At 39.4% G+C, this 115,343-nt stretch carries 100 protein-coding genes and 2 tRNA genes (2 of these 102 cut by a window edge); 58 read left to right on the forward strand and 44 right to left on the reverse strand.

The window, feature by feature from the left end:
* The 16 genes from C3K47_RS09590 to C3K47_RS09665 form a co-directional block, all read right to left on the reverse strand.
* A protein-coding gene (locus C3K47_RS09590) for a hypothetical protein (protein WP_133159361.1) crosses the window boundary here: on the reverse strand, window positions 1–430 show its 5' portion. Its footprint begins 8 nt before the window's first position; the window shows 430 of its 438 coding nt (coding positions 1–430); the start codon lies at window positions 428–430; the stop codon falls past the left edge of the window.
* A 235-nt stretch (window positions 431–665) separates the two neighbouring features.
* Window positions 666–1,577: a glutaminase gene (locus C3K47_RS09595; protein ID WP_103788920.1), complete on the reverse strand. Its 912-nt coding sequence runs from the start codon at window positions 1,575–1,577 to the stop codon at window positions 666–668.
* 339 nt (window positions 1,578–1,916) lie between these two features.
* The gene (locus tag C3K47_RS09600) at window positions 1,917–2,477 is read right to left on the reverse strand and encodes a Fe-S-containing hydro-lyase (protein WP_103788921.1); all 561 of its coding nucleotides are present in this window, start codon (window positions 2,475–2,477) and stop codon (window positions 1,917–1,919) included.
* A gap of 51 nt (window positions 2,478–2,528) precedes the next feature.
* Complete coding sequence (locus C3K47_RS09605) at window positions 2,529–3,371, reverse strand: fumarate hydratase (protein ID WP_103788922.1); 843 nt, start codon at window positions 3,369–3,371, stop codon at window positions 2,529–2,531.
* A gap of 18 nt (window positions 3,372–3,389) precedes the next feature.
* Complete coding sequence (locus C3K47_RS09610) at window positions 3,390–4,340, reverse strand: lantibiotic ABC transporter (RefSeq protein WP_103788923.1); 951 nt, start codon at window positions 4,338–4,340, stop codon at window positions 3,390–3,392.
* A 14-nt stretch (window positions 4,341–4,354) separates the two neighbouring features.
* On the reverse strand, window positions 4,355–4,708 hold the full coding sequence (locus C3K47_RS09615; RefSeq protein ID WP_207765272.1) for a DUF4387 domain-containing protein: 354 nt from the start codon (window positions 4,706–4,708) through the stop codon (window positions 4,355–4,357).
* Entirely contained in the window at window positions 4,686–6,056 is a 1,371-nt protein-coding gene (locus tag C3K47_RS09620; RefSeq protein ID WP_103788924.1) for an acyclic terpene utilization AtuA family protein, read from the reverse strand. Before C3K47_RS09620 ends, C3K47_RS09615 begins: the two co-directional genes overlap by 23 nt.
* An 11-nt stretch (window positions 6,057–6,067) precedes the next feature.
* Entirely contained in the window at window positions 6,068–7,312 is a 1,245-nt protein-coding gene (locus tag C3K47_RS09625; RefSeq protein ID WP_103788925.1) for a methylaspartate ammonia-lyase, read from the reverse strand.
* Window positions 7,313–7,435: 123 nt separating this feature from the next.
* Window positions 7,436–8,896: a methylaspartate mutase subunit E gene (locus C3K47_RS09630; RefSeq protein WP_103788926.1), complete on the reverse strand. Its 1,461-nt coding sequence runs from the start codon at window positions 8,894–8,896 to the stop codon at window positions 7,436–7,438.
* Between the two features lie 101 nt (window positions 8,897–8,997).
* Window positions 8,998–10,380: a methylaspartate mutase accessory protein GlmL gene (gene glmL / locus C3K47_RS09635; protein ID WP_103788927.1), complete on the reverse strand. Its 1,383-nt coding sequence runs from the start codon at window positions 10,378–10,380 to the stop codon at window positions 8,998–9,000.
* A gap of 1 nt (window position 10,381) precedes the next feature.
* A complete protein-coding gene (gene glmS, locus C3K47_RS09640) occupies window positions 10,382–10,792 on the reverse strand; it encodes a methylaspartate mutase subunit S (RefSeq protein ID WP_103788928.1) in 411 nt (136 codons plus the stop codon).
* Window positions 10,793–11,583: 791 nt separating this feature from the next.
* Window positions 11,584–12,534 carry a hypothetical protein gene (locus tag C3K47_RS09645; RefSeq protein ID WP_103788929.1) on the reverse strand — a complete coding sequence of 317 codons (951 nt, stop codon included), beginning with the start codon at window positions 12,532–12,534 and terminating at the stop codon, window positions 11,584–11,586.
* Window positions 12,527–13,390 carry a hypothetical protein gene (locus C3K47_RS09650; RefSeq protein ID WP_103788930.1) on the reverse strand — a complete coding sequence of 288 codons (864 nt, stop codon included), beginning with the start codon at window positions 13,388–13,390 and terminating at the stop codon, window positions 12,527–12,529. Before C3K47_RS09650 ends, C3K47_RS09645 begins: the two co-directional genes overlap by 8 nt.
* Before the next feature lie 4 nt (window positions 13,391–13,394).
* A complete protein-coding gene (locus C3K47_RS09655) occupies window positions 13,395–14,576 on the reverse strand; it encodes a CHASE2 domain-containing protein (protein ID WP_103788931.1) in 1,182 nt (393 codons plus the stop codon).
* Between the two features lie 11 nt (window positions 14,577–14,587).
* Entirely contained in the window at window positions 14,588–16,831 is a 2,244-nt protein-coding gene (locus C3K47_RS09660; RefSeq protein WP_103788932.1) for a caspase family protein, read from the reverse strand.
* Window positions 16,832–16,847: 16 nt separating this feature from the next.
* Entirely contained in the window at window positions 16,848–17,129 is a 282-nt protein-coding gene (locus C3K47_RS09665) for a hypothetical protein (RefSeq protein WP_103788933.1), read from the reverse strand.
* Window positions 17,130–17,271: 142 nt separating this feature from the next.
* Here C3K47_RS09665 and C3K47_RS09670 point away from each other — a divergent pair, with 142 nt between their 5' ends.
* A complete protein-coding gene (locus C3K47_RS09670) occupies window positions 17,272–17,721 on the forward strand; it encodes a hypothetical protein (RefSeq protein WP_103788934.1) in 450 nt (149 codons plus the stop codon).
* 113 nt (window positions 17,722–17,834) lie between these two features.
* Here the strand turns inward: C3K47_RS09670 and C3K47_RS09675 are convergent, their stop codons facing one another.
* Both C3K47_RS09675 and C3K47_RS09680 read right to left on the reverse strand, forming a co-directional pair.
* On the reverse strand, window positions 17,835–21,173 hold the full coding sequence (locus tag C3K47_RS09675; protein WP_165784667.1) for a caspase family protein: 3,339 nt from the start codon (window positions 21,171–21,173) through the stop codon (window positions 17,835–17,837).
* A gap of 98 nt (window positions 21,174–21,271) precedes the next feature.
* Window positions 21,272–25,147, reverse strand: coding sequence for a beta-propeller domain-containing protein (locus tag C3K47_RS09680; protein WP_103788936.1), 3,876 nt, complete (start codon window positions 25,145–25,147; stop codon window positions 21,272–21,274).
* 464 nt (window positions 25,148–25,611) lie between these two features.
* On the opposite strand from C3K47_RS09680, the gene C3K47_RS09685 reads away from it, so the two are divergent.
* Window positions 25,612–26,052 carry a hypothetical protein gene (locus C3K47_RS09685; protein WP_103788937.1) on the forward strand — a complete coding sequence of 147 codons (441 nt, stop codon included), beginning with the start codon at window positions 25,612–25,614 and terminating at the stop codon, window positions 26,050–26,052.
* Window positions 26,053–26,419: 367 nt separating this feature from the next.
* Here the strand turns inward: C3K47_RS09685 and C3K47_RS09690 are convergent, their stop codons facing one another.
* The 3 genes from C3K47_RS09690 to C3K47_RS09700 all read right to left on the reverse strand — a co-directional run bounded on the left by C3K47_RS09690 (window position 26,420) and on the right by C3K47_RS09700 (window position 28,871).
* Window positions 26,420–27,163 carry a sterol desaturase family protein gene (locus tag C3K47_RS09690; RefSeq protein WP_103788938.1) on the reverse strand — a complete coding sequence of 248 codons (744 nt, stop codon included), beginning with the start codon at window positions 27,161–27,163 and terminating at the stop codon, window positions 26,420–26,422.
* On the reverse strand, window positions 27,144–28,265 hold the full coding sequence (locus C3K47_RS09695) for a fatty acid desaturase family protein (RefSeq protein ID WP_103788939.1): 1,122 nt from the start codon (window positions 28,263–28,265) through the stop codon (window positions 27,144–27,146). Before C3K47_RS09695 ends, C3K47_RS09690 begins: the two co-directional genes overlap by 20 nt.
* Before the next feature lie 532 nt (window positions 28,266–28,797).
* Window positions 28,798–28,871 (reverse strand) — tRNA-Ala (locus tag C3K47_RS09700).
* Between the two features lie 201 nt (window positions 28,872–29,072).
* Here C3K47_RS09700 and C3K47_RS09705 point away from each other — a divergent pair.
* The 7 genes from C3K47_RS09705 to C3K47_RS09735 all read left to right on the forward strand — a co-directional run bounded on the left by C3K47_RS09705 (window position 29,073) and on the right by C3K47_RS09735 (window position 33,443).
* Window positions 29,073–29,396 carry a low molecular weight protein tyrosine phosphatase family protein gene (locus C3K47_RS09705; protein ID WP_103788940.1) on the forward strand — a complete coding sequence of 108 codons (324 nt, stop codon included), beginning with the start codon at window positions 29,073–29,075 and terminating at the stop codon, window positions 29,394–29,396.
* A gap of 115 nt (window positions 29,397–29,511) precedes the next feature.
* Window positions 29,512–29,922, forward strand: a complete 411-nt coding sequence (locus tag C3K47_RS09710; RefSeq protein ID WP_103788941.1) for a transcriptional regulator — start codon at window positions 29,512–29,514, stop codon at window positions 29,920–29,922.
* Window positions 29,923–30,022: 100 nt separating this feature from the next.
* The gene (locus C3K47_RS09715; protein ID WP_103788942.1) at window positions 30,023–30,442 is read left to right on the forward strand and encodes an SRPBCC family protein; all 420 of its coding nucleotides are present in this window, start codon (window positions 30,023–30,025) and stop codon (window positions 30,440–30,442) included.
* 308 nt (window positions 30,443–30,750) lie between these two features.
* Window positions 30,751–31,305, forward strand: coding sequence for a dihydrofolate reductase family protein (locus C3K47_RS09720; protein ID WP_103789097.1), 555 nt, complete (start codon window positions 30,751–30,753; stop codon window positions 31,303–31,305).
* A gap of 65 nt (window positions 31,306–31,370) precedes the next feature.
* Window positions 31,371–32,186 carry a hypothetical protein gene (locus tag C3K47_RS09725; protein ID WP_133159362.1) on the forward strand — a complete coding sequence of 272 codons (816 nt, stop codon included), beginning with the start codon at window positions 31,371–31,373 and terminating at the stop codon, window positions 32,184–32,186.
* Window positions 32,170–32,568: an STAS/SEC14 domain-containing protein gene (locus C3K47_RS09730; protein ID WP_165784668.1), complete on the forward strand. Its 399-nt coding sequence runs from the start codon at window positions 32,170–32,172 to the stop codon at window positions 32,566–32,568. The genes C3K47_RS09725 and C3K47_RS09730 overlap by 17 nt, the downstream gene beginning before the upstream one ends.
* Before the next feature lie 248 nt (window positions 32,569–32,816).
* Window positions 32,817–33,443, forward strand: coding sequence for a dihydrofolate reductase family protein (locus C3K47_RS09735; RefSeq protein ID WP_103788944.1), 627 nt, complete (start codon window positions 32,817–32,819; stop codon window positions 33,441–33,443).
* Between the two features lie 124 nt (window positions 33,444–33,567).
* On the opposite strand, the gene C3K47_RS09740 is transcribed toward C3K47_RS09735, so the two are convergent.
* Window positions 33,568–34,446 carry an AraC family transcriptional regulator gene (locus C3K47_RS09740; protein WP_103788945.1) on the reverse strand — a complete coding sequence of 293 codons (879 nt, stop codon included), beginning with the start codon at window positions 34,444–34,446 and terminating at the stop codon, window positions 33,568–33,570.
* Between the two features lie 221 nt (window positions 34,447–34,667).
* Here C3K47_RS09740 and C3K47_RS09745 point away from each other — a divergent pair, with 221 nt between their 5' ends.
* The 15 genes from C3K47_RS09745 (at window position 34,668) to C3K47_RS09815 (ending at window position 57,467) form a co-directional block, all read left to right on the forward strand.
* Complete coding sequence (locus C3K47_RS09745; RefSeq protein WP_207765273.1) at window positions 34,668–35,780, forward strand: glycoside hydrolase family 26 protein; 1,113 nt, start codon at window positions 34,668–34,670, stop codon at window positions 35,778–35,780.
* A gap of 25 nt (window positions 35,781–35,805) precedes the next feature.
* Window positions 35,806–37,680: a sodium:solute symporter family protein gene (locus tag C3K47_RS09750; protein ID WP_103788946.1), complete on the forward strand. Its 1,875-nt coding sequence runs from the start codon at window positions 35,806–35,808 to the stop codon at window positions 37,678–37,680.
* 18 nt (window positions 37,681–37,698) lie between these two features.
* Window positions 37,699–38,883, forward strand: coding sequence for a glycoside hydrolase family 130 protein (locus tag C3K47_RS09755; protein WP_103788947.1), 1,185 nt, complete (start codon window positions 37,699–37,701; stop codon window positions 38,881–38,883).
* Window positions 38,876–40,084 (forward strand): AGE family epimerase/isomerase, encoded by a 1,209-nt coding sequence (locus C3K47_RS09760; RefSeq protein WP_103788948.1) that lies wholly within the window; start codon window positions 38,876–38,878, stop codon window positions 40,082–40,084. Before C3K47_RS09755 ends, C3K47_RS09760 begins: the two co-directional genes overlap by 8 nt.
* A gap of 181 nt (window positions 40,085–40,265) precedes the next feature.
* Window positions 40,266–43,403 carry a SusC/RagA family TonB-linked outer membrane protein gene (locus tag C3K47_RS09765; protein ID WP_243392531.1) on the forward strand — a complete coding sequence of 1,046 codons (3,138 nt, stop codon included), beginning with the start codon at window positions 40,266–40,268 and terminating at the stop codon, window positions 43,401–43,403.
* Window positions 43,404–43,420: 17 nt separating this feature from the next.
* Window positions 43,421–44,989 carry a RagB/SusD family nutrient uptake outer membrane protein gene (locus C3K47_RS09770; protein ID WP_103788949.1) on the forward strand — a complete coding sequence of 523 codons (1,569 nt, stop codon included), beginning with the start codon at window positions 43,421–43,423 and terminating at the stop codon, window positions 44,987–44,989.
* A gap of 27 nt (window positions 44,990–45,016) precedes the next feature.
* Window positions 45,017–46,015, forward strand: a complete 999-nt coding sequence (locus C3K47_RS09775; RefSeq protein ID WP_103788950.1) for an IPT/TIG domain-containing protein — start codon at window positions 45,017–45,019, stop codon at window positions 46,013–46,015.
* Window positions 46,016–46,120: 105 nt separating this feature from the next.
* Window positions 46,121–47,425: a glycoside hydrolase 5 family protein gene (locus tag C3K47_RS09780; RefSeq protein ID WP_103788951.1), complete on the forward strand. Its 1,305-nt coding sequence runs from the start codon at window positions 46,121–46,123 to the stop codon at window positions 47,423–47,425.
* A gap of 50 nt (window positions 47,426–47,475) precedes the next feature.
* A complete protein-coding gene (locus tag C3K47_RS09785) occupies window positions 47,476–49,737 on the forward strand; it encodes a glycoside hydrolase family 3 N-terminal domain-containing protein (protein ID WP_103788952.1) in 2,262 nt (753 codons plus the stop codon).
* A gap of 6 nt (window positions 49,738–49,743) precedes the next feature.
* Complete coding sequence (locus C3K47_RS09790) at window positions 49,744–50,997, forward strand: glycoside hydrolase family 26 protein (RefSeq protein ID WP_103788953.1); 1,254 nt, start codon at window positions 49,744–49,746, stop codon at window positions 50,995–50,997.
* A gap of 120 nt (window positions 50,998–51,117) precedes the next feature.
* On the forward strand, window positions 51,118–52,356 hold the full coding sequence (locus C3K47_RS09795; protein ID WP_103788954.1) for a glycoside hydrolase family 27 protein: 1,239 nt from the start codon (window positions 51,118–51,120) through the stop codon (window positions 52,354–52,356).
* 3 nt (window positions 52,357–52,359) lie between these two features.
* The gene (locus C3K47_RS09800; protein ID WP_103788955.1) at window positions 52,360–53,442 is read left to right on the forward strand and encodes an SGNH/GDSL hydrolase family protein; all 1,083 of its coding nucleotides are present in this window, start codon (window positions 52,360–52,362) and stop codon (window positions 53,440–53,442) included.
* 30 nt (window positions 53,443–53,472) lie between these two features.
* Window positions 53,473–54,471 (forward strand): L-glyceraldehyde 3-phosphate reductase, encoded by a 999-nt coding sequence (gene mgrA, locus C3K47_RS09805; RefSeq protein WP_103788956.1) that lies wholly within the window; start codon window positions 53,473–53,475, stop codon window positions 54,469–54,471.
* A gap of 3 nt (window positions 54,472–54,474) precedes the next feature.
* A complete protein-coding gene (locus C3K47_RS09810) occupies window positions 54,475–55,497 on the forward strand; it encodes a glycoside hydrolase family 5 protein (RefSeq protein WP_103788957.1) in 1,023 nt (340 codons plus the stop codon).
* Window positions 55,497–57,467, forward strand: coding sequence for a sialate O-acetylesterase (locus C3K47_RS09815; RefSeq protein ID WP_103788958.1), 1,971 nt, complete (start codon window positions 55,497–55,499; stop codon window positions 57,465–57,467). Before C3K47_RS09810 ends, C3K47_RS09815 begins: the two co-directional genes overlap by 1 nt.
* A 101-nt stretch (window positions 57,468–57,568) precedes the next feature.
* Here the strand turns inward: C3K47_RS09815 and C3K47_RS09820 are convergent, their stop codons facing one another.
* From C3K47_RS09820 to C3K47_RS09835, 4 genes are all read right to left on the reverse strand, one after another.
* Window positions 57,569–58,255 (reverse strand): DUF1345 domain-containing protein, encoded by a 687-nt coding sequence (locus tag C3K47_RS09820; RefSeq protein ID WP_103788959.1) that lies wholly within the window; start codon window positions 58,253–58,255, stop codon window positions 57,569–57,571.
* Window positions 58,256–58,336: 81 nt separating this feature from the next.
* Window positions 58,337–58,741, reverse strand: coding sequence for a hypothetical protein (locus tag C3K47_RS09825; protein WP_103788960.1), 405 nt, complete (start codon window positions 58,739–58,741; stop codon window positions 58,337–58,339).
* A 72-nt stretch (window positions 58,742–58,813) separates the two neighbouring features.
* The gene (gene cysM / locus C3K47_RS09830; RefSeq protein ID WP_103788961.1) at window positions 58,814–59,722 is read right to left on the reverse strand and encodes a cysteine synthase CysM; all 909 of its coding nucleotides are present in this window, start codon (window positions 59,720–59,722) and stop codon (window positions 58,814–58,816) included.
* A gap of 11 nt (window positions 59,723–59,733) precedes the next feature.
* Window positions 59,734–60,546: a serine O-acetyltransferase gene (locus C3K47_RS09835; RefSeq protein WP_103788962.1), complete on the reverse strand. Its 813-nt coding sequence runs from the start codon at window positions 60,544–60,546 to the stop codon at window positions 59,734–59,736.
* Between the two features lie 269 nt (window positions 60,547–60,815).
* On the opposite strand from C3K47_RS09835, the gene C3K47_RS09840 reads away from it, so the two are divergent.
* Entirely contained in the window at window positions 60,816–62,600 is a 1,785-nt protein-coding gene (locus tag C3K47_RS09840; protein ID WP_103788963.1) for a chloride channel protein, read from the forward strand.
* 11 nt (window positions 62,601–62,611) lie between these two features.
* Complete coding sequence (locus C3K47_RS09845) at window positions 62,612–63,286, forward strand: SGNH/GDSL hydrolase family protein (protein WP_103788964.1); 675 nt, start codon at window positions 62,612–62,614, stop codon at window positions 63,284–63,286.
* A 79-nt stretch (window positions 63,287–63,365) separates the two neighbouring features.
* On the opposite strand, the gene C3K47_RS09850 is transcribed toward C3K47_RS09845, so the two are convergent.
* Window positions 63,366–63,854, reverse strand: a complete 489-nt coding sequence (locus tag C3K47_RS09850) for a hypothetical protein (protein WP_103788965.1) — start codon at window positions 63,852–63,854, stop codon at window positions 63,366–63,368.
* A gap of 293 nt (window positions 63,855–64,147) precedes the next feature.
* Here C3K47_RS09850 and C3K47_RS09855 point away from each other — a divergent pair, with 293 nt between their 5' ends.
* The 6 genes from C3K47_RS09855 to C3K47_RS09880 all read left to right on the forward strand — a co-directional run bounded on the left by C3K47_RS09855 (window position 64,148) and on the right by C3K47_RS09880 (window position 70,611).
* Window positions 64,148–66,019: a DNA topoisomerase IV subunit B gene (locus C3K47_RS09855; protein ID WP_103788966.1), complete on the forward strand. Its 1,872-nt coding sequence runs from the start codon at window positions 64,148–64,150 to the stop codon at window positions 66,017–66,019.
* A gap of 21 nt (window positions 66,020–66,040) precedes the next feature.
* Window positions 66,041–66,304, forward strand: a complete 264-nt coding sequence (locus C3K47_RS09860) for a LemA family protein (protein WP_103788967.1) — start codon at window positions 66,041–66,043, stop codon at window positions 66,302–66,304.
* A gap of 213 nt (window positions 66,305–66,517) precedes the next feature.
* On the forward strand, window positions 66,518–69,184 hold the full coding sequence (locus tag C3K47_RS09865) for a DNA gyrase/topoisomerase IV subunit A (protein WP_103788968.1): 2,667 nt from the start codon (window positions 66,518–66,520) through the stop codon (window positions 69,182–69,184).
* A gap of 147 nt (window positions 69,185–69,331) precedes the next feature.
* A complete protein-coding gene (locus tag C3K47_RS09870; RefSeq protein WP_103788969.1) occupies window positions 69,332–70,063 on the forward strand; it encodes a DUF4197 domain-containing protein in 732 nt (243 codons plus the stop codon).
* 8 nt (window positions 70,064–70,071) lie between these two features.
* Complete coding sequence (locus tag C3K47_RS09875; protein ID WP_103788970.1) at window positions 70,072–70,317, forward strand: hypothetical protein; 246 nt, start codon at window positions 70,072–70,074, stop codon at window positions 70,315–70,317.
* 102 nt (window positions 70,318–70,419) lie between these two features.
* Window positions 70,420–70,611 (forward strand): hypothetical protein, encoded by a 192-nt coding sequence (locus C3K47_RS09880; RefSeq protein ID WP_103788971.1) that lies wholly within the window; start codon window positions 70,420–70,422, stop codon window positions 70,609–70,611.
* A gap of 62 nt (window positions 70,612–70,673) precedes the next feature.
* On the opposite strand, the gene C3K47_RS09885 is transcribed toward C3K47_RS09880, so the two are convergent.
* From C3K47_RS09885 to C3K47_RS09905, 5 genes are all read right to left on the reverse strand, one after another.
* Window positions 70,674–72,272, reverse strand: a complete 1,599-nt coding sequence (locus tag C3K47_RS09885; protein WP_103789101.1) for an N-acyl-D-amino-acid deacylase family protein — start codon at window positions 72,270–72,272, stop codon at window positions 70,674–70,676.
* A gap of 159 nt (window positions 72,273–72,431) precedes the next feature.
* Complete coding sequence (locus C3K47_RS09890) at window positions 72,432–73,487, reverse strand: hypothetical protein (protein WP_103788972.1); 1,056 nt, start codon at window positions 73,485–73,487, stop codon at window positions 72,432–72,434.
* Window positions 73,488–73,726: 239 nt separating this feature from the next.
* Window positions 73,727–74,608: a class I SAM-dependent methyltransferase gene (locus tag C3K47_RS09895; RefSeq protein WP_103788973.1), complete on the reverse strand. Its 882-nt coding sequence runs from the start codon at window positions 74,606–74,608 to the stop codon at window positions 73,727–73,729.
* A 92-nt stretch (window positions 74,609–74,700) separates the two neighbouring features.
* Entirely contained in the window at window positions 74,701–75,447 is a 747-nt protein-coding gene (locus C3K47_RS09900; protein ID WP_103788974.1) for an ABC transporter ATP-binding protein, read from the reverse strand.
* Window positions 75,444–76,178: an MlaE family ABC transporter permease gene (locus C3K47_RS09905; RefSeq protein WP_103788975.1), complete on the reverse strand. Its 735-nt coding sequence runs from the start codon at window positions 76,176–76,178 to the stop codon at window positions 75,444–75,446. The genes C3K47_RS09900 and C3K47_RS09905 overlap by 4 nt, the downstream gene beginning before the upstream one ends.
* Window positions 76,179–76,332: 154 nt before the next feature.
* Here C3K47_RS09905 and C3K47_RS09910 point away from each other — a divergent pair, with 154 nt between their 5' ends.
* From C3K47_RS09910 to C3K47_RS09965, 12 genes are all read left to right on the forward strand, one after another.
* Entirely contained in the window at window positions 76,333–77,034 is a 702-nt protein-coding gene (locus tag C3K47_RS09910; RefSeq protein ID WP_103788976.1) for an SDR family oxidoreductase, read from the forward strand.
* A gap of 50 nt (window positions 77,035–77,084) precedes the next feature.
* Window positions 77,085–77,282, forward strand: coding sequence for a PspC domain-containing protein (locus C3K47_RS09915; protein WP_103788977.1), 198 nt, complete (start codon window positions 77,085–77,087; stop codon window positions 77,280–77,282).
* Window positions 77,283–77,369: 87 nt separating this feature from the next.
* Window positions 77,370–79,385, forward strand: coding sequence for a (E)-4-hydroxy-3-methylbut-2-enyl-diphosphate synthase (ispG, locus tag C3K47_RS09920; protein WP_103788978.1), 2,016 nt, complete (start codon window positions 77,370–77,372; stop codon window positions 79,383–79,385).
* Window positions 79,386–79,764: 379 nt separating this feature from the next.
* Window positions 79,765–80,997, forward strand: a complete 1,233-nt coding sequence (gene hemA / locus C3K47_RS09925) for a glutamyl-tRNA reductase (RefSeq protein ID WP_317043017.1) — start codon at window positions 79,765–79,767, stop codon at window positions 80,995–80,997.
* Between the two features lie 44 nt (window positions 80,998–81,041).
* The gene (hemC, locus tag C3K47_RS09930) at window positions 81,042–82,625 is read left to right on the forward strand and encodes a hydroxymethylbilane synthase (protein WP_103788979.1); all 1,584 of its coding nucleotides are present in this window, start codon (window positions 81,042–81,044) and stop codon (window positions 82,623–82,625) included.
* A 78-nt stretch (window positions 82,626–82,703) separates the two neighbouring features.
* Window positions 82,704–83,672 (forward strand): porphobilinogen synthase, encoded by a 969-nt coding sequence (hemB, locus tag C3K47_RS09935; protein WP_103788980.1) that lies wholly within the window; start codon window positions 82,704–82,706, stop codon window positions 83,670–83,672.
* Between the two features lie 83 nt (window positions 83,673–83,755).
* Complete coding sequence (hemL, locus tag C3K47_RS09940; RefSeq protein ID WP_207765274.1) at window positions 83,756–85,117, forward strand: glutamate-1-semialdehyde 2,1-aminomutase; 1,362 nt, start codon at window positions 83,756–83,758, stop codon at window positions 85,115–85,117.
* 47 nt (window positions 85,118–85,164) lie between these two features.
* On the forward strand, window positions 85,165–86,031 hold the full coding sequence (locus tag C3K47_RS09945; RefSeq protein ID WP_103788981.1) for a sensor histidine kinase: 867 nt from the start codon (window positions 85,165–85,167) through the stop codon (window positions 86,029–86,031).
* Between the two features lie 86 nt (window positions 86,032–86,117).
* Window positions 86,118–86,714, forward strand: a complete 597-nt coding sequence (locus C3K47_RS09950) for a Uma2 family endonuclease (protein ID WP_103788982.1) — start codon at window positions 86,118–86,120, stop codon at window positions 86,712–86,714.
* 102 nt (window positions 86,715–86,816) lie between these two features.
* Window positions 86,817–87,515, forward strand: a complete 699-nt coding sequence (locus C3K47_RS09955) for a response regulator transcription factor (protein ID WP_103788983.1) — start codon at window positions 86,817–86,819, stop codon at window positions 87,513–87,515.
* An 84-nt stretch (window positions 87,516–87,599) separates the two neighbouring features.
* On the forward strand, window positions 87,600–88,628 hold the full coding sequence (gene hemE, locus C3K47_RS09960) for a uroporphyrinogen decarboxylase (protein WP_103788984.1): 1,029 nt from the start codon (window positions 87,600–87,602) through the stop codon (window positions 88,626–88,628).
* Between the two features lie 75 nt (window positions 88,629–88,703).
* On the forward strand, window positions 88,704–89,237 hold the full coding sequence (locus tag C3K47_RS09965; RefSeq protein WP_103788985.1) for a CopD family protein: 534 nt from the start codon (window positions 88,704–88,706) through the stop codon (window positions 89,235–89,237).
* 71 nt (window positions 89,238–89,308) lie between these two features.
* Here the strand turns inward: C3K47_RS09965 and C3K47_RS09970 are convergent, their stop codons facing one another.
* From C3K47_RS09970 to C3K47_RS09995, 6 genes are all read right to left on the reverse strand, one after another.
* Window positions 89,309–91,594, reverse strand: coding sequence for a GH92 family glycosyl hydrolase (locus C3K47_RS09970; RefSeq protein WP_103788986.1), 2,286 nt, complete (start codon window positions 91,592–91,594; stop codon window positions 89,309–89,311).
* A 45-nt stretch (window positions 91,595–91,639) separates the two neighbouring features.
* Window positions 91,640–93,307 carry an alpha-amylase family glycosyl hydrolase gene (locus C3K47_RS09975; protein WP_103788987.1) on the reverse strand — a complete coding sequence of 556 codons (1,668 nt, stop codon included), beginning with the start codon at window positions 93,305–93,307 and terminating at the stop codon, window positions 91,640–91,642.
* A 165-nt stretch (window positions 93,308–93,472) separates the two neighbouring features.
* On the reverse strand, window positions 93,473–95,761 hold the full coding sequence (locus C3K47_RS09980; RefSeq protein ID WP_103788988.1) for a GH92 family glycosyl hydrolase: 2,289 nt from the start codon (window positions 95,759–95,761) through the stop codon (window positions 93,473–93,475).
* A 379-nt stretch (window positions 95,762–96,140) separates the two neighbouring features.
* Window positions 96,141–96,644 carry a cupin domain-containing protein gene (locus tag C3K47_RS09985; RefSeq protein ID WP_103789104.1) on the reverse strand — a complete coding sequence of 168 codons (504 nt, stop codon included), beginning with the start codon at window positions 96,642–96,644 and terminating at the stop codon, window positions 96,141–96,143.
* A 37-nt stretch (window positions 96,645–96,681) separates the two neighbouring features.
* Complete coding sequence (locus tag C3K47_RS09990; RefSeq protein WP_103788989.1) at window positions 96,682–98,115, reverse strand: glycoside hydrolase family 125 protein; 1,434 nt, start codon at window positions 98,113–98,115, stop codon at window positions 96,682–96,684.
* Window positions 98,116–98,503: 388 nt separating this feature from the next.
* On the reverse strand, window positions 98,504–99,520 hold the full coding sequence (locus tag C3K47_RS09995) for a LacI family DNA-binding transcriptional regulator (RefSeq protein ID WP_103788990.1): 1,017 nt from the start codon (window positions 99,518–99,520) through the stop codon (window positions 98,504–98,506).
* 168 nt (window positions 99,521–99,688) lie between these two features.
* Between C3K47_RS09995 and C3K47_RS10000 the strand changes: the two genes are divergently transcribed.
* The 4 genes from C3K47_RS10000 to C3K47_RS10015 all read left to right on the forward strand — a co-directional run bounded on the left by C3K47_RS10000 (window position 99,689) and on the right by C3K47_RS10015 (window position 103,043).
* Entirely contained in the window at window positions 99,689–100,258 is a 570-nt protein-coding gene (locus C3K47_RS10000) for an RNA polymerase sigma factor (protein WP_103788991.1), read from the forward strand.
* Window positions 100,239–101,033 (forward strand): hypothetical protein, encoded by a 795-nt coding sequence (locus C3K47_RS10005; protein WP_103788992.1) that lies wholly within the window; start codon window positions 100,239–100,241, stop codon window positions 101,031–101,033. The genes C3K47_RS10000 and C3K47_RS10005 overlap by 20 nt, the downstream gene beginning before the upstream one ends.
* 89 nt (window positions 101,034–101,122) lie before the next feature.
* Window positions 101,123–101,941, forward strand: coding sequence for an outer membrane beta-barrel protein (locus C3K47_RS10010; RefSeq protein WP_103788993.1), 819 nt, complete (start codon window positions 101,123–101,125; stop codon window positions 101,939–101,941).
* Between the two features lie 106 nt (window positions 101,942–102,047).
* Window positions 102,048–103,043 (forward strand): ABC transporter ATP-binding protein, encoded by a 996-nt coding sequence (locus C3K47_RS10015; protein WP_103788994.1) that lies wholly within the window; start codon window positions 102,048–102,050, stop codon window positions 103,041–103,043.
* Between the two features lie 2 nt (window positions 103,044–103,045).
* Here C3K47_RS10015 and C3K47_RS10020 read toward each other — a convergent pair whose 3' ends face one another.
* Window positions 103,046–103,264 (reverse strand): VF530 family protein, encoded by a 219-nt coding sequence (locus C3K47_RS10020; protein ID WP_103788995.1) that lies wholly within the window; start codon window positions 103,262–103,264, stop codon window positions 103,046–103,048.
* A gap of 101 nt (window positions 103,265–103,365) precedes the next feature.
* Here C3K47_RS10020 and C3K47_RS10025 point away from each other — a divergent pair, with 101 nt between their 5' ends.
* Window positions 103,366–104,373 carry an LLM class flavin-dependent oxidoreductase gene (locus tag C3K47_RS10025; RefSeq protein WP_103788996.1) on the forward strand — a complete coding sequence of 336 codons (1,008 nt, stop codon included), beginning with the start codon at window positions 103,366–103,368 and terminating at the stop codon, window positions 104,371–104,373.
* A 106-nt stretch (window positions 104,374–104,479) separates the two neighbouring features.
* Window positions 104,480–105,127 (forward strand): RDD family protein, encoded by a 648-nt coding sequence (locus C3K47_RS10030; RefSeq protein WP_103788997.1) that lies wholly within the window; start codon window positions 104,480–104,482, stop codon window positions 105,125–105,127.
* Window positions 105,128–105,269: 142 nt separating this feature from the next.
* Here C3K47_RS10030 and atpC read toward each other — a convergent pair whose 3' ends face one another.
* Both atpC and atpD read right to left on the reverse strand, forming a co-directional pair.
* A complete protein-coding gene (gene atpC / locus C3K47_RS10035) occupies window positions 105,270–105,521 on the reverse strand; it encodes an ATP synthase F1 subunit epsilon (RefSeq protein ID WP_103788998.1) in 252 nt (83 codons plus the stop codon).
* 87 nt (window positions 105,522–105,608) lie between these two features.
* Window positions 105,609–107,114 carry a F0F1 ATP synthase subunit beta gene (gene atpD / locus C3K47_RS10040; protein WP_103788999.1) on the reverse strand — a complete coding sequence of 502 codons (1,506 nt, stop codon included), beginning with the start codon at window positions 107,112–107,114 and terminating at the stop codon, window positions 105,609–105,611.
* 255 nt (window positions 107,115–107,369) lie between these two features.
* Between atpD and C3K47_RS10045 the strand changes: the two genes are divergently transcribed.
* The 4 genes from C3K47_RS10045 (at window position 107,370) to C3K47_RS10060 (ending at window position 110,679) form a co-directional block, all read left to right on the forward strand.
* Window positions 107,370–108,284 carry an SDR family oxidoreductase gene (locus C3K47_RS10045; protein ID WP_103789000.1) on the forward strand — a complete coding sequence of 305 codons (915 nt, stop codon included), beginning with the start codon at window positions 107,370–107,372 and terminating at the stop codon, window positions 108,282–108,284.
* Between the two features lie 36 nt (window positions 108,285–108,320).
* On the forward strand, window positions 108,321–108,782 hold the full coding sequence (locus C3K47_RS10050; RefSeq protein WP_103789001.1) for a redoxin domain-containing protein: 462 nt from the start codon (window positions 108,321–108,323) through the stop codon (window positions 108,780–108,782).
* A 141-nt stretch (window positions 108,783–108,923) separates the two neighbouring features.
* Window positions 108,924–109,895, forward strand: a complete 972-nt coding sequence (gene floA / locus C3K47_RS10055; RefSeq protein WP_103789002.1) for a flotillin-like protein FloA — start codon at window positions 108,924–108,926, stop codon at window positions 109,893–109,895.
* Between the two features lie 220 nt (window positions 109,896–110,115).
* Entirely contained in the window at window positions 110,116–110,679 is a 564-nt protein-coding gene (locus tag C3K47_RS10060; protein WP_103789003.1) for an acetate uptake transporter, read from the forward strand.
* Between the two features lie 195 nt (window positions 110,680–110,874).
* Here C3K47_RS10060 and C3K47_RS10065 read toward each other — a convergent pair whose 3' ends face one another.
* On the reverse strand, window positions 110,875–111,537 hold the full coding sequence (locus tag C3K47_RS10065; RefSeq protein WP_103789105.1) for an outer membrane beta-barrel protein: 663 nt from the start codon (window positions 111,535–111,537) through the stop codon (window positions 110,875–110,877).
* A gap of 326 nt (window positions 111,538–111,863) precedes the next feature.
* Between C3K47_RS10065 and C3K47_RS10070 the strand changes: the two genes are divergently transcribed.
* The 3 genes from C3K47_RS10070 (at window position 111,864) to obgE (ending at window position 113,702) form a co-directional block, all read left to right on the forward strand.
* Window positions 111,864–111,940 (forward strand) — tRNA-Arg (locus tag C3K47_RS10070).
* A 61-nt stretch (window positions 111,941–112,001) separates the two neighbouring features.
* Window positions 112,002–112,574 (forward strand): adenylate kinase, encoded by a 573-nt coding sequence (locus C3K47_RS10075; RefSeq protein ID WP_103789004.1) that lies wholly within the window; start codon window positions 112,002–112,004, stop codon window positions 112,572–112,574.
* A 132-nt stretch (window positions 112,575–112,706) separates the two neighbouring features.
* Window positions 112,707–113,702: a GTPase ObgE gene (obgE, locus tag C3K47_RS10080; RefSeq protein WP_103789005.1), complete on the forward strand. Its 996-nt coding sequence runs from the start codon at window positions 112,707–112,709 to the stop codon at window positions 113,700–113,702.
* Window positions 113,703–113,704: 2 nt separating this feature from the next.
* On the opposite strand, the gene C3K47_RS10085 is transcribed toward obgE, so the two are convergent.
* Entirely contained in the window at window positions 113,705–114,427 is a 723-nt protein-coding gene (locus C3K47_RS10085; protein WP_243392532.1) for an MgtC/SapB family protein, read from the reverse strand.
* Window positions 114,428–114,610: 183 nt separating this feature from the next.
* Between C3K47_RS10085 and C3K47_RS10090 the strand changes: the two genes are divergently transcribed.
* Window positions 114,611–115,246, forward strand: coding sequence for a peroxiredoxin (locus tag C3K47_RS10090; RefSeq protein WP_103789006.1), 636 nt, complete (start codon window positions 114,611–114,613; stop codon window positions 115,244–115,246).
* Window positions 115,247–115,317: 71 nt separating this feature from the next.
* Here the strand turns inward: C3K47_RS10090 and C3K47_RS10095 are convergent, their stop codons facing one another.
* Window positions 115,318–115,343 carry the 3' end of a TonB-dependent receptor gene (locus C3K47_RS10095; protein WP_103789007.1) on the reverse strand. The gene runs 2,605 nt beyond the window's last position, so 26 of the gene's 2,631 nt are visible here — the last part of the coding sequence; the start codon falls outside the window, past its right edge; its stop codon occupies window positions 115,318–115,320.

Here is a 115,343-nt window from a genome sequence, read left to right on the forward strand (position 1 = left end):
ACGAATCGGTAGTTAGCACTACCACCGTTCCTGGTTCTTCCACATTTTCATCATCTTCGGCGGAAACAAAAATTCTGACAGGTTTATAAGGGCTTGCTGTTTCAATTGCTGCCTTTCTGGCTTTCGAAAACATGGAACTAGAGCTGTTTATATGACCAACGCTTTTGATTCCTTTTTCTGCAGTTTCCATCCATACAATGTAGACTTTCTTAGGAGGCGTTAGTCTCTTAGGTTCTGCTAAATTGTCAATATTAATGTTGATGGCATAATTGCCATTCTTATCCTTTTTTACCTTTACGGTACCTTCAGCGCTGGGTACAACGCTTGAAGTGTTAAAAGATACTTTTTTCGTTTGCGCAGATGAACTAAAATAAGTCCCTGCCATTAATAAGAACAAGCAAATTGTCGAGCGTAAAAGTAGAGGTTTCATATTTTTAGTTTTGAAAAAATTACTTAGAATAAGTACTTCAATTGTAATTTAATAAAATATTTCAACATTTTCCTGGAAAGAAGGTAGTTTAACTCAATGAATTATTTTTGGTATATGTCTCATTATAAGTGGAGTATGTGATTGTTTTGACGGTTTGGATATTGATCATTGATAAAAAATCCCAAATTCCTCAGTCGATTGGAAGTTGGGGTTGTCATTTTATTCAGGTTTCCAATCAGAAAATCGACAATTCGGTTTTGGTAGTCAATAATTCCAAGGACTTCATTCCTAATTCTGAGTTACCTTTCTTATTCAATCGAGGATTCCATGTAGCCACAACAAATTTTTCGGGCAACAAAGCAACAATTCCGCCTCCTATTCCACTTTTTCCGGGCAACCCCACCTTGTATGTAAACTCACCCGACTCATCATAGAATCCACAGGTTTGCATCAAGGCATTTGTACGTTTCACCTGAGATTTTGATAAGATTCTCTTACCCGTCTGGGTTCGCCCTCCGTTGGTCAAAAAATAAAAGGCTTGAGCCAACTCTTTGCAACTCATTTCTACTGAACACTGGTGAAAATAAAAATCCAAAACCGTGTCAACATCGTTTTTAATATTCCCATACGATTTCAAGAAATTAGCCATAGCCGCATTTCTAAATCCGGTTTCCTTTTCTGATTTTGCAACATTCAGATTAAAATCTATAGTCGGGATGCCTGTAAGCATTCTGATAAACGCTAAAAAATCCTGCTTTGGATCTTTCAAAACAGTTACCAACATATCGGCAATAACCAAGGCTCCGGCGTTAATAAAGGGGTTTCGGGGAATTCCCTGTTCGTATTCCAACTGTACTAACGAGTTAAATGCGTTGCCCGATGGTTCCACGCTTACCCTCTCCCAAATCTTTTCATCCAGAAAAGTCAAAGCCATAGTCAGCGTTAAGACTTTGGAAATACTCTGAATGGAAAACTTTTCCTGATAATCGCCTAAAGAAAAATTTTTACCTTCAAATGTTGTAAGATAAAGACCGAACTTATCAGGATCAACCTTTGCTAATTCCGGAATTGAAGTAGCTACACTTCCAACTTTAGGTAGCTTGCTTACCTCATTATATATATCATTCAATACTTTTTGATATTCCATCTTCTTTTATACGCATAGTTGTGTCCATTCTGATTTATCACTTTCAATAACTTTTAACCAAGCTTCCTTTCCTGTCCGGATTGTCTATAGAAACTCCTAAAACTGATGATTTAAGGGCGAAGCTTGAGGAGGTGTTGAATCACAATAAATCGTGTTACAGTATGTAAATCATTAAGTGGACCTGCTACTGTATAATTGGATGTGCCCCCGGAGAAGTTCGAATTCATTGGGTTTAATTGTACTCTGCGATTGTTTTTATTGTATTGGTATGCCAGATGGCCTTCAAGCTCGCAGCGATTCTAAACTGTTGTGTATGATTTTTGGTTAAAATGAATTCTGTTAGAGCGATTGCTGATAAACCTTCCTTCCTTCATCATAAATATTCCTACCCTGACTATCGATGGCAACAATTACCGGCAAATTTTCCATGACCAAACGGCGGACGGCTTCGGTACCGAGGTCTTCAAAGGCGACGATTTCAGCGCTTTGCACGCTTTGCCCCATCAGGGCAGCAGCTCCACCAATGGCGGCAAAATAAACACCATTAGTGCTCACAATGGCATCAATTACTTCCTGGTTGCGCAGGCCTTTGCCTATCATTACTTTCAATCCTTCTTTCATCAGGCGGGGGGCATACAAATCCATCCGTCCACTGGTTGTGGGACCAACAGAACCGATGGATCTGCCTGGTTTTGCCGGACAGGGCCCAGCATAGTAGATCGCGGCACCAGTAAAGTCGAATGGCATCGGCTCACCTTGGTCAAGCAATTCGCACATTCGTTTGTGAGCAGCATCACGGGCGGTGTAAACGACACCCGAAATGTAAACCATATCCCCGGCTTTCAGTTTCTTGATGGTCTCCTCAGAGAGGGGAGTGGTAAGTTGTATGTTCTCTTCCATTATAAATTTTCAATCGAGATTGTTTAAATTTTCTTTTCCATTGTAGAGGGTTTACAAATGTCCCTCGGAATGGCGGGTAACATGGCAACCAATATTCACCGAAACCGGAAGCCCGGCAATGTGAGTGGGATAGGTCACGATGTGAACAGCCAAGGCAGTGGTGCTTCCTCCAAAACCGGCAGGGCCAATACCTAAATCGTTAATGGATTGGAGCAATTCTTCTTCAATTTTTGCCAAGTCGGGATTTGGGTTTGCCTGGTCAACAGGTAACAGCAGGGCTTTCTTGCTGAGCAGTGCGCTTTTCTCCATCGTGCCACCAATGCCTACGCCAACAATGATGGGCGGGCAAGGATTTGCTCCGGCTTCGGATACAGTTTGTATAACAAAATCTTTCACGCCTTGTAATCCTTGACTGGGTTTAAGCATTTTCAACTGACTCATGTTCTCGCTTCCAAACCCTTTGGGAGCAACGGTGATATGAAATTCATCACCCGGAACAATGTCGTAATGAATCACAGCCGGCGTGTTATCTTTGGTATTCACACGGTCAAGTGGATCTTTGACTACTGATTTACGTAAGAAACCTTTTTCATATCCTCTTCGTACGCCTTCGTTAATGGCATCTTCCAGCGAGCCACCTGTAACGTGAGCATCCTGTCCGACAGTGACAAACACTACTGTCATGCCTGTATCCTGACAAATGGGATCGAAGTTCTCGCGGGCCATCCGGGCATTCTCCACCAGAGTGCCCAAAACCTTTTGACCTAACGGCGACTTTTCAGTTGTACAACATTTACCTAAACAAGAATAAATATCATCTGATAAGCGGCAGTTGGCATCTATGCAGAGTTTTTCAACCAGTTCCGTAATCTGTTCCGTTCGTATTTCTCTCATGATCTTATTTTAATAATTTTAATTCTGGTTATCACATCGTTTCAAAAAGTGTAATGTATTCAACTTGCTAATTTCCACATCTGTGTCATCGCTCAACCTACCTATAAGACAGTATTCCTTCGTTTTTGTGTCCTTGATCATATGTTTTACAAATGAGAAATGTTTCACTTCAGACGTATTGCGGATATGGAAACGAGGGCCGTTGCATTGTTTGATGATATCGCCAATCTTGATATGTTCTTCATCGTAGTAGCTTACATCAAGGTGCATGTCAATCATCTCATGGACTTTCTCTGAGAGTTTATCGAAATCGATTCTAGGTTCCTTTGGGAATTTCAAAACAAACCCATTTCGCATATCGGAACTGTAAAACATTTCTTCACTGATTCCGAAATCCCGGTTCAGTATATAGATGGTGATGTCTTCGACGGTATGTGCCATCTTGCGGTACACCAATGATTCATGTACAATTTCGTAGATACACTGTGGCTCGGGACCGAACAGACTTGGACGTGTAACTATAATTTCCTCTCCAATACCGACAATAATATCGGCATTTACCCCCAAAGCAGGGTAGAGCAGATTGAAATGTTCAATAACCACCCTTCGGTTGTGTTCCAAAGCGTTACGCACGAAATCGACGATCTCGTGCATTTGTGTGAAAGCCATCTGAAAACGCATATCGATGTGATAGGTCGTTGCTTCCTGCACATTGTCAAAGAGCTCCCGTACTTGCATGATCTTACGCGGATTGATGGCATCATCATCATTGGAAAGTTCTAATCCAGGGAACATTCCTTTAATAAGAGACGATTTTCCGGACCCCGCATCACCTACAATCCCGATCAGTCGATCAGGGAAGGTAAGGTGGCGATGGGCGATTTGTTCCCCGAGGAAGAGCAAACGCTCCTTGCCTCGGGGGGCAAAATATTGGGAGAATACTGAATATTCCTGAATTAGGTTACGCATATCAGATTACCAAATTACATGTTGAAAGTGTACCCCATCAATGGAGAATGCTGTTGTGCGCCATACACATCCGTTTCGCCCAAAGCTCCCGATGGAATGGGGCGAATGATGGTGATTTTCACCGCTTTTGCAGGGTCAAAATAAACCAGAGCCATGATGTCTGACATTGGTATATTGAACAACTCCGCAAAGGCTTTCTCATTGATAGCCCTGGCAGCCTTCACCTTATTATACATATCGAAATCCTTGAAGATAACGTCGAACGTTAACTCGTACGGACCGGAATTCTTGCTTCGGATTACCGAGCAGATATCTCTTAAATTATATTCCATGATAGTATCTTTTTTAGTTTCCGGTTTTAAAATCAATGTATTCGATTGGGAAGAATTCTGATGGATCATCAACTTTCATGAGATGATACACGTTGAACTCATACACATCACCCACTTTACAATCTGAAGGAGAGAAGGGGAATGCCAGATTTCCGGCAGTAGAGATCCGTCCTTCGTAACCAAAGTGCAGCATTGTTGAGCGGGCAAAACCACATATGGTATCGGCCTGCTCTTGGGTAGCTGCCACGGCTTCAATCACGATGCAAAGTTCGTGTGCCACACGGTCTTCACTTCCAGGGAAGAGCCCCATTACACCATTCTTTCCGTAGATTTTGAAATCAAGGAAGAAATCTTTGATACCATAGCTTTCAAAGTTGTTTTTAACGCGATTTTTTACATTTTCTACAATGCTGTCAATTTTCTCGATCATCACAGGGTCTTTGACAGCAGCAATAGAGATGGTGCGACATCCTACTTTCTTCACGCCTTCAAGTTTCACGAAGTACTCCGGGGTTGGCTCAAATACGGTGCCTGTAACCTTCACCTTGTTATCCGTAATTTGTTCGAACTGCGATTGGTGCAGGTTTAGAGCGCCACCAGGACCCGGAAGGAAGTACGGGTTCGTTTTCTCATACAATGTATGTGCAGCTACCGAAAGAGTAGTACACTTACGTAAAGGTGAAAGAGGTTCAAGAATAAAACCATCTTTTTGCAAGTAACCGAACATACAGTCGCTACCGCTACCTGGAAGGGCGGCAATGGCGGCACATTCAAGGATTTTACCCATGTGAAGGGCAAGTCCTCTGTCAAAACCTTCACGAATGGCAAGGGCGGCAAACACCGACGGGTCGTAAGAACGTCCGGCAATGATCACGTTCGCTCCTTCGTTTAATGCTTTGATGAACGGTTCTTCACCCATTTGTGCAACAATGCGAACAGTCTCATCAACATCGGCTACAGTAATTTCTTTGGCCGGATGAAGGGGAATAACCTCTCCTTTAGTCAGTTTGCTTTTTATCAATTCCTTGTCGAGTTCCGATTGGATTACGGCAAGTTTGTAAGTAAGTTTCTTCTCGCGAGTGATTTCTTTTACGATATCAACAACGAACTGCACGTGAGGGTGACCGCCGCAACCTCCTGCCGAACCGATAACTACCGGAATGCCGGCTTCGATAGCTGCAGGGATCATGATTTCCAGGTCACGCTTCACTGAATTGAAATCGGTGAACGACTTTCCGGCTCCTAAATAATAAGGCCCCGGGTCGGTTGAACCAGCATCCACAGCAATTACGTGCGGATTGCGTTTCATGCCTTCTACAAACGATTCCATCGGGAAACCGTATCCGAGAATGGCAGTTGGCGATAATATCCTAAGTTCTTCCATGTCTTTCTTTACTAGATTCTGTTTTTAAGCGCGAGGATGCGTTGCATTTCGTTGAAGACAATCATATAGCCTTCGTCTACACCCATACCTGGTTTGGCTAGGTATTGAAGTGGGGAAGTAGCCATGGCAATGTGCGCGCAAACTTCGGCCGAACGATTGGTTTCGTTACAAGTACCACCAAGGTAGGCACCCATTCCGTTTTCTTTACAATGGATAACCGCTTCAATTGAATTGTTGATACCACCAAGGTCTGGAGTTTTTATCTGCGCCATGTGTCCCGCCTTATGGGTAGAGAAATCGCGAATATCTTCGAAAGTGTTACACCATTCATCAGCAACAATTTCGGATTTCGAACCGTTTCTTTCCATGATTTCGCGGATAATACGCAAGGCATCGATTTGTGCATTCTTTTCACCCATGTCAACCGGACCTTCAACACGTAAGTGGAATGGTTTGGCAACTTCTTCCAATTCACCGATGTAGGTTGCGATTTTCTCGAAGTCGTTGTTAAAAACGAGACCAAGAGTACCATATACGTCGATATGGATGATAGGGTTGTAAGACTCGTAAGGCTTGAACTCAAGGATACGGTTACGCAACCATTCAAGATAGGCGGCGATTTTCTCTCCTTTCAAACCTACTTTTTCTTCAACGTGGTTGAATAAAGCGTGAGGCAATACGTTAGCTCCTTTCATAATCATCTTGTCGGCATTTAGGTAACGGTCGTCACCTGATTGCGAGAAAATAGGAATCATGTCATCAGAGATGGTAGTGCCGTATTCATCGGCTATTACCTGTGCCATAAGTTTGCTTTTGCTTTTGGCAACGGCATCAAGACAGGCTTGAGTTACACCGTAACGTATAGCGGTATGGTAGATTTTTCCGGTTGAAGGACTAATGGCTTTGTCAACTAAATCAGCCATAGCACGGAAAGTAGTGATGTCTTTACCTATGTATAAAGGCGCGATTTCTTGTTCAATCACCGGAATAAAGTCTTTGGCAAGGAACAAAGGATCGCGACCGCCTGCTCCCGAATATTGTACGGCTGCACAGTCGCCATGGGCGATGGCTCCGTTTTCAAGCACAAACATTACAGAGATAGATTCTCCCGACTGGCGTATAGCGGAAAAACCTTCAGTTACAGGTTTTCCTTTGTAGAATGCGCCGTCATTTTTTGCACCTTCTTTAATTGCTTTTTGGTCGTCAAAGAAAAAACCTGTTTTTCCTTGCACGCATATAACATCAATAATCTTCATTCTTTATTTTGAATTTAGGGCAAAGGCATGATTATAAAACAACCATAGATTTGCCGATTATTTATTTCTAAATGAAGGCTCCGATGAGCCCAAAATGGGTGTTTATTTTCTGAAGTAGTTTAATTATTTAACTCCGTTTGGGCGTCCTACCAGAAATCCTTTTCCGATAGCATAAACGTCATCAACTACCATCTGAAAGCTAACAGCACGGTTTTCGTAGGCTGCCCTTTCATCCAATTTTTGTTTGTGGAACAAAACCAGTTCGTTGCTCAATGGTATATTACCGCAAGAAAGTATACGAATTGCTCCGTTATTATCACGGGCAGGCATCATTTTACCGGCGTTGTATTTGCTTGGAGCAAATGGGATGTCAAGAACGCCAGCTTCGAAAGCTAGTACTGTACCTTTCGCCCAGTCACCTTTACCAAGTTCTTCCACTTTATTCAATATACAAGTCATTTCGGCCATGATGATTTCCGCTTCTGCAATCACGGCAGGCATGTCACAGAAACTTTGCTGTTGCAACATAGAGGCTAACTGCTTAGAGGCTTTCAAACCTGCTGCATTGGCTTCTTTGGTAGGAATGCCTACGGCTTCGTGTGGGGTTTTCACAATTACCTTAGTCGCTTTTGCCAGTACGGCAGCAGCAGCTCCCCAGGAGATCACTCCGAAGGATTTCGATTCGTCTTGTGGGAAACCTCCCATCCACTGGTGGAAAACAGTACTGATACGCACGTCAGTGAAACTGAATTGATCAAGGTATTTACGTGTCATGGATTCCAATGAACGAATAGCGGCCACGTCCTGAATCAAATTACCGCACTGTCCGTAACCCACAGTTACATCCTTCACCCCTTGTGTAGCAGCAAGAACGGCTTCGATTACAGCTACAGCGTTAGAGATACATGGTGGCACAAGCGTTCCGGTCAAAGGGCCGAACGGTTCGCGATTGATGGATACACCAGCTTCCTCATACAATCCGATCAAGCGGTCGGTATACTGCCAGTGAGCGATGGTATGTTCAATAGAAAAGTTCTTAGAATAAGGAATATTATAAGAAATACCCCCGCCTTCATATGACGTGAATCCACCGGCAATGGAAATTTCGGTAAGCAAACGGGCATCTGGAGTTCCGTGACGTACCTGTACGGGACTCTTCAAAGCTGAAGTCACCTCGCGACAGATATGTACACCGTAGTTCAGTGCAGGAAATCCGTTCAGCATCGAACGTCCCGTTTCAAAACTCTTATCGATACCGACTTGAGCTTCTTTATAACGGTTCAGGCGAGTGTAACTGTCGATAGTTGTAGGAAGCAAGTCTGCTTCTCCTTCGTCTTCCAGATACTTAAGTAATTCGATATGTTCTTTGTATAACGCTACTCCGGCCCTAGGTTGAATTAGGGTAGTACCATCCTTAACGGCTTGTTCCAACTTAACTCCAAAGCGTTTCTTTGCAGGGATGGATTTCTGGTAAGCAACCGCTTCGTCAAAATCGACATCTTTTCCAGTAGGCCATTGTTGGAGAACCTCTTTACGTTCGGCGAAGAAATCGTCGTTGGATAGTTTTTGATTTTTAATTTCCATTGTAATACTGTTTGGGTTTAATCACTGAAGAAACACATGGAATTTATTCAATCTAGGTGTACTGTGTATTCTTCAGTTTTTTACTATTCTATATCACTTATCTATGTTGCAAACTGTATTTCCGTCTTCAGAAGACGGAGCGCCGTTTCGGAATCGACCCTGCAGAGCAGTCCCATTGATGCAAAAATGTACCTGGCATCTATCAGGTATTTCGGTTTCTTTGGTTTCATATATAATGCCTTATTCGGATTGAAGAGGGCACCTTCGAGAATCTTCACGGGGTTAATACTATTGATAATGGCTCCGCCTATACCAATTATATAAGGCACTTCGGTCAAGTCTTTTCCGGTGATAGAGAAAATTTCACCCATCGGAGTGTAAGTGCTTTCGAGAATTCCACAGTGCCTTTCAACTGCTAATTCAACGGCCTTACGCGCCAGTCCTTCTTCAATTTGAAGTTCATTATTTGTATAGGCTATGATGTCAGGGTTGGATAAACAAGTCTGAATCCATTGTTCGACCGCTTCTTCATTGATTCCCATTTCTTGCGAGAGTACATTAACGCCGGCTTCATCGAGTAGGGAATTCAGGCTATAGCGCATTCCGAGATCTCCTTCCACTGTACGCTTACTGTAAGGTTCAGGCAAGCCTTTCATGAGGATTGTATCTATGGAAGGTTTGCCATCGGTCATGGAATAAATGTCCGTGGTTGCGCCTCCGAGATCGACAGCCAATAAATTGTTTAAACCGGGAGTAGTAGAAGTGCCTTTGCTTAGGAGTTCGCAGGCGTTCATTACGGCCAGCGGGGTGGGTATGATTTCGATGGAGGATAATTGCTGCACTCCTGAGAGGCCTTTGGCATCGATAATCTTCTTGATAAAGAGTTCGCGAATGCACTGTTTTGCGGGTTCGATGTTCAATTTATTGAAAACCGGCATCACATTTTGGGTAATGACATAATCTTTACCCGATGGTTGAAAGATGGTCTCGAGTTCGGCCGAAGCACTTTTGTTTCCGGCCACGATGACCGAGAAGTTCCTTTGTATTTCGCACAGCTTTCTGGCATTAGCAAGGATCACCTCCTTATTTCCGCCGTCGGTGCCTCCGCAGAGCAAAACTAAATCGGGGTTGATGTTGTAAATCTCCGCTTGTTCTTCGGTGGATATTTCAAATGCATACGTCTTTACGACTTTTGCCCCCGCGCTTGACGCCGCCAACTTTGCTGCCTTAGAAGTTAGTTCGGGTACAAGACCCAATGCTACCATCTTTAAACCGCCTCCGGCGCTGCTGCAGCAGAGCAGCTTGTCGTACGGGAACTTGCCAACCTTCATTTCCAGGTCGGCCAATGCGGCACGGAACCCATCCATAATGTCAGTTTCGATCGTAGTAAATGCATTTGCCGTTCCCACGATTCGAGCTTCACTGCTGTCAATAGCCGTCAGCTTTGTATATGTACTACCGAAGTCGGCTGTTAAGAACTTCATGTTAGTTTTCGGTAAAGGCTTTCAGATCGGCTATCGTTGTTTCCAGAGATGTTCCGGGAGGATATGCTTTAGTGAATCCCATTTCCATGAAGCGTTTTTCTACTTCTGCAAAATCCTGTTTACCCACCACAAGGTTACCTCCAACCAAGAGAGGGATATTTTTCAGTCCCGCCTCCTCGCATTTCTGTCTCAGGCCATTACAATCTATCTCTCCGTGACCATAAAGGGAAGACACAACAATGGCATCTGCATTGGTTTCCAGAGCGGCATCAATGTATTCTTCCTGTGACACCATTACCCCTAGATTTACAACTTTGAATCCTGCGTCTTCTAAAGCGAAGGCGATGATTTTGTTACCAACTGCATGTGCATCTGCGCCAATTACTCCAGTGATTATCGTTTTGGTTTCCATAAAGTTTATTCGTTTTTAATACCCTCTAATAACTTTAGCTTTTTTGCTAATTGAGCTTCTTGTTTAATGCTCGGCAAAGGTATCACCTGCACTACCGCATATGTAATGACATTTATCATGTATTGACTTGTAGCTCAGATCGCAATATCCCACCCGATTCATGTTTTAAACACACCATTTACGGTCTGCGGTTCGCTTATAAAGCAATGGGCTTAAATGAACTTCATTGGGGAATTCCTAATATCAAGAGGGAATAAAAGCTATTGGATGTACTCAGCAAGCAGGGGGGAGGCGCTTGATTACGACGCTTAAATTGTTAAAACATCGTATGCTCATCGGATTGTTATAGGGCTGGAGTTAAGCAGTTTTGAGGTTAAATCAATCCTCAAAAGGATTTTAGCTGGATATACTATTAGACAGATGAAGGTTCATTGAAGAGGGGGCAGGAGGAAGACTGCATTTCCTGTGGGGGTAGAAAAAAATCAGGTTCAACGCTTGTTGAAATCAATATTGTACATCTCAACTCAAAACGCCATTAAAAAAGCCTATATCTTCCGTCTTTCAACTTCAAATATAGGCTTAAACTAAGCTTTAATTGTGGAGAATACCGGAGAAAATCCGCTTGATCTTCCCGATTGCTTTCGAGACTGTTTAGTCAGTTTTGGTTTATGTTAAATGTTTATATTTCAAAATATTAACTATCTATTGATGGTTAACACTATTATTTGAAGATACACTAAAAGGTACATTTCTATTATAAATCTGACCAAATAGGCAAAACCATTAACCTGTTACTTCAGCGTTTTCTTCATTTGATCACCCAAAGCATCAACTAATTTACCTGAATTGTCAATAACTAATTGATTAACAAAACTGTTTTTAGAACTCTCTTTGACCTTAATCGAAATATTATAAGCCCCTTGGCTATAAGAAGGCTCCGATGTATAGTTACCTACAATATGATTGCCAAAAGAACGGGGTACAATAAAGCTTTGACCTACAAGTTTTTGACCTTTTATTCTTTGATAATATTCAGCGTATCCATCTTTAGTTATATCAAGAGGTGCTTTACGCACAAACAAATAAAACTTACCTAACTCAACATTTTTAAATAATTGCCCCTCTGCGTTTACATATGAAGTATTAAACGTAATTTCAAAATCTACATTCAACAGCTTATCACTATTGGCTGCCACTTTTGCTTTCGCATAATTGATCTTCAAATCTTTTAATCGCAAACGAAATACGGAATTATTGATGATCGAATACGGATTTTCAATATCCAGTTCAAATTCAGCCACCATAGCAGTATCCTGTTTTCCGTTATTTTCAAACGTGCGTACCAATTTAAAGCTATTGAATTGCATTCCAATAGGATCAAAAGGACCTGTAGTTGATAACTGATCATAGAAATACAAATCGGTTAAAGCATATCCATATTCTGCAGTGTATTTTTTCTTGTCATTATCTATCATTTGTTTAACCGCATTGGTAGCAAGAGAAATAACACTACCTGCCATACCTGCAACAGGGAGCCCTCGACTAGCGCCGCCACCGCGACTGGCTAAATCAGGAACTGTTTGTTGATGAAGTAAAGCATAATCGATTACATCGGATTTTTCTTTGATCTTCGCAGAAAGGTCTTCATTTTGTTTAGCAGACCCAAGTTTTGATCCTATGCACCCAGTAAAAACAAATGCAAAAGCGCCAAAGAAAAGTAATAATTGTAAATTTTTATTCATAAAATTTTGCTTGTGTGTTTTTATAGAGTTGGTTAGTTGGCTCCAACTCAAAAGCCTTTAAATATTTCTTTGCAGCATCCACAAGAAAATGGTTTTCTTCTAGAATATAGCCTTGCATATAGGCCGTTTCGGCGGCAGAAGTTGGAACAACAGTGCTTAATAATGCATTTACTGCATTTCTGTAATCTTTTTCATTCCAAATACGCAAATAGTTTCTTTGACAAGGAATATTATTTTCTGGAGCTAACTCCCAATAATACTCCCCGATATCCCAATTCTTTAACACATTTTCTATTCGTATTGAATTGCCACTAAGATTGTGCGTATATAATAAACGTCCATCAATCGCATCAGAATAAAAGCTTGTAACAAAAGAAGCATTAGATGGCTCCCACCGTACAAGTAGTTTATCGTTATAATAGTGTATTGTATCAATAGAAACCAGTGTTTGTAGCAAAGGGCATCCTCTGTTTACTGCCCCTACATTTTTCATGTAATGACGAGGATCTTTTTCTGGTGATCCATGCGGATGTGTGAATTCAGCCCATACATACTTAAAATAAGACGACGTTAGAGATGATCCTTCGTTGCTGCAATCTGTTAACGATTTTAATGACTTTAGATTTTTTTGAGTCAATTGAATAGCCTTAAAATTTTTACAAATTAACACCAGTCTTGAATCATTGCTCAATACAAGTTGATCTGAAGCCAATAATTTATCTCCTTTTTTTACTACTTCCGTTTTACCTCCTGTCTTTTTCAAGCATTTACCGGTCGTGTAATACACAACATAGTCTGGCGGTGTACCATATGCACGTATCGATAAAAACGATATTAATACTAATAAATATTTCATATGATTAATGATGAGATGTTAAGGAAAACAAGGATTCATACCGATACTTTTTATATAACCACTTACAAAGAGCCTCATATAAATACAGTACATCAACAGCAACAACAATAGCTGTTAATGTGATCGTCATGTTAATTTGCATATTAGAACCGTAAAAAAGTCGTAGGCCCAGATAAACAAAAAATATAGCAGAAAGCAACTGCGCAACTTTTGCTGCAAGATGAAACCAAATATGCTTATCCAGGAAGTATTTTATAAAGAAGGCCATATGTAACCAACACAAGACCAGAGCGATTACCCAGTTTAACCATTTTGGCGACTGCTTAATATAGCTACCTTCTTGTAGCATATTAATAATATTTGCATGTATAAAAACACCATTAAGGTCAGGGATGCTTTTACCGATAAAACGAGTGTTTAAAGGAGTAAAATGTTTATCCTGAACATCCTGATCGCTTTTTGAAACATAACCAAGTAACACTATTTTATTTAATAAAACGGATGTGTCTACCTTATTTGTAAACAAGCTATGTCCATCAATAACTATATACTTATCAGCATTTCTGCTATAATTTATGGTCTCTAATTCTTTATTTCTATTGATGAATTGTTGAAATCGGGCTGTATCAACTATTTTTACAATAGTAGCAGCAAAGGGCAAATATTTATTATCATGATCCTGCAAAACTGATTGAACCGAGCGATTTACGCCACCCTCTTCGCCCACAAAGTTTACAAAACCTTTGTTTTTAGCCTGTTCAAAAAAATAACCATCATGAGATAAATGATGGTCCACTTCCTGCAAGTTATAAGCCATTACAATCTTCGGATCAGCTGCAAAAGCAGTCCTCAGCATACTATCTGCAACCGAATCCTTCTTTTCATTAAATAAAACATCAACTCCTATTACTTTCGGGCTACAGGCGGAGACCTTCTTAATCATATTTGCGATAGCCAACCTATCAGCATCTTCAATATTTACTACCACAATGGATGTATCAATCGGGATATCATTGTTTTTACCCAGTCGTGAATAAGCCATGTCGTTGTAATCAAAATCCTGCAAGGCAAGTTTCAAAGGGTCCAGAACATGCGTATTCAATGGGATGAATGATAAAAGACCCATGACCAGGAATACAGACAAAGTGGCAAAAATGGTATCTTTCTTAAAGAGATATTTGAACATTACTAGTGTATTTATTCTATTGTACGAAATGCTTTTTTAGTGATTGACCAATTAACAGGTGTGATTGTTACGCTTCGTGATTTAGAACCAGTGGCAAGTATTGATTCCAAGGCACTCGGTGGACGACCGGTCTTACTACCTATATCTTCCCCTCTGGAAAGCACCCCCTCTTGTTGAAATACACTAAGGTTATTAATTGCTTCTTCTGATGAGAGTAAAAAATAATTATCACTTCCGGCAGGAGGTGTAATCAAAATATCAGCAATGTGTGTTTGAACCTGCGGATTTCCATCACTATTGGTTATTGGAAAACGATTCTCAACATTCCCGCCACTTGGATCAGGGAACATTAAATTCATTGCACCTTTACTATCAATAGAGAAAACATAGATATACCTTTTCTTATAGTTCCAACTTCCAGCATCTTCTAAAGATAAGTACACAGAAAGTGTATCATTCACTTTCACCATATCAGATGTAACCGGTTTACCTGAAGTATAATACAAGAAATCTAATTTAAAAGGAAATCTATTTGGACCTCCCGGACCTGTTAACATTAGCCAATCGCGCATTTTGGCAATACGAAATGCAAATTCTGATAGCTTATCGGCAACTTGCTCTCCACTCGTGGGGCTGTCTGTATAAGCAACAAAATCCGTTCGTTGGGGTAGACTCTCTGTTGTATCCTGTACAGTAACCTGACTTTTCACCAATGCATATTCAAGCTGATTATTTTCATTTAATCGACCTACTAAAGTATACTGTGAATCATTAGGATCACTTACCACCTTAATATTATTGAATTCCTTAAATTGTTGTTGCAATTGGTTTTGTAATGTGGTTGTAGGTGGAAAATTTACAAATGCAGCAGTTGATTTACCTAGTGATGCCTGTAAAGCTGAGGCTGAAAACGATTTACCAATTTCCTGCTTTCCATTTTTGGCATCGGAATACACCCATTTATTATTATCATAAAAATAAATTCTATCCAGATTTGTATTGACAATATCATTTTTCCATTTTCCCTTAATACTTTGACGAAATGATTGATATACTTTGGAATAACCTGTAAGTGTTTTATCATCAATTGCTACTGAAGGAATATATACTTTAAGAGCAGGCGCTTTTGAAGAAGTCCAGTTGATTACTTCAAACAACGAACCCGGTTGTATTTTAGATGGAGATCCCGTTAAAACTCTTGCTAAACTTTTATTTGCACCACGCATCTGCATGATTTCTAACGTATCTTTTGAGCTCATAGCGGCCAGTTTTACACCTTCCGACAGGCCAAAAGCATACCCTCCTTGTAATTCTACTCCTTTAGCTTCAATTTTACTAACTCCAATAGCCAATTTATTTTTTATAGTTCCTTTCGGTAATCCAAACAAACTACCGGCCTTTCGTTGTTCACTTGCTGCTAATACCGGTTCTTGAGTCTTCCCATAGTACTTCATAATAGCCGTGATGCTGCTATAAATATTGGTTACAGATGCATCCGGAGTAAGTTGTTGTAAAGCTTTTAATAAGGCTATAGTAAATGCACCATGCGGTACATTATTTTCATCATACTGTTCTTTGGCAAATTCAAAATCCTGGGCCGCGGAGATCATTAGCGCTCCTCTCGACTCAGGTTTTTCCGGTGTTGACGCATCTTTTGCATCCGCATTACTTTCTTCAAGATTACGTGTCTTAGGAGGATCATTTAAATAACCTCTTCCCGCTGATCCACTATGACAACTATCAAAGATGATGGTTAGCAAAACGCCCTTATCCAATAGTTTATTGAACATTGCAGCCAATTCTTTATCCCTTATATCGGCAGCTCCTTTGTAAGAATCAGCCGGCACCATTGATTCATCTTTTTTATCCGTTTCCAGTGATAAAGAATTATATACCTGACTTCCATGCCCCGCGTAATAAATAAAAACTACATCGTTCTTACTTAATTTAGGATCTGCAATCAGTTTATTAATTTCGGCAATAATACGACTGCGGGATGCTTCCTGATTAAATAAGGTAGTGATACTTTCGGGTGCAAAAGAATATCGGGCAATCATCAAATCCTTTACGGAAGATGCATCATTTACGCATCCATCTAAGTCAGTCCAACTTCCGCGTGAAGCATTCTCAGCTACAACACCTTGCGGCGGATTATATTTGTCAATGCCGATAATTAATGCTTTTTGAGTTTGGGCAATTAGCACCCCCGGCACTAAACTTAGTAACAGGATCGGAATCAATAAACGTATTTTCATATTTGTAGTAATTTGATTAATACCAGAGGTTTTGCTTCAATAAATCAATGTTGGCAGAGATCAGGATAAGCTTCGTTTTATAGTTTGATTCTAGACCAGGCTTACCGCCTTTTTTAAACAAAACGAGATCAACAACTCCTGTAAGTCCGCTTAAACGGGCAGCACTTCCAATTTCCGCCAGTTCATTAATCCGCCAAAGTGATTGATTAGTTTGAGTTTTGTTTTTTTGATAGGTAAACATAACAGCTAACGTTTCCAGGAATAAACATACCATTGTCCTTTTTGCAATAAGACTCATAGAATCCTGTTGATTAAATTATTAAGATAAAAATTCCACCAAAAATATAGTTTTTTTAAAAAAACTATCAGGAATTTTAGCAACATCTATTATATCTATTATATTTACCGCTAGGTACTTTTATTTACTTTAAAGAAAATTTATGAAAAAACTTACATTAAGCATCTGTGCGTTATTAGGCACGTTTTTGTTATTAACACTATCCACTTCAGGCGCCCTAGCCCAAAGCAAACAAGCAAAGAAAAAGCAAACAATTGAAACAAAGGCAAGTAATGTCAAATCGGATGCTACAGAAGCATTAAAAAGGCCGGAAAACGATAAAAATAATAAAGAAGGTAAGGGTCGTGGGGATGTTTATGGAGATGATTACAGTGATATCGTTGTTGATAATTACACTAATTACAATATCGACATCTATGTAGATGGAAAATATAGAGGAACTTTAGGGCCATGGGAGAAAAAAGTGACCTGGGCAGTACCTGGTAAAACCCGTATGTATGCAAAAGCTGAATTCAGTGATGGGTCTTACTCGACCTGGGGACCAAATGTTGCAGAAACAGGTTATGAATACAAGTGGAATTTGAGATACTAATTTTTAGTGATTTAATCGCTACAATTTTAAAAGAGATTGCCTCGAAAGGCAATCTCTTTTCTTTTTGCAGTATTCTAGCAGCTTAACATACCCTATCTAAGCCATACTTGTTTTTACCAGACCTCCCAATCAACTGCAATGACCTCGTTCCTGCTGGTTGGCTTTTGTAATCCATTGGTTAACTCTTCCACTCTTGCACCAACAATACGTTTCAATTCACTAACTTTTAACTGTGGGTATTTATTCATGGCTTCGATTAGACTGTAGGTAAATACTCCGTTTTTCAGATCACCACGCTCTAGAGCAAATTGGGTACCTGCCGCTGCTGAAATAACCGTAGCTCCAGTGCTCTTACCTACATTTACAAAAAGCTCCTGCATTAACTCAAAGCTGTTTTTAATACCTACACGTTTTTTGGAACTGTCAGTAAACAAAATAGATCCCTTGGTTCCGATACTATTGTCCGCTACCATTTTTTGCATCTGAGTAAGTTCCTCTTTATCTACTTCACCACTATGACAGGCATCAATCAGCATTAGTTTTTTTCGGGCAGGTATACTGTCCAGCAGGCTTTCCAGTTCATCATAAGGGAGGCCTTTTTGTTCGGGATTCTCAAAATTAACATTGTAGGTGGAAAGGTAATAGTCATAGTCCTTGCTCAACAATCCGTGCCCGGAATAAGCAATAATTACTTTGTCGTTCACTGTAGTTTGTTGCAGCTTTTGTTTTAGTGCTTTAACATTGCTAACGGTTACATTGCTATTGAACAGTGTATCAATCGTAATCGCTTCACCATATTTTTGCTTGAGTTTCACCGACAGATCGCGAATATCTTTGGCGCTATATCGAAGATTGTATTTGCTGTCGGCAAATTGATCAATGCCGATGCCGATAAAGCGTGTGATTTCTTTTTCCTTGACGGCAGGGCTATAGTTTACAAACAATGGCATGCGATAACTTTCAATACCGTTTATATTGGTAATGGATGTTTCAATTCTGTTTTCGCCTTGTGATAATGTAATAGTGATCGTTGTGTCGATATTGTTGCTTTTGCTTTTTTTAATATTAAAGCCTCTCAAACCAAACACCGGCACTTCATTCACCCACACATTAAAGCGATCCAATAAACAAGTGCTGTCTGCTCCTTTGAAGCGAAGTTTAAGTTTTTCATTCTTCTGTTCGTACTCAATATTATCCCTGCTTACAAAATCTGCCTCGGGCACGCTATAACCATCACGAAAGGCCGTTGTATCGATTCTCAATTTCTTAATTCTTTTTTCGTAAGCTTTCCGATACGACTTTATTAAGACTGTATCTGTATTACCAATAGCTTCGAGTACTTTATCGGGGCGGTTGTATTTTACATCGAGCTGTTCAAAGCTAATAATCCTTGAATCACTGGTTACATAATGCAATTGCCTGGAGGCATTCCGAGACCCCTTGTAATAACCTGAAGGGATAGTAGTGATATATTCATTGAATTTGAAAGGAACGGTTTGCGAAACAGGGTAAAGATTTTGCCGATCATATTTCCAATACTTAATGGTCCCATCTTCTGAAGATGTTATAAGCCTGGAACTGTCAATAAAACAAGGTACTACTCCCGAAGCATGTGCCTTGGCCGTAAATAATAAACGGCCTGATTCAAGGTCCCACATCAAAAGCCCTCCACGCCCCGATCCTGCAGCGAGCAGTGTCCCGCTTTTATCAATTGAAAAACGATGATAACCCCAGCGGTTGTCAATTGCAAATGTCCTGTAGAGTTTTCCCGTATTGTAATCATATAATTCCACAGAAATATCTGTCAACACCTCAATGTATTTTCCGTTTTGTGATTGCCTTGCATCAAATTCCCAACCAGCAGATTTTATTTTACGGAGAGGCCGCAAGGTTATATCACAAATTACAGTCGTGCTGTCAGATTGGTTACAGTAAAAAATAAATTTACCATCGTTGCTGAAGCGGCCGGAAACGATCCGTTCATTGCTTTTAATCGAGTTTATCGTTTTGTTGCTCATTAGGTCAAATACTTCAATAACAGTATTTGCTTTATCGTTACGGGTTATTATTAAATCACTGGAAACAATAACGGCCCGTTGCAATTGATCGTTAACATCCGCGGTTAAAATGGGGTAATTTCGGACAATCTTTTTCATCTCCTTTCTTGTGGCGGGATCCCATAATTTAAGAGTAGAATCAATGGATGTAGACAGAATCAAATGGCTGTGGGAAGAGTAGGACAAGTCGCTCAGATAGTCAGGATGTGCATCATAGCTTGCTGTCACTTCTGCTTTGCCGATATCCATGAACTTTATATACCCATTGCCGTCCCCCAAAAAAATAAGTTCCTTGCTGAAAGCAGTCGCATCAATACCTTCAGTTTCCCCCCTAAATAACTGGGAAAGCATACTGGTGTCACCCTGAATCTTATATTCCCGTATAACGTTGTCTTGAAGGACGAAATAAAACTTTTTTAATTGATTATTTACTATAATGGGTGCTTCCACATTTTTGAGATTCCTGCTTTCAGCGAAATAGTCAATTTGTTGTACAACATTGCCTTCTTTTGTATCAAAGTATACTGCCCAGTAATCATCGCTCATAACAAAATGTCGCCCTGAATCGACAAAACTTACATTGTCGAACCCATATTTAAACTTATTAAACGAATAAATCAATCCATCGTTTATGTTAAAAAGATGCAGGGAACTATCTTCCATTCCGACGAGCAGGTTCCCGTCAAACTTCGAAAAACTGAATTTAGAAGGTTTACTGCCAATACTGTCGATCATGCATGTAGTTCTTATTTTCAGGCTGTCGTAATCTAGCTGGCGGATATAAGCATGCTGCCCATCAAACTGGGTTACATATAAACAGTCTCGGAATTCCGAAAAATAACCCGGTACCTGCACAGGAAAATTCAGTTGCCGGATCAAGTGCAATGTTGAATCAAGAACGTAATAAGATGATTGGCCCCGGCTTTTTTTCTCCACCAATATATTGCGGTCATGATTGATGTAGCTTGCAGAAGCAATGGTGTCTTTTGAAAAATAAGTATGTAGGAGTTGCCCCTTTTCCGGGTTCCAGATTTGCAGGCTGGTATCTTTGTTGGTCAGCAGGAAATCTCCGTTGGCAGAATAGGATACTCCGTTAAAAACTTGCTTCATTGCAAGGTCAAAATTTCCGGTACAAACGTTGAAAATAAAACTTGAATCTCTTCCGGAAATAAACAAATGCTTTCCGGAAGGGCTGAGCTTTACAAATAAAGATCCGTCAACAATATTAATGTCATGCAGCAGTTTACCTGTTCGTGTATCCCAAATCTTTGTGTGAATGTCGTTGAATGATTCGGAGACGAGGTATTTCCCATCCTCACTCACAAGTATATCTGTAATACCCTGTGGGTGTCCGATTGGCAGCATCAGTTTCGGTTGCTGCGCAAGAGATGACATTGACAATATTGATAAAATAAAAATTAAACACGTTTTTACGAAATACATACAGCGAATTTCTAAAAGCTACCTATAAATTATTCGTGCGGGGAAAACCTTTACCACACATTCCAATCCACCGCGATCGTTTCATTTCTTGATGTTGGCTTTTGCAAACCCTTTGTCAACTCTTCCACGCGTTTACCAACAATCGTTTTCAGCTCGCCTATTTTCATGGAGGGATGTGTTTTCATTGCTTCCAGAATGGAATAAGTGAACACCCCATTCTTCAGGTCATTTCTTTCCAATGCAAACTGGGTTCCAGCTGCAGCCGAAATAATAGTGGCACCGGTGCTTTTGCCTACATTCACAAAGAGACTTTGCATCAGCTCAAAACTGTTTTTCAATCCGAGTTGGCCTTCTTTTTTATAGGCTATCGGCTTCATGCCTTTGATCAATGTATCTGAAGTACCATTGAGCCTGACCAGGTCATCCTTGTCTACTTCGCCGCTGTGGCAGGCATCGATCAACATCAGCTTTTTTCGCGCAGGAATGCCATCGAGCAAGTTTTCCAGTTCATCATAAGGCAGGCCGTTTTGTTCTGGATTCTCAAAATTGACATTGTAGGTGGAAAGGTAATAGTCGTAGTCCTTGCTCAGCATGCCGTGACCCGAATAAGCAATAATTACTTTGTCGTTCACTGTAGTTTGTTGAAGCTTTTGTTTCAGTGCTTTTACATTGCTGACGGTTACATTGTTGTTGAACAGTGTATCAATCGTAATTGCTTCACCATATTTTTCCTTGAGTTTCACCGACAGATCGCGAATGTCTTTGGCGCTATATCGAAGATTGTATTTGCTGTCGGCAAATTGATCAATGCCGATGCCGATAAAGCGTGTGGTTTCTTTTTCCTTGACGGCAGGGCTGTAGTTTACAAACAATGGCATGCGGTAGCTTTCCGTTCCGTTCACATTGGTGATGGAAGTCTCAATTCTGTTTTCTCCCTGCGATAGTTTTATTGTAATAGTCGTATCAAGACTGTTGGCGTTTCTTTTGCGGATGCTGATGCCTCTTTGTCCGAAGATAGGCGTTTCGTTGACCCAGATATTGAAGCGATCCAGTTTGTAAGTGCTGTCCCTTCCTCTTATTTGGAGCGAGAGTTTCCCGGACATCTGTTCGAATTCAATGCCGTCACGATTGGTAAAGTCGGCTTCGGGCACACTGTAGCCGGAACGGAATGCGGTTGTATCAATACTCAGTTTCTTTATTCTTTTTTCATAAGCTTTACGATATGATCTTATCAATGCAGTATCGGTACTGCCGATGGCTTCCAAAACTTTATCCGGGCGGTTGTATTTAACATCTAGTTGTTCGAAAGTAATGACTTTTAATTCTTTTGTGACGTAGTGAAGTAGCTTTGCTGCATCAGGCGAACATTGATAATACCCACCCTGTATCTGGTTAAAAAAACCAGTTTCTCCTACCTGAAAAAAAGTATTGATTAGTTTGCCATTAACACTATTCCACACCTTAATTGTATTGTCTGATGCAGTGGTAAGGATACTGTTTTTATTTGAACCAAATTTTACACAAGGTATATATGAGTTTTCATGAGCCCTTATACTTTTGATCTGGATACCACTTTCAGTATCCCAAATTGTAACATTCCCTTTAATATCCGCAATAGCGACCTGTTTTAAATCGGGGCTGTAATCAAAGTCAGTAGTATTTTCTTCTGCACTCATTGAATGAATCAAATTTCCTGTATTAATTTCCCACAATCTAACAGACCTATCTCCGCCACGGCTTATCAATATTCTACTGTCAGAACTGAATTTAACTTGCAATGTCCTACGTTCATGACCACTCAGTACGCGAAGTAGCTGCCCATTTTCAGCACTCCAAATCTTTATATCATCATCAAACATGGCCGTCGTTACTATATATTTCCAATCCGGAGTTACACTTAAAGACCATAGTTCATTTTTACTTACGATTAAATTAGCAATCAGCTTTGCACGTTCGATATCCCATAATTTTACTACGTTGTCATTATATGAACCAGTAAGCAATTTCTTATTGTCAGGGCTAATCATAAAATCTCTAATTGTACCCTTATGCCCTGTTATGTTCATAATAATCCTTCCCGATCCTATCTCCAAAATCTTGGCTGAATGATCGCTACTTGTTGAAATCATCCAATTGTTGTTTTCGACAAGTTTAATGTTGTTAATGGGTTTTTCGTGCAGTTTTTTTGCTAATATCAACCTGCCAGATTCAGTTTCCCTAATCATAGCCATATTATCGTTATCAACTGATATTATATACTTATTATCCGCTGTCATAAGGAGGTCATTAATAGTTTCCTTATTGACGGACTTAAACTCTTTTATCAAAGTCCCGTTATTGATATTCCACAGGCGGATAGTATTGTCGATATCACTGGTAACCAGCTTTTGCTCATCTGCGGAAAACGCCCACCTTATGATATAGGATGAAAGTTTTTTGTCAAGTACAGACCTAAGTATGCCAGATTTAATATCCCAAATTTCAATGGAATGATCCGACTTCTGTTTAAATGCACTGTTGAAGGACGTGCTATAATGTAGAGCTTTTATATTGTTCTGATTATACAATTCCTTAGCGACTAAAACTCCTCTTAGTGGATCCCAAATTCTTGTTTCGAGGATATTAGCTGTTTTCGTAACGATTTTATTGGCAACCGTAACAACTTCAATTTTTCGAACAGGAATTGTAAATCCTTTCAAAGTAGCCACTAAAGCTTTCTTTTCGATATCCCATATCTGTGCAGTATTGTCGGATGAAGAAAGGACAATCTTTTTATGATCCGGACTATATTCAATATCAGTAAAGCCATTGCGTGAACCTTGCACAGAAAAAATAAGAGTTCCAGTTTGTGCGTCCCAGATGTTGGCCATCCCATACCAATCTGTCGTAATCAATTTAGTATCATCAAAGTTAAATATGGCATCACTAATTGCGCCATAATGTCCTTTTAAGGCTCTTATCAATTCGCCACTTTCCGATTTCCAAATTTTTACGGTTCCATTTTCGGATCCGGTTACAATCATCTTTGCATTATTGGAAAAAATCACAACACGTGCTGTTTCATTTTGTTTTGTGAGGTCATTAATCAGTTTACCGGTTTGGACGTCCCATAATTTTAATTGACAATCATATTCATTACTTCTTGTTATTAGCCGTTGGCCAAAGGGGGCAAAAATTCCCTTCCTTATCTGATCAGGCATAGTAAATGTATGTAACAACTTCCCGCTGTTTCCATCCCAGATTTTTGCAGTTTTGTCATTTGAAGCAGTTACAACTTTTGAATTATCGTTGCTAAATTCCGCATCATTTATCATTTCACTGTGATCTGCAAGCTCTGATAGAACTGCTCCGGTTTCAGCATCCCATACTATTGCTTTATCCGCTCCAGCCGTTACTATTTTCCTTCCATCAGAACTGAATCTGGCTGAAAATAAAATACTTTGATGGCCGGTAAATTTCTTAATCAGATCGCCAGTTGCTGCATCCCAAGTACAGGCTGTTTTGTCCATGGAGGCAGTAACAATTAAATTCCCATTAGGACTAAATTCGGCATACTCAATAGGGGCGGTGTGTGTCAATTCTTTTATGACCTCCCCTGTTTGTGCATTCCATAAAGTGATAAAATTGCTTCCCCCTGCAACTTCAGATCGACCGAGGATCCTGTTACCTGGTTTATTGTAAACAACTGACTCAACGTGTTTACTTCTGCTTTTGAGCTCTGTAATACACATTCCTGTTTCTATATCCCATATAACTATTTTATCTTCTGATATTGTAGTGGCCTTTTTACCATCTGGACTTATTTTCGATTTCAGAACAGCGCTGGTATGTCCTATTGGTAGTACCAATTTGGGATCCTGCGCCCAGGCTTGAAAACAGAAAAATGAAATGATTAAAATGACAACAACGGTTTTTTTTGTGCACATATAGTTTTGCTGTTAGTTTTTACAACCCTCAGATCTTTCATCATCCAGAGTCATAATTGTTTTATTATCGGCAAGATACTTTAATAAGAGAGTCGATCATTTTTTCATCTGGAGAAAGAAAGCCCTTGTCTGATGGCACGAAACCCGGTCGTAATAAATAATAATATTAGCAGCACTCGATACATATAAATAATTATATAGTGATATTTTCACCTATTATATTCAAATAAATTTAAATTATAAATTAAAAGGAAAGTGTTTTAGCCAACTCAGCGTCAGGTGCGCAAAGTAAGCAAAACTTAACTTCCGACCTTGCGATGATTAAGTTAATTTACCTTTTCCACTCCCGGTTATCCATTTTGTTTCAGAATGATTTTTAGAGGAGGGCTAACCAACCCGACACAGTCCATTTTATAGACCCATAATTAATCGAACTCAGGTTAAAGATTAAAAACATAACATTTATGCTTGAAATAGAAACACTTTACACCGGCATACAAACCCATCAAGGAGAAAAAATATATCTCGGTGATAAATTATTGGCCCCTTATATGCACCCTGGCCTTGTGCAATATGATTTTCAGAATAAGCGTTTTGTGGTAACAGGCACCGGAAAGGATCATGCTTATTATCGTTTTTACGAATTGACTGCTATAGTTGAAGCCTATCCTAAATTACGGGTTGTGCATAACCAGATTATTTATAAGCATGCTTTTGTTGGCGATAATATTAAAGTTTCGGTAGATAATGTTAAAAATAGTGCCTTATTTTTAGGTGAATTGGCAACTGTATCAGAAGTACGGGAATGGGATATAACCGCGGCATCGGTAACCGATCCTGAACGAACAGCTGTGCTGCAGTTCGGTCAGTTTTTAGAAAGCTGGCGGTTAAGAGAGGATGAATAAGCGTGAAACAGGAGCCAAAAGCTTACTGGTATGAGAAAGTATTTAGGACCATTGTGCCATAGCCCTCGTTATTCTACATCCATCCATTAAGGTTTGTACCTAGTCTTCGCGTGCTTTTTAGTTGGTAAGAAGATGGAATAAAAGCATTAAGAGCCGCTAAGCACTTTTTCAACCGTTATCTTAAAGTGCAAAATTTGGCTAGAACAATTGAGGCACTTTTTCATAATAAGGTCTTACCCCTTAAAATTCATTGTCCACATAATAGTTGGGATAAAAACTTTTTCAAAAAAACACTTTATAAGAGGATGAAATAAATTTTGTCCTAAACTTGTTATCCTTTTAAAAACTCGAACTGATGTAAATTACTCTACTTGAAAGTATCCTTGTGTATTGTTTTGAACAACTGGTCACACCAAGTAAAGTAGTAGCCATAATTTTCGTTTACTTTTTGATGATGCAGGTTGTGATGCGTTGAAGAAGTAAAAAACATCCCAATTTTACTGCTACGGAAGCGTTGCGACATGAATTCAAAACCAAGATGTCCCATTACATTCATCAGGAGAACAAGAAAAGTAAACAATAAAAAAGCAAACAGGTTTATTGGCAAAATAGTTACAAACGGAAATACAATTAACGATTGAAGAATTGCTTCAACAGGATGGAAACAATAAGCAGCTAACGGAGTGGGGTTAACAGACCGATGATGCACTGAATGAACATTGCGTAACAGCCAACGTGTATGTAACAAGCGGTGGGTTAAATAAAAATATATATCGTGTAGTAGAATCATGATAACCAGGCTGCAGAAAAAATACACCCAGCCATGTTCATTTATATCAAGGTAAATGGTGGTCCGTTCCTTCCTGTAAAGAAAGTAAACAATGATGCCTACAAGGGAAAAAATGCTGATGGTTGACAATGAAAACAATAATTCATTTTTTATCTGCTTTTCCGCTGGTGATTTGGGTTGTATTTTATACCGATGTAAAAGCTTTATTCCTAATTTATAGCATATCAAATAAGCAGAGCCTGCGAGAAATAAGTATCTGCCAAGAGCAATAAAAAAGATAAGCAAGCTCATTACTTTCCAATCAGTTATTAAACTCTGCATGGGTGGTTTTTTTGAGTGTAACTTGTTCTACCTTCTTCTCATTGCTTAGTAGTTTAAGAAGTTTGAAATGCGAGGTAAGGGCCCCGGTTAAGGAGTTGTAGCGGTACCTTAATCCAAACTCTTTAGCTGTGGCTCTTACAATTTTGGTAATAGCAGGATAGTGCACATGACTGTATTTCGGAAAAAGATGATGTGCCACATGATGGTTTAATCCACTAAAAAGATAGCTAAGTAATTTTGAGTCGGGGCTATAATCATCAGTGGTGCGTAACTGGTGCTCACCCCAACTGCATTCAATCATCCCATCTTCTCCTGGGGTAATGAATAAAGAATCTTCTACTACGTGATTGGCCAATAAGGCAAACATAGCTATTAAGCCAGAGCCTACCTGCATGCATAAAAAACCAGCGAGAATGATGAAAAAGGAAACATTTAAAACCAATGTCGGAATAACTAACATGTAGCCCAGGTAAAAAAGTTTAGAAAAAATCAGCACGAACCAATGAATAGGTGCATGGTGTGCATCTACAAGTCCGATTTTTTTCTTCTTATAATATTTGAAATCCCGAAGCAACACCCAGAACAAAATAAAAAAGGGGTACAGTGCTTTCATGTAAAACGATTGGTACCTGTGTGGCTTTTTTGAAGGTGTAAAAGGAGAAACTTTTACAATGCCACTTTGTTCCAGGTCAATATCAATACCGTGGATATTAGTATAGGGATGATGAGAGATGGTATGCTTGTATTTATACATATACCCATCGCCACCTACAAGATTGGCAAATCTTAATAATACCTCATTAACCCATGGCTTAGGGGAATAAACACCATGTGCGGCATCGTGTACCAAACTCATAGCAGCCAGGATTAAAAATACTCCCATCATAAACCAGGTTAATAAAAATAACCCTACTGGCATGGCCGTTGTAAGTATCAGCACATAAGTGCCAATAAACAGGGAAGCAAACAAAATCGACTTAGTGATGACTTCCATGTTGGAGTACCTGCTGATATTATTCTCCTTAAAATAGGTGTGTACTCTTTTTTTGAGTGTGATATAAAAACCGTTCATCGGTTCAGGCTCAAACTTGATTTTTTCCATGGTAAAGCATTTTTAGTGATGGCTCAAGACTGACGAAAGAGTAGGGGTCATTAGAAGTAATATAGTATTTAGAATACCTGTAGCATTCATTTTTATTGCCGTAAAAAATTCCAAGTGTAAATCAACAACATCAAATCTCTTTCCAATGTACAAATCACGAAGAACTATGATTTGTAAGGTTTTACAATAATAAAAATGTCCTTAAAAGGGTACGAGGGATGGAGGCTTTTTGTACTGCCGGAATGCAGGATTCAATAAAGAGGAGCTATAACAAGCCAGGATCTTATTGGTTCTGTTTAAAAGCAAAACTTTGAATTTCTCAATAAATTCAATCAGCTCCCTATCCCGGTTCGCAGAAAGAACTGATAAACTTCTTTTGAGTTCGTGATTTTTAATGCTAGTGATAATTGAATGGCTGATTTTTAGAATTGCAGCGGTAGAACTATAGGAAAACGAAGCTACATCATAAAGAAAAAGCCTATATCCGAGGTTAACCAACCATCAAATATAGGCTTAAACTAAGCTTTAATCGTGGAGAATACCGGATTCGAACCGGTGACCCCTTGCCTGCCAGGCAAGTACTCTAGCCAGCTGAGCTAATTCCCCTTAGCGCCTGCAAAACTAAAAGTTCAGATTTATTATCCAAATAAATTTTAATATTTAATTAAAGAAGCTTGATGCTTAGTAAATTATGAGCTCATGGAACTTAAGGGTCTTCCTGATTCAAATAATTTACCTTAAAAACGGGCCAGTTTTCAGCGGAAAACTGAAAAGGCTTACTAATTTTAAGGCGATAATTTTTGAAATTTGAACCTACTTTTCATCTGCAGTAAAAATCAATGGCGCAGCCCAACAGCGGAGGCCGTCTTTAAAAATCATCCTTATCATCATGCTCAATCGGCAGGAACCGAAAATGGAGCGCGTATAAAAGTATCCGAAAAGCATATTCGCTGGGCGGATCTTATTTTTGTGATGGAGAAAAAGCATAAGCAACGTTTGCAGCAGTTTTTTCCTGAACTAATTAACCAAAAGGAGGTTATTGTTCTTGATATTCCTGACGATTACCAATTTATGGATGCTGAACTAATAGAAATGATCAAGGTTTCGGTAAATTCATATCTTGAGGCATAGACCAGGTGTTAGAACTGCGACATTTTCATTCGCAATCACCCCCTGAAACTGTCGTTTTGTGTCATTTTATATCTGCTTTATCTGCTTATTTTAGCCTTACAAAAACTACGGTAATATGGAAACGGTAAAAATCGATACTGATATTAAGGTAATGTATGTTACAGCCAAGTCATTTCCTGATGGAGTGCTGGAAGCACACCAAAGCCTGCATTCAAAAATTTCATTTACTACTCAACGGAAATACTTTGGCATTTCTCGCCCCGAAAATAATCATGGTATTGTGTATCGTGCTGCTGCTGAAGAACTAAAAACAGGTGAGGCTGAAGAATGGGGCTACGAAACGTTGACTCTTAAAAAGGGTAATTACATCAGCCAAACGATCAACGATTACATGAAAGACCTGGAAAGCATTGGTCGTACTTTTCAAGAGTTATTGCAGCATCCCAATATCGATCCAGAGGGCTATTGCGTAGAACTTTACCTAAGTGACAAGGACGTACAATGCATGGTGAGGTTAGCTGAATAATAGTATAAAAACTTTAAACCGAATTGTAAATTTAGCCTAGGAAAGGATCGCTATCCCTTTTTATCAATTTAATCCTATAACAATAAATCAATAATATAACATGGAAAACAGAACGAAAGTAACGGTTGAAACCACTGTAAACGCTCCGGTAGAAAAAGTTTGGCAATACTGGTTGGGCCCTGAACACATCACTAAATGGAACAGTGCATCTGAGGATTGGCATACACCATATGCCGAAAATGATGTGCGTATAGGCGGCCAGTTTTTGGCACGTATGGAGGCTAAAGATGGAAGTATGGGCTTTGATTTTGGGGGCGTTTATGACGATGTAAAAGAAAATGAACTGATTGTTTATTCGTTGGGCGATGGCCGTCAGGTGGAAGTAAAGTTTGCTGGTAGCGGTAACGAAACGCATGTGACCGAAACTTTTGATGCTGAAACTCAAAATCCGGTGGAGTTGCAAAAAAACGGCTGGCAGGCAATTTTGGATAACTTTAAGAAGTACACCGAAGAAAACTAAGGAAAGTACAAAGGGAAGTACAAAGGAAGAAGTACAAAGTACAAGGGATGGTAGATTGTAGATTTAAGAAGTACTAAAAGTCTCGCTGCGCGGAGTCGAAGCGTTTTGTCGCAAGCCTTCGACTCGGCTCAGGCTGACCACATAAATAAGGCTCATAATCTTATCATCGATCGTCACGCTGAGCGGAGTCGAAGCGTCTCTGTCAATTAAAACTCTGTGCATCCCTGTGGTTTATAAATCGATCATCACCATGGTCCATGGTCTATGAACTATCGTCGGTGGACTATGGACTTACTAACTGGCAAAAAATGGCAAAGCTCAATGTATTTAATTTTATCACGTTAAATGGCTTTTATAAAGGGCCCAACGAGGATATCAGCTGGCATAAGCACGGTTCAGAAGAGAATGAGTTTGCCGGTGATATGCTTCAGTTCGACAGTGTTTTGCTGTTTGGCCGTGTTACTTATCAGATGATGGCAAGTTACTGGCCAACGCCTTTTGCTATGGAGAATGACCCTGTGGTGGCCGAAGGCATGAATAAAGCCGAGAAAATCGTATTCTCGAAAACGCTTAAAAATGCGACTTGGCAGAATACAAAAATATTAGGCGGAGACCTGGCTGAAGAAGTGAAAAGTCTTAAGCAAATCTCCGCTAAAAGCCTGTCCGTTTTGGGCAGTGGAAGCATTGTAACGCAATTGGCAGAAGCAGGACTGATCGATGAGTATCAGATCATGATCGATCCGGTGGCCATTGGTAAGGGAACGCCCATCTTTAATAACATCAAGCATCAGCTCGATCTTAAACTTATCGATACAAAAACCTTTAAAAGTGGAGTAGTGATGTTGACCTATCTGCCTGCATAAATACACCAACAAACACAAGTGTGATTTATCCGGAAATTATTATTATTGATTAAAAAACAATGATCATGTCTACTTATAGCCGTTCTTTATTACGAGTGCTGTTGAAGTCAGTGCTTGTTGGTTTTATTTTAATTAATGTATCCTTCCAGGTTTTTTCGCAGCACATTGTTATCAGTGATAGTTTGGCTGCCAATTCAGAGCAATTGCAATTGAAAATGGGCGTCGCGGGCATTGGTAGAATGTATAAATATCGGTTTGGCAATTATGGGCTTATTTCAAGCAGGGAAGGCTGGACAACCATCAATTCAAAAACTAATTTTTGGGGTACTAAAGTAGAGAGTAGTTCCGATCAAAAGTTTTCGTTTGTATTTGGCAATAAAACAACCGATACGGCATTTGTAAATGCTAGTACAAAAACTAAGATCAAAGAGCTTCAGGAGATTCAGGTAAATGAACACTTTTCATTAGGTGACTATGCTTTATTGGAAAGCACCGATTGGTTATCAGCTATGATCAGTTTAAAAAGTAATGCCGATGAAAGCTGGCTATTGTTAATGAATGCCAGTAAAGGCTTAAAAGCCCCTAATTTCAACGAAGGAGTTTTATCCAACGGCAGTCGCAAAATTATTGTTCGTGCTATAACTTCTAATGAAAACGGTACTGATAAACGCATGTTCCCGGCGAAAGGGTATGAATTATTTGAAAATGGACGATCTTTGGGCGCCGTGCAATATTTTGGAGGAGGGTCTTTTGGTATGAATAAAGGTATTGTATGGTTAAGTAAAAATAATGATGCTTCAACTAACCTGATGCTTGGGGCAGCAATGACAGCTATTTATCACTTTAAATTTTCAACATTAGCAAATGACGAATGGAATTAAACCACCAACCGACAGAGAAATTATAGAAGGAGAAATCGCCACTTACTGGATGGATGAAGGAATTTTAGTATCGCTTTCAAAAAGTATAAAACGAACGGTGGCCAATATTGGTGGCAATGTGAAACTGGTAAAAGAAATTACAGGAAATAAACCGGTTCCCTTATTGATCTACCTTGCTAATTCGCCTATGCCGGATAAAGAAACCCGCAGGTTTTCAACCGAAAAGCTTCCGGAGATCTATACTGCCATGGCCATGGTTTCTAAACCCGGGCTAACTCAATTGATCATGAATATCTTGTTTAAATTTAAGCAACCACCTATTCCGATGAAGAACTTCCAGGATGTGGAAGAAGCCAAAGAATGGTTGAAGCAGTATTTATAAAAAAGTACAAAGTGTCTTCTGGCTTGTGTCACGCTGAGCAAAGTCGAAGCGTTTTCTCACTAGCCTTCGACTACGCTCAGGCTGACAGCAGGAGGAGGAGTGATGTGATTTTATCATTGGCCGTTAGGCTGTGCGGGCCTTCGACTCCGCTCAGGCTGACTGCATCGTCATGTATTATAGAATCATTGAATAGTCACGCTGAGCGAATTCGAAGCGTAAAAAGCATAACCTAATTATCAACCTTTATTATGAGCAAAGTTTTTGTAAGTGTTGGAATTACGTTGGATGGCTTTATGGCCGGATTAAATGGTGGTCCACAAAAGCCCTTGGGCGAGGGCGGTTTGGCCATTCATGAATGGGTTTTTAAGCAGCAGATTTTTCGCCAGCATTTGGGTTGGGGTAATGACGGTGAAACCGGTAAGGATAACGAAATTGCTAAAGGGATATTCGATAGGATAGGGGCGAATATTTTAGGTAAAAATATGTTTATCGAAGGTGAAGCCAATTGGCCGGAGGATGCTCCTTTTCATTGCCCGGTTTTTGTATTAACCCACGAAACCCGCGAACCTTGGGTGCGAAAGGGCGGTACTACCTTCTATTTTGAAAATGATGGAATTTACGCCGCTCTTGAAAAAGCGAAAGCAGTGGCGGGAGATAAGGATATTCGCATTTCGGGCGGAGCGAAGGTTATTCAACAGTACTTAAATGCGGGATTGGTTGAGGAATTTATCATTCACCAGGTGCCGCTGCTGTTAGGAAAAGGTGTTCGTTTGTTTGAAAATCTGGATACTGATAAGTATTCTTTTGAAATTATTGAAGCCATAAATTCTCCAGAGGTAACTCATATTCGTTATAAAGTGATTAATAAAAAGTAGACACGCAAAGTCACGAAGACGCAAATAACAATAAGATTTCTTTACCTCTCTATATTCCTTTTGATTTTTAATACTCTTGCGTTTCTGTGCTTTTTTCTATTTTTTTAATCCTTTGCGAGTAATCTTAGATAAACACCCTCGAACCACTTGTATAACTATCCCTGAACTCTTTTGGGGTGCAGTTTTTCTTCTTTTTAAATATCCGGTTGAAGTTAGAGATATTGTTGAACCCGCAGCGATAAGCGATTTCGGCAACGGTTTGCGTACTGTCGATCAGCATACGTGTTGCGTGTCCCAATCGGATCTCATTTAAGCTGTCAATAAAGGTGTTTCCTGTACGTTTTTTTATAAACCTACTGAACGAAACCTCTGGCATATTGGCCAGTTTTGAAACTTCGGCTAACGAAATTTGCTTGCCATAGTTCACATTCATATACTCAAATACCTTTTCAATACGGCGACTGTTGTAATTAAACTGTTCGTTATTGAAACTCGAATCAGACAATGTACGCATGTTCCGTGAGGAAGAAAGATCGTGCAAAATCGACAAAAGTTCCAGTACGGAGTCGAAGCCTTTCTTTTGGTTCAGTGTTAAAATGCGTGTTTTCAGGCGGTCAATCGTTTCTTCAGAAAATAAAATACCCTTTTGCGAGTGCTCAAACATGTTTCGGATCAGGCTGAGTTGATTTCTCTTCATCAGTTTAGTGTCAAACAGGTCTTTATGGAACTGAATGGTCACCTCAACAATAGCCTGACTGGTGCATTGATGAGTAAACCAGGCATGCGTTAAATTCGGGCCTACAAATACCAGCTCTGCATCGTTGATCACATCTATATGGTCGCCCACAATTCTTTTGGCGCCTTTTGCATTTAAAATTAAGTTAAGCTCGTACTCGTCATGGTAGTGTAAAGGGAAGTCGAATTCTTTCTTTGTTCTCGAAAAAATAGTGAAACAATCGCTCTGGGTAAGCGGTGTAATTTCGCGTGTAATGTTATTATTCATTAGTTAATGATAAATAAATGCATAATAGGGTGTGAATATACATCAATTATTGAGTAAAAAAAGTATTGCTTAAAATATTTGTTATATGGTGTTGTATTCAGCTATTTTGATTTCTTTGTATAATTAAAAGTTAAAATAATATTAATTAATTCGTGCAAACGGAATTAGTTTTGTCATTAACCAATTTATTATTTGCAACCTATTTTAAGTATTAGAATACTGTGGTAAAAAAAGTGTACCTATTTATTGCTTTATGTTCCGTGATCAGCAGTGGCTGTTACGCTCAAAAGAGTGATCGGCCGGCTGATAAAAAAGCAAATTCAGAAACCAAGGCTCTCTATATAAATCTTAAAAAACTTGCTGCAAAACATACTTTGTTCGGGCATCAGGACGCACTGGCTTATGGTGTGGGATGGAGGAATGAAGAAGGCCGTTCAGATGTAAAAAGTGTTAGCGGTGCTTACCCTGCAGTGTACGGTTGGGATATGGGGCATATCGAATTGGATAGCTTAAAAGAATTGGATGGTGTTCCTTTTGATCAACTGCGTCAATTTGTTAAGGAAGCCTATAGTCGTGGAGGTATTAATACGTTTAGCTGGCATACCACCAATCCAATTGACCATAAATCGGCTTGGGATACAACTCAATTAATTGTTAAGCAAATTATCCCTGGTGGAGCAAAGCACGAATTATACAAAGCTTACTTAGACAAAGTGGCTGCATTTTTAGGTAGTTTGAAAACTGACGATGGTAAAGCTATTCCGGTTATCTTCCGTCCATTTCATGAGCATACCGGTACCTGGTTCTGGTGGTGCGAAAACGTATCTACAGTGGATGAATTTAAATCGATGTGGCATTTTACGTTTGATTACCTGACTAAAACCAAAGGTTTACACAACCTGCTATTCTCTTATTCAGCTGCTGATTTTGCTACCAAAGAAAAATATGAAGAACGTTACCCTGGCGATGATTATGTGGATATGCTTGGTTTCGATATTTATTGTTTTGAAGATTTAAAAGGATATCAAACCAAATTAGACAGGCAATTATCCATACTGCAGGAAGTCGCCATCGCGCATAATAAAATTCCGGCTTTAACAGAAACCGGCTATGAGCGTGTCCCAAATTCAACCTGGTGGACCGAAACCCTGATGCCTGTGTTGGCAAAGTACAATATGGCCTATGTGTTGGTTTGGCGAAACGATCGTCCGGCACATCATTACGCTCCTTATCCGGGTCAGCAAAGTGCAGATGATTTCAAGAAATTTTACGCTGATCCGAAGATCATTTTTCAAGATAAACTTACCCCGCTCTCCATTTATAAAAGTAAATAGCTAATAAACAACCGATTTATTTAATATGAGACTTCAACTGATTGACATAGCGATAGTTGTGACCTATTTGATCACAACTGTGCTAATTGGCTTATGGTACCGCAAAAAAGCGAAAGAGAACAAGGATAGTTATTTAATGGGCGGTAAATCAATGCCTTGGTATAAGCTGGGTTTAAGTGATGCGTCTGACATGTTCGACATTAGCGGAACCATGTGGATGGTAAGCTTGTGCTTTGTTTATGGTATGAAGAGCATTTGGATCCCATGGCTGTGGCCGGTGTTTAATCAGGTTTTCTTAATGATGTTTTTGTCGAAATGGTTGCGCCGTTCAAATGCCAATACGGGTGCTGAGTGGCTGGCAACTCGTTTTGGCGTAACTGATAAAGGAGTAAATCTATCACATAAAGTAGTTATTGCCTTTGCCTTGTTAAGCTGTTTGGGCTTTTTGGCCTACGGTTTTGTGGGCTTGGGGAAATTTGTAGAGATCTTCCTTCCATGGGATATCGTGAAAGCCTATGTTCCTTTTGATATAGCTCCTCAGTATGTTCCGCATTTCTACGGGATCATTTTTACCATGTTTGCCATGTTCTATTCCATTTTGGGTGGATTGCACAGCATTGTATTAGGTGATATGATCAAGTACGCTATCATGACAGTGGCTTGTTTTTCCATAGCCATTATTGCTGTTATCAATTTACGTGGTAACGAGCTGAACGTTCCAAGCGATTGGTACAGCCCGTTCTTTGGTTCAAAACTCGATTTAGACTGGAGTGGAATTATTGCTGATGTAAATGAGAAGATAAAGAGCGACGGATTTTCATTGTTCGGTATCTTCTTTATGATGATGACTTTCAAAGGGATCTTTGCTGCCCTTGCCGGTCCCGCACCTAACTACGATATGCAAAAGATCCTTTCTACCCGTTCGCCGGAAGAGGCCAGCAAAATGAGTGGATTTGTTTCGATCATTTTATTGCCTATCCGTTATTCGCTGGTAATTGGATTAACCGTTTTGGGTTTATTGTATTACCACCAAATGGATTTGAAAAACGCCGAGGGTGTTATCGATTTTGAACGCATTTTACCGGCAACCATTAATAATTTCTTGCCGGTAGGTTTAATGGGTCTTGTGTTAACCGGTCTGTTAGGAGCCTTTATGGGAACCTTTAGCGGTACAGTAAATGCGGCTCAGGCTTATATTGTTAACGACATTTACCTGAAATATGTAAATCCGAATGCATCTACTAAAAAAGTAATATCCATGAACTACATGGTTGGTGTAGCGGTGGTTGCTGTGGGTGTTTTCCTCGGATTCTTTGCCAAAGATGTAAATAGCATACTGCAATGGATCGTATCCGCTCTATATGGAGGTTACGTTGCCTCAAATGTGTTGAAATGGTATTGGTGGCGCTTTAATGCAAACGGTTTCTTCTGGGGGATGCTTACCGGTATTGTTTCGGCAATGGTGTTCACTCGTTTCTTCGAAGGTATTGAGTTCCTTTATTTCTTCCCTGTTTTATTTGCCCTTTCATTGGCCGGTTCAATTATCGGTTCGTATATGGCCCCGCCAACTAATGCCGAAACCCTTAAAAGTTTCTATAAGAATGTTCGTCCATGGGGATTCTGGAAACCGGTTCATGAAATGGTTGTCGCCGAGGACCCTTCGTTTGAAGCCAATAAGAACTTTAAAAAAGACATGTTTAACGTAGTGCTGGGGGTTATCGCGCAGTTATGTCTTACTATTCTTCCGATGTATGCAGTATTAATGATGAAAGTTCCATTGCTGGTTACCATAGGGATATTGGCGGTTATCATTTTTATTCTAAAAAGAACATGGTGGGATGTATTGGAAAAGGAAGAGAAAAAAGCAAATAATAAAAAAGAACCTGCTCTTACAAACTAACATAGAACAACAAACACAATGAAGATAGATTTTGAAAAAAGGCTGCAAGAGCTGACAGAAGCGCAAGAGCAACTGATCAGCTTGCCAAATGTAAAAGAACCCTTGGGGAATGGCATATTTAGCCGTTTTAAAAACCCGGTTCTTACGGCGGCACATGTGCCGTTAAACTGGCGCTTCGACTTAAATCCTAAAACCAATCCATACCTGATGGAACGCATTCAGGTGAATGCTGCTTTTAATGCCGGAGCTATAAAATGGGACGGCAAGTATCTGATGGTGGTGAGGGTAGAAGGTGCCGATCGTAAATCTTTTTTTGCTATAGCTGAAAGTCCTAATGGTATAGATAATTTCCGTTTTTGGGATAAGCCCATTGAATTGCCTCAAACCGAAATTCCGGATACGAATGTTTACGATATGCGCTTAACCGCTCACGAAGATGGTTTTGTATATGGTTTATTCTGTACGGAGCGTCGCGATCCTTCGGCTCCTGAAGGCGACCAGTCGGCGGCTTTGGCGCAATGTGGCATTGCCCGAACCAAAGATCTTATCACTTGGGAACGCCTTGCCGATCTTAAAACATCATCTCCTCAGCAACGTAATGTGGTGCTGCATCCGGAGTTTGTAAACGGTAAATACGCATTTTATACTCGTCCCCAGGATAGTTTTATTGAAGCCGGAAAGGGTGGGGGCATTGCCTTTGGATTAAGCGAAAGTATTGAAAATGCGAAAGTTTTTGCCGAAACCATTCTCGATAAAAAAGTGTACCACACTGTGTACGAAGCTAAAAACGGTCAGGGGCCAACTCCAATTAAAACCGATAAAGGTTGGTTGCATCTGGCTCATGGGGTTAGAAATACAGCCGCCGGCTTACGTTATGTATTGTACATGTTCATGACCGACTTGAATGATCTGTCGAAAGTTACCCATAAGCCGGGTGGTTATTTTATAGCCCCGGAAGGTGAAGAACGTGTAGGCGATGTTTCCAACGTTGTTTTTAGCAATGGTTGGATAGCGGATGATAATGGTAAAGTATTTATTTACTATGCTTCATCAGATACCCGCATGCACGTTGCCAGTACAACTATAGAGCAACTGATTGATTATGTAGAAAACACCCCTGAAGATGGACTAACTTCGGCCTCTTCAGTAAATCAAATTATAAAATTAGTTAACAAGAATAACAGCGTAAAGGTAAATGTATAATACCGACACAACAGTTGTCAGATACCGTAGTGAGCTGGATCGCATACTCCAATATTGGAGTACTGTTGCATTCGATTCAGCTAAAGGCCGTTTTTATGGCAAGGTGAATAATGATAATGGAGTTGATCCCGATGCGATGTTGGGTTCAGTGTTGTATGCTAGAATTTTATGGTCGTTTTCGGCAGGATATCATCTGACTAAAGATGAAAACTACCTGCCTTATGCTAAAATAGCTTTCGACTATATAGCTGATCAGTTTTGGGATAATGAGTTTGGTGGAGTTTATTGGACAATTGATGCCCAGGAACAACCTGCCGACGACAAAAAGCAGATCTATGCATTGGCTTTTGCTATGTATGGCTGCACCGAGTACTATCGAATTACTAATAACAAAAAAGCCTTAGACCGTTCGATAGAACTTTTCAATTTAATTGAAAAATACAGTTTCGATGCAGAAAAAGGTGGCTACCTGGAGGCTTTTAGCCGAAACTGGGGCGATGCCGGTGATTTAAGGCTTAGCGCAAAGGATGAGAATGAGAAAAAGACAATGAATACTCATCTGCATGTGCTGGAGGCTTATACCAATTTGTACCGGATTTGGCCGGCAAAAAAGGTGGCTGTTCAGATTCAAAATCTGCTTAATGTTTTTTTTGATCATATAATTGATGCCAAGACTTCTCATTTGCTTTTGTTTTTTGATGAAAACTGGGTTTCAAAGACTGATCTGATTTCATATGGGCATGATATAGAAGCATCATGGCTATTGCTTGAAGCCGCGGAAGTTTTAGGAGATGAATCGTTAATAGCTAAAGCAAAAGAATATTCAATAAAAATGGCTGTGGCTGCCGCCGAAGGACTTGAGAAAGATGGCAGTCTTAACTACGAGTTCGAACCTAAGAGCAATCATTTGATTGCTGAAAAACACTGGTGGGTGCAGGCCGAAGCTGTAGTTGGTTTCATGAATGCCTGGCAGCTAAGCGGAAATTCTGAATTTTTAACCTATGTAAATAACTCATGGTCATTTATTGATCAATATATCCTGGATAAGCAAAATGGAGAATGGTTTTGGGGAGTGAATGATGACTATTCTTTAATGCTAGGAGAGGATAAGGCCGGATTGTGGAAATGTCCATATCATAATAGTCGGGCTTGCATGGAAATGATCCTTAGGTTCACGAAGTGCTATAATGTTGTTAATTAAGTATGGAGTGGGTGGTAAAAATCATATCGGCTTCTAAAGATGATTTATCACCTATATATCAACTTAATAAATGTATTTAATAAGAGTTGATGGTATTTGTATACCAATAAAAGCTAAAAAAGTATTATATGTTATGTGTTATAGCATATAGATTTGAATAGACCAATTTATGTATAAGAACATGCGAAAAATTCTACTAACAGTAATGCTGTCGGCAATGCTGGTTGTGTGTTTTCAGTTTTTGGCCCAGGCGCAAAACAATTCCGTTAGCGGAACTGTAGTCGACGGTCAAGGAATTCCACTTCCAGGTGTAACCGTATTAGTAAAAAAATCTACGGTTTCTGCTGGTACCGACCAGGATGGTAAGTATACCATTAAAGCTTCAAAAGGCTCAATCCTTGTATTTTCATTTATCGGAATGGCAACCAAGGAAATTACCGTTGGAAACTCCAACGTAATTAACGTGGCCATGGAAGAGGAGAGCAAAAAACTTCAGGAAGTAGTTGTGGTGGGTTACGGAACTCAGAAAAGAGCGGATGTAACCACATCAATTGCCTCAATCTCTACAAAAGATTTAAAAGACCTTCAGGTGGCTGGTATCGACCAGGCCATGCAGGGTAAGGTTTCAGGGGTAACCGTTACAAATAATGGTGGTCAACCGGGTGGTGGTGTATCCGTACGCGTACGTGGTATTACTTCTATTAACGGTAATGAGCCATTGTATGTGATCGACGGAGTTCCAATTGCAGCAACTAAAACTACTACTGCGCAAGATCAATTAGGTGGTATGCCTGGTCAAACTACTCAAAGTGCAATTGCTGGTGTCGATCCTAATGACATCGCTTCAATTGATATTTTGAAAGATGCTTCCGCCCAGGCTATCTACGGTTCTCGTGGCGCTAACGGGGTGGTGATCATCACTACTAAAAGAGGTAAATCAGGCGAAGGAAAACTTTCTTATGATTTTTATATCGGTCAGCAGCAAACCCCTACTCACTTAAATATGATGGATTTAAGCCAGTATGCTACTTACCAAAATGAGATCATGAAAGAAATGGCTGATGTAAACGGTACTGAATATTTTCCAATTGGAGAATTTGCCAATCCTGCTATTTTAGGTAAAGGTACTGACTGGCAGGATGCAGTTTTCCAAACTGGTTTAATGCAAAATCACCAATTATCGTTTAGCGGGGGGCAGGAGAAATCTTCTTACTACCTTTCATTAAACTATTTTGATCAGCAGGGAACTATCATAGGATCAGGATTCGATCGTTTATCATTACGTTTAAATTTAGATAATCAATTAAAAAGCTGGCTAAAGGTAGGATTAAGCTCTTTCTTAACTCGTACTAACCAAAGAACTACCTTAACCAATGGTTCAGAAGCAGTTGTTAACTGGGCAACCGGAAACAGTCCTGCAGCTCCGGTAATGTCAGGTGATGATTTTGCTGGTCCGATCAATGTTGGTGGTTACAACTATGGAAACCCTTATAACCCGGTAGCGTACGCATCCTTGCGTAATGTTGGTGGGGTAGATTCTCGCGCGAACGGTAATGTTTATGGCGATATCATTTTCAATAAGCACTTTACTTTAAAAAATCAGTTTGGTTTCAATTACAGTGTAAGTGAAAATAAAGCATTCCAACCTTATGCTACCAGTGGAAGTTTCATCATCATGTCTCCAAGTAAGTTATCCGAAGACAGAGGTGTTGGAACATTCTGGCAATTAAGTAACTATTTAGATTACAACCAAAGCTTCGGAAAACATAATGTAAATGCTCAGTTAGGTCACGAGGCTTCTGAGTCTCATTATAGCGGTTTAAATGCTGCTCGTCAGAATCTGACAATGAATTTCCAGTCGATCAACGCAGGTTCTGCAACTGATCAGTCTGTTGGTGGTGGTATCTATGAAAATGCACTTGAATCTTACTTTGCTCGTGCAGGATATTCATACGCTGATCGTTACTCGGCAAACTTCTCTATTCGTCGTGACGGTTCTTCTACATTCGGTCCTGACAGTAGAATAGGTTTTTTCCCTGCCGGTTCAGTTGGATGGACAGTTACCAATGAAAAATTTGCCAAAGAATGGAAGGGGCTTAACTATTTGAAATTCAGAGCTGGAGCAGGTGTGGTAGGTGGACAAAACTTTGCAGGATCAGGTAATGCATATGAAACCAATATTCGCTTGTTTGCTATTGCTCCGTTTGGTCCTGGAGGTATTCCTGACAATGTTGGTAACCCTGGTTATCAATGGGAAGAAACAGTTACTTATAACACTGGTTTAGATTTCGGATTTTTAAACAATAGAATCGAATTATCGGTAGATGCCTATAAGAAATCAACTTCTAATATGTTAATGGCTATTCAATTGCCGGTTTATACTGGTATTGGTAACGCTTGGAATGATATTAAGGCTCCGGTTGTTAATGCCGGTAAAATGACCAATACTGGTTTCGATTTCAAATTAACTACTTACAATATAAATAAAAACGATTTCTCTTGGCAGTCGAATCTGGTTGTCTCAACTTACAAAAACAAATTGGATAAGTTGAATGACGAATCAGCTGCACTTTATACCTATACCGAGTACTCAAATGCAGTAACTTTAACTAAATCAGCACCAGGAGGCCCGGTAGGTCGCTTCTTTGGTTATCAAACAGATGGTTTGTTTACTTCTGAAGAACAGATCAGAAACAGTGCTGATCAGCAAGTGGGTATCGGACCTAAAGGTACCTGGTTAGGTGATATTAAGTATAAAGACAGAGATGGAAGTGGAACGATTGACGCGGGCGATATGACTTACATTGGAGATCCTAACCCTAATTTCACTTTCGGTTTTACCAATACATTTAAATACAAAGGATTTGATCTGTCATTGTTCTTACAAGGAAGTCAAGGTGGCGATATCTTAAACTATTCAAGGAAAATTACTGAAGGAATGGTGGGTGTCTATTATAATCAGCTAACTGATGTAGCAAATCGTTATACTGCAACCAATACAAGTTCCTCTATTCCTCGCTTTAACCCTTGGCATCAGCAGAATATTGTAATGTCTGATCGCTTTATAGAGGATGGTTCATACTTACGTATTCAAAACTTAACTATTGGTTATAATTTACCTTCACGTATCATTTCTAAGGCAAAACTTTCGAATGCGCGAATTTATTTGACTGGACAGAATTTATATACTTTCACCAAGTATACCGGCTTCGATCCTGAACTAGGAGCATTTAACAATAATGCCTTGATGATGAATGTAGATAATGGTAATTATCCAACCCCTCGTACATTCACCATGGGAGTTAACCTAACCTTTTAATTCTAATGACGTTTCAAATGAAAACAAAAATATTAGGCTTAACAGCGGCAGTATTGCTTACTGTTACATCGTGTAAAGATGATTTTTTAGATCGTCCTTCACAAAATGCGCCAACTCTTGATACTTATTATACCAATGCCGAGCAGGTTAATGCGGCAACAGGTTTATTATACAATACCATTTGGTACGAATATCAGGATAAAGCATTCCATTCGATTGGCGAAGTATTAAGTGGTAACATGTATACTAATGATACAAAGTATGCTACTTTTTATAATTTCACTGTTTCAGGTAACGATGAACAAGTGAGTCGCAGCTGGTACTCTTTCTATAAGCTTGCCGGTAATGCTACCGTACTAGTTAAATCTTTTGAGCAAAAGAAAGCACAAGTGAGTGAGGGATCTTACCTTGATAAAGGTATTGCCGAATCTCGGTTTATGCGTGGTATGGCTTATTTCTACCTGGCACGTGTTTTTAAAGATGTGCCAATTGTGGAAGACCCTGTAAAACTTGCAACATCAGGCTCCTATAACGTTCCTCGTTATATTCAGAGCGATGTTTTAAAATTCGTTATTGAAGACCTTAAAGCTGCAGAAGCTGGTTTAAGTGAAACTGATGCTCCTGGTCGTGCTACAAAATATGCTGCAAAAGGAATGTTGGCTAAAGTGTATTTATACATGCATGATTATGCCAATGCAAAAACCTATGCGGAGCAGGTGATCAATTCTAAAAAGTATCAGTTGTACGGTGATTATAATAAAATGTTCACCAGTTCAACTGCAAATAACAACGTGGAGTCGATTTTTGCTCTTCAGTGGAAAGCTTCAGGAGGTTATTCAATTGGTAATCCAATTCAGGCTTATTGTGGTCCTTCAACTTTACTGAAACCTACTACCGGAGCAGGTTGGTCGGCAATTATCCCTTCAATTGATGTTTTACGTTCTTACGAGCCTGCAGATAAACGTCGTCAATGGTCCGTTATGGAGCATGGTTTCGCTCGTGCTGACTGGAAAAACGTAAACTTCCCTAATGGATTTACTTATGACACCACCTGGGTTAACTCAAATGACGATGCTACGAAAGTTAAAACCGGTACCCGTTCTAATGCGCTTAAATATGTAGTTGGTCCGGGCTCAAATGGCGAAGCTGTTAACGGTACTTCAACCGATATCTGTACTTATATTTTACGTTATGCTGATGTGTTGTTGATTTATGCAGAGGCGGTATTAGGTGATCAGGCAAGTACTGCTGATGCAAATGCTTTAAAGGCCTTCAATGATGTTCGTCATCGTGCTGGTTTCTCGCCTTCAGTTGATAAAACTTCGCTTACTAAAGATATGATCCTTCATGAGCGTCGTGTAGAATTTGCTTTCGAAGGTGATTATTGGTTCGATATTCAACGTCAGGGCTTTACAAAGGCTAAGCAGATGATCGATGCGCAAGAGCGTGGTATTTACAACTGGAATGGGGTGGTAGAGCACGTAGGTGTTACCTTAAATTCTGAAAGTCAGTTGTACCTTCCAATTCCGTCGAACGAAGTTGCAGCTAATCCTTTATTGGCTCAGCCTGCCGTTCCTTATTATTAATAGATATTACTCATATAAGTATTTAATATGAAAAAAGTAATTAAAAGTATAGCCATCTTATCAATAACAGCACTTGCTATTGCAGGTTGTAAGAAAGATGATTTAGGTGTAGAGAATCCAACCATCAAGGAGATAAGCGCAAGTGAAGGCTCTGGAGGTGATGTGATCACTATTACCGGAAGTGATTTAGCAGAAGTGGAATCGATTGTTTTCGATAATCACAATGTTCCTGCAAGTTTTAACCCTGTGTTTAACAATCCTGGTGCAATTATTTTCCGTGTGCCAGATACAGCTTACGGGGGTGCTCAGAACATTTTGATCAAAAACTCAAAAGGTCATCAATTGACAGTTCCGTTTTCGGTAATTGCATTACCTACCATTACTACTGCTTACCCAACTGATTTTGCAGCGGGTTCAACGGTAACAATTACAGGTAACAACCTTGAAACTGCTGAGAAAGTGATACTTGACGGGACTACTTCTGAAGCTACCATTGTTTCTAAATCTCGTAAGGAGTTAGTAATCAAAATGCCTGCTTCAACCTTAACCAAGGCGAAACTTAGAATCACCAATTCTTCAGGTGATAGAGTATCGACAATGGATTTCATCAATGTTGATGCTGCTTATTCAATATTTACTGAGTCATTAAGTTTTGATAACTGGTCATGGGGAGGAAACTATACACCTTCTTCTGAGACTGCAGTAACTGGTGAAAAAGGTATTAAAGGAGACATGGTAGGCAACGCATGGGGAGCATTATCATTACACTCTGGTGGTGTTGACTTAGCACCTTATAATTCAGTAGGATTCTGGATCAAAGGTGGTACTGCGGTTTCAACCTACCGTTTCTTCGTAAACTGGCAAGAACAGCAAACCATTACAGTTCCGGCCAACCAATGGACCTACTTCACTTTCCCTCTTTCTATTTGGAAGAATAAAGGGATTACGTCGATGACAGATATTATCTGGCAGGTAGAAGGCGATGGTCAGTTGATCTACTTTGACAACGTAGTTTTAATAAAATAGTAGATACAATAAATTTAGAGAACCTGTCCCATTATGGTTACAAATCGGTAATGGGCAGGTTTTTTTATGACTGAAAAAGTCATATAGCAATAAAAAATTAAGTATATGCGCGTAACTCCAAGATCCTTTCTTCTCCTTTTAGCTGTTCTGTTTGTCTCTTCAGCTTTTGCCCAATCTCCATTTGTAAAGGTTAAAAACAATCAGTTCATCTTAAATAACAAGCCTTATTACTACATAGGCACCAATTACTGGTACGGTGGTTTACTGGCTTTGGTAAAAGATAAGGCACATGGCAAAGAGCGACTAAAAAAGGAACTTGATTTTTTAAAGGCGCATGGAGTTACCAATTTGAGGGTGTTGGCCGGTTCAGAAGGCGTTGGCTTAGTGAACGGCGTTGAACGTGTTAAACCTACCCTACAGTCTAAGCATGGTGTGTTTAACGAAGAGTTATTGGACGGTTTAGATTATTTGCTGTTTGAAATGGGTAAACGCAAAATGCATGCGGTACTGTTTTTAAGCAATAACTGGGAGTGGAGTGGAGGCTTTCTTCAGTATTTAAGCTGGAATAAAGTGATCACTGACTCTACTATGAAAAGCAAACTTAACTGGGATGACCTGAGGGACAATACCAGTAAATTTTATACCTGCGAGGCATGCATCAATGATTACAAGAAACAGGTAGCGCTTATTGTTAAGCGTGTAAATAAATATAGTAAGAAAACATATATCAACGATCCGGCTATTATGGCCTGGGAACTAGCCAATGAGCCTCGCCCTATGCGTACTTCGGCCGTTGAAGCGTATAAAAAATGGACCTCAGGAATGGCGGCATACCTGAAATCATTGGATAAAAACCACTTGGTTACTTTAGGAACCGAGGGGATTATGGGAACCGATGAATCAGCCGAATTATTTGAAGAAGTTCATAAACCTAAACAAGTAGATTATTTGACTTTGCACATATGGCCAAAAAACTGGAGCTGGTTTAAAGATACCAGCATTGTTCAGGGTTTGGATTCTGTTAAAGCTAAGTCGTCACGATATATTCGTCAGCAGGCCTTAATTGCTGATAAACTTCAAAAACCATTGGTGGTAGAAGAGTTCGGATTGCCTAGGGATGGCCATTCCTTCAGTCCTGCAGCGGCCACCACTTCAAGGGATGCTTATTATGCAACAGTTTTTGCCGAATGGAAGAAAAGTGTAGAGCGTTCGGGCTCTATTGCAGGCTGTAATTTCTGGGCATTCGGTGGCTCTGCCCGTCCGGTAAATGGCCAAACATTTTGGAAAGAAGGCGATGATTTTATGGGCGATCCTCCGCAAGAAGAGCAGGGCCTAAATACCGTTTTCGATAGTGACCTTTCTACCTGGAAACTAATAAAAGGCTTTACACAAGGCTTAAAAAATAAATAGTAAAAGTTAGAGGAATGGCCCTCTTCCTACATAAAAAACACATTGCAAACATGAAACGACAATTTTTAACATACCTGCTTTCGGCTAGCATGTTGGCGGGTTATGCTCAAAATAAAAACACCAACCCAATGATTGAGAAACAGGTGGATCAGTTGGTATCAAAAATGACCTTGGAAGAAAAAGTGGGTCAAATGACACAGATCAGTGTTGAAGCCTTATTGAAAACAACTAATGGCGTTGTTAACGAGCCTCATATAATTGATCCTGAGAAATTGGCTACCTGTATCAAAAAATACAAAGTTGGTTCAATTTTAAATATTGGCGGCGATGCACAAACCCGCGAAAACTGGCAGCAATTGATTCGTGCTATTCAGAAAATGGCTTTGGAAGAGCGCTTGAAAATTCCTGTTTTATACGGAATTGACGCTATCCGCGGAAACAATTATACCTTAAATACGGTATTATTTCCTCAGCAAATAGCACAGGCGGCTTCTTTTAATACGTCTATGATTAAAAAAGTATCCGAAATTTCTGCCTATGAAACACGTGCTTCTTTTATACCATGGACATTCAGTCCGGTATTAGATTTGGGTCGCCAACCGGTATGGCCACGTATTTGGGAAACTTTTGGAGAAGATCCATTCCTTGCGGCCGAGCTGGGTAAGGCTACCGTTGAAGGTTTCCAGGGAGATAATCAGGTAACCGACAAATATCACGTTGCTGCTTGTTTAAAACACTATATGGGCTACAGCATGCCGTTGAGTGGCCATGATCGTACACCTGCATGGATTCCTGAACGCGAGCTTCGCGAATATTTCCTTCCTCAGTTTGCAACTGCCGTTAAAAACGGCGCTAAAACGGTGATGGTGAACAGCGGTGAGATCAATGGTGTTCCGGTGCATGCCAACAAACATATTCTTACTGAGATATTAAAGGGCGAATTACAGTTTAGTGGCTTTGCGGTAAGCGACTGGCAGGATATTCAATACCTGTACCAGCGCCATCATGTTGCCAAAGACAATAAAGAAGCGGTAATGATTGCCATTAATGCCGGAATTGATATGAGCATGGTGCCAACAGATTACACTTTTTGCGAAGATTTAATAGCACTTGCCAAAGAAGGTAAAGTGCCAATGAGCCGTATCGACGATGCCGTAAAACGCATTTTGAAAGTAAAATACGAAGTTGATCTGTTTAACAATCCAACCGGTAATGCGGCTGATTATCCTGAAGTTAACAGCCTTGCACATAATAAGGTGAACTATGATGCTGCTTCAGAATGTATCACCTTATTAAAAAATACTAATGGGATTTTGCCTTTAGCTGTAGGTAAGAAGATTTTAGTTTGCGGCCCGGCGGCAAATTCTATGCGTGTATTAAATGGAGGATGGAGCCGTAATTGGCAGGGTACCAATAGTAACGAGACTGAAAAAGATAAAAACACAATCCTTGAGGCTATTCAGAAAACCTTTGGCGCAGCCAATGTTGATTACAGCGAAGGCGCAACCTTTACCGAAGCGACAACGATCAGTGAATCGGTGGCTAAAGCCGAAAAATCGGATGTCATTGTGCTTTGTATTGGCGAGAACAGCTATACCGAAACGCCTGGCAATATTGGCGACCTTAATATTTCCGCTCCTCAAATTGAGCTTGCTAAAGCATTGGCAGCAACAGGAAAACCTATAGTTTTTGTTTTAACTGAGGGGCGTCCACGGGTAATTTCGGCAATTGAGCCGCTAAGTGCTGCCGTTTTACATACTTATTTATTGGGTAACGAAGGCGGTAATGTAGTGGCTGATGTATTGGCCGGTAAAATCAACCCAAGCGGTAAATTGCCCTACACTTATCCGCGTACTGCAAACAGTCTTCATAACTATTATCACAAACATACCGAAACCCTCAAGTTTGATGAGTGGGCCGGATTTAACCCTCAATGGGAGTTTGGTTACGGCTTAAGCTATACCAGCTTTGCTTATTCAAATTTGAAATTAAGCACTGATCAGCTGGCTGATAATAGCAAGATCACCGTTACGGTTGATGTTGCCAATACGGGTAAAATTGCAGGTAAGGAAGCGGCACTTTTATTTGTGAGCGATAAGGTGGCTTCAATTACTCCCGAAGTGAAACGTTTACGTGCGTTCGACAAGGTTGAGCTTCAGCCCGGGCAATCAAAAACAATCACTTTTACAATTGATAAAGAACAGCTTTCATTTATAAACAACGATTTGAAACGAGTGACAGAGCCGGGCGACTTTTCGTTGTCGATAGGTGGTTTAACTGCTGATTTTAAATATGTTTCAGCTATAAATTAAATCGAAATGCAAACCTTAGCATCTTCATATAAATTGCGATTGGCTTTTTTTACGGTTGCAGCAATACTTTTGGCTGCTTCCTGTAAAAAAGGAGATTCGGGTACTCCTGATGACACAGATATCACTCCACCCGGATCGGAGGTTCCTTCATTGGCAACTGTACGCTCATGGCTGGCGGATAAAAACGCAACCGAGGAAACGGCGGCCTTGTTTTATAATCTGAAAAAAATGGCTAAAACCAATGTTCTATTCGGGCACCAGGATGCTACCAAACGTGGGGTTACTGATGCCAACACCCAATGGGCGAATGAACAACAGTTTTCAGGGGTATCAAGCTTAAAATCGGATGTGAAAGATGTAACCGGAGCTTATCCGGCAGTATATGGTTTCGATTATTTGCAGATTTCAGGTTTCTTTGATGATACCTGGGGCTGGTTTTCATACGAAAAACAGATAGCTCGTCAGTTATCCATTGAAGCATATAACCGTGGTGGAGTTTGTACCTATAGCTGGCATTATGGCAACCCGGTTTCAAAAGGGAGTTTTTACTGGAGCGATTCTCCGGTGGAAGCGGTTAGTAAAATATTGCCGGGAGGAAGCGAACATGAAACGTTCAAAAACTCATTAAAAATAGTTGCCGATCATGCCAAAACACTAGTTGGAGCCGACGGTAAATTGGTGCCGGTAATCTTCCGACCTTTTCATGAGTTTGATGGCGATTGGTTTTGGTGGGGGAAAGCACATTGCACAGCCGAACAATACAAAGCATTATATAAGTTTACGGTTACCTATTTACGTGACGAGCTAGGAGTGCATAACTTTATATATGCCTGGTCGCCGGGAGAATCCTACACCTCGGAAGCGCAGTATTTAGAGCGTTATCCGGGTGATGCTTATGTTGATTTAGTGGGAACGGATAACTATGGTGACATGAAAGTGAGTAGTAATCCAACCACAGCGGCCAACAAATTTAAAATTGTTTCGGATTATGCTAAACGTCAAAATAAACTGGCAGCATTAACAGAAACAGGTTTGCAAAACCTACCTAAATCAGATTGGTACACTCAGATCTTGTTAAAATCTCTGAAACAAAATAAGTTGGAGTTTTGCTACGCTATGGTTTGGGCCAATACCAAAGATGCTTATTGGACACCATACAAAGGGCATGCGGCCGAAAGTGATTTTAAAACTTTTAAGTCCGATCCATACATGCTCTTTGGCGATAAGCTTACCGCCACAACAATGTATAAAATCAAGTAAGAATGTATTTTATCTCTGCGCTACTCTGTGAAACTTCGTGGTTATATTTTAACACAGAGTTTCACAAAGTTGAATCACTGAGTTACACAGAGTATGTTATACCATCCAAATATATAGTAGATGAAAAAGTTTAGTTTTTTAGCGCTGTTCCTATCAATAACCATTACCGCATTCTCTCAAGGAAACAACTACGTTCAAAATTATAATAAATACGAAAATCTGGCTTTAACGCCTCCTATGGGCTGGAACAGCTGGAACAAATTTGCCTGTAATGTGGATGAAAACATGATCAGGCAAATTGCGGATGCAATGGTTTCAACCGGAATGAAAGATGCCGGTTATACCTATATCAATATTGATGATTGCTGGCACGGCGGCCGTGACAGCCTGGGTTTTATTTATCCTGATCCTGTTCGTTTTCCTTCAGGAATGAAAGCCCTTGCTGATTATATTCATTCCAAAGGGTTAAAAATTGGTATTTATTCTGATGCAGGTTCACAAACTTGTGGCGGTCGTCCGGGTAGCCGTGGCTATGAATTTCAGGATGCATTAACCTACGCAGCCTGGGGAATTGATTATTTAAAATACGACTGGTGTAACACCGAAGGCTTAAAAGCTGAAGGAGCTTACAAAACTATTACGGCTGCTTTACGCAGAGCTGGTCGTCCTATTGTGTTGAGCATTTGTGAATGGGGTAACGACAAGCCGTGGGAGTGGGGTCCGCAGGTGGGTCATTTATGGCGCACTACCGGAGATATTTACAACTGTTTCGATTGTATCAAGGATCATGGTACCTGGAAAGCTTTTGGTGTTATGCAGATTCTGGATAAACAGGACGGTTTAAGGAGATACGCCGGTCCAGGGCACTGGAATGATCCTGACATGATGGAAATTGGTAACGGACAATTAACGCCTGCTGAAGATCGTGCTCACTTCTCGATGTGGGCCATGTTGGCGGCACCATTGATTGCAGGAAACGATATTCGTAGTATGGACAAAGAAACCCAAGAGGTATTGACCAATAAAGATGTTATAGCCGTAAACCAGGATTCACTGGGAGTGCAGGGTTTTAAGCATGAAACCCGTGATAGTGTTGAGACCTGGCTAAAGCCAATGAAAAATGGAGCCTGGGCGGTTTGTTTCCTAAACAGAAGCACTAAAGTTAAGTCGATAGAATTTAACTGGCAGGAAAAGCCTATTGTGGATGAACTATCGAAAAGAGAGTTGAACACCGCTGTTCGTCAATATAAAATGAAAAACCTTTGGACGAAGAAGGATGCCGGAACCACTAAAAAAGTGTTAAAGGCAACAATTCAGGGTCACGATGTTTTGATGCTCGCTTTGACAGAAATTAAATAGCAGATGAAATTGAACCTTCGCAGTATACTTTTAGGAACTTTAATGATGATCGGCAGTTCGGTTTACGCAGCCTCGGCAACAGATTCATTGGCTTTTTTTAAGGCAAGTGAGGCTGTCATTCAATACACAGGTCGCATCGATTTTTCAAATCCACAATTGCCTCGTTTTTGGCAGCCGGGAGTATACATTAAAATCGGATTCAAGGGCCCATATTGCCAGTTGCATATCAATGATGAGGTGCTTTACGGCTCTTCGCACAACTACATTACCATTGTAGTTGATAATGGTAAGCCTCAGCGCATGCAGTTGAAAGATAAAACCAATGTGATTAAGGTAGCCGAGAATTTAAGCGATGGTGAACACACGGTGCTTATTTGTAAAGATACCGAGGCCAATATTGGTTATATAGAATTCGCAGGGATTAACTGCCGAGAGCTTACAGCCCTGCCTGACAAGCCAAAACATTTGATTGAGTATATCGGTGATTCCATTACTTGTGGAACCGGTAGCGACGAGTCGGCTGTGCCTTGCGGAAAAGGAGCCTGGCATGATCAGCATAATGCTTACTTAGCTTATGGCCCGATAACAGCCCGAGAGCTTAACGCGCAATGGCACCTGTCGTCGGTTTCAGGAATTGGTTTAATGCACAGCTGCTGCGATATGAACATTATCATGCCTCAGGTTTTTGATAAGGTGAGTATGCGCGATAATAAGATCAAGTGGGATTTTAAGAACTATCAGCCCGATGTGGTTTCGGTTTGCTTAGGGCAAAATGACGGCATTCAGGATGCAACTGCGTTCTGCAATAATTACATCGCATTCGTTAAGTTGTTACGGGTATATTATCCAAAGGCCACTATCGTTTGCATGAGCAGTCCTATGGCCGATGAAAAGCTGCGTAATTTCCAGAAAGAGCAGCTAAATGCGGTGGTTTCAACATTAAAGGCTTCGGGATTAAAAGATATTTACATGCATTGCTTCGAAAAAAGTTATAACGCGGGCTGCGACTGGCACCCGAGTTTAGCCGAACATCAGGTAATTGCTGCAGAATTAACGGATTTCTTGAAGAAAATTATGAAGTGGTAATTATATTTAGTGTCGAAATAACACTTTAGTATGTACACACCTTCAACTACTCGCTACAAAGACATGAAATACAACCGCTGCGGCAAAAGCGGTTTGTTACTACCGGCTGTTTCTTTAGGCTTATGGCATAATTTCGGATCGGTAGATGTTTTTGATAACGGACGATCGATCATCAGACAAGCATTCGACAGGGGCGTAACCCATTTCGATTTGGCTAATAACTACGGGCCGGAACCGGGTTCGGCAGAAGAGAACTTTGGGGAGATCCTGAAAAAGGATTTTGGCGGCAACTTGCGCGATGAACTGATCATTTCAACCAAAGCAGGTTATCATATGTGGGAAGGCCCATATGGTGAGTGGGGTTCAAGAAAATATTTAATATCGAGTTTAGATCAGAGTTTGAAACGCATGAAACTTGATTACGTGGATATCTTCTACTCGCATCGTCCTGATCCTGAAACTCCGTTGGAGGAAACAATGGGAGCTTTGGATACGGCAGTAAGAAGTGGTAAAGCTTTATATGCAGGACTTTCGAATTATAAAGCTGAAGAAGCTCAAAAAGCAATTGAAATTTTAAAACAATTGGGTACACCTTGTCTTATCCATCAGCCTAAATACTCCATGTTTGAACGTTGGGTAGAAGGCGGATTACTGGATGTACTGGAGAAGAACGGCGTGGGCTGCATTCCATTTTCGCCATTGGCGCAGGGAATGTTAACCGATAAATACTTGAAGGGAATTCCTGAAAATTCAAGGGCAGCTAAATCACATGGATTTTTACAAACGAGCGATATTACGGAACATCGTTTACAACAGATCCAGCAATTAAATAACATCGCACAACAACGTAATCAGTCGCTGGCACAAATGGCGCTGGCCTGGTTACTGAAAGATAATCGAATTACAACTGTATTGATCGGAGCTAGCTCGGTGGCACAGCTCAACAACAACCTCGATAGCTTGAATAATTTATCGTTTACCAATGATGAATTAACGGCCATTGGTGCAGTGCTCGGTCAGAAAGAATAAGCAATGAGAAAAAAAATATTTCTTTTCGTTTTTGTAAATGCCGTTTGTGGACTTATCACAGCGGCATTTGCACAAACAGCTCCCAGAGCAATTGATCAGCATGGAGCTTTAAGTGTTCAGCACAATATAATTGTTGATAAAAATGGTGTTCCACCACAATTAAGGGGAATCAGCATGTCGTGGAGCATTTGGGCTGGAAAGAAATATTACAATAATAATGTCGTCGATTGGCTGGTGGATGATTTTAAAATCAGCGTATTGCGTGCTTCCATGGCGGTGCAGCCTGATGGTGGCTACCTGCAACAACCCGAAGAGCAATTACAGCTAATTACTCAAACTATTGACAAGGCAGTTGAAAGAGGAATTTATGTATTAATTGATTGGCATGATCATAATGCCGAAAAACATCTTTCTGAATCCAAAGCATTCTTTGCCCAAATGGCCAAACGTTATGCAGGTAAGCCAAATGTGATTTATGAGATTTGGAATGAACCTGAGCATCAGTCTTGGCCGGTGATTAAGCAATACGCAATAGAGGTTATTAATGAAATCAGAAAATACGATGCTGATAATTTAATAATTGTTGGCAGTACAAAATGGGATCAGGAGGTGGATGTAACCGCCAAAGACCCAATTACAGGCTATAAAAATATTGCCTATTCTTTTCACTTCTATGCTTCTGATCCTAATCACCAGGATCGGTTACGTTCAAAAGCGGAGAAGGCCATGAAGAAAGGCTTGCCGCTTTTTGTCACCGAATGGGGAGTGGGAGAATCTAATGGCGACGGTGTTTTTGATTTGAAGAAAACAGAAACATGGTTTAACTGGATGGAAACCCATAAACTAAGCTGGGCAAACTGGAATATTACCGATAAAAAGGAAACTACCGCTTTGTTACAGCCGGGTGCATCGGTAAATGCCAACTGGACAAAAGAAGAATTGACTCCTGCCGGAATTTATATCCGTGAGCAGTTAAGAAAGTTTAATAATCCGCAGAAATCATCCGAAACTCAATCCAACAACTAATGAAAAAAGCCGCCTTACTTTTCGTTTTGTCTGTTTTTGCTTGTACACTAAAAGCCGAAGTAAAATTACCTGCCTTGGTAGGGGATCATATGGTTTTACAACGCGATAAGCCTTTAAACATTTGGGGATATGCCAATTCGGGTGAAGCGGTTACTATCAACTTCGCTAATAAAACAGTAAAAACTACAACGGCCGCTAATGGTAAATGGACTGCTGTTTTACCGGCAATGAAAGCTGGCGGGCCTTATCAAATGAAAATTAAAGGAACGAATGAGATCCTTTTAAACGATATTTTAATAGGCGATGTGTGGATCTGTTCAGGGCAGTCGAATATGGATTTCCCTTTGAAAGATGCTAGTAACGGTACCGTTGCAGTTGAGAAATCGGTTAATAATCAAATCAGGCTATTTACAGTCGAAAAGAAGATCTTTTTACAGCCACAGGAAGAGGCGAGGGGACAATGGTCGGTTTGCTCTCCCGAAACAACTAAATGGTTTACGGCGGTAGGTTATTTCTTCGGAAAAGAGCTTAATCAAAAACTGAACATTCCAATTGGTTTAATTCACTCATGTTGGGGAGGAACAGTTGTGGAAAGCTGGATCAGCGCGGATGGATTGAAAGGTGAAACAACTTTTGGTAATAAAGCATTGCAAACAGCCACATTCGATACATTAAGCTATAACAACGAACATCGGAAACTGAATGATACCTGGATGAACAAATTCGATAATAGTGATATAGGGAAAGTGGGTGGAAAATATGTTTGGGCTGACAATGATATCAATACCAGCGATTGGAAACCGATTCAGTTGCCAATCGTTTGGGAGTTTTTAGGCAAAGGTGTTTTTGAATACCTGGATGGCGTGGTTTGGTTTCGTAAACAGTTTAGTTTAAAGCCTGAAGATTTAAAATCAGACTGCGTGGCCAGCTTAGGTTATATCCAAAACAGTGATGTAACGTTTGTAAATGGAACTCAAATTGGTTCTTCGCCTGATAAATGGGGATTGATGCGTAACTACACTATACCAAAGAACTTATTGAAAGAAGGCCAGAATACCATAACTGTAAGAGTGAACAATTATGGCGGCGACGGTGGTTTTGCGGCAAAGAGCGCTGATTTTTATATTAAAACAAACAATGCCACCATTTCCTTAATCGGTGAATGGCTGTATAAAGTGGGTTATACGCTAAAAGTTTATGACAGGCCAGAAAAAGAATTTGGTCCGAATACTTCACCTTCTGTATTATATAATTCGATGATCAATCCATTGGTAAATCTGTCTATCAAAGGAGTGATCTGGTACCAGGGTGAATCGAACTGGGATCGGGGTTATCAATACCGCGATTTGTTTCCTCGGATGATCACTGATTGGAGAAGCCAATTTAAGCAAGGCGAATTCCCCTTTTTGTTTGTGCAGCTTGCCAATCATCATCAGAAACAGGATAAACCTGAAAACGCTTATTGGGCTGAAGTTCGTGAAGCGCAGGATATGACACTGAAACTTAATAATACCGGAATGGTAACCGCCATTGATTTAGGCAATGCTGGTAATATTCACCCAACCAACAAGCAGGATGTAGGACTTCGTTTGGCTTGGGAAGCCGAACGAACTGTTTATAAAGTTTCACAGATAGGCCCAGGGCCACGTTTTAAATCGGTGGAGTTTAAGGAGGGTTATGCACTTATTAAGTTCGATAATGTAGGTAATGGTTTGAAGTTGAAAGAAAAGACTTCGTGGCTCGGTGGTTTTGCTATTGCCGGAGCTAACCAGCAATTTGTTTGGTCCGAAGCTATTATTGTGGATAAGAACACTGTTAAAGTTTATCAAAATAATATAAAACAACCTGAAGCCGTGCGCTATGCCTGGGAAGATAACCCTGCAGATGCAAGCTTGTACAGCAGTGATAACTTACCGGCTTTTCCGTTTAGAACTGATAACTGGAAAGGAATTACGGCTGAAAATCGCTAACCTTTCAATAAAATGCCCTTCATAGGCTAAAAGAATTGCTCGTCAAACAGGAGGGTTGAACCATCATCTACTTTATTAGTTAATTAACTTAAACTGAAAGCTTACTTTTTCAACCCTGCAATAATATTAATAGTGAGTGCCACTACAAAGGTGTTAAGGCAAAACGATAAAAGGCTATGGAAAAGTGCCGTGCGGCGGATCTGGCGTGATGAAATTTCTACATCTGATACCTGGAAGGTCATCCCAATAACAAACGAGAAATAAGCGAAATCGATATAGTCAGGATGACTCTCATTGGGGAAATCTAAACCTCCATTATGTTTAGTATGATCGGTTTTATCACCATCATAAAACATGTTAGCATAATGGAAGGTAAATACGGTATGTACAAGCGACCATGACAGGAGAATTGCTGAAAGTAAAATTGGAATGTAATATAAAGCAGCCATTTTATCGGCTACGTTTGATAGCATTAACATCAATACAGAAAGCATACCGGCAAAGGAGGAAATAAGAATGGAGGCAAGAACAAAAACTCGACTTCCATCTTCGGTTCTAGCTTCAGTTTTAATATGATGAATAGAATGGGTGACAAAAACCAACCAGCTCGCTCCAACAAACGCAAAAGCAAAAACATCCCACAGTAAGGTCACTAATACCAAATGATCACTTATCTTATTCCATAAAAACAGAAAGAGAATAACTGTTAGTAAGGCACTCAATAAAACACGATAAAGAGGTTTGTGAAGAAATGAAATGAGTTTCGGAAGGCTTTTGGGAGGTTGCATGCTTCATTGTTTAATAGCTATAAATTATTAAAAATCCTTCCGTTTTTTCAAAAGGAAGGATTTTTAATTATGCTGCATGTGTTATTCTAGCTTTTGAAACAGGTACTCTTCCGTTTCCAAAATTGATTTACCTTTTTTGTTCTTAGTTTCAGATTGGCTGAGGAGTAGCTTATTTCCATCAAAAGAATAGTTATAGGTATCCTTATCAATGGTTATGGTACCGTTACCGTATGAAGCTGTGATGGTCTTTGCTTGCTTACCGCTTTCATTGATTATTACGCTTGTAGCTGTAAATTCGTAAGACTTCTCTCCGGTTTTATAGCTCTGGTTTTTTGATGAAACAACAATAGGTCCGTCTTTTTCAGTATCTGATTTTACTAATAATTGCCATTTTCCAGCCAGTTTAGGGTCGGATTGTGCAAAAACATTGGCTGAGCCTTTTAGGAGAAAGACAGTCAATAAAGTGAACAATAATTTCCATTTCATAAGCGATAAATTTTATAAGGATATGGTTATAAATGTTTCAGTATAAATCTACTAATAATCTATAACAAACATTTATACTCCAAATAAGTCAGATGATAAATACCGATCTCCGCGGTCGCAAATGATACAAACAATTACACCCTCATTAATTTCTTGTGCTATGCGTAAAGCTGCCGAAACAGCGCCTCCTGAGCTCATACCGCCGAACACGCCTTCAACTTTGGCCAATTTACGTGTGGTTTCAGTAGCCTCTTCCTGTGAAATGTCCATTACACGGTCAACACGTTCAGGTTCAAATATTTTAGGCAGGTATTCTTTAGGCCAGCGGCGAATGCCTGGTATTTTTGAGTTATCGGTAGGTTGGCAACCAACGATCTGAATATCCGGATTCTGTTCTTTTAAGAATCTTGAAACTCCCATAATGGTTCCGGTGGTACCCATTGACGAAACAAAATGGGTGATGGTTCCTTGCGTGTCTCTCCAAATTTCGGGACCGGTGGTGCGATAATGCATACCGTAATTATCAGGGTTGGCAAACTGGTTAAGCATTAAATAACCACCTTTTGCTACCTGGGCATGGGCATAGTCAATTGCGGCTTCCATTGAACCTTCGGCGGGTGTTAAAGTAACCTTAGCGCCAAACGCTTCCATTGTTAAAACCCGTTCGCGGGTAGAATTTTCGGGCATCACCAGCTCAATTTCTACGTCAAACAATCGGGCTATCATGGCCAGGGCTATACCGGTGTTTCCGCTGGTGGCTTCAATAAGCCGCATGCCGGGTTTCAATTCACCCCGATCTAAGGCGCCTTTGATCATTCCATAAGCGGCACGGTCTTTTACACTTCCACCCGGATTATCGCCTTCGAGTTTTGCTAATATTTTAACACCTGGTTTAGTATTTAATCGGGCTAGTTCTACTAGTGGAGTATTTCCAATCAGATCAACCAGCTTATTCGTTTTTAATTCAGTAACTGTTGTCATAATCAATTTAATTATTCATCCATACCCATTTCAATGTATTTATTCTGGCTCTGATGATAAACTTTGGAATAAGGAGCAATACTAGAGGTTAACCAAACATTACCACCAATTATCGAATCATGGCCGATAATCGTTTCTCCTCCCAAAATGGTTGCACCTGAATAGATCACCACGTTATCTTCAATAGTGGGGTGGCGTTTTATTGATGCCAAATTTTTGCTCACACTTAAAGCTCCAAGGGTAATGCCTTGGTAAAGCTTTACATGCTTACCAATTTCACAGGTTTCGCCAATGGTAATGCCCGTGCCATGGTCAATAAAAAAGTGGGTGTCAATTTGAGCTGCCGGGTGAATATCAATACCGGTTTTAGAGTGCGCATGTTCAGTTAGAATGCGGGGAATTAATGGAATGTCGAGTTTATGCAGTTCATGCGCCAATCGATAATATGCAATAGCTAAAAAACCCGGATAGGTTCTTACAACTTCAAATTCACTTTTTGAAGCTGGGTCGCCGGTAAAAATGGCACTCATATCGGTTAACAACACCTCATACACAAATGGCAGTCGATCCATAAACTGTCTCACCAAACGCGTAGCGTCAGCCGGTAAAACGTGCTGCATGGTCGAAAGCATTTCAACCCAGCTAGCATCCAGTTTCTGAAATTTTTGCGCTAAATCGTCGGTGCTGAGGTAATGTTTATTGGTCTTCTCCGGAAACATTAACCGAAGTAATTTTTTTGCCAGTCGATAAATCTCAGTATTCGAGGGATAGGTTCCCGTTGAGCGATGTTTATCGAGTAATATTTGAAGAAATTGTTTGTCCATTACTAAACTTAATACAATTATCAGGCTAAGCTTGTTTCCAGATCCATGATAATTAATTCGTTGATGTTGAAACTTAGTTTGTTACGCTTTTCTAGGATATTTAATAGTTAAAATATCGATTTAGTCGATTAATGCAGTTTTGCAAATGTATTTGTTTATGTATAGCCAGACAAACATTTTATTCATTTTAAGTACAGCGATGCAAGTTTAAAGGCGATTTCCAGCTGTTGTTGCGTTATTAATTTTAATATAATTGATTATTTTGATGCATGTTTAATCTTAAATGGATCCGAAAGCCAATCTTTTGGTTAAAACATAAACTTTCAAGAAACCAGTTTTTAATTGTTGCCGGGGTGTTGGTTGGGTTGACCGCTGGCATGGCCTCGGTTATTCTTAAGACCATTGTTCATTACCTCCATCGTTCATTTACCATCGACTTGCCCTATAATTCTGACCGTTATCTGGTATATTTTTTACCGTTAATTGGCTTGGTGTTAAGCGTTTTTATCACTCACCAGTTTTTCAAAGGCAAAGACGGCCGGGGAATCGTGAATATTTTAAATGACATCGCTGTTCGGTCGAGTCTGGTTGATAAAACCAAAATGTACTCGCAAATTATTACCAGTGGAATAACAGTCGGTTTGGGAGGTTCCGCAGGTTTAGAGAGCCCAATTGCAGTAACCGGTTCGGCCATCGGTTCAAATTTCGGACGGATTTATGGCCTCAATTATAAAGATCGCACGTTGCTGCTGGCTGCCGGTGCCTCAGCAGGAATAGCAGGTGCTTTTAACGCACCTGTAACAGGAATTATGTTTGCCGCCGAAGTTTTACTTGCTGGAATTGGTATAACGGAGTTTATACCCTTGATCATCGCTTCTGTTTGCGGAGCCTTATGTACCAAGATCATCTTTAACGAAAACATCCTGTTTCATTTCAAATCATTACAACACTTTAATTATTGGAATGTTCCCTTTTATGTTTTGCTGGGTATTTTCTGCGGATTATTGTCGATGTATTATGCCAGTATGGCCTTACGAATCGAACATATGTTTTTAAGGTTTAAAACTCAGCCTTATCAACGGGCGCTGGTTGGAGGATTGTTATTGATCGGGTTGTATTTTCTTTTCCCCCCATTAATGGGCGAAGGTTATGAAAGTGTAAAGAAATTGGCCAATGACGAAGCAATCAGTGTTTTTGCCTCTAGTTGGCTCGGAACTAAACTCCCTTCATCGGTTTTAATCATCACCTTGTTTATAGGCATCATTGGATTGATAAAAGTTTTTGCTACATCCATAACAATTTTCGGTGGAGGAAACGGAGGAAACTTCGCACCTTCCTTATTTGTTGGAGCGTATGTAGGTTATTTCTTTTCTTCTATGTTTAACCTGTTGGGTCTCGAACGGCAATTACCGGTTTCAAATTTTACCTTGGTGGGCATGGCAGGTATTTTAAGTGGTGTGATGTACGCTCCTTTAACCGGAATTTTCCTGATTGCCGAGGTAACCGGTGGTTATGAGCTGATGATCCCGCTGATGATCGTTTCGGTATCTGCGTACCTGATCACCCGGTCGGTTCATAAACATTCAATGGATAATCGCCTGATGGCTGAAAAAGGTGAAATATTTACAGATGACCGCGACCGGAATTTATTAACATCAATTAAAATGGCTGAATTTATTGATAGCAGTCAGGAAACTCTGGCTCCTACGGATTCGCTGGCCGATCTCATCCGCATATTCCGTATTAATAAGCAGGAACGATTTGCCGTAATTGATGATCAACAAATACTGAAAGGGATAATAACATTTGATATGGTTAGAGATGATGTATTCAGTAATGCTCAGCCCGAAACGGTTTTGATAAGCGATCATATGATAAGTCCAGCGGCAGTGATCAATATTAACGAATCTTTGCCTCAAATAATGAATAAGTTCGATTCTACCAAAAGCTGGCATTTACCGGTGGTGGAAAATAAAGTATTTAAAGGTTTTATCTCTAAATCAGCAATTTTAAATAGCTATCGTAAACAACTGATAATTCATTCTGGTAATTAATACGTTAATAAATGAAACAACAAAAAAACGCTTTACTTATTGCAGTTTTGCTGCTTACTATGAGTGCAGGTCTTATTACTACGAAGAAAAAAGTGGTGTTTTTTGGCGATTCGATAACGCAGATGGGAGTGAATACCGGAGGTTATATCTGTCGTTTGGATAGTTTACTTAAAACTAAAGGACAAGGAACTAATTTTGATCTGATTGGTGCCGGTATTGGCGGCAACAAGGTGTATGATCTTTACTTACGCATGGATGATGATGTGCTGGCTCAAAATCCAGATGTGGTGGTGATTTGGCTAGGTGTTAATGATGTATGGCATAAGGTATGGGGAACCGGTACTGATGCCGATAAATTTGAAGCATTTTATAAGGCGATCATCAAAAAACTGCAAGCCCGAAACATAAAAGTGGTGTTATGCACACCGGCCGTAATAGGTGAAAAAACCGATTTTACCAATCAAATGGATGGCGATTTGAACAAGTACTCTCAAACTATACGAGATCTTGCTAAAACTTATAATCTACCGGTTTGCGATCTTCGTAAAACATTCCTTGAATACAATAAGCTTAATAATCCGGAAAATAAGGAATCGGGGATATTAACTACTGATAAAGTTCACCTAACAAATAAAGGCAATGAACTGGTAGCCGAAGAGATGCTAAAAGTGCTTGCTAAATTTTAGTTTCCTTGATATAAATAAAAAAGCCCAAAACGCTGAATCTTGTGTTCAATGTTTTGGGCTTTTCACTTAACTAAGTAGGCTATTTTGCTTTTTTACTTGTTTTGGTAAAGAAATAAGTAATGTGCGAAGTTTTATAATTCAGATTTACGGTTTCATTCCAAACCATGTTTTTTCCATCAATTGATTGGATCGGCATCTTAAACCCTTGGGTGATTTGCTTTCCTTTTTGTCCTGCCAGTAAGGGTTTTATTCCAAAATAATTGCCTGTTTCCGCTTTTCCAGTCGACCAAACAAGGGTTTGTGGGGTAGTAGGGCAACCTTCAGCCATTGGCGAAAGAATTTTGCCATCCCAATTGCCGTAAAACGTCCAAACGCTATTGATCATACAGGCTGCGTCAACATCACCAAAAACCTTTATTGTTGAGTAAGCTTTAATATTGTCATAAAGTATGCTGTCTAAACGCCAAACTCCCTGAACCGTTTTACGTTTAATTTCCTGAGCCGAACTTATTTGAAAACTAAATAACAGTGCTCCAAGAAGCAATAGCGAGCATATGATTCGTTTCATAAGTGTTAAAAATTTTTAAGGTGAATGATGATTTGATTAAATATAACAAACTTAGGGCGTATAAAAAACCTTGTGGCAAATTTACGTCAACAGTGGTTGTTTCTAATTTATTTATCAAAAAATTACCTTACAGATGCTCAACGAGTTGTGAAAATGTTGAAATTTTTAGCAATCTTGGGCCGCTCAGAAAGATTAGATTTGTTGGTTGAACTTAGAAAAAGAGTGTCTCATCAGCATCTCTTTATCATTTCAATTCTTTTATCTTGATTCTTTACTCTTGTATCATATAAAATATGGCTGAAGAAAAAATTGGTTACAGCGAAGACGATATTAAATCCCTCGATTGGAAAGAACATATTCGACTTCGTCCGGGAATGTACATTGGTAAACTGGGCGATGGTTCGGCTTATGACGATGGTATTTATATTTTGCTGAAAGAGATCATGGACAACTCTATCGACGAGTTTGTGATGGGAGCAGGCAAAACCATTGATATCACCATTTCTGATCATAAAGTATCGGTACGCGACTACGGCCGTGGAATTCCGCTGGGTAAAGTGATCGATTGTGTTTCGAAGATCAATACCGGGGGGAAATATGATTCCAAAGCATTCCAGAAATCAGTGGGTTTGAACGGTGTGGGTACCAAGGCGGTTAACGCCTTATCTGCTAATTTCACTGTTCAGTCGTATCGTGATGGAAGAACCAAGTTTGCCGAGTTCAGCAAGGGTATTATTGTAAAAGATGAGGCCGAGAAGGAAACCTCTCAGCGTAATGGTACCGCCATCAACTTCGTTCCCGATGAATATATTTTCCGCAACTTCAAGTTCATTCCGGAGTTTGTGGAGAACATGATCTGGAATTATGTGTACCTGAATTCGGGCTTAACCATCAACTTCAACGGAAAGAAATATTTTTCAGAAAGAGGGTTGTATGATTTGCTTGTTAAAAACACTGATGCCGAAACCATCCGTTACCCGATCATCCATTTGAAAGGTCACGATATAGAAGTAGCCTTAACGCACGATAACCACTACGGTGAAGAGTATTATTCATTCGTTAATGGTCAGCATACTACACAAGGCGGAACTCACCAGGCTGCTTTTCGTGAGGCGCTGGTAAAAACGGTTCGTGAATATTATAAGAAAGAATTTGACGCTACCGATATCCGCGCATCAGTAGTGGCAGCAATCAGCATAAAAGTTCAGGAACCGGTTTTCGAATCTCAAACTAAAACCAAATTAGGCTCATTGAACATTGGTCCTGATGGGCCAACGGTGCGTACGTTTATCAATGACTTCCTGAAAAAGGAATTGGATGATTACCTGCATAAACATCCGGATGCTGCTGATGGCTTGTTGAAACGTATCATGCAATCGGAGCGCGAACGTAAAGACATTGCCGGGATTAAGAAACTGGCTAACGAACGCGCCAAAAAAGCTTCTCTGCATAACCGTAAACTGCGCGATTGCAAAGTTCACTTTGATGACGATTCAAAGAAAGATGATGAGCAAAAGTTCAGAACAACTTTGTTTATCACCGAGGGTGATTCGGCATCAGGTTCAATCACCAAATCAAGGGAAGTTGCCACGCAAGCAGTTTTTAGCTTAAAAGGTAAGCCATTGAATTGCTATGGTTTAACGAAGAAGATCGTGTACGAAAACGAGGAGTTTAACTTGCTTCAGCATGCCTTAAATATTGAAGATGGTTTGGAGGGATTGCGTTATAATAACATTGTAATTGCTACCGATGCCGACGTGGACGGTATGCACATTCGTATGTTGTTAATGACGTTTTTCCTTCAGTTTTTTCCGGATGTGGTAAAGAACGGGCACTTGTACATTCTGCAAACACCATTATTCCGGGTTCGAAATAAGAAAGAAACTATTTACTGTTACAGTGACGAAGAACGTAAGAACGCAATTGAAAAATTGGGCAACAAACCGGAGATAACTCGATTTAAAGGATTGGGAGAGATTTCTCCTGATGAGTTCTCTTTGTTTATCGGTGAAGATATGCGCCTTGATCCGGTGATCTTGAAAGACTCACATATAAAAAATGTGTTGGAGTATTACATGGGCAAAAACACCCAGGAACGCCAGGAATTTATTATCAGCAATCTGAGGGTAGAGAAAGACCTGGAAGAAGCGTTGACGGTAGCTTAATATAGATCAATAAGAATAGATATGTTTATTACATTAACGGTTGGCAGTTACTTAATTGTACATGGCTACGACGAACATAATAAGGAGGTTTTGGAGGAAGTGACTGTGCAATCGCCAGCCGAAAAGGTGGTGGCAGTAAGTCGTATTCAGTCTATTTCAGAAAACTATGTTTTAGTAACCGGCTCTTACGGCCGATTGATGTATTGGGAGTATACCGACGGTTATGCCAACTTAAAGCGAAAGCTGCATTTGGCAGGGCTAATGGTGGACCAGAACAGAACTTAATATTGATTGTATTACCAACTTTTAATTGATTAACAAGAACTCCGTTAGGAGGAAGTCTGTGGTTCTTTTCCAAAATAACTGCAAAAAATGTTAACTGATAAATTGCAATAAAGGGTATCGATTACTTATAGCTCAGAAATTATCAAGGTGGCGATATTCCCCTCCTTGGCTAAGGAGGGGTTAGGGGTGGTTCGATACAATTTTAAAAGTAAAATGATTAACGAAAACGATATACCAAACGAAGAAAACCAGGGTAAAGGCCATTTAGATGATGTTATCAAAGTGGACGGCTTGTATGAAAGCTGGTTTTTGGACTATGCATCATACGTAATTCTTGATCGTGCGGTGCCTAACATGTACGATGGATTAAAGCCCGTGCAACGCCGCATTCTGCATTCATTGAAAGAAATGGACGATGGCCGCTTTAACAAGGCTGCCAACGTTATCGGTAACACTATGAAGTATCACCCTCATGGAGATGCTTCTATAGGTGATGCCATGGTGAATATCGGTCAAAAGCAATTGTTGATCGACACTCAAGGAAACTGGGGCGACCCGGTTACCGGCGACTCTGCTGCTGCTGCCCGTTATATCGAGGCTCGCCTGAGCAAGTTCGCTAACGATGTGGTTTTCAATCCTCAAACCACTGAATGGCAATTATCATATGATGGTCGTAACCAGGAACCTGTTACTTTACCGGTAAAGTTTCCATTAGTGCTCAGCCAGGGAACTGAAGGTATTGCGGTAGGTTTGGCTACCAAAATTTTGCCGCATAACTTTATTGAGCTTATTGATGCTTCGATTGGCGTATTAAGAGGTGTTCGTCCTGATTTAGTACCGGATTTTCCTACAGGTGGATTAGCGGATGTTTCAAAATATAATGAAGGTCAGCGTGGTGGACGTGTGCGTGTCCGTGCAAAAATTAACGAGAAGGATAAGAAAACCCTCGTTATCAATGAAATTCCATTCGGTACCACTACTATAGGCTTGATTGACAGTATTATTGCAGCTAACGATAAAGGCAAGATCAAGATCAAAAAGATTGAAGACAATACCGCAAAGGATGTGGAGATTGTGATTCATCTGGCTCCGGGAATTTCTCCTGATATCACCATTGATGCGCTTTATGCATTCACCAACTGCGAAATGTCATTGTCGCCGAACACTTGCGTGATCAAGAACGACAAGCCACACTTTATGAGTGTGAATGACATTTTAACAGAGTGTACCAACCATACCAAAGAGCTTTTAAAACAAGAACTGGAGATTCGTTTAGCTGAGCTGAAAGAAAAGATCTTCTTCAGTTCACTATTGAAGATCTTCATTCAGGAAGGAATGTATAAGCATCCTGAATATGAAAGTTCAGGTACTTTTGATGTGGTGGTGGAAGTGCTGAATAAATTGTTTACACCATTCTTCTCTCAATTCTACCGAGAAATTCTTCCTGAGGACTATAAAAAGCTGATCGATAAGCCAATGAGCTCCATCACTCGTTTCGACGTGAAAAAGGCTGATGAGCAGATGAAAGCTTTACAGGAAGAAATCGATGAGGTGAATCATCATTTAGCTCACTTGATTGATTATGCAATTGATTATTTCGAACGGTTAAGAGCTAAATATGGAAAAGGACGTGAGCGTAGAACTGAGTTAAGAACTTTTGATACTGTTCAGGCTGCGCAGGTGGCTTTGGCTAACGTGAAGCTGTACGTTAATAAAGAAGAAGGTTTCGTTGGAACTTCACTTAAAAAAGACGAGTACGTTTGTGATTGTTCCGATATCGACGATATCATTGCTTTCCGTGCCGATGGTAAATTCCTGGTTTCTAAAGTAAGTGAAAAGGCCTTCATGGGTAAGAATATTGTGCATGTAGGGGTTTTCAAGAAGAACGACGACCGTACGGTTTACAATATGATCTATCGTGATGGAACCAGCGGAACGTCGTATATGAAGCGTTTCCCTGTTGGTGGTATCACCCGTGATAAAGAGTATGACCTGACTAAAGGCACTAAAGGATCATCAGTGTTGTGGTTTACGGCTAACGCAAATGGAGAAGCGGAAGTGGTTAATCTTCAACTTAAACCACATTCAAAATTAAGGAAGCTGCAGTTTGATGTAGACTTCTCCGAATTGGCCATTAAAGGTCGTGGCTCGCAAGGAAATGTGGTGACTAAATACCCAATCAAAAAGGTTGCTTTCAAGTCGGCTGGAGTTTCAACATTGGCAGGCCGTAAAATATGGTTCGATGATGTTTTGCAACGACTGAATGCCGATGGCAGAGGAAAATATTTGGGCTCATTTAGTGGTGAAGATAAGATCATCACTGTTTATAAAAATGGTGAATATGAACTAACGAATTTCGATCTTACAAATCATTTTGATGATGGTTTGTTGATCATCCGCAAGTTCGATCCTGAAATGGTGCTTTCTGTTGTTCATTTCGAAGGAAAAGCTAAAAATTTCTTTGTAAAACGCTTTGTACCGGATAATGTGGCAATCGGTAAAAAAGTAAGTTTCATAAGTGATGAAGCAGGGTCAAAATTAGTATTAATCAGCGCTGATGACCAGCCTCGGATTGCTCTTACAGTACTTAAAGGTAAAGCTAAAGATCAAGAGCTTTCTGAAATTAACCTTACTGAATTTATCGATATCAAAGGACTTAAAGCTAATGGAAACCGTTTGAGTCAGTTTGAAATTGCCAAAGTGGAGTTATTAGAGCCGATAGAGGAAGAAGAAGCGGAAGTAGCTGAGGAGGAGGATAATGGTTCAGAAATTGAAGCATCTTCAACGGACGAGGCTGGTCCTTCAAAAAAGATTGATTTTGAAATAACCAATCCTGAGGACACTGATCTGGAAGATGATGGTCAGGGAAAGTTATTTTAGCATAAGATTAACGCATTAAAATTTGGCAAAGGCGCAAAGAGACTGCACTCTCTGCGCCTTTGATTTGAAATAAAAATGATACTTCGTCGTTTCAAATAAATCAATATTTTAAACACCAATTCAATACATATAAAAGCAAACCAAATCATGATCAGAAGAGTATTTTTTACTATCGTTCTAGCACTTTCATTAACTTCTTGCGATTCGCAAAGTCTTTTAAAACAGGCTACTGATATTTATAAACAAACCACTGCTAACGGTCAGTTATCCAACACTGATATTGCTAACGGCTTAAAACAGGCATTAAACAAAGGAATTGATACGGCAATTGCCCAAGTAGCCAAAACCGATGGTTTCTTTAAAGATCAGGCTGTGAAAATTTTGCTGCCTGCAGAACTTCAAAAGGTTGATAAGACATTACGTAGCATTGGTATGTCGAGTTTAGCGGATGAAGGCTTAAAATTAATGAACCGCGCGGCTGAAGATGCGGCAGGAAAGGCTAAGAATATCTTTGTAAATGCTATTAAGCAAATGACCTTTCAGGATGCTTTTAGTATTTTAATGGGTGAGAAAAATGCAGCTACTCAGTATTTGAAGAAAACAACAACAACTCAATTGTATTCAGAGTTTAACCCGGTAATTAAAAACTCACTCGATGTAGTAGGAGCTACCAAAGTTTGGGGACAGATCATGACTAAATATAACCAGCTGCCAATGGTGACAAAGGTTAACCCTGATTTGGCTGATTATGTTACCAATAAAGCTATGGATGGAGTTTTTTATAAGGTGGAACAGGAAGAGCTGGCTATCAGAAAAGATCCTGTTAACCGCACAACTGATATATTGAAGAAGGTTTTTGCCAAGCAAGACAGCAAATAGTTAAGCGAATGGCAATTGGATTAAAGCAGGTCATACTTATTGGCCTGGCGGTATTGGTAGGCCTAAGCCTTTTGTTATTGATTATGGGTTTTCCTGGTAATTTAGTGTTCGGCATGTGGGGCATTACCCTGGTATTTCTAACGATCTTTCTTATACTTTATGGCATTACTTATTTGTTCTCAAGAGTAAAGAATAAAAAAGCAAAGAAACCCGCTAAAAAGCCTGCATTAGCAACGGTAAAAGCTAGAAGATAATTTTTTAAACTTTTAATAGAGTAAAAAAAAATTTGGGTAACTATTGCTTTTGTTTTATTTTATTTCTTAATTGGGAATCTAAACAACCAATTAAACCGAAATATGAAACAAACTTTACTTATCCCAGCCGTTGCTTGCTTATTTTCGCTGATCACCGGTACTTGCCTTAAATTTTTTGAACTTCCCGGGGCTAATATGTTAATATTATTAAGTTCAGTTTTATTGATGGGCTTAATATTATTATTCACTTATTCATTGATTAAAGTGGCTTCTGAAGCCGAAAAAATTAAATAAGAAATATATAAAAAGGAATGGATCAACTTTTAAAGCTGATCCATTCCTTTATATGTACTACTTTATTTGTGGCCTTTTTGTTTAGAATGAAAGCCTCCTCCATAAAGAACCTTTCCATTTTTTGCTCCGGTGTGTTTTCCGCTAGTTAATGTGAGAACTCCATTAACAATTACATATTCAAATCCTGTGGAAAAAGCATGTGGTTTATCATAAGTGGATAGGTCCTCAACCTTAGTTTCATCAAAAACAACAATATCTGCATCCATTCCTTCTCGTATTAATCCTTTGCCTTTTAAATTAAACCGTTGAGCCGGCGCAGAGGTCATTCGCCTGATAGCGTCTTCTAGCTTAATTACCTGACGCTCCCGTACATATTTGCCTAAAACCCTTGCATTGGTTCCATAGCTCCGCGGGTGTGGCATCCCTTTTCCAAACTCACGTATCGAACCGTCACTGGCTACCATGGTGAAGGGATATTTCATAATGGTTTCAATGTCATCTTCATTCATGCCATGAAAAACCATCTGTACCCATCCCTGATCCACCAAATCGAGCATTGTATTTATTTCATCAGTTAAATTTTCACCACGGCCTTTTAACTTGTTTATCTGAGTGATACTTTTTCCGTTAAGTGCAGTATCGGCATTGCAATAAGCCACCACCGCATAAGAAAAATCTTTGTTGCCCCTTCTCGCTGCATCGTTAAGCATTTCATTAACCAATTTGCGGCGTGCTGCAGTATCGGTTAAGCGCTTGTGATAAGTGCTGTCGTTACCTGCAAATGCCCAGGCAGGGATCAACGACCGAAGCGAGGTGCTGCTAGCCGAATAAGGATATTGGTCACAGGTTACATCATAACCTTCTGATCGTGCCTTTTCAATGAGTTTTAGCGTCTCTGCCGAACGATTCAGATTAGGGCGGCCAACTTTAAGGTGCGATATTTCAACGGGAATATTGGCTTGCTTTCCAATATTAATAGCCTCATCAATGGCCTCAAAAACCTTGACTGTTTCGCTACGCATGTGTGTAGTATAAATGCCATGATAGCGTGCAACCACTTTGGCTAGTCCCACAATTTCTTCTGTAGTTGAATAAGTCCCTGGAACATAAATCAAACCGGTAGACAATCCCATTGCCCCGTTTTTCATTGCTTCCTCAACAATAGTTTCCATCTCTTTTTGTTGCGCAAGAGTAGGAGGCAGGTTTGAATCATTCATTACCTGGCTCCGAACGCTCCCCTGGCCAATTAATGAACCAATGTTGATGGAGGTTTTTATTTGGGTGAGTTTGTTAAAATAGCTCTTAAAATCGAGGTTGGAGCTGCCGCAGTTTCCAGTAATTACAGAAGTCACTCCATCGTAAATAAAATTATCAGCCGTTGGAGTTTTTTCCTCATCATCTTCAATATGCGTATGGATGTCAATAAATCCCGGAGCAATGATCATATTTTTGACATCAATGATCTTTCTGGCATTTTTTGAGTCGAAATAGCCGATGGCTACAATCTTGCCTTTTGCAATACCTACATTGCCTTTGAACCAGGTATTTCCTGAACCATCGATAATTCGGCCGTTCATTAAAACCAAATCATACTGCGGCATTTGCGCAAAACTGAAAAATGGAAATAAACAGGTAAAAAAGAGAAATAGCGCTTTCTTCATCAAATTAACTTTGTCGAAAAATAAGAAAACAGGGTGTAAGTACCTAATGTCAGAATCCAGTCGCCAGTCTTGAGTCTCCAGTCCTCTGTCAGCAGTTTTAAAAAAAACAAGCCTGCCGATAAATCGACAGGCTTGCATTTTTATCTTTTTCAGTCAGAATTATTGATATTGAATGTATAATGGTTGCGGGTAAAGCGTTAGTACTTGTGATGGAGTCATGATTGGTTTACCGCATTTAATATCGTTCTTATAAAACAATTTGAATCCGGTATATTGAACAGGCTCCTTATATACATAGCTTTTATACGAATCTCTTTTTAATGTCGAAGGTCCCCATCCATCCATGTGCATTACCACCTGAACCTCACGATTAAGTTTAATGTTTTGCGAGTTGGACACCATTTTACGAGTGAAGCGGTGAACAACCAAAATTTTAGGAGGCAGATTATAAGTTTTAACAAGGTTCTGTAAGAATTCACTTGCGTAGTTTATATCAGCCGCATCGTAGGTGCCGATTTTCTTGCCTGGCAACGAACCGTCTTTCATCGAAAATTCAGGGTCGATACCTAAGTGCACATTAGGCAATTTTAAGTATGGCTCTAATAATGGAATTTCTTCTTTAAGCGTACTGTGACCTACCTGAATATCTAAGAAAACAATAGCATTACGTTTTTTAGCAATCGACAAGGTACTATCAATCATTTTAAACGGCATGCGTAAGCTATAACGGTTTTTCTTACCTGGAGCACCTTGAGCAGTAACCACAATCAGGTGAAGGGCCGGTTTTACAGGTGTTTTAGGGTCTGCTGCTTCCCAGCTTTTTACTTCCGCATCCAATCTGCTTAACATATCGTTGGTTGGATATTCTCCCAACACACCCATTTTCTTTGAATACAGGTTTCCGTAGTAAGCGATAATACGGTTGTTTGGTAAAATAGCACCTTCTTTAGGTTTAGGACCATTAACGATCCATTTACCGGCGGTATCAATTTTAATTGGCTGGTAAGGAATTTTATCTTCCGGATCTTCTTTTTTTACTGACTCTGCTTCAGTAGAACCTGAAAGTGAACCAGCATCAGCATTTGCCGATGTTTTATCATTAACAACTGAGCCGGTTGAAACCTTGTTTGAACGATCACAACTTGTGAAGAATGCTGATGAAACAGCTGAAATAACTAATAAAGTTAGAAGAGGGATTTTTTTACTTAAATGCATGATTGATTTTAACTTTTAAATACACGTATTCACAAATCCGTAACTGTTCATGCATCTTCTGACGAAAGCGCTCATAAAGAGGAAAAGTTTGGTTTTTGGAATGGTTATTAGATGTTTACGATTTGAATGTGTTTAGGGTTACATCGATTTTATATTTTTTGGATATTAGATTTCACCCCTATTGAAATTGTTTAATTAATATTAATAAAAAGCCGACCCCTTAGAGTCGGCTTAGTTTTTTAAAACGATCTGAATTTACCCCACACGCCCAGCGGAAGTTTACATCCTGCTGTGGCCTGAAGGTATAGTTCTCCAATATCAAGGTTTTTAACGGTTGGCATCGAGCTCTTTACCAAATTCTCAACAATTAATGAGGAGAAGCCAAGCGAATAGGTATTTAAGATCAGGAAATGTTCCTTTTCATCCAGCAATTTCACCACATCCTTCATCATCTCGTTGATCTGATCTTCGAGCTTCCATTTTTCACCTTTTGGTCCGTTGCCATACGCCGGTGGGTCCAGAATAATACCGTTGTATTTTTTACCGCGTTTAACTTCTCGTTGTACAAATTTCAAAGCATCTTCCACTACCCAACGTATATCTTTTAAGCCCGAAAGCTCCATATTTTCATTGGCCCAGGTTACCACCTGCTTAATTGAATCAACATGAGTGGTATCGGCACCGGCATTGCGGGCAGCTATTGAAGCCCCTCCGGTATAAGCGAAAATGTTTAAGAATTTAGGCTCCGGAGTTTTCATTAGTTTGATCGACTCGGCTATATAATCCCAGTTGGCCGCTTGCTCCGGAAAAATTCCCACATGTTTAAATGAGGTTAAACCAAGGCGAAACTTAAGATCAAGGTCCTTGGTTTTGTATTCGATATGCCAACGATCGGGAGCTGATTTGTCTTTTTTGAACCAATCACCCGAAGTGGCTGTACGTCCTCTGAACTTAATATGATGAAGTTTTTGCCATTCTCCTTCGCTCAATGTTTTGTCCCAAACAGCTTGTGGTTCGGGGCGGATAAGGATGTATTTCCCAAAACGCTCCAGTTTTTCAAAGTTACCACAGTCTATCAGCTCATAATCATTCCAGTTGCTTGGAGTAAGGAGGTTTATCATTTTTTATATGGATTACATCGATTATGGATGATTATACCAATAATCGAATCGTTCAATAAATCTAAAATTGTACTTCTAAAATTGTACTTCTATTATTTCTGCATTTCTTTAAAATGCTTTGAGGCAAAAACGAAGTCGTTCAGTTCAGTGTTATCGGTATGCTTAATATCTTTATTGCTGCCTTCCCACCATTTTTGTCCCTGGTGTAAGAAAACCACATTGTCGCCAATTTCCATTACCGAGTTCATATCATGAGTGTTCACAATGGTGGTGATTTTAAACTCATCGGTAATTTCCTGGATCAGATTATCAATTACAATCGAGGTTTTCGGATCCAAGCCCGAGTTAGGTTCGTCGCAGTAGAGATACTTCGGATTCATGGCAATGGCACGGGCAATACCCACACGTTTTTTCATTCCTCCCGATAGTTCTGCCGGGAACTTCTTGTTTACGTTTTCAAGATTTACACGGTTTAAGCAGAAATTAACACGATCCAGTTTTTCCGAATGCTCCATTTCGGTAAACATGTTTAACGCAAACATTACATTATCCTGCACTGTCAGGGAGTCAAACAGGGCTGAGCCCTGAAACAGCATTCCGATCTCTTTGCGGATAGGTATACGGTCTTCGAAATTCAACTTGGTAAAATCACGGTCGTCATATAAAACTTCACCTGAATCCACTTCGTGTAAACCCACCATACATTTAATCAGAGTGGTTTTACCCGAGCCGCTACCCCCAATGATCATATTACATGATCCCGACATAAATGTTGCAGATATGCCTTTTAGCACTTCTTTATCGTCGAATGACTTTCTAATTTCTTTAATCTCAATCATAGTAATAGTTGAGCAACAATGTAATCAGCACATAAAATTAAAATACAGCTTACCACCACCGCACGCGTGCTCGATTCACCAACTTCTAAAGCCCCGCCACTGGTATAAAAGCCCTGGTAAGCCGATACCGAAGTGATAATGAATGCGTAGATCACGGATTTAACCATACCTGCAATTAAAATGGTATTATTAAACTCGGCCTGAACACCGGTGATATAATCGGCCTGGCTTAAAGCTCCCGATAAAACCCCGGCAACTCCACCACCCACAATACTCAAAGTAATGGATATAATTACCAGCATTGGGATCATGGTTACTCCTGCAATGATCTTTGGAAAAATTAAATAACCGGGAGAGTTTACTCCCATTACCTCCAAAGCATCAATTTGCTCGGTAACACGCATTGTACCAATTTGTGATGCAATATTTGAACCTGTTTTTCCGGCTAATACCAATGCCCCAATGGTAGGACTTAATTCCAAAATTGAGTTATCACGAGTGATCTGGCCAATTACTGAACTGGAAATTAAATTGCTGATCAATTGAAAAGCGGTTTGAACGGAGGTTACCGCACCCATGAAAATAGAGATGATGCTGATGATTCCCAATGAACCTACACCAATAGAAACCATTTCACGGGCGATCTCTTTCCAGTAAAAACTCCATTTTTCGGGGCGTTTCAGCGCCGCTTTCATCAATAAAACGTACTTTCCTAAATGGTAGAATAGCATAAAATAATTTTTGCGAAAATAAGGAAAATATAGTTAATGGTTGATAGATCAACGTCCATAGTTAATAATGCATTTGTATTTATTGCGATGGATTTATTCTTAAACTATGGTCTGTGAGCTATGAACTATAAAGCAAACATATTACTTTTACGTTATGCTGGCAGTTATAACAGGAGCCTCAAAAGGTATAGGCAAAGCCGTAGCCGAGGCCTTAGCAAAAGAAGGTTACGATTTGGCCATTTGCGCCCGTAATGCAAAAGATCTGAATGAACTTGTTTCGGAGCTAAAGGAACAATATCCCACTATTCAGGTATTTCAACAAGCATTTGATTGCTCAAACCGTGAATTATTGTTAGCTTTTGTTGATGATGTGCTTGAGCAATTTGAAACGGTTGATGTGCTGGTGAACAATGTGGGTTTATATATTCCGGGGTCGATCATGGATGAAGAAGATGGACAGCTGGAACAAATGATCAACACAAATTTGTACGCGGCTTATTATCTTTCTAAGTATTTTGCCGGCGAAATGATTGAGGAAGGAAAGGGACATATTTTTAATATCTGTTCAACAGCTTCCATAAAACCGGTGGTGGCAGCCGGTTCATATACCATTTCGAAATTTGCATTAATGGGCTTGACAAAAGTGCTGCGTGAAGAGTTAATGCACAACGGCATAAAAGTAACTGCCGTACTGCCGGGTTCAACATTAACCGATTCATGGTCAGGGACAACCATTCCTGCCTCAAGATTTGTTTTGCCCGAAGATGTAGCTTCTGCAATAGTAAATGCGCTTAACATGAGCCAGGGAGCAGTAGTTGATGAAATATTAGTGCGACCCATGCTTGGAGAAGTGTAACTTTATTTTAATTAACAGACTCTAAATAAATAATAAAACAATTAAAACTGATGGAAAAACGTTTGTATAAAAACCCTGATAACAAAGTTATTGGCGGTGTTTGTTCAGGTTTAGGTGAGTATTTTAACATGGATACTACCATTGTGCGTATTATCTTTTTGATTTTATTTTTTGGACTCGGTACGGGTGTTCTTGTTTATTTGATTTTATGGGTGGTAATGCCTGATAAACCAACTTATATTCAATAACCTTTATAGGAACTTCAAAAGAATTTTGAGTTAGCCCGAGGTCTGAGCTTCGGGCTATTTTATTAACCTTTTTATTACTTTTGCTGCATGAATTCGGTTGTAGATTTAAATCAGTTAAAGGCATTAAAGGGGAAGTATTGCAATTCATTAAATAGCTATTCTCGTTTTATTACCCGTGAAGTTAAGATTGGGGATATTGCAATGGGTGCTCATCACCCAATTCGTATCCAATCAATGACTACAACCGATACCATGGATACAAAGGCAACGGTTGAACAAACTATCCGAATGGTTGAAGCCGGTTGTGAATATGTTCGTATTACGGCTCCAAGTATTAAGGAAGCTCAAAACCTGGCTGAAATAAAAAAGGAACTTCGCATTCGCGGTTATAATGTCCCATTAATCGCCGATATCCATTTCACACCCAATGCCGCTGAATTAGCTGCCCGCCTCATTGAAAAGGTCCGTGTAAATCCGGGAAACTATATTGATAAGAAGAAGTTTCAACAGATAGACTATACCGATGCTGAATACATGCAGGAAGTGGAGCGTATTCAAAAACGTTTTTCACCATTGGTGAAAATTTGTAAAGAATACGGAACCGCAATGCGTATTGGTACCAACCATGGATCTCTTTCTGATCGGATCATGAGCCGTTACGGCGATACACCAATTGGTATGGTTGAATCAGCGATGGAGTTTATGCGTATTTGTGCTGATTTGGATTATCATAACCTGGTAATTTCAATGAAAGCCAGCAATCCTAAAGTAATGGTACAGGCGTATCGCATGTTGGTGGAGAAAATGGTGGCTGAAGGCATGAATTATCCATTGCATTTAGGGGTTACCGAAGCCGGTGACGGCGAAGACGGACGTATCAAATCAGCGGTGGGTATTGGTACTTTGCTTGAAGATGGCTTAGGCGATACCATTCGTGTTTCATTGACAGAAGAACCGGAGTTTGAAGCGCCGGTTGCGGCAGCACTCGCCAAACGCTATGAGTTAAGAGCTAAGGATTTCGAGTTACTAAAACCTGAAAGCCTTGATTCTCACCCCGAAATTATTATCCCTTCTAATTTCGATCCTTATTCTTATCAGAGAAGAAAAACACATGCAGTAGAAAATATCGGTGACCATAATGTTCCTCGTGTTATTGTTGACCTTTCTAATCAAAATCTGAAAGATCCTTTTATTCTGTCTGCCATTGGATATAATTATTCAGCTGCTTTGGATAAATACAATATGAATGAGCAAACCGCTGATTTTGCTTATTTGGGCGATGCATTGCCATCGTTTACATTCCCGGGTAATTTAAAACAGCTTTATAATTATTCTACCTGGAGAAATTTATCAGATAAACAAAACTCCCACCCATTGTTTTCGGTAGAGGAGTACCTTAATACAGAACAAAAGGATGCGTCTTTAAACTTTATAGAAACTGATATAAAAGTATTTTTTGAATCGTCAGATAAGGTTTACAACGGGTTTATTAATGCCTTAACCAATGATCCAACCGTTGTATTGATTTTAACCACCGAAAATGATCATGGTATGGCTGAACAACGCCAGTTCATTTTCGATTTGCTCAATCAGCAATTACGGGTTCCGGTAATCATCAAACGATCTTATACGTCAATGGCTGAAGACAATTTTATGCTGCATGCCTCAACAGATATCGGGGCACTTTTAACAGATGGTTTAGTGGATGGAATGTGGTTGCAGTCCGCAGATATTTCAACTAAAATCATCAATTCGGTTGCATTCGGCATTTTGCAGGCAACCAGAACCCGTATCTCAAAAACCGAATATATTTCTTGCCCGTCATGTGGTCGTACCTTGTTTGATCTGCAGGAAACCACGCAGCTGATTCGTAGTCGTACTGATCATTTGAAAGGTATTAAAATAGGCATTATGGGCTGTATTGTTAATGGCCCCGGCGAAATGGCCGACGCCGATTACGGTTACGTAGGTACAGGCCCTGGAGTAATTACTTTATACAAAGAAAAAGAAGTGGTGAAACGCAATGTGCCTGCAGACAAAGCTGTTGATGAGCTGATCGATTTGATTAAGGAACATGGGGATTGGGTGGAACCTGCGCTTTAGTCAAGAGCCATGAATCCAGAGTCAGGAGTTAAGAATTAGGATAAGGAAATAGCTGGAGTAAATAATCAATATCTCCTAACCCGAAATCTGCAACCCGTAACCCGTAATCTTCTGTATCTCGTAACCCAAAATCCGTAACCATCAGTACGCGTAACCCGTAACTAATAACCCGCAATGCGGATTTTATGGGGAGTCTTGATGAACTAATAAGCATAAGAAATTTCCATTCTAAGCATCTATTTAAATTGATTCTAAATAAATCGATTTACAATCGAGTGACAATTAAAAAAGCTGCTATTCGTCATATTTGCAATGTGGGAAATCTGTTAAATCAGCAGGATCTTTTCACAGCCATTATAAGGCAAAGGTTTATTTAAAAGTGTTGATTTTGAAAGCTCTAAAGGTTATTGCGTATACGTTTAAAAATTGTACATTAGATGAAGTTGGAAGTTTGGTTCTTGAAAGGGAAACTCGTTCAGCTCGTTTAAAATCTTTAAAAGAGAAATTTAATTTTGGCGAGCTTTTCTATATAGCCACCTGTAACCGTGTTGAGTTTATTTTTACCTCCGATAAAGAACTCGATTCAGCCTTTACCAAAAAAATCATCAAATTTTTATTCCCTGATTTTACAGCCGAGCAGCATGATTACTATTCGGTAAACGCAGCCATTTATTCAAATGTATCAGCTTTGGATCATTTGATGCGTGTTTCCTGCTCATTGGAATCGTTGGTGGTAGGGGAAAAGGAGATTTTGGCGCAAATCCGAGAGATGTATGAAGAATGTCGTGATTGGGGTTTAACCGGCGATTTCTTCCGTTTGATGATGAACAGAGTGGTAAAAGCTTCGAAAGAAGTATATACCAACACCAAAATTTCTGATAAGCCAGTATCGGTAGCGTCATTGGCTTGCCGTATGCTTCGCCATTACAATGTTGGCTTTGATGCCAGGTTTTTGATTATCGGCGCAGGCGAGACCATTCAGTTGTTAACAAAATACCTTCAAAAACATAACCTTAAAGATTGTGTGATCTTTAATCGCACATTGGCCAAGGCTCAGGTTTTAGCTGATGAGTTAGGGGCAAAGGCCTATCCATTGGAAGAGCTAAAAAATTACCGTGAGGGTTTTGATGTAATCCTTACTTGTACCGGAGCTACGGAACCGGTAATTACCAAAGAAATTTATGAAGGCTTGATCAACGGTTCAACCGAACAAAAGGTAATTGTTGACCTGGCTATTCCTAATGATACTGCTGCAGAAGTAATTGAACATTTCTCTCCGGCTTTCATCTCAGTTGAGCAAATTCAGGAGATCGCCAGCCGTAACCTGGAGGAGCGCAAAGGGGAGCTGGTAAATGCAGAAGCAATAATTGAAGAAAATATCCGCGAATTTATTCCGATCCTTAAACAGCGCCGTGTTGAACTGGCTATGCGTGAGGTTCCGGAAAAAATAAAGGAAATTAAAGCCAAAGCCGTTGATTCAGTGTTTGCCAATGAGATCAATGCACTGGACGAAAATTCGCGCGAAGTACTTGAAAAAGTGCTAAATTACGTCGAAAAAAAATACATCAGCGTTCCAATGGTGATGGCTAAGGAAATTCTGATGCAACAATAATGAAGACGGAAAAATTGCGCTTTTAACCTCTCTAATTACACAGCATGAGTAAAACTATCGTTATAGGCTCTAGAGGCAGTGATCTTGCTTTGTGGCAAGCCAACCATGTAAAGGCTAAGCTCGAAGCTATCGGACTGCAATCAGAGATTAAAATTATCAAAACGCAAGGCGATAACTTTTTCAATCTTTCATTTTCTAAACTTGAAGGAAAAGGGTTCTTTACCAAAGAACTTGAAGACGAATTATTACAGGGACATATTGATCTGGCAGTGCATTCACATAAGGATCTGCCTACAGAATCTCCTGAAGGGCTGACTATCGCAGCTGTTTCTGAACGTGAAGATCCTACTGAACTTTTGATCATTCTTAAAGATTGCGTGGATTTAAGCCTGCAGTTTTCAGTAAGATATAATGGTATTGTAGGTACTTCTTCCAATCGCCGTAAAGCACAATTCAGAAGCTTACGACCCGATATTGAGTTTGAAGAATTGCGAGGTAATGTTCCAACTCGTATACAAAAACTACGTGATGGAAACTATCATGCCATTATTTTGGCTAAAGCCGGTGTTCAACGACTTCAAATCGACCTAAGCGAGTTCCATGTAGAAGAAATTGATCCGGTTGAAATGGTTCCGGCTCCTGCACAGGGAGTATTGGCACTGCAAACACGTTCAAATAATTTCGAATTAATTGAAGCTCTTCAAACCATTCATAATAAGGAAGTGGCAGAAACCATTTCTGTTGAACGTAAAGTGTTAAATATGTTCGACGGTGGTTGCCATATGCCTTTGGGGGTTTATTGCAAAAAAGAAGATGGACAATTTGAAGTTTGGACTTCAAAAGCAACAGATGATGAAGATTTTCCGGAGCGCTTATTCCTGCGTTCGAAAACTTCAGAAGGCCTTGCCGAACAAATTGTTGACCACTATACTAAGGAAAAGAATACGGTTAAATCATTGTTCATTTCACGCGAACTATCAGAAGAAAGCTTTTTCCGCCGTTCGTTAGAGAAATTCAATTTGGATATTGAAGATCGTTCGTTGATACGCACATTCCCCATTATCAATACGTTTGATTCTTTTATTCTGAAGCAGGTTGATTGGATTTTTTTCAACAGTAAAAATGGAGTTGAAAACTTTTTCCGTTTAGAACCTGTTATTCCAAAACGTGTAAAAATAGGTGTAATGGGCAGAGGCTCAGAAAATGAACTTCGCCATTTTAACCGTATGGCCGACTTTGTAGGAGAGTCTGGCGATATCAGGGATGTTGCTGAAAGCTTGCTGCCACTAGTGCAAAACCAAACCGTTTTGTTCCCACAAGCGAAAGATTCATTAAGAACCATTCAGGTACAACTGGCTGATAAAATTAACAGTATTGATTTGCCGGTTTATGAAACAGTGAAGGAAAAAGAAATTAATCAGTCATCTGCTGATATTTTAGTCTTCACCAGTCCATCCAATGTTGAAGCTTACTTATCAAACGATAATGTGATCTTCGCGAATCAAAAAGTAGTTGCCATTGGTAAATCAACTGGAAATAAGCTGGAAGAGTTTGGCTATACCAATTATGTAATTCCTTATTCGCCCGATGAAATTGGCTTATCAGAAGCTGTATACGGGTTATTATAAATAAATTGAGCATTACGGGCTTCGAGTTACGGGTAATCCCTTAATTTGTAGCCCGTAACTCATAACACGAAATTCAATATGCTGCACCGTCCCCGTCGTTTAAGAAAAAATCCTGTTGTTAGAGAAATGATTGCCGAAACACGTATCTCAAAAGATATGTTCATGTACCCTTATTTTGTGGTGCCAGGCACTAACATTGTTCATCCTATTGATGCGATGCCTGGAATCAGCCATTTTTCAGTAGATACATTATTGAAAGATGTTGAGGAAGGCTTGAAACTGGGAATTAATAAGATCTTACTTTTCGGCGTGGGTGAAGAAAAATGTGAAGACGCTCATTCGGCACATTCTCATGATTCGGTAGTGTACAACGCTGTAAGAGCCCTGAAAGAGAAGTTCAAAGATGAATTATACGTGGCAACGGATGTTTGTACTTGTGCTTATACCACCCATGGACATTGTGGGATTTTAAAAGATGATTACGTACAGAATGACGAAACCGTAGAAGTGCTGGCTAAAATGGCATTGAGCCATGCCGAAGCCGGAGCTGATATGGTGGCGCCTTCAGATATGATGGATGGTCGTATTGAAGCCATGCGCAATAAACTTGATGAACATGGGTTTGTAAACACGGCAATCATGTCGTATTCTATTAAATTTGCATCAGCGTATTATGGTCCTTTCCGTGAGGCTGCCGATTCGGCTCCAAACAAAGGTGACCGCAAAGCATACCAAATGGATTTTCGTAATCCTCGCGAAACCATGCGTGAAGCAGAACTAGATGAAGCGGAAGGTGCAGATGTTTTAATGGTTAAACCGGCATTAGCTTACCTGGATGTTATCAGAGATTTGCGTCAAAATACTAACTTGCCGGTAGCTTGTTACAATGTTTCAGGTGAATACTCCATGATAAAAGCGGCGGCTCAAAAAGGCTGGATCGACGAACAGAAAGTGGTAATGGAAAATATGTATGCATTTGCCCGTGCCGGGTCTAACATCATTATCACCTATCATGCTCGCGATATTGTTGCCAATAAATGGTTATAATTGTTTGTTATTAAGTTGTTTTCTAATAAGTTTTAAAACGTTAGCGTTATAAATTAAATTGATCTTCATTTTACGTTTAATATATGTTTGGATTATTTAAGAAAGGTTCTGAAGCTGATCAGCCGGTAGCAACTACCGGAAAAGCGGATATTTCAAGAGAGAAATCTGCAGAGTTATACGAAAAGTCAAAAGAGTATTTCCCTGGAGGAGTGAACTCTCCTGTACGTGCATTTAAATCGGTTTACGGAACACCATTATTTATCGACAAAGGTGATGGACCCTACATTTGGGATGTGGATGGGAATAAGTTCATTGATTTTTGCGCATCATGGGGGCCGCTTATTTTGGGTCATAATAATCCGAAAATTCGTGAAAAAGTGACGGAAACTGCTTTAAAAGGCATGTCTTTTGGGGCACCAACAGCTATTGAAAATGAGCTGGCAGAATTGATACTGAAAAACAATAAGTTCATTCAAAAACTTCGGTTCGTAAGCTCAGGAACTGAGGCGGTAATGAGTGCTATTCGTTTAGCCAGAGGTTATACCAAACGTGATAAGATCCTGAAATTTGAAGGTTGTTATCATGGTCATATCGATAGTTTATTGGTAAAAGCCGGTTCGGGTTTGGTTACATTTGGCGAAACAAGTTCAGCAGGTGTTCCTGAATCGTTTGCCAAAGAAACTATTGTTGTTGAACTAAATAATATTGATGCCGTAAAACAGGCATTTAAAGAATATAAAGATCAAATTGCGGCGGTTATTATTGAGCCTATTCCGGCAAATAATGGCCTTTTGTTGCAGGAGCCTGAATTCTTACAAGCGCTTCGTGACATTACCTCCAAAGAAAAAGCTTTATTGATCTTTGATGAGGTTATCTCAGGGTTTAGGGTAGGTTTTGAAGGAGCAGCAGGATATTACCAGATTCAACCTGATATTATCACCTATGGTAAAATTATTGGTGGAGGAATGCCGGTAGGAGCCTATGGGGCCAGCCGCGAGATCATGGCAAATGTTTCTCCTGAAGGAGCAGTGTATCAAGCTGGTACTTTATCTGGTAATCCTATTGCAATGGCTGCAGGTATTGCACAACTTACCGAGCTGAGCCGTTCAGGTTTCTATAAAGATCTGAATAACAAAACCCAGGAGTTTGCAGAATCAATACAGCGCTTTGCTTCTGCAAGAAATTATAAGGTTCGTATTCAGCAAATTGGATCAATTTTTTGGATCGCTTTTACTGATAGGGAGAAAACTCAGGCTGCTTCACAAATTGATCCAGCCAGTATGGAGAAATTTAAAGTGTTCCATCGCGAGTGCCTGAACCGTGGGATTTATTTCGGTCCATCAGGTTATGAGGTTGGTTTTATCTCTTCAACACATACTAAAACCGACTTGGAAGTTGCCAAACGAGCAATTTTCGAAGCGCTGGATCTTACATTCAAACATTAGTAGAGCTCAATCTGGAGCTTTTCCCTCTTAGCTCAAATAGTTAAAAAATGAAACATAAAGTTCGCCCGCTTACTTTGTTTTATGTTTTGATTGCGTATGTATTGTTTCAACTGATGTGGTGGGGACAATTGCTTATTAATGCGCAACCACATAAAACATCAATGGTGGTAGGCGAATTTTCTGTTTTCGTGGTTATCCTGCTTTGGGGCGCCTTTTCTATTAAGCGGTCCATTCAGGAAGAGATAGCGCTGAGCCGTCGGCAGAAGAACTTTTTGTTAAGTGTAACCCATGAACTCAAATCACCCCTGGCATCCATCAAACTCTATCTTCAAACTATCTTAAAACGCGATCTGGATAAAGAAAAACAACAAGCCTTTATCCGTAATTCTTTAATGGATATTGAACGTTTAGATGATTTGGTGGAGAACATGTTGATGGCCACAAAAATTGAGAATAATTCCTACAGTTATCCGAAAGAACAGTTTAACCTTTCTAATGCTGTTCAGGAGGTGGTTCAACGTCATCAGAATATTCTGCAAAAGCGGGTTGTAAAATCAGACATTACTCCTGATATTTTAATGATTGGCGATGAATTTACAATTGACCTGGTCGTGTCAAATCTTCTTGAAAACGCCGTTAAATATTCAGCAGAAGGTACAGAGGTTAACATTGTACTCTACAAAAAAAATAACCGTATTATATTAATGGTTAATGACCAGGGGATAGGTATTTCTGATGAAGAAAAATCCAAAATTTTTGATAAATTTTATCGTATTGGCCAGGAAGATACACGTAAAACGAAAGGAACCGGTCTGGGTTTGTTTATTGTAAAGCAGGTGTTGGACAATCATGGCGCTACCATTCATGTAAAAAATAATAAGCCTCGGGGAACGGTGTTTGAAGTTGTTTTTTAGATTAAATGCCTGGTTTTCTTTGAGTTTTGTTGAGTGAAAAGTAAGGGAACGTTCAGAACTTTGCTTATCTTTCTTAAATGAATAGCATGAAAAACGAAGTACATGAGCCCGATTTTACCTACGGCGGTCAATATACTTATGCCGATTATCTGCAATGGACGATTGACGAACGCCTGGAGCTCATAAACGGTAAAATATTTAAGATGAGTCCTGGTCCTAACCGGGTTCATCAGTCCTTAACGGGTTCTATCTATGTATTTTTATTCAACTTTTTAAAGCACAAATCCTGTAAAGTATTTATTGCACCTTTTGATATTCGTTTGCCAAGAAAATCTAAAGAAGATAAGGATATCATTACCGTAGTTCAGCCGGATGTATGTGTGGTGTGTGATTCGGAAAAGATTGATGATAAAGGAGTGGTTGGAGCACCTGATATTGTAGTGGAAGTTCTATCGCCGGGAAACAATGCAAAAGAACTGAAATACAAATACGAGGTTTACGAAGAGTCAGGTGTAAAAGAATATTGGATCGTATCTCCCCAGAATAAAACCTTTTTGATTTATACGCTAAAAGAGGGTCAATTTCAGCCTTCAAAACTGATGACAAGCGGAGATACAATTACAACCTCAATTTTGCCTGGGTTTGTTTTGGATCTAACGGAATTGTTTGATGATTTAGATTAAACAATCTTATTTATAATTAGCTGAATTAATTAAAATGACATTGGCATTACCGAAAACAGCCAATCAAATTCATAAACTTGCATTTAAATTAACATCCCTCAAATGAGTCAATCACGCATATTATTGGTTGAAGATGAAGAGCATTTGCTCGAAGCCATTAAACTAAATCTGGAGTTAGAAGGCTATCATGTTACCACCGCTATGGATGGGAAGAAAGCGCTGAGATTAATTAAAGAGGAGCGTTTTAACCTGGTGTTGCTGGATGTTATGCTGCCGGAAATTGATGGTTTTCAGGTTGCCGAAACAATTAGGCTTCAAAATTATGATGTGCCTATTTTGTTCTTGACAGCTAAAAATACCAGTGAAGACCGAGTAATGGGATTGAAAAAGGGTGCAGATGATTATCTAACCAAGCCATTTAACCTCGAAGAATTGATCTTAAGAGTAGGGATTTTGGTGAAACGAAGCCTTCGAAATACTGAAGAAGGAAAATCATTCAATACCTACAAAATTGGCGACAAAGAGATCAATTTTATCAGTTTTGAACTTACGTCTGATGATGGTATAACCACTATGCTTACCAAGAAAGAGGTGATGCTTTTGAAATTATTAATTGAACGAAAAGGAGAGGTGGTTTCGCGTGAGCAGATACTTGAAACGGTTTGGAACTACGACGTTTTTCCTTCAACCCGCACCATTGATAATTTTATACTTTCTTTCCGTAAATATTTCGAGCCTAACCCTAAAGAACCACGATATTTTCATTCGGTGCGTGGTGTTGGTTATAAATTCACAGAATAATAATTAAAATTTCGAGTTTTAAATTGCTAGTTGCGGGTTTAACTCCAATTCGTAATTCACAACCCGTAATCCGTAATCCATAATATGAGTAATTTATTTATAGATGCCGCTTTTTCGCGGCCAACAGAACGTCCGCCCGTGTGGATGATGCGTCAGGCAGGTCGTTTCATGAAAGAATACTGGGAGATCAAGAATAAATATTCGTTCCTGGAAATGTGTAAAACTCCTGAAATTGCAGCTGATGTAACAATGTTGCCGGTTGATCTTTTAGGTATTGATGCGGCTATCCTATTTTCTGATATTTTGGTTACCGCCGAAGCGATGGGTGGTCAGCTTTCATTTGAGCAAGGGGTTGGTCCTCAGTTTGCCAACCCAGTGCGTACTTTGAAAGATGTGGAAGCTCTTGACGTTCCTCCTGCAAAAGAATCTTTAAAATACGTTGCTGATGCTATTAAAATTATAAAGGAACGCCTTGCTCCTCATAAAACTCCTTTAATTGGTTTTGCAGGTGCTCCCTTTACAGTAATGAGTTATTTGGTTGAAGGAAAGTCGTCAAAAGACTTTAAACAAACCAAACTAATGTTACACAACGATCCTGAAACAGCCAAGGCTCTATTGTCAAAACTGGCAGTTATTACTGCCGATTATTTGAACATGCAAATTGAAGCAGGTGTTGATGCTATTCAGATTTTCGATAGCTGGGCGCAAGCTTTAGCTTGGGACGATTATAAAGAGTTTTCTCATTATTATATTACAGAGATCATTTCTAAACTTAATCGTAAAGACATCCCCGTTATTTCTTTCTGTAAAGGAAGTTCGGTTTTTGCTCCCTTAATGGCGGAAGCCAAACCTGATGTTATTTCAATTGACTGGAACGTTGATCTGTTAGACATTAAAAATCGATTGCCATCAAACATTGCCGTTCAAGGTAATTTCGATCCACATATTTTGTATGCTGATAAGAAAGTGATAAAAGAGCGTGTTTTACGTTTATTGGAAAGAATGCGTGGCGAAAACGGTTTTATTTTCAACTTAGGACATGGTATTATGCCTGACCTTCCGTTTGACAATGTGAAGTACGCCATTGAGGTGATTAAGGAATTTAAGTATTAATAGCCCTAATTGCACGAATTATTCGAATTGCATTAAAGTTCTTCGTTTCATTCGTGCATAAAATTCGTTCAATTCGTGTATTTATACATAAAAGCCGTTCATATCATTTTTGTAGTAAGCTGGTTCGCCGGCTTATTTTACATGGTCCGTTTGTTTATTTACCATACTGAGGCAAACGATCGTGAAGAATCGGAACGCAAGGTTTTACAAAAGCAGTTTGAATTGATGGAATCCAAACTTTGGAACATCATTACTGTTCCTTCGATGATTCTAACCGTTTGCAGCGGCCTATGGATGATGATAGAACTTAAATGGTATCATCATCCCTGGATGATAGTAAAGTTCCTTTTTGTATTAGGCTTGCTTTGGTATCATTTCAAATGCCAGGTATTTATGAAACAAATGAGAGAGGGTATGTTTAAATGGACTTCCACTCAGTTGAGAATTTGGAATGAAGTAGCTACCATTTTTCTATTTGCGATCGTTTTTCTGGTGGTTTTGAAAAGTGCAGTATCGTGGCTTTGGGGTTTTGTCGGACTGATTTTGTTTAGCATGATCATTATGCTGGCCGTTAAGATCTACAAGAAAGCCCGTATGCGGAAAGGGTAAACCTTAGGTGTAATAAGAAAGTTATTTTATTTAAAGGCCTGTCATCTAAATCAGACGACAGGCCTTTACGTTTAGTTCTTTTTCGGTTTAGCACTCATGTAGAACACCAGTTTGCCACCATTCATAATATCTGAATGCTTCACCGTGTAACCCGTAAGAGGCTTCCCATTCAGCTCAATTTTTTGCACATATACATTTTTTTCGCTTTGGTTAACGGTTGCAATTGAAAACGTTTTGCCGTTTTCTAGTTGTAACTCAGCTGATTTAACAGCAGGACTTCCAATCGAATATTCATCAGATCCCGGAGCGACTGGATAAAATCCTAGTGAAGTGAAAATGTACCATGCACTCATCTGTCCGCAATCATCATTACCTCCTAAACCATCAGGAGTTGGCTTGTATTGATGCTTAAGGATCATCCTTACCTTATCCTGAGTTTTCCATGGTTGATTGGTCCAGTTATAAAGGTAAGCTACATGATGAGCTGGCTCATTGCCATGTACATAATTGCCAATGATCCCATCGCGGGTAATATCTTCGGTTTCTGCAAAAAACTCATCCGGTAAATGCATGGAGAACAACGAATCAAGATGTTTGGTAAATCGGTCCTTGCCACCCATCATCTCAACCAGTTGGGCAGGGTTTTGAGGTACATATAAGCTGTAATTCCAGGCGTTTCCTTCGATATAACCCTGTCCGTTGGTGCTCAATGCATCAAAGCCACTTTTCCAGGTTCCATCATTTAGTTTAGGCCGCATGTAACCTGTGGAAGCATCGTAAACGTTTTTATAGTTTTCTGATCGCTTGATAAACTCTTCATAAATATCATTACGTCCAAGTTTTTTGGCCATTTGGGCAATACACCAGTCATCATAGGCATACTCAAGGGTCTTAGAAACTGAAGAAGAGTTTTTATCTTCAGGAACATAACCCATCTTCATATAGTAGGACAACCCGTCATAATATTGATTTCGGGCAGTTGTTACACAAGCTTCTAGAGCTTTGTTTACGTCAAAGTTTGCATTACCTTTTATAACAGCATCCGCAATAACCGAAACACTGTGGTAGCCAATCATACACCAGTTCTCATTAGCATAATGCGACCAAACCGGTAGCATTTTATGAACGCCTTGATCATAATGAGCCATCATCGATTGGATCATATCCTGATTACGTTTAGGCTGGATAAGATTGAAGAACGGATGTAAAGCCCGATAAGTGTCCCAAAGCGAGAACGTCGTGTAATTGGTGAAGTTTTCAGCTTTATGAATGTTCTGATCTAAACCTTTATAGCTTCCATCCAGATCCATATACGTTGTCGGGCTCAAAAACGCATGATACATTGCAGTGTAAAAGTTGATCTGTTCATTGTTGGTTAAGCTTTCTACCTTGATTTTATTCAATTCTTTGTTCCATTGCTGCTGGCCTTCGCGTTTTACACTGTCAAAATCCCAGTGAGGAATTTCGGCTTGTAAATTTTTTAAAGCTCCTTCGGTGCTTACGGGCGACAATGCAAACTTGATTTTGATCTTTTCTCCTTCTTCGGTATTGAAATCAAACCATGCCTTTATTTGCTTTCCGGCTATTTCAGGGAAGTTCTTCGACTGATCGAATTTTCTCCAAAAACCTTTGTAAACATCAGTTGCCTGATTTTTAAAGCCATATTCTTTAAATGGTTTAGAGAACTTCATGGCGAAATAAACCGTACGGGTACGAGCCCAGCCGTTAGTTTGACGAAACCCGGTTATTGTTGAATCATTTTCAACCCGAACAAAGGTCCAAACGTTTTTATTTTCGTAGTTATATATCCCCGACATCAGATCGAGAATAATATGGGCATTATCTGATTTAGGGAAGGTATACTGATGAAACCCAACTCGTGTTGTAGCAGTTAGTTCAGCCAAAATAGCATGATCATCGAGCTTTACTTTATAATAGGCGGGTTCAGCAATTTCGTTGGCATGTGAAAATTTAGATCTATAGCCATTCTCCGGATGGTCAGCAGTGCCAGGATTTAATTGTAATTGGCCGGTTGTTGGCATGATTAAAAAATCGCCCAAATCGGAGTGGCCGGTTCCGCTAAAATGAGTGTGACTAAAACCGACAATCGTTTTATCGTCATATTGGTAGCCCGCGCAATATTTATAAACATCACCATTGTACTTTCCATTTTTTTCATAGCTCAACGTATCTGTTTCAGGACTCAACTGAACCGATCCAAAAGGTACAGTTGCTCCGGGATAAGTATGTCCCATGCGCTGGGTACCGATTAGCGGTTTTACAAATTGGACGAAGTTTTTTTCTTGGGCTAAAGCAAAAAGAGGTAGTAAAGAGATGACAAGTAAAAGTTTCTTCATGAGTTATTTAACGATGGATAAAGCTAAAATAACAACAAACATTAATTATTGGACTTTAAAAATGCCGTAAGAAACACCCTTCATGTTTATTTCAATATGGTTAGTTAGTTTAATAATACAGTTCGATGAATAAACAGGAATTAGATGGTGTACATTTTCTAATTCAAATTTAGCAGTAACATTGCCTGCTGATGGATTTATTGCAATTACATAGCGTTCAGTTCCAGACGAACGCAGATAAACTACAGGGTAGGTTTTCTCATGAATATACAAAGCTTCAATTGCGCCATCATTGCTCAAAGCAGGTGAGGAAGATCGCAGTTTTATCAGTGACTTAACAAAGTTTAACAGAGAGTTTTTATCTGCGGTTTCTTGTTCAACTGTTGGCCGTTTAGGATTAGGATCAATTGGTAAATAAGTAGCTGGTGCTATTGAAAAACCTGCATTTGCTGTTGAATTCCATTGCATGGGTGTACGAGTTCCGGCTCTGTTGTTCCCATCCGGCAAAACACTTCCTTCCTCGTTCGGCAAATCTTCGATAAAACGCATTCCAATCTCATCTCCATAATAAATAAAAGGAATACCCGGCATGGTGAGCAGAAAAGCCATAACGGTTTTTAGTTCCTGTACAGAATTTCTGTTACCACAATTAGGCCGTTGAAAATCATGATTGGCAGAAGGAATGGCAATATAACCTTTACCCTTTGTGGAATTTATCTGTTGAATATAATTCTGCCAAAACAATAGGAAATCACCTTTGCCGCTTTTGTCAAAAAAGGGATGTTCGCCTTTAAAAGTCCCGTGTTCATTAAAGAATAATGAGGGATAGCCTGCCACTCCAAAGTGCATCATAAAATCGATATGGAAACCTGCATTTATCGAATTCGAGGGATTACTCCACTCGGCTATTAAAACACCTTCAGGGTGTTTTTGCTCAAACCAGCTACGAGTTTCCGTCCACAATTTTTTTGTTTCCGTCAGGTTGTTATCGTCTTTAATTAACGAAAAAGCCATGTCAACTCTGAAACCATCTACTCCTTTATCCATCCAAAAAGTAATGATCTTTTTCAATTCATCGCGCGTTGCTTTAGGGCCTGGAGCATCAACAGGTTCTTGCCAGGGTTGGGTTATATCAGGATTCGCATAGCCGTAGTTTAGGGCAGGCTGGTAGTCAAAGAAATTCTTTAGATAGTTTCCATTGCGCGGATAATTGTTTTTAATAAAGAAACTTCCCGGAACGATAGCTTTTGAGGGTGTCCAAATGTAGCGATGCGTAAATTCATTTGAATCTGCGCGAGTTGAAGCCTGAAACCATGCGTGCTGATCAGAAGTATGCCCCGCTACCAAATCGAGGCATATTTTTATCCCTCGTTTATGAGCAGCTGTTAATAGCTGTTTTAAGTCTTCTTCCGTTCCGTATCGTGGAGCTATTTTGTAAAAGTCACTAACGTCATAACCTGCGTCTCTGAACGGGGATTCGAAGATAGGATTCATCCAAATGGCTGTAATTCCTAAGTTTTGCAAATAATCCAGTTCTTGTTCAATACCCTTTAAATCACCAATTCCATCACCATCCGAATCTTTAAAACTTTGGGGGTACAGTTGGTAAAAGACCGCATTACTCAACCATTTTGGTTTTTTCCATTGAGCATTCGCGTCAATAAAATATAAGCTGAAAACGATAAGAAGGGCAACTTTAACAAATTTGCTCATGTGATTTGATTAAAAAATAGAGACGGGCTAAAAGTCTTGACTTAGTTACCTAGAGCGAGGCTTCGACTCCGCTCAGCCTGACATTAACCAGTTAGTCAGCCTGAGCGAAGTCGAAGGGCAGACTATCTGGTTTGTGACTATTTAGGCAGCCTCTTTATTTGACTATTATTTCTCGTCTTTGCTAAATGAATAAGGTTCGTCTTCAATACGAGTTCCTTTATTCGTATTAGGAGTATCACTCATATCAAATGAAATTGATCCTCCTTTTAATAAATCGAAATGACTGATCCAGTTTTTGGAATAAGGCTTAGTGTTAAACAGCGCAGATTTAACATATAAGTTTTTATCACTGTTTTTCGGAGCCTCGATCACAAATGATTTTCCGTTTTCTAGTTTTAACGTGATTTTTTTAAACAATGGAGCCCCTAAAACGTATTGGTCAGTTGCCGGGCAAACAGGGTAGAAGCCCATTGCCGAAAATACATACCAGGCAGAAGTTTGTCCGTTATCTTCGTCACCACAATATCCATCAGGAGTGGCTTTGTAGAAATTATCTAATACTTTACGAGTCCAATACTGCGTTTTCCAAGGTTGAGCGGCATAGTTGTACAAATAGATCAAATGCTGAATGGGCTGGTTGCCATGCGCATATTGTCCCATATTCATGATCTGCATTTCTCTGATCTCATGAATAACGGTTCCGTAATAGCTTTCATCAAAAACGGGAGGCATTACAAAAACAGAATCGAGCATTTTGGCAAACTGTGCTTTGCCGCCCATTAAATCCGAAAGTCCTTTAATATCATGAAATACGCTCCATGAATAATGCCAGCTATTACCCTCGGTAAAGGCATCACCCCATTTAAAAGGATTGAACGGAGTTTGAAAAGTTCCATTCTGATTCTTTCCTCGCATTAACTTGGTTTCCGCGTCAAACAAATTGCGGTAATTCTGTGCTCTTTTCGCAAACAGCTCCTGTTCCTCTTTAGGTTTATTTAAGGCCTTTGCAAGTTTATAAATGGTAAAGTCGTCGTATGCATATTCCAGTGTTCTCGCGGCATTCTCATTGATTTTTACATCATAGGGAACATAACCGAGTTTGTTGTAGTATTCAACACCTTTCCTACCAACGGCGTCTAATGGTCCTTCATTGTTAGCTCCATGTTTTAATGCTTCATAAAGTGTGTTGATATCGTATCCTCTTAAACCTTTTATGTAAGCGTCGGCAACAACTGCTGCAGAATTATTACCCACCATTACATTTCTAAAGCCCGGACTTGACCATTCAGGTAAAAAGCCGCCTTCTTTGTAGGCGTTTAATAATCCTTCCTGCATTTGCTTGTTGATACCCGGATACATTAGGTTTAAAAATGGATATAAAGCTCTGAATGTATCCCAAAAGCCAGTTCCGGCAAATAAGTACCCGGGTAAAACCTGGCCGTTATAAGGGCTATAATGAACAACTTTATTACTGGCATCTAATTCATAATGCTTCTGCGGAAACTGAAGTGTTCGATACATGCAAGAATAGAAAGTGCGAGTCTGGTCAACTGTTCCACCTTCTACTGTAATACGACTTAGTTCTTTATTCCAGGCTGTCTTGGCCTTTTGTTTGGTCTGCTCAAAGTTATCAGTTCCAATTTCTCGCTTCAGGTTAAGTTCTGCTTGTTCAAAGCTGATAAAGGATGAGGCAACCTGTAAGTTTACTTTTTCTCCTTTCGAGGTTTTAAAACCGATAACCGCTCCTACATGATTAGCCTGATATTCGAGCGTGTCATTGGCTAGCAGGTTGTTATGCCAGGCCGCAGCCAATGTAAATGGCTTATCAATATAAATAACAAAGTAGTTTTTAAAATTAGCAGGTACTCCACCGCTGTTTCTGGTTGTGTAGCCTATAATTTTATTTTCTTTTGGCAGAATTTTGACGTAAGAACCTTTATCAAAAGCATCGATTACAACAAAAGAACTGTCGGTTTTAGGGAACGTAAATCGAAACTGGGCAGCCCTTTCTGTTGGAGTAATTTCGGTGGTTACGTCAGCATCAGCTAAATAAACACTGTAGTAGTAAGGCTTAGAAACCTCAGCCTTATGCGAAAACCAGCTCGACCTGGTATTTTGTTCAAACTTTAAGCTTTGCGTAACAGGCATTATCGCAAATTGACCGTAATCATTCATCCAGGGTGAAGGTTGATGGGTTTGCTTGAACCCTCTAATTTTATCAGCTGCATATTGGTAGGCCCATCCATCGCCCATAACATTGGTTTGCGGAAGCCAAAAATTCATTCCCCAGGGTACTGCAATGGCAGGGTAGGTGTTCCCATTCGATAAACTCACCTTAGAGTCGGTTCCCATCAATGGATTGATCCATTCAACGGGGTCGGTGATTTTGGTAACTGTTTGAGCATATAAAAAAGAGCTGTAGAAAAGAAAGAAGAGGGCACAGAGTTTTTTCATAATAATCGTTAATCAAAGAAACGATGCTTTATAAGGTTGATTACAGCCCCCTTTGCTTAAGAACTAAGTGATTGAGGCCTTCAGGAATTAAATATAAGTTAAAAACGTTTTAGCTACAGTGTTTAATAGTTATTATTCATTAAAACATTGTTGTTTACGAAATGGGTAATTGAGAGAGTCGGGGGAAGACCACAGATGGTTTTCTATTTTCAATCGTATAAAACATCTGATCAATTTTTGTAAACTTAACTAAAACGTTTTAGCTAAAATATGAAATCTGGTTATAGCAATGATGAAAAAAATAAAATTATTGTGTTAAATTTTCTGAGTAGAACTTTATTGAATGTTTATTAATCAGTTTAATTGTTAATTGACCTGATTAATTCCGTCCAAAGTCATCTTGTAAACGCACTATATCATCTTCATCAGAAGGGTTTTCAATATCAGTATGTTGCCAAATTTCAGCCACAACGCCCCATTCATTTAAACCAATTAAGCGATGGCGTTGGCCTTTTTGTAAAACAATAATTTCACCTGGTTGAAAATTGTTTATATCCTTTTCCTCGTCAGTATCGCTGGTTGCTATAGCCACCTTGCCATTTACAACGCGCCATATTTCGGCTCTGCGAAAGTGATATTGCCATGATAATCGTTTACCTGGAGCTACCATCAAAATTTTAGGACTTAATTTATTTCCGATCAATAACTGTTCTTTGCTGTAGCCCGGAAAGTATAATTCAATAAATTTTTCCGCATCATTTTCGTCCAGTACAAAAAATCCACCCCATGGACGTTGGTCATCCTTACTGATAATGGTAAACCCTTGTTCTTTTAACTGGGCTTCCACGGTGTTAAATAAGCTCGTATTAGATTGTGCTTGCATTTTATATGTAGTGTTAGTTGTTAACCTTACGTTTTTTTTAGATCTGTTTGAGCAATGCAGGTTTGCTAAGCCATGTTTCATAAATTAACTCACCAAATAAGGTATTTGCCCAGGCAAACCATTTGCGAGTAAAGTTTTTAGGATCATCTTTATGAAACGATTCGTGCATAAAACCCGTATCTCCATGCGTTTGAATTAACGTTTTAATACATTGCTTAATTTCGGTTTCGTTGGATGAAGTGAGCCCCCTCATGATAATACTTAAGGGCCAAATCATATTAATACCGACATGAGGGCCTCCAATACCTTCACCGGCTTTACCTTTATAAAAGAAGGGGTTATAGTCTGATAAAATGAGCCTGCGGGTATTTTGATAGATGGTGTCATTTTGAGCTACACCATTTAAATAAGGTAATGATAATAATCCTGGAACATTGGCATCGTCCATCAGGTTAAAACTGCCAAATCCATTCACCTCAAATGCGTAAACCTTACCTTTTATAGGATGGACAACAGTTGAATATTGTTTTAATGCATTGCTCACTTCAGTTGCTAATTCACGGCAACTTGTAGCTAATGCTTTGTCGTTATGAATTTTTTCAACCATTTCGGCTGCTTGCTTCAATGAAACAACGGCAAAGAAATTAGAAGGCACAAGGAAAGGGTAGATAGTTGCATCATCACTCGGACGGAAAATAGAGCAGATCAATCCAACTGGTTTTACGGGATATCCATATCCTGCTAATGGAACGCCATCCGTTGCCCAGGCTGTGGTACGCTGAAAGGTATATGGACCGTTATCTGTTTTCCGTTGCTGTTCTTTAAATGTTTGTAAGGTTAATTGAATACCTTCTTTCCAATAAGCACTAAAAGGTGAAGTGTCTCCAGTTAATTTCCAATATTGATGAGCCAGCCTGATCGGATAGCATAATGAGTCAATTTCCCATTTTCGCTCATGAACACCCGGTTTCATATCAGTTATATCCGAATGTTTCCATTCACTTACTTTCGTTTCATCTTTATAAAAAGCATTGGCGTAAGGGTCTTTATGAATACACTTTGTTTGTCGGTTAATAACACCGGCAATAAGTTGTTGAAGGGCGGCATCCTGAGGCATTAGTGATAAATACGGCCAAACTTGTGCTGTACTATCTCGCAACCACATCGCATCAATGTCACCTGTAATTACATAAGTATCAGGTTTGCCATCGATCATTTCGAAATCAACAGTCGTATCCAGGGTATTTGGAAAGCAGTTTTCGAAAAGCCAGCCAAGCTCTTTATTTGGTAATTCGGCTTTAATTTTTTTGATGGCTTCCTCAACGGCTTTACTTGTAAATTTTCGATGAGCAACCGGAGGCCGTTTACTTTCAAAACTATTATCAGCGAAAGCGAACAATTCTTTAGGTTGAAGAGCTAGTCCGGCTCCAACAACACCTGCTGCCTGGATAAATTTTTTGCGAGAAAGCATGTGATTATGGTTTTTATTAAATTAAAAGTAAAACAACACGGAAAGATGCTTGCGCAGTTTTACGATAAGTGATTTAATATAAAAATAAGATTTGTTAACACAAATAATACCTCCGCCTAAGCGGAGGTAGATTAAAACAACCAATTTGTTTTTATGAATGAAAACTAACCTATTCTTAATTTATCTATTATAAGTGTTTCAATAGTAAGGGTTACCCTAAGGGTAAAGTCCCATTTATTTCACGCTATAACGTTTTAGCATGATGATCAAAAAAAATCAGGAAAACAAGCCTGAGTTTTTGAGTAAGTAACTACTAAACTAATTATAATATCAATAATAGCTATGATAAATCGATTTTGCAAGTTTTTTACTTTTTTTCAGAGTTTAATTAAGTAGAACCTCTTACAATAAGTTTTAATGGTAAGCTCTGATTAGAAAGAGTAATGGAATAGTCAGATTTGTCGAGCATGTCTGTAAGTACTTTAGTGGCTGTTCTCGCAATTTCTTCAACCGGTTGTTGAATACAGGTAATTCCCGGTGGATATAAACGGAATACATCATGATCATCAAAACAGATCATTTTAATATCGGCAGGTATTCGCAAACCGAGGTTTAAAATACTTTCTAAGCCGATGATTCCTAAATAGTTGGTGGCAAAAAAGATAGTGTCCAACTCCGGGTGTTTCAGTAGCCAATTGTTAATCAAACTTAAAGCACTTTCTTTTTCGTAATTATAAGGAAGTTGCAGTATATATTCTTCCTTCACCTCTAGTCCATTTTCTTTTAGGCTGTTGATATAAGCATTGCTGCGTTGCTTCATGTGCTCGAGCTCAATGTCTATGGTCACAAAGCCTATGCTTTTATATCCTTTAGCTATTAAATGATCCATACCCATTTGAACCCCGGCATAATTATCTACGGCAATATATGGCACTGAAAAATCGGGTAGGTTACTGTCAACAAATACTACCGGTTTTTTATGTGCTATTAATTCCTTTATGGCGCTTTCCATACCCAATGCCGGAGAAATGAGATACCCGTCTACCTGACGTTGGGCAAGCATATTGATTATTTCACTTCCTTTTTCACTATTATTATTAGTACTGCTCAATACCACTTTATAGCCATGTTTTTGGGCCTCGTTTTCAATTGTTTTTGCCAAAGAACTAAAAAAATCGCTGGTAATGGTCTCAATAATAACGCCCAGCATTTTTGATCTTCCTGTTCGCAAAGAAACTGCCACCTGGTTTGGCTGATATCCCACTTCCTGAATCACTGTTAAGATTTTGTTCTTCATCTCTTCACTGATACGCATTTCTTTGGCTTTACCATTAATTACAAACGAGATAGTAGAAGGAGATGCCCCGGTGAGTTTGGCAATATCTTTCAGAGAAACTTTTTTCATTGTGCCTAAACAGTATTAAAACGGTGAAGATAGTATATAACCAAGTTATTGTGTAAACATCATTTATAAATCTGAACTAACAAGTGTTTATTTTAGTAAAAAAAATGAAAAAATATAAAATATCGTGCAACCATTGTGTTAGCGGAGTCATCTTGTTAACGAAACCAAATGAAACTGATGCATAAAATAGGGCTGGATGAATTAGTGGTCGGCTGTCGGAATGGAAACCGAAAGTCGCAGGAAGCCTTGTATAAGCATTTTTCATCAAAGATGATGGGTGTTTGCCTGCGCTATACCCGCGACAGAGATGAGGCAGAAGATGTATTGCAGGTTGGTTTTGTGAGGATGTTTGAAAAACTGCATTTATACAAAGGAGAAGGGTCATTTGAAGGATGGTTACGTCGCATCATGGTGAATACGGCAATTGAGTTTTACCGACGTAATTCCAGGATGTATCCGATGGTTGATTTAGAAGAGGCCGAAAATCAGAGTAGTAATGACTTGCCTTTAAGCAATCTAAATGTACAGGAATTATTAAAACTGGTACAGAATTTACCCCCGGGATATCGGATGGTGTTTAACATGTATGCAATTGAAGGTTATGGACATAAGGAAATAGCCGATCAATTGGGAATAAGCGAAGGAACATCAAAATCGCAGTTAAACCGAGCCCGGACACAATTAAAAGAATGGATTTTAAACATGGAGGGAGGCAGTAATGTCGCAACTATCAGATAAAGATTTCGATAAGCTTTTTAGCGAGGTATTTGAAAATTTCAGCGAAGAACCGTCATCAAAAGTATGGTTTTCAGTTGAAAATGATTTGGAACGTCAGCAGCGTGCAAACAAAAAGATACGATTGGCTCAGTGGTCAGTTGCCGCTTCAGTGGTTCTATGTTTGGCTACAGCAGCATTGTATTTAACCAATAAACAGCATTTGAAAGGTGATCAGGTTGCTGTTGTAAATACTAATGACCCTAACCCCGATAAAGAGACAAGGAATCGGGCCGTGATCATTCAGTCGCCTAAGATCCGTGCTTCACAGCCTGAAACTGAGGTTCGGTCAGAAGGCAAGGAAAACAAAGAAAGCAAAGAGCAAAAAAATGTTCCGGTACGCAAAAAGGAAAGCAGTAAAAGTAAAGCTGGAACAACACAATGGAATGCAGAAAGCAGTGAAACTCGATTGGCTAAAATTTCAACAACTGAGCCGAGTTTAATTCAATCGAAAGGCAATGTTAAAGCGGTTCCTTCAGATCAATGTATTCCGGTAGTGGAACCCAAACTATTACACCAGGCATTGGTAGCTTACGATGAATCAGAAGATGGAAAAGCGATTCCAACTGTGGGCGATGCGTTGAATTACATCGCTGCTAAAGTGGATAAAAGGGATAAAAAGTTCTTAGCTATCAATAAAAAAGGGAGTAACTTTTCGTTGAACCTGGGCTTGGTAAAAATTGAGCGCAAACGTCAACAGGAAGAAGAGGAAAGTTCATCAGAAACGGAAGTCCGTTAATTCAATATAAATTTTAGAGAATAACTAATGGTCTGCTGGTTAAAATAAGCAGGTAGACCTCCTTTTGTCAAACAATTATTCAATATAGAATGAAACATTTACTAACACTGGCTGCACTCTTAACGATAATAGGAGTTCATGGAACAAGTGCTCAAGCAGTCGACACGATCAAGAAAGATACTGTTAAAGCAAAAGCCGATTCAACGATTATTAAACTTGGTCCAAAAGATAATGTTACAGTTATTATCCGTTCAGATGAGGATGCTCCATATCACCATAAAGATAAAAGCCCGTTCCGTTTCACCTGTTTAGGAGGTATTGATTGGGGGTTCACCAACTGGCTCGATAATGGCAGTTTTTCAACTTCGGATCCCAATCTTGAGCTTCAAACTAATAAATCATCAAACTTTACCTTGAATTTAGTTTCAGGAAGCTTAAATATCTACAAAAAGAAATTGAAACTGAATGCCTATTTAGGTATCGACTGGCAGAATTATCGATTTAAGAATGATATTACTCCGCAAGCAAACAAGCCAACTTTTACCTATGTGCAGTCGGATGTTGATTTAAGTAAAAATAAGCTGATGTCGAAATATATAGTGTTACCGGTTGTGTTTCACTATCAGCCTAAATCAGCCAATAGAAATAAAGGTTTTTTTGTTGAGGCAGGCATGGATTTCGGCTACTTGTTAAGCGGCCGAACAAAACAGATCAGCGATGAGTATGGAAAGGTTAAGGTAGATGACGATTTTAACTTTAATACTTTTAGATATGGTGTTTTAGGTCGCATTGGTTACGATTATGCATCTATTTACTGCAAGTATTATATGAGTGATGTTTTTTCTGAAAATCAAGGTCCTCAGCTAAATAATATTTCATTTGGAATTTCATTGAGTGGATTTTATTAGGATTCAATTTAAAATAATGAAGAGGCCGGTTTGATATTTTTCAAACCGGCCTCTTATTTTTAAAATAGTTTAGTTTAATCAATTTGTGTTATTATTTTTAACGCGTATGCTAGTTATCCGAAACCTCCATAAGCAATATCCAAACAATCAACAGTTTTCTTTAAATAACGTCAATTGTGAAATTGGCAAGGGTGAGATTGTAAGCCTTGTGGGTGCCAGTGGTGGTGGAAAAAGTACCTTATTAAAGCTTATTTACGGAATGTTGGATGCCGATAGCGGGGAAATTCTTTTTAATGATAAACGAGTTTATGGGCCCTCTGTAAACCTGTTGCCGGGAGCTAAAGGAATGCATTTTGTACAACAGGATTATAACCTGAATCCTTACGCCAAGGTTTATGATAACATAGCTCCGGTATTACCCAATACCGATTTAGAGTTTAAAAAGAATCGAATCCATGAGATTTTGGAGCTGCTCAATATTTTTGATTTAAAAGATAAACAAGCCATTAATTTAAGCGGTGGACAACAGCAGCGTGTTGCTATTGCAAGGGCGTTGGCTTCGGGACCTGATTTACTGTTGCTGGATGAACCATTCAGTAACCTCGATGTGATCCTTAAAAATCATTTAAAAAGAGATTTAGAAGCGTTAGTAGAAAAAACTGGTGTTTCTATTTTGATGGTCACGCATGATTCGAATGATGCCCTTTCGCTGTCTCATCGGATCATCGTTCTGCAAAATGGTCAGGTTGTTCAGGTTGGTTGCCCAAAAGAAGTTTATAATCGACCAAAATCTACTTATGTGGCCCGTTTATTCGGAGCCATCAATATTTTGGAAGCTTCGGCATTTTCGAAGGTTTTCAATAGGGAAGTTCCTAAAAGCGGTAAGCTGTTAATTCATCCACATGATATTGGCATTTCATCAGTTTCAGGTATTCCGGCTAAAATTCTTAAAACTGAATACAATGGCAGTTTCGAATTGATCATTGCAGAGGTTGAAGGTTTGGGTAGAAAACTGCAGATCAATTATCCCTACATTGGACGGTTCAAAGCGGGCGATCATGTGTTTATTAGTGTAATGAGCTTTGCTGAAGTGGAAGAGTAGGCTTATTCACAAATTGTAAGGTAAAGTTCTTCGACTTTTTGCCTGGCCCAAGGGGTTTTTCTTAAGAATTTCAAACTCGATTTTATACTTGGATCGCTGATAAAGCAATTGATCCTGATTCGATAGCCCAATTCATTCCAGCCATAATGAGCAACTAGCTCATTCAAAATCATTTCAAGGGTTTTTCCATGCAGCGGATTGTTTTTTTGTTGTTCTGACATAGGTGCAAAAGTACAAATGAACCAGTGATTGTTCACTGACATAAAACAAATACCCAATATTATTGTCTTTAAATCTATCCTTAAGTAAGAAAATAAGATAAATGCGTTTACGATTAAGTGTTTTAGATCAGTCGCCAATACGAAAAGGTGGGACGGCCGAGCAAGCTATAAAAGAGACGGTTGAGTTAGCTAAACTGACCGATAAATTAGGATACACCCGTTTTTGGGTTTCGGAACACCATAATACCAAAAGCTTGGCTGGTTCAACACCAGAAGTGTTGATTGCACATTTGGCTGGCCAAACAAAAAATATTAGAATCGGTTCGGGTGGAATAATGTTGCCTAATCATAGTGCGTTAAAAGTGGCTGAAAACTTTCGTATGCTCGAAACAATTTTTCCCGGTCGTATTGATCTGGGAATGGGTAGAGCACCTGGAACTGATCGCATTACGGCTTCTATTTTAAATCCCTCAAATACTTTTAGCGAACAGGACTTTATTGAACAGTTGTCGGATTTGCAGCATTATTTATATGATACAGCTGAGCCCGGAACCGTTCTCGGGAGAATAAATGTTACTCCTAACTCGCAATCAATTCCGGAGCAATGGATATTAAGCTCAAGCGGACAAAGTGCTGTTTTTGCGGCTCACTTTGGTTTAGGGTTTTCATTTGCGCATTTTATTAATCCGGTAGGTGGATCAATGGCTGTTCAGATGTACAAGCAAAGCTTTAAGCCTAATGGACATTTTAAAGAACCCGAGGCAAATGCTGCATTTTTTGTGTTTTGTTCAGAAGATGAAGAAAAGATCAAACAGCAGCGCGAAATTATGAACTATCGTTTTGTTCAGTTAGAAAAAGGACGATTTGAACCGGTTTCATACGAAGATGTTCAGCAGTATGAATATACGGAGTATGAAAAGGAGAGGATCAATGCGAATTATGACCGAATGATTTGTGGTACTCCGGAACAGTTAAATTTAAAGCTTACACAATTAGCTAAAGAATATAGTGTAAATGAATTGATGCTGGCAAACATTTCGCTCAATTTTGAAGATAGATTGCGTTCGTATGAATTATTAGCTGAAGTTTTTGAATTAAAAGATAGGTAAGTATATTTTTGGTTATGTAAATTAATTAATAGGTTATATTAGAAATTATGGTTTAATATCTTAATATCGCATTAAAATCTATTATTAATTTTTAAACGCCACAGAAATGATTATCTACGGTACAAAGGTCATTGGGAATACAATTCAAACAGGCAGGTTTAATTGCTCAAATTGCAGAAGAGAAGAAAACTATCAGCTAGTAAAGTACAAGAAATTCTTTCATATTTTCTTTATTCCATTAATACCGATCAATAATTTGGGCGATCAATTGGAATGTTATTGTTGTAAAACTGCCTATATCCCTGGTACTGTTTTATCTGAAAGTGAATATAACTCGGCACGAAGTGCTTCTGAAAATACAGTTGTTAATGCCGCTTATTTTGATGCTATTCCGGCTAATTTTGGAAAAAGAGTAGGGGCCTTTATTATTGATCTGGCAATTATCTATTTGCTGACTTTTCTTACGGTAATGATTAGTAAAAGCATAGTCCTTTTGTTAGGTTTAGGTTTCTTGTATTTTGCAACCTGTGATTTATTTCTTAAGGGATCATCAATTGGTAAACTAATACTTTCGATGAAAATTACGGAGGCGGAAATAGATGAAAAAACGACTACTGTTAAAATAGTTCTTAGAAACCTGTTAAAAGGTATTTCAACCTTTTTTCCAGTTATCTTTTTGGTGGCCTTATTGAATGAAAGAAAACAAACCATCCATGATATGGTGGCCAGGACAGTTGTAACGGATCGAGTTTAATCAATCAAAATAAAACATAAAAATAAATGCCGTTAATGGTGAATCAACAGCATTCTTAGCTCTATTTTTCATTCAAAACACCTTGATAAGGCATAAAAAAAGCGTTCCGAAACTCGGAACGCTTTTTTTATAATCAAAGTTCTTATTCTTCAACAACTCCGTCGGCAAGTACAACTACTTTGTTTTTAAGTACTTCTACAACACCGCCTTTAATGTTAAATAATTCCTGAGATTTATCAGTTAAGCGAATTTCTACCAATCCGTTATCTAAAGTTGAGATAATAGCAGCGTGGTTTTCCATAATTTGGAATGATCCTGCTTTACCCGGAACGGTTACCGAAATAACTTCTCCTGAAAACACCTTTTTATCAGGTGTTAAAATATCTAAAATCATAGTATTAAGATTTGAGATGTGAGATTTGAGATATGAAATTGAAGACTTTTTAGTCCCAAATCTCATATCCCATATCTCAAATCGAAATTATGCGTTTGCTTCAGCTAATAATTTTTTACCTTTTTCGATAGCATCTTCGATGGTACCTACAAGGTTGAATGCTGACTCAGGATATTCATCCACTGCACCATCCATAATCATGTTGAAGCCTTTGATTGTATCTTTAATATCAACCAATACACCTTTTAAGCCGGTAAACTGTTCAGCTACGTGGAAAGGTTGTGATAAGAAACGTTGAACACGACGAGCACGTGATACAGTTAATTTATCTTCTTCAGATAACTCATCCATACCTAAGATCGCGATGATATCTTGTAACTCTTTGTAACGTTGTAAGATGTTTTTAACACGTTGAGCAGTACCATAGTGAGCATCACCTAATACAGCTGGAGAAAGGATACGTGAAGTCGAATCCAATGGATCCACCGCAGGATAGATACCTAACTCAGCAATTTTACGGCTCAATACAGTTGTTGCATCTAAGTGGGCGAAAGTAGTTGCAGGAGCAGGGTCAGTTAAGTCATCGGCAGGTACGTAAACGGCCTGTACTGAAGTAATTGAACCACGTTTAGTTGAAGTGATACGCTCTTGCATTAAACCCATTTCTGTAGCAAGTGTTGGTTGGTAACCTACCGCTGAAGGCATACGACCTAAAAGCGCTGATACCTCAGAACCTGCCTGAGTGAAACGGAAAATGTTATCGATGAAGAATAAGATATCACGACCACCTGATTGCTCATCGCCATCACGGAAATATTCAGCTACAGTTAAACCTGACAAGGCAACACGAGCACGTGCACCAGGAGGCTCGTTCATCTGACCGAACACCAATGTAGCTTTAGAGTCTTTAAGTTTGTCTTTGTCAACTTTAGAAAGGTCCCAACCTCCGGCTTCCATAGAGTGTTTAAACTCATCACCGTAGTTAATTACACCTGATTCAATGAACTCACGTAATAAGTCGTTACCTTCACGAGTACGCTCACCAACACCCGCAAACACTGATAAACCAGCATATGCTTTAGCGATGTTGTTTACCAACTCCATGATCAATACGGTTTTACCTACACCGGCACCACCGAATAAACCAATTTTACCCCCTTTTGCATAAGGCTCTAACAAGTCGATAACTTTAATACCTGTGAAAAGTACTTCAGTTTCAGTGCTTAATTCCTCGAACTTAGGTGGTTTATTGTGAATAGCGTAACCGCCTTCATTAGAAACTTGGTCAATACCGTCGATCGCTTCACCTACAACGTTGAACAAACGACCTTTGATAGCGTCACCAACTGGCATTTTAATAGCTGAACCTGTATCTACAGCGTCCATTCCACGTACTAAACCGTCAGTTGAGTCCATCGCTACGGTACGTACACGATCTTCTCCAAGGTGTTGTTGTACTTCTAATACAACTTTTTGTCCGTTCTCTTTTGTTACGATTAACGCGTCGTAAATCTTAGGTAGAGTAGCCTCGTTTGCAAAGCTAACGTCAACTACAGGACCGATGATCTGAGCAATTTTCCCAATATTTGGCATATTTTTGAACTTTTTTCTTTGTTATTAAGCCTTTTAAGGCTGAATTTTAAGTGTCGCAAAGATAAATTATTTTAAAAAAATTCAAACCCCTTTTTTAATCATTTTTTAACATTCTTTTGCCTGCTCACAATAAAATTTATTTAATTCTAAAAATCTATTCTAAATACTCCTGTTTATTTTAAAAAAATGGCAAAATTTGTTCGCATAAATAAGAAATAGAAAATCCGTGCGATCACCTGTTTGCTTATAGATAATATGTCAAAAAAAGTATTGATAACTGGCAGCAACGGTTTGTTAGGACAAAAGTTGCTCGATAAACTTCGGAATAACTCATTGTATGAGATAATAGCTACAGCCAAAGGTGAAGATCGATATCTCGAAAGTGGATATGTTTATGAGAGTTTGGATGTAACCAATAGGTCGGAAGTTTTGAATATCATGAACCAGTATCGCCCTGATCATGTGATTCATACAGCAGCCATGACCAATGTGGATGCCTGTGAGTCGGATAAGGAGTTGTGTAAATTATTGAATGTGGATGCCGTAGCTTATTTTATTGAGGCTTGTAACACAGTTGGGTCACATTTTATTCACTTGTCAACTGATTTTATTTTCGATGGAGCTGATGGGCCTTATGATGAAGAAGCTTTACCTAACCCGCTTAGTTACTACGGACAAACAAAACTCGATTCGGAAGAACTTTTGAAGCAGAGTACTGTTGATTATGCTATATTGAGAACCATTATTGTTTACGGTGTTGTGAAAGATATGAGCCGTAGCAACATTGTATTATGGGCTAAAGGCGCATTAGAAGCTAAGAAAGCTATTAATGTGGTGAATGATCAATTCCGTAATCCAACCTTAGCCGAAGATCTGGCAGAGGCCTGTATTCTTGCGATGGAAAAAAGGGCGCAAGGGGTGTTTAATGCTTCGGGGAAAGATTTTATGAGCATTCTGGAGATCGTTGAACGCATTGCTGATTTTTGGAAGTTAGATAAGTCATTGATCACACCTATTTCAGCCGAAGGCTTAAACCAACCGGCAAAACGCCCTGTAAAAACAGGGTTTATTTTGGATAAATCAACGAGAGAGTTGGGCTACAAGCCTCATTCGTTTGAAGAAGGTTTGGCGATTGTGGATAAGCAGTTGAAAGCTATTCCTTCAAACTAGTTTTGTTAATAACATACATAATAATTATAAACGTATATGGCACTATCTATTGGCGACAAAGCCCCAGATTTTAAATTGTTTAATACTGAGAAGAATGAAGTTTCTTTAAGTGATTTCAAGGGTAAAAAAGTAATTATTCATTTTTTCCCTTTTGCGTTTACCAGTGTTTGTACCACTCAATTATGTACCATGCGTGATAACTTTGGTCATTATGAAGGTTTGAACGCACAGGTTTTAGGTATTTCAATTGATACTCCTTTTACCTTAGCTAAGTTCAAGGAAGAGAATAACTATCAGTTTCCATTACTTTCTGATTTTAACAAAGAGGTATCAAAAGCCTTTGGTGCGCAATATGAAACATTTGCAATGGGCTTAAAAGGAGTGGCTAAAAGAGCTGCTTTTGTGATTGATGAAGAAGGATTTGTTAAATACGCTGAGGTGTTGGAGAATGCAGGTGAGCTGCCAAATTTTTCGGCAATAAACGAAGCGGTAAAGTAAATCGTTCGCAAAATATTAACCGAGCCGTAACCGTATTGGTTACGGCTTGTTTTTTATAGCGAGGGTTTGTTTGATTTTAATTTTTTATTGCATCTTTAGGCATAAAACAATCTATCTTTTAAACTAGATCTAGATAAATCAATGGAGCCAATTACTGTAGTTTTATTTGTTGTAGGTGCTATTGTAGCGCTTTTCGTTTTTCTTTACCTTTTTCCTGTAAATCTATGGTTTACTGCCTGGCTTTCGGGAGCTCCGGTGAGCCTAATTAATCTGGTGCTTATGCGTTTACGTAAAGTGCCACCTGCGTTGGTGGTAAATGCTATGATCACTTCAACAAAAGCTGGTTTGAAAATAACGAGTAATGATATTGAAACGCACTATTTGGCTGGAGGGCACGTGAATAATGTAATTAAGGCATTAATATCAGCTGATAAAGCCAATATTCCTTTAGATTTTAAATTAGCTACAGCTATTGATTTGGCTGGAAGGGATGTGTTTGAGGCAGTTCAGCTTTCAGTAAATCCTCGAGTAATAAATACACCGCCTGTGGCCGCTGTGGCTAAAGATGGTATTCAGTTGGTGGCTAAAGCTATGGTTACCGTTCGTGCTAATATTAATCAGTTAGTAGGAGGGGCAGGAGAAGAAACAATACTTGCCCGGGTAGGAGAAGGTATTGTAACCACCATCGGATCGGCGGTAAACCATAAAGAAGTTTTGGAGAATCCTGATCGAATTTCGAAAGTGGTTTTGGGAAAAGGATTGGATTCTGGAACGGCCTTCGAGATTCTTTCTATTGATATTGCTGATATTGATATTGGTGAAAATATTGGTGCAAAACTGCAAGCAGATCAGGCTGAAGCCGATTTAAAAGTGGCTAATGCTCGTGCCGAAGAGCGTAGAGCAATGGCTGTTGCGCTTGAGCAAGAGATGCGTGCTAAAGCACAGGATGCCCGTGCCAAAGTAATTGAAGCGGAAGCTGAAATTCCCAAAGCAATGGCAGATGCTTTTAAATCTGGAAATATGGGAATAATGGACTATTACCGTATGCAAAATATGAAAGCTGATACTGAAATGCGCGAATCAATTTCGAAACCTAAAGGAGATAAAAAATAAGGAGTTTACCTATTTTTAATAAAACAGGTTCGGACTTAAGAGGTATCTTTAAGGTTCGAACCTGTTTTTTTATTAACTATACTTTAATAAACTTAAGGTTTGCTTTTTTTCATGGTGATGTATCCATGTTCTTTCAGTAAGATTTATATTTCTTTAAAATAGTAAATCGTTGTTTTTGTCATTATTTAAGGGTATTTTTTTATAACCTAAAAAATAATTTATGAAAACATCAAATCCAGGTCCGCTCGGTTTATTCGGATTTGCTACCACCACTATCTTATTAAACTTACACAATGTTGGGCTCATTAATAAAAGTTCAGTCATTCTTGCAATGGCAGTGGCTCTTGGAGGCTTAGCCCAAATTATAGCGGGTATATTTGAGTTTAAAAAGGAGAATACTTTCGGAGCAACCGCATTTTCAGCCTACGGCTTATTTTGGTTTTCATTGCTGTTAATTTGGATCAATCCATTTAAAGGAATTGTAGACGCCTCTAAGACTGATATGGGGTGGTATTTAACATTATGGGCGATGTTTACATTCGTAATGTTTATCGGAGCTCTGAAACATGATGTGGCAACTCGAATAGTATTTGGCTCGCTTACCTTTTTATTTGTTTTGTTGGCATTGGCTGATTTCACTAATGACGAATCAATAACTCATATAGCCGGAATTGTAGGAATATTTGTTGGATGTTCTGCATTTTATTCGGCATCTGCTCAGATCATTAATGGAGAATTTGGTCGTGAAATAGTGCCTCGGGGAGGTACAAAACCTAATGTTTAAGTTTGGTTAAGAAGGCGGCTTAATGCAGAAAAATAAAGCAAAAGACTTTGGACGACTGCTTTATGCGGAATATAAAAGCTGATAATGAAGATCGGATATCGATTTTGAAACTAAAAGAGGATAAAAAGTGGATCTGAAAATTAAGATGTGAGATATAACATAACTAGATATTTCTCACATCTCATATTTGATTATCTAGTTCAAGTTCAGCGTTAAGCCGCCGCCGAGCACCAATTGAAGCATTGAGGAGTACGAACTTACACCTGCTCCAGTACCTCCAGTTCCAAAGTACAAGCCACCGCCCACTGCCTGTACCGATGATAGTAAGCTGGCTTGTAGTTTTAGTGCAACTTTAGGCGTAACATAAATATTGGTACCTCCTTTTATACTCCATGCAAATTTTGTAGCACTATCACTATTATTATTGTCGGGGTTACTGAGGTCCAAAATGGCTACACCTGCCGCAAATCCTCCAAATGGTTCCACTTTTGGATTTACTTTCACATAGCCATTTCCACCTAACATTATAAAGTTTAGTCCTAAATCGAAATTGGTGTTTTTTATATTATTAATGCCAGTTGGATCATAATAAGTTAAAGGAGCTTTGGTGTCTTGGCGTAAATAGCTGAGCTCTACACCATATTGTTTAGCACCTTGAGTAGGCAGTATGTATTCGACACCGAGACCCCATTGAAACCCGCCTTTAACTTGCCCTTCGAAAAATCTTGTTTCACTGTAATAAGAATCAACTGCATCATCAAATACATAAGCTGTATAAGCGTTGATTCTGAAGTGTTGCGCGGAGGCGCTTAATGAAGCGCCAATGATAATCAGGATAATGATAGAGAGCTTCTTCATAGTAAATTTATTTGTGTTTTTAAATGGTTTTAAATTTAGATACATCTCAATTTAATCATTAATCGTTGCATTTAAAAATGTTTCATTTAGCTTAATTGATGATTATTGTAAGAATAAAGTGATGATATGAGGTAAGTAAATGTTCTTAATGAGCCAATAAAAGCACTAAATGAAGCGCCATAATTCTAGTGATGAAAATTTATTTCACTGAGAATGAAGCAGAAATAAGAATCAGTCTGATTTTTTTTAAAAATCTTTTGGCAAACTTGAAAACCTCCTTATATTTGCACTCCCGTTACAACGATAGCGGCCTTCGACAAAAAGAAGGACCCATAGCTTAATTGGATAGAGCATCTGACTACGGATCAGAAGGTTAGGGGTTCGACTCCCTTTGGGTCCACCAAAATTCAATCAATAGCCTGTCAGCAAATGGCAGGCTATTTTAGTTTTTAACCAACTTAAACATGCTGAACTTAGTTTTATTCGGCCCTCCGGGAGCAGGCAAAGGAACTCAATCACAAAAGTTAATCGACAAGTACCAGTTGGTGCACTTATCAACCGGAGATATTCTTCGTGCGGAAATTGCAGCTGGTACCGAATTGGGTTTAGAGGCAAAGAAGTTGATGGATCAGGGAGTTTTGGTGCCAGATGAAGTGGTGATTGGTATGATCAGCAATAAGCTTGATGCCAATTCAAACGCTAAAGGATTCATATTCGATGGATTTCCGCGTACTGTTGCTCAAGCAGAAGCGTTAGATCAATTATTAACTTCAAAAAATACGGCCATTTCTGGAATGATCGCATTGGAAGTTGAAAATGAAGAGTTGAAAAAACGTTTATTGCTTCGTGGTAAAGATTCGGGTCGTGCCGATGATCAAAATCCAGAGGTCATTCAAAAACGTATCGACGAATACAATAATAAAACAGCTCCTGTAGCTAATTACTACCAGGGTCAAGATAAATTTACTGGTGTTTACGGTATTGGTGTTATTGATGAAATTTTCAGCAACATCTGTATTGTAGTTGACGCTTATTAATTTTAGAAATACGATTTAAGAAGTACGAAGTCAGAAGTAGGAATCTGTTTCCTCCTCTGGTTTCGTACTTCTTTCTTTTAATCGTAGTAATTAAATTTTAACTTAAAGAGTTTAAATCTTAAAAATCACCTTATGAGTCAGGGTTCCAATTTTGTTGATTATGTGCGTATCTGTTGCCGTTCAGGAGCAGGTGGTGCCGGTTCGTCTCACTTACACCGTGATAAAAAGACAGCCAAAGGTGGTCCAGATGGTGGTGACGGCGGTCGCGGCGGGCATGTAATTGTAAAAGGGAACAGTCAGCTTTGGACATTACTGCACCTTAAATACCGTAAACACGTTATAGCCGAGAATGGTGAAGGTGGCAGAGCATCTTTGCAAACCGGGGCTCAAGGAAAGGATGAGGTTTTAGAGGTTCCATTAGGAACGGTAATTAAAGATGCCGAAACTGATGAGATCTTATTGGAAATCACTCAAGACGGAGAAACGAAAGTTATAACACCAGGTGGAAGGGGAGGCTTGGGAAACTGGCATTTTAAATCACCAACTAATCAAACACCTCGATTTTCTCAACCTGGAGAATCAGGCTTGGAGGAATGGAGAGTTTTAGAATTGAAACTGCTGGCCGATGTAGGTTTAGTAGGTTTTCCAAATGCAGGTAAATCAACTTTATTATCAGTTGTATCGGCAGCAAAACCTGAAATTGCTGATTACCCGTTCACTACTATGGTGCCAAATCTGGGAGTTGTAGCTTATCGTAACAATAAATCATTTGTGATGGCTGATATTCCTGGAATTATTGAAGGTGCGGCGGAAGGCAGAGGTTTAGGATTACGTTTCTTACGTCATATCGAACGTAACTCAGTATTACTTTTCATGGTTCCGGCTGATAGCAAAGATATTAAGCAAGAATATGAAATTTTGTTAAGCGAAATTCGACAGTTCAACCCTGAGCTACTAGATAAACCACGTGTTTTAGCCATTACCAAAAGTGATATGCTTGATGAGGAATTAATGGCTGAAATGAAGAAGGATTTGCCAAAAGGTATTCCCGCTCAATTCATTTCATCGGTTGCTCAAAAAGGCATTACTGAACTTAAAGATTTATTGTGGACGGCGATCAATGGATAATCTTAATGATTATCCACTTCCACTTCCCAAAATGCCGATGAAACGTCATTATCTTCATTGATCTGCTGAATGATTTTCATGATGTCGGAATTGTTAGCCCTTTCGCTTAAAATCTCCATCGAAATTAACGATTCCTTTTTCACCTTGTCATATTCAAGCGTCATATTAAGAATGCGCATTTTAAAATTTGCAATGTGATTTAGAAGAATGTCTCTTATTCGATCTTCAGCAGTCATTGCGCAACTCACTTTAAGCGAATAACGATGATCACCGGGTTCATATGTGGAATATTTGTTAACTACTTTTTTGCCTAAGGGACGGAGTAGTAAATGGGAAAGTAATACAAATCCGCTTCCTAAAATAGCTTCATACCAAAATCCTACACCACATAAGGCGCCAACAGCTCCCGAACACCAAATAGTAGCAGCAGTATTTAATCCCGTAATATTAAAACTGTCTTTCATAATTACTCCCGCACCTAAAAAACCAATACCTGATGCAATTTGAGCTACTACTCTCGCTGGGCTTGATTGGTCGACCGTTATATTTACACTTAATATCACAAAAAGAGCCGCACCAACAGATACTAATGCATTAGTGCGCATACCTGCCATTTTATGACGTAGCTGGCGTTCTGTGCCAATTAAGGCACCCAATAGAAATGCTAACAGAATTCGAAGTTCCGGATAGTTGATTGTGAAATCACTGGGAATAAGAGTTTTCAAATTGGTCGGTGGTTAATACGAATTACAAAAATAAAGAATTTTAAGCTTTGGAAGCTAAAGAGCATAGATCATTCTTTTTAATTAAAATTTAATCTATTAAATCAATAGGAAAACTATTTTATTGAATTATTTGTTATTAAATTTGATTAGATTAAATGTTACAAAATAATAGAACAATATATTATGGAATTAAAACTTGGAGACATTGCGCCTAACTTTAAGGCTCAAACCACACTTGGTGAAATTGATTTTCATGAGTATTTAGGCAATAGCTGGGGTGTATTTTATTCCCATCCTGCAGATTATACACCTGTTTGTACTACCGAATTAGGGCGCACCGCACAATTAAAGGCAGAGTTTGATAAGCGTAATGTTAAAGTAATTGCGATCAGTGTTGATCCGATCGAATCACATCATGGTTGGATAAAAGATATAAATGAAACGCAAAATACAGAGGTTAATTTCCCGATCATTGCTGATCCAAGCAAGGAAATAGCTAATTTATACGGGATGATCCATCCAAATGCTTCGGATACGTTGACGGTTCGATCTGTTTTTGTTATTGCGCCGGATAAGAAAATTAAATTAACCCTAACTTATCCTGCATCAACAGGCAGAAACTTCTATGAAATTTTACGTGTTATCGATTCTTTACAGCTAACTGCTAACCATAGCGTGGCAACACCGGTAGATTGGAAAGACGGAGATGATTGTATCATTGTAAATTCAATTCCAACTGAAGATGTGCCGGCTCGTTTTCCTAAGGGACATCGTATTGTAAAACCTTATTTGCGATATACACCGCAGCCTAACAAATAAGTTTTAGTTAGAAAATAGAAAGAGGAAATCTATTTGGGTTTCCTCTTTCTATTTTAAAGATAAACTTACTGTTAAAGATCAAAGCCAATACGACCGA

It is taken from the genome of Solitalea longa, assembly GCF_002920915.1.
Lineage (GTDB): Bacteria > Bacteroidota > Bacteroidia > Sphingobacteriales > Sphingobacteriaceae > Solitalea > Solitalea longa.

What these genes read in the sequence shown, in the direction of transcription:
- C3K47_RS09730 (WP_165784668.1), top strand. Translation starts at nt 32,170, where the DNA reads ATGACGAATGGAATTAAACCACCAACCGACAGAGAAATTATAGAAGGA.
- C3K47_RS09735 (WP_103788944.1), top strand. Translation starts at nt 32,817, where the DNA reads ATGAGCAAAGTTTTTGTAAGTGTTGGAATTACGTTGGATGGCTTTATG.
- C3K47_RS09725 (WP_133159362.1), top strand. Translation starts at nt 31,371, where the DNA reads ATGTCTACTTATAGCCGTTCTTTATTACGAGTGCTGTTGAAGTCAGTG.
- C3K47_RS09950 (WP_103788982.1), top strand. Translation starts at nt 86,118, where the DNA reads ATGAAAAACGAAGTACATGAGCCCGATTTTACCTACGGCGGTCAATAT.
- hemL (WP_207765274.1), top strand. Translation starts at nt 83,756, where the DNA reads ATGTTTGGATTATTTAAGAAAGGTTCTGAAGCTGATCAGCCGGTAGCA.
- C3K47_RS10050 (WP_103789001.1), top strand. Translation starts at nt 108,321, where the DNA reads ATGGCACTATCTATTGGCGACAAAGCCCCAGATTTTAAATTGTTTAAT.
- C3K47_RS09885 (WP_103789101.1), bottom strand. Translation starts at nt 72,272, where the DNA reads ATGAAGAAAGCGCTATTTCTCTTTTTTACCTGTTTATTTCCATTTTTC.
- C3K47_RS10045 (WP_103789000.1), top strand. Translation starts at nt 107,370, where the DNA reads ATGTCAAAAAAAGTATTGATAACTGGCAGCAACGGTTTGTTAGGACAA.
- C3K47_RS09995 (WP_103788990.1), bottom strand. Translation starts at nt 99,520, where the DNA reads ATGAAAAAAGTTTCTCTGAAAGATATTGCCAAACTCACCGGGGCATCT.
- C3K47_RS09645 (WP_103788929.1), bottom strand. Translation starts at nt 12,534, where the DNA reads ATGAATAAAAATTTACAATTATTACTTTTCTTTGGCGCTTTTGCATTT.
- C3K47_RS09955 (WP_103788983.1), top strand. Translation starts at nt 86,817, where the DNA reads ATGAGTCAATCACGCATATTATTGGTTGAAGATGAAGAGCATTTGCTC.
- C3K47_RS09675 (WP_165784667.1), bottom strand. Translation starts at nt 21,173, where the DNA reads ATGTCATCTCTTGCGCAGCAACCGAAACTGATGCTGCCAATCGGACAC.
- C3K47_RS09770 (WP_103788949.1), top strand. Translation starts at nt 43,421, where the DNA reads ATGAAAACAAAAATATTAGGCTTAACAGCGGCAGTATTGCTTACTGTT.
- C3K47_RS10015 (WP_103788994.1), top strand. Translation starts at nt 102,048, where the DNA reads ATGCTAGTTATCCGAAACCTCCATAAGCAATATCCAAACAATCAACAG.
- C3K47_RS09815 (WP_103788958.1), top strand. Translation starts at nt 55,497, where the DNA reads ATGAAAAAAGCCGCCTTACTTTTCGTTTTGTCTGTTTTTGCTTGTACA.
- C3K47_RS09790 (WP_103788953.1), top strand. Translation starts at nt 49,744, where the DNA reads ATGCAAACCTTAGCATCTTCATATAAATTGCGATTGGCTTTTTTTACG.
- C3K47_RS09855 (WP_103788966.1), top strand. Translation starts at nt 64,148, where the DNA reads ATGGCTGAAGAAAAAATTGGTTACAGCGAAGACGATATTAAATCCCTC.
- C3K47_RS09765 (WP_243392531.1), top strand. Translation starts at nt 40,266, where the DNA reads ATGCGAAAAATTCTACTAACAGTAATGCTGTCGGCAATGCTGGTTGTG.
- C3K47_RS09985 (WP_103789104.1), bottom strand. Translation starts at nt 96,644, where the DNA reads ATGCAAGCACAATCTAATACGAGCTTATTTAACACCGTGGAAGCCCAG.
- C3K47_RS10025 (WP_103788996.1), top strand. Translation starts at nt 103,366, where the DNA reads ATGCGTTTACGATTAAGTGTTTTAGATCAGTCGCCAATACGAAAAGGT.
- C3K47_RS09795 (WP_103788954.1), top strand. Translation starts at nt 51,118, where the DNA reads ATGAAAAAGTTTAGTTTTTTAGCGCTGTTCCTATCAATAACCATTACC.
- C3K47_RS10000 (WP_103788991.1), top strand. Translation starts at nt 99,689, where the DNA reads ATGAAACTGATGCATAAAATAGGGCTGGATGAATTAGTGGTCGGCTGT.
- C3K47_RS09990 (WP_103788989.1), bottom strand. Translation starts at nt 98,115, where the DNA reads ATGCTTTCTCGCAAAAAATTTATCCAGGCAGCAGGTGTTGTTGGAGCC.
- C3K47_RS09845 (WP_103788964.1), top strand. Translation starts at nt 62,612, where the DNA reads ATGAAACAACAAAAAAACGCTTTACTTATTGCAGTTTTGCTGCTTACT.
- C3K47_RS09685 (WP_103788937.1), top strand. Translation starts at nt 25,612, where the DNA reads ATGCTTGAAATAGAAACACTTTACACCGGCATACAAACCCATCAAGGA.
- C3K47_RS10005 (WP_103788992.1), top strand. Translation starts at nt 100,239, where the DNA reads ATGTCGCAACTATCAGATAAAGATTTCGATAAGCTTTTTAGCGAGGTA.
- C3K47_RS09915 (WP_103788977.1), top strand. Translation starts at nt 77,085, where the DNA reads ATGGAAAAACGTTTGTATAAAAACCCTGATAACAAAGTTATTGGCGGT.
- atpC (WP_103788998.1), bottom strand. Translation starts at nt 105,521, where the DNA reads ATGATTTTAGATATTTTAACACCTGATAAAAAGGTGTTTTCAGGAGAA.
- C3K47_RS09840 (WP_103788963.1), top strand. Translation starts at nt 60,816, where the DNA reads ATGTTTAATCTTAAATGGATCCGAAAGCCAATCTTTTGGTTAAAACAT.
- C3K47_RS09740 (WP_103788945.1), bottom strand. Translation starts at nt 34,446, where the DNA reads ATGAATAATAACATTACACGCGAAATTACACCGCTTACCCAGAGCGAT.
- atpD (WP_103788999.1), bottom strand. Translation starts at nt 107,114, where the DNA reads ATGCCAAATATTGGGAAAATTGCTCAGATCATCGGTCCTGTAGTTGAC.
- glmL (WP_103788927.1), bottom strand. Translation starts at nt 10,380, where the DNA reads ATGAAGTTCTTAACAGCCGACTTCGGTAGTACATATACAAAGCTGACG.
- C3K47_RS10065 (WP_103789105.1), bottom strand. Translation starts at nt 111,537, where the DNA reads ATGAAGAAGCTCTCTATCATTATCCTGATTATCATTGGCGCTTCATTA.
- C3K47_RS09880 (WP_103788971.1), top strand. Translation starts at nt 70,420, where the DNA reads ATGAAACAAACTTTACTTATCCCAGCCGTTGCTTGCTTATTTTCGCTG.
- C3K47_RS09910 (WP_103788976.1), top strand. Translation starts at nt 76,333, where the DNA reads ATGCTGGCAGTTATAACAGGAGCCTCAAAAGGTATAGGCAAAGCCGTA.
- C3K47_RS09785 (WP_103788952.1), top strand. Translation starts at nt 47,476, where the DNA reads ATGAAACGACAATTTTTAACATACCTGCTTTCGGCTAGCATGTTGGCG.
- C3K47_RS09670 (WP_103788934.1), top strand. Translation starts at nt 17,272, where the DNA reads ATGAAAAAACTTACATTAAGCATCTGTGCGTTATTAGGCACGTTTTTG.
- C3K47_RS09975 (WP_103788987.1), bottom strand. Translation starts at nt 93,307, where the DNA reads ATGAGCAAATTTGTTAAAGTTGCCCTTCTTATCGTTTTCAGCTTATAT.
- C3K47_RS09755 (WP_103788947.1), top strand. Translation starts at nt 37,699, where the DNA reads ATGAAGATAGATTTTGAAAAAAGGCTGCAAGAGCTGACAGAAGCGCAA.
- C3K47_RS09620 (WP_103788924.1), bottom strand. Translation starts at nt 6,056, where the DNA reads ATGGAAGAACTTAGGATATTATCGCCAACTGCCATTCTCGGATACGGT.
- C3K47_RS09820 (WP_103788959.1), bottom strand. Translation starts at nt 58,255, where the DNA reads ATGCAACCTCCCAAAAGCCTTCCGAAACTCATTTCATTTCTTCACAAA.
- C3K47_RS09650 (WP_103788930.1), bottom strand. Translation starts at nt 13,390, where the DNA reads ATGAAATATTTATTAGTATTAATATCGTTTTTATCGATACGTGCATAT.
- C3K47_RS09750 (WP_103788946.1), top strand. Translation starts at nt 35,806, where the DNA reads ATGAGACTTCAACTGATTGACATAGCGATAGTTGTGACCTATTTGATC.
- C3K47_RS09895 (WP_103788973.1), bottom strand. Translation starts at nt 74,608, where the DNA reads ATGATAAACCTCCTTACTCCAAGCAACTGGAATGATTATGAGCTGATA.
- cysM (WP_103788961.1), bottom strand. Translation starts at nt 59,722, where the DNA reads ATGACAACAGTTACTGAATTAAAAACGAATAAGCTGGTTGATCTGATT.
- hemE (WP_103788984.1), top strand. Translation starts at nt 87,600, where the DNA reads ATGAGTAATTTATTTATAGATGCCGCTTTTTCGCGGCCAACAGAACGT.
- ispG (WP_103788978.1), top strand. Translation starts at nt 77,370, where the DNA reads ATGAATTCGGTTGTAGATTTAAATCAGTTAAAGGCATTAAAGGGGAAG.
- C3K47_RS09980 (WP_103788988.1), bottom strand. Translation starts at nt 95,761, where the DNA reads ATGAAAAAACTCTGTGCCCTCTTCTTTCTTTTCTACAGCTCTTTTTTA.
- C3K47_RS09610 (WP_103788923.1), bottom strand. Translation starts at nt 4,340, where the DNA reads ATGCGTAACCTAATTCAGGAATATTCAGTATTCTCCCAATATTTTGCC.
- hemC (WP_103788979.1), top strand. Translation starts at nt 81,042, where the DNA reads ATGAGTAAAACTATCGTTATAGGCTCTAGAGGCAGTGATCTTGCTTTG.
- C3K47_RS10030 (WP_103788997.1), top strand. Translation starts at nt 104,480, where the DNA reads ATGATTATCTACGGTACAAAGGTCATTGGGAATACAATTCAAACAGGC.
- C3K47_RS09680 (WP_103788936.1), bottom strand. Translation starts at nt 25,147, where the DNA reads ATGTGCACAAAAAAAACCGTTGTTGTCATTTTAATCATTTCATTTTTC.
- C3K47_RS09605 (WP_103788922.1), bottom strand. Translation starts at nt 3,371, where the DNA reads ATGAGAGAAATACGAACGGAACAGATTACGGAACTGGTTGAAAAACTC.
- C3K47_RS09690 (WP_103788938.1), bottom strand. Translation starts at nt 27,163, where the DNA reads ATGCAGAGTTTAATAACTGATTGGAAAGTAATGAGCTTGCTTATCTTT.
- C3K47_RS09775 (WP_103788950.1), top strand. Translation starts at nt 45,017, where the DNA reads ATGAAAAAAGTAATTAAAAGTATAGCCATCTTATCAATAACAGCACTT.
- C3K47_RS09665 (WP_103788933.1), bottom strand. Translation starts at nt 17,129, where the DNA reads ATGAGTCTTATTGCAAAAAGGACAATGGTATGTTTATTCCTGGAAACG.
- C3K47_RS09970 (WP_103788986.1), bottom strand. Translation starts at nt 91,594, where the DNA reads ATGAAGAAACTTTTACTTGTCATCTCTTTACTACCTCTTTTTGCTTTA.
- C3K47_RS09600 (WP_103788921.1), bottom strand. Translation starts at nt 2,477, where the DNA reads ATGGAAGAGAACATACAACTTACCACTCCCCTCTCTGAGGAGACCATC.
- C3K47_RS10010 (WP_103788993.1), top strand. Translation starts at nt 101,123, where the DNA reads ATGAAACATTTACTAACACTGGCTGCACTCTTAACGATAATAGGAGTT.
- C3K47_RS09760 (WP_103788948.1), top strand. Translation starts at nt 38,876, where the DNA reads ATGTATAATACCGACACAACAGTTGTCAGATACCGTAGTGAGCTGGAT.
- C3K47_RS09715 (WP_103788942.1), top strand. Translation starts at nt 30,023, where the DNA reads ATGGAAAACAGAACGAAAGTAACGGTTGAAACCACTGTAAACGCTCCG.
- C3K47_RS10090 (WP_103789006.1), top strand. Translation starts at nt 114,611, where the DNA reads ATGGAATTAAAACTTGGAGACATTGCGCCTAACTTTAAGGCTCAAACC.
- C3K47_RS10075 (WP_103789004.1), top strand. Translation starts at nt 112,002, where the DNA reads ATGCTGAACTTAGTTTTATTCGGCCCTCCGGGAGCAGGCAAAGGAACT.
- C3K47_RS09595 (WP_103788920.1), bottom strand. Translation starts at nt 1,577, where the DNA reads ATGGAATATCAAAAAGTATTGAATGATATATATAATGAGGTAAGCAAG.
- C3K47_RS09860 (WP_103788967.1), top strand. Translation starts at nt 66,041, where the DNA reads ATGTTTATTACATTAACGGTTGGCAGTTACTTAATTGTACATGGCTAC.
- C3K47_RS09625 (WP_103788925.1), bottom strand. Translation starts at nt 7,312, where the DNA reads ATGAAGATTATTGATGTTATATGCGTGCAAGGAAAAACAGGTTTTTTC.
- obgE (WP_103789005.1), top strand. Translation starts at nt 112,707, where the DNA reads ATGAGTCAGGGTTCCAATTTTGTTGATTATGTGCGTATCTGTTGCCGT.
- C3K47_RS09850 (WP_103788965.1), bottom strand. Translation starts at nt 63,854, where the DNA reads ATGAAACGAATCATATGCTCGCTATTGCTTCTTGGAGCACTGTTATTT.
- floA (WP_103789002.1), top strand. Translation starts at nt 108,924, where the DNA reads ATGGAGCCAATTACTGTAGTTTTATTTGTTGTAGGTGCTATTGTAGCG.
- C3K47_RS09710 (WP_103788941.1), top strand. Translation starts at nt 29,512, where the DNA reads ATGGAAACGGTAAAAATCGATACTGATATTAAGGTAATGTATGTTACA.
- C3K47_RS10020 (WP_103788995.1), bottom strand. Translation starts at nt 103,264, where the DNA reads ATGTCAGAACAACAAAAAAACAATCCGCTGCATGGAAAAACCCTTGAA.
- C3K47_RS09810 (WP_103788957.1), top strand. Translation starts at nt 54,475, where the DNA reads ATGAGAAAAAAAATATTTCTTTTCGTTTTTGTAAATGCCGTTTGTGGA.
- mgrA (WP_103788956.1), top strand. Translation starts at nt 53,473, where the DNA reads ATGTACACACCTTCAACTACTCGCTACAAAGACATGAAATACAACCGC.
- C3K47_RS09825 (WP_103788960.1), bottom strand. Translation starts at nt 58,741, where the DNA reads ATGAAATGGAAATTATTGTTCACTTTATTGACTGTCTTTCTCCTAAAA.
- C3K47_RS09660 (WP_103788932.1), bottom strand. Translation starts at nt 16,831, where the DNA reads ATGAAAATACGTTTATTGATTCCGATCCTGTTACTAAGTTTAGTGCCG.
- C3K47_RS09890 (WP_103788972.1), bottom strand. Translation starts at nt 73,487, where the DNA reads ATGCATTTAAGTAAAAAAATCCCTCTTCTAACTTTATTAGTTATTTCA.
- C3K47_RS09865 (WP_103788968.1), top strand. Translation starts at nt 66,518, where the DNA reads ATGATTAACGAAAACGATATACCAAACGAAGAAAACCAGGGTAAAGGC.
- C3K47_RS09905 (WP_103788975.1), bottom strand. Translation starts at nt 76,178, where the DNA reads ATGCTATTCTACCATTTAGGAAAGTACGTTTTATTGATGAAAGCGGCG.
- C3K47_RS09630 (WP_103788926.1), bottom strand. Translation starts at nt 8,896, where the DNA reads ATGGAAATTAAAAATCAAAAACTATCCAACGACGATTTCTTCGCCGAA.
- C3K47_RS09945 (WP_103788981.1), top strand. Translation starts at nt 85,165, where the DNA reads ATGAAACATAAAGTTCGCCCGCTTACTTTGTTTTATGTTTTGATTGCG.
- C3K47_RS09900 (WP_103788974.1), bottom strand. Translation starts at nt 75,447, where the DNA reads ATGATTGAGATTAAAGAAATTAGAAAGTCATTCGACGATAAAGAAGTG.
- hemB (WP_103788980.1), top strand. Translation starts at nt 82,704, where the DNA reads ATGCTGCACCGTCCCCGTCGTTTAAGAAAAAATCCTGTTGTTAGAGAA.
- C3K47_RS10060 (WP_103789003.1), top strand. Translation starts at nt 110,116, where the DNA reads ATGAAAACATCAAATCCAGGTCCGCTCGGTTTATTCGGATTTGCTACC.
- C3K47_RS09800 (WP_103788955.1), top strand. Translation starts at nt 52,360, where the DNA reads ATGAAATTGAACCTTCGCAGTATACTTTTAGGAACTTTAATGATGATC.
- C3K47_RS09870 (WP_103788969.1), top strand. Translation starts at nt 69,332, where the DNA reads ATGATCAGAAGAGTATTTTTTACTATCGTTCTAGCACTTTCATTAACT.
- C3K47_RS09655 (WP_103788931.1), bottom strand. Translation starts at nt 14,576, where the DNA reads ATGTTCAAATATCTCTTTAAGAAAGATACCATTTTTGCCACTTTGTCT.
- glmS (WP_103788928.1), bottom strand. Translation starts at nt 10,792, where the DNA reads ATGGAAACCAAAACGATAATCACTGGAGTAATTGGCGCAGATGCACAT.
- C3K47_RS09780 (WP_103788951.1), top strand. Translation starts at nt 46,121, where the DNA reads ATGCGCGTAACTCCAAGATCCTTTCTTCTCCTTTTAGCTGTTCTGTTT.
- C3K47_RS09875 (WP_103788970.1), top strand. Translation starts at nt 70,072, where the DNA reads ATGGCAATTGGATTAAAGCAGGTCATACTTATTGGCCTGGCGGTATTG.
- C3K47_RS09720 (WP_103789097.1), top strand. Translation starts at nt 30,751, where the DNA reads ATGGCAAAGCTCAATGTATTTAATTTTATCACGTTAAATGGCTTTTAT.
- C3K47_RS09835 (WP_103788962.1), bottom strand. Translation starts at nt 60,546, where the DNA reads ATGGACAAACAATTTCTTCAAATATTACTCGATAAACATCGCTCAACG.
- C3K47_RS09695 (WP_103788939.1), bottom strand. Translation starts at nt 28,265, where the DNA reads ATGGAAAAAATCAAGTTTGAGCCTGAACCGATGAACGGTTTTTATATC.